This window comes from Serratia sp. DD3 (assembly GCF_000496755.2).
The window spans coordinates 1-115,343 of sequence record NZ_AYKS02000047.1; the positions used below are offsets into that span (position 1 = coordinate 1).

At 49.6% G+C, this 115,343-nt stretch carries 93 protein-coding genes, 1 tRNA gene and 1 other RNA gene (1 of these 95 running past the window's edge); 52 read left to right on the top strand and 43 right to left on the bottom strand.

Translation table 11 applies throughout. The features are described from left to right. Positions 1-43: 43 nt before the first annotated feature. On the bottom strand, positions 44-1,198 hold the full coding sequence (gene metK, locus IO95_RS07630) for a methionine adenosyltransferase (protein WP_023489532.1): 1,155 nt from the start codon (positions 1,196-1,198) through the stop codon (positions 44-46). A gap of 456 nt (positions 1,199-1,654) precedes the next feature. Here metK and speA point away from each other — a divergent pair, with 456 nt between their 5' ends. From speA to IO95_RS07710, 16 genes are all read left to right on the top strand, one after another. Continuing rightward, a complete protein-coding gene (gene speA / locus IO95_RS07635) occupies positions 1,655-3,568 on the top strand; it encodes a biosynthetic arginine decarboxylase (protein ID WP_200874161.1) in 1,914 nt (637 codons plus the stop codon). Between the two features lie 278 nt (positions 3,569-3,846). Next, positions 3,847-4,770 (top strand): agmatinase, encoded by a 924-nt coding sequence (gene speB, locus IO95_RS07640; protein WP_023489530.1) that lies wholly within the window; start codon positions 3,847-3,849, stop codon positions 4,768-4,770. Positions 4,771-5,100: 330 nt separating this feature from the next. After that, positions 5,101-5,418, top strand: a complete 318-nt coding sequence (locus IO95_RS07645; RefSeq protein WP_023489529.1) for a non-heme iron oxygenase ferredoxin subunit — start codon at positions 5,101-5,103, stop codon at positions 5,416-5,418. Positions 5,419-5,420: 2 nt separating this feature from the next. Then, the gene (locus tag IO95_RS07650; RefSeq protein WP_023489528.1) at positions 5,421-5,729 is read left to right on the top strand and encodes a recombinase-like helix-turn-helix domain-containing protein; all 309 of its coding nucleotides are present in this window, start codon (positions 5,421-5,423) and stop codon (positions 5,727-5,729) included. 18 nt (positions 5,730-5,747) lie between these two features. Next, on the top strand, positions 5,748-6,791 hold the full coding sequence (locus IO95_RS07655; protein ID WP_023489527.1) for an aromatic ring-hydroxylating dioxygenase subunit alpha: 1,044 nt from the start codon (positions 5,748-5,750) through the stop codon (positions 6,789-6,791). Further along, complete coding sequence (locus IO95_RS07660; RefSeq protein WP_023489526.1) at positions 6,788-7,543, top strand: SDR family oxidoreductase; 756 nt, start codon at positions 6,788-6,790, stop codon at positions 7,541-7,543. Before IO95_RS07655 ends, IO95_RS07660 begins: the two co-directional genes overlap by 4 nt. A 29-nt stretch (positions 7,544-7,572) precedes the next feature. Then, entirely contained in the window at positions 7,573-8,367 is a 795-nt protein-coding gene (locus IO95_RS07665) for an IclR family transcriptional regulator (RefSeq protein WP_023489525.1), read from the top strand. Positions 8,368-8,487: 120 nt separating this feature from the next. Further along, positions 8,488-9,429, top strand: coding sequence for a VOC family protein (locus tag IO95_RS07670; protein ID WP_023489524.1), 942 nt, complete (start codon positions 8,488-8,490; stop codon positions 9,427-9,429). Next, complete coding sequence (locus IO95_RS07675; RefSeq protein ID WP_023489523.1) at positions 9,426-10,625, top strand: NAD(P)/FAD-dependent oxidoreductase; 1,200 nt, start codon at positions 9,426-9,428, stop codon at positions 10,623-10,625. Before IO95_RS07670 ends, IO95_RS07675 begins: the two co-directional genes overlap by 4 nt. A gap of 38 nt (positions 10,626-10,663) precedes the next feature. Then, complete coding sequence (locus IO95_RS07680) at positions 10,664-11,911, top strand: MFS transporter (protein WP_369794337.1); 1,248 nt, start codon at positions 10,664-10,666, stop codon at positions 11,909-11,911. A 34-nt stretch (positions 11,912-11,945) separates the two neighbouring features. Next, positions 11,946-12,470, top strand: a complete 525-nt coding sequence (locus IO95_RS07685) for a cupin domain-containing protein (protein ID WP_023489521.1) — start codon at positions 11,946-11,948, stop codon at positions 12,468-12,470. Further along, positions 12,470-13,288, top strand: a complete 819-nt coding sequence (locus IO95_RS07690) for an alpha/beta fold hydrolase (RefSeq protein ID WP_023489520.1) — start codon at positions 12,470-12,472, stop codon at positions 13,286-13,288. Before IO95_RS07685 ends, IO95_RS07690 begins: the two co-directional genes overlap by 1 nt. Further along, positions 13,285-14,079: an SDR family oxidoreductase gene (locus tag IO95_RS07695; RefSeq protein WP_023489519.1), complete on the top strand. Its 795-nt coding sequence runs from the start codon at positions 13,285-13,287 to the stop codon at positions 14,077-14,079. The genes IO95_RS07690 and IO95_RS07695 overlap by 4 nt, the downstream gene beginning before the upstream one ends. Positions 14,080-14,091: 12 nt before the next feature. Next, on the top strand, positions 14,092-14,865 hold the full coding sequence (locus tag IO95_RS07700) for an aspartate dehydrogenase (RefSeq protein WP_023489518.1): 774 nt from the start codon (positions 14,092-14,094) through the stop codon (positions 14,863-14,865). 71 nt (positions 14,866-14,936) lie between these two features. Then, positions 14,937-16,406, top strand: a complete 1,470-nt coding sequence (locus IO95_RS07705) for an aldehyde dehydrogenase (RefSeq protein ID WP_023489517.1) — start codon at positions 14,937-14,939, stop codon at positions 16,404-16,406. Between the two features lie 38 nt (positions 16,407-16,444). Next, positions 16,445-18,082: a thiamine pyrophosphate-binding protein gene (locus tag IO95_RS07710; protein WP_023489516.1), complete on the top strand. Its 1,638-nt coding sequence runs from the start codon at positions 16,445-16,447 to the stop codon at positions 18,080-18,082. Positions 18,083-18,181: 99 nt separating this feature from the next. On the opposite strand, the gene IO95_RS07715 is transcribed toward IO95_RS07710, so the two are convergent. Further along, the gene (locus IO95_RS07715; RefSeq protein ID WP_037384718.1) at positions 18,182-19,579 is read right to left on the bottom strand and encodes a WG repeat-containing protein; all 1,398 of its coding nucleotides are present in this window, start codon (positions 19,577-19,579) and stop codon (positions 18,182-18,184) included. Between the two features lie 109 nt (positions 19,580-19,688). Further along, entirely contained in the window at positions 19,689-20,021 is a 333-nt protein-coding gene (locus tag IO95_RS07720) for a GIY-YIG nuclease family protein (protein ID WP_023489757.1), read from the bottom strand. 326 nt (positions 20,022-20,347) lie between these two features. Here IO95_RS07720 and IO95_RS07725 point away from each other — a divergent pair, with 326 nt between their 5' ends. From IO95_RS07725 to IO95_RS07735, 3 genes are all read left to right on the top strand, one after another. Further along, positions 20,348-21,247 (top strand): EamA family transporter, encoded by a 900-nt coding sequence (locus tag IO95_RS07725; RefSeq protein ID WP_023489756.1) that lies wholly within the window; start codon positions 20,348-20,350, stop codon positions 21,245-21,247. A 201-nt stretch (positions 21,248-21,448) separates the two neighbouring features. After that, positions 21,449-21,889 carry a hypothetical protein gene (locus tag IO95_RS07730; protein WP_023489755.1) on the top strand — a complete coding sequence of 147 codons (441 nt, stop codon included), beginning with the start codon at positions 21,449-21,451 and terminating at the stop codon, positions 21,887-21,889. Beyond that, a complete protein-coding gene (locus tag IO95_RS07735) occupies positions 21,889-22,176 on the top strand; it encodes a type II toxin-antitoxin system mRNA interferase toxin, RelE/StbE family (RefSeq protein WP_023489754.1) in 288 nt (95 codons plus the stop codon). Before IO95_RS07730 ends, IO95_RS07735 begins: the two co-directional genes overlap by 1 nt. A 132-nt stretch (positions 22,177-22,308) precedes the next feature. Here IO95_RS07735 and IO95_RS07740 read toward each other — a convergent pair whose 3' ends face one another. Next, positions 22,309-23,061, bottom strand: a complete 753-nt coding sequence (locus IO95_RS07740) for a M48 family metallopeptidase (RefSeq protein ID WP_023489753.1) — start codon at positions 23,059-23,061, stop codon at positions 22,309-22,311. A 365-nt stretch (positions 23,062-23,426) separates the two neighbouring features. Here IO95_RS07740 and tkt point away from each other — a divergent pair, with 365 nt between their 5' ends. Beyond that, positions 23,427-25,421 (top strand): transketolase, encoded by a 1,995-nt coding sequence (tkt, locus tag IO95_RS07745; protein ID WP_023489752.1) that lies wholly within the window; start codon positions 23,427-23,429, stop codon positions 25,419-25,421. 97 nt (positions 25,422-25,518) lie between these two features. On the opposite strand, the gene IO95_RS07750 is transcribed toward tkt, so the two are convergent. Further along, a complete protein-coding gene (locus IO95_RS07750; RefSeq protein WP_023489751.1) occupies positions 25,519-25,806 on the bottom strand; it encodes a putative quinol monooxygenase in 288 nt (95 codons plus the stop codon). Between the two features lie 461 nt (positions 25,807-26,267). Between IO95_RS07750 and epd the strand changes: the two genes are divergently transcribed. The 5 genes from epd to argO all read left to right on the top strand — a co-directional run bounded on the left by epd (position 26,268) and on the right by argO (position 32,053). Further along, complete coding sequence (gene epd, locus IO95_RS07755; protein WP_023489750.1) at positions 26,268-27,284, top strand: erythrose-4-phosphate dehydrogenase; 1,017 nt, start codon at positions 26,268-26,270, stop codon at positions 27,282-27,284. A gap of 94 nt (positions 27,285-27,378) precedes the next feature. After that, positions 27,379-28,542, top strand: a complete 1,164-nt coding sequence (pgk, locus tag IO95_RS07760; protein WP_023489749.1) for a phosphoglycerate kinase — start codon at positions 27,379-27,381, stop codon at positions 28,540-28,542. 163 nt (positions 28,543-28,705) lie between these two features. Beyond that, positions 28,706-29,785, top strand: coding sequence for a class II fructose-bisphosphate aldolase (gene fbaA, locus IO95_RS07765; protein WP_023489748.1), 1,080 nt, complete (start codon positions 28,706-28,708; stop codon positions 29,783-29,785). 573 nt (positions 29,786-30,358) lie between these two features. Further along, complete coding sequence (gene mscS / locus IO95_RS07770; protein ID WP_023489747.1) at positions 30,359-31,174, top strand: small-conductance mechanosensitive channel MscS; 816 nt, start codon at positions 30,359-30,361, stop codon at positions 31,172-31,174. Between the two features lie 273 nt (positions 31,175-31,447). Then, positions 31,448-32,053, top strand: coding sequence for an arginine exporter ArgO (gene argO / locus IO95_RS07775; RefSeq protein WP_023489746.1), 606 nt, complete (start codon positions 31,448-31,450; stop codon positions 32,051-32,053). A 73-nt stretch (positions 32,054-32,126) separates the two neighbouring features. On the opposite strand, the gene IO95_RS07780 is transcribed toward argO, so the two are convergent. Then, positions 32,127-33,020, bottom strand: a complete 894-nt coding sequence (locus IO95_RS07780) for a LysR family transcriptional regulator ArgP (protein WP_023489745.1) — start codon at positions 33,018-33,020, stop codon at positions 32,127-32,129. 184 nt (positions 33,021-33,204) lie between these two features. Between IO95_RS07780 and rpiA the strand changes: the two genes are divergently transcribed. Together rpiA and serA are read left to right on the top strand one after the other, a co-directional pair. Next, on the top strand, positions 33,205-33,861 hold the full coding sequence (rpiA, locus tag IO95_RS07785; protein WP_023489744.1) for a ribose-5-phosphate isomerase RpiA: 657 nt from the start codon (positions 33,205-33,207) through the stop codon (positions 33,859-33,861). 367 nt (positions 33,862-34,228) lie between these two features. Beyond that, positions 34,229-35,467 (top strand): phosphoglycerate dehydrogenase, encoded by a 1,239-nt coding sequence (gene serA / locus IO95_RS07790; RefSeq protein WP_023489743.1) that lies wholly within the window; start codon positions 34,229-34,231, stop codon positions 35,465-35,467. 79 nt (positions 35,468-35,546) lie between these two features. Here the strand turns inward: serA and IO95_RS07795 are convergent, their stop codons facing one another. The 3 genes from IO95_RS07795 to zapA all read right to left on the bottom strand — a co-directional run bounded on the left by IO95_RS07795 (position 35,547) and on the right by zapA (position 36,774). After that, positions 35,547-36,170 (bottom strand): 5-formyltetrahydrofolate cyclo-ligase, encoded by a 624-nt coding sequence (locus IO95_RS07795; RefSeq protein WP_023489742.1) that lies wholly within the window; start codon positions 36,168-36,170, stop codon positions 35,547-35,549. Positions 36,171-36,204: 34 nt separating this feature from the next. Continuing rightward, positions 36,205-36,388, bottom strand: a non-coding RNA gene (gene ssrS, locus IO95_RS23970) — 6S RNA. Between the two features lie 56 nt (positions 36,389-36,444). Beyond that, positions 36,445-36,774 (bottom strand): cell division protein ZapA, encoded by a 330-nt coding sequence (zapA, locus tag IO95_RS07800; RefSeq protein ID WP_023489741.1) that lies wholly within the window; start codon positions 36,772-36,774, stop codon positions 36,445-36,447. Positions 36,775-37,007: 233 nt separating this feature from the next. On the opposite strand from zapA, the gene IO95_RS07810 reads away from it, so the two are divergent. From IO95_RS07810 to gcvP, 7 genes are all read left to right on the top strand, one after another. After that, the gene (locus IO95_RS07810; protein WP_023489740.1) at positions 37,008-37,586 is read left to right on the top strand and encodes a YecA family protein; all 579 of its coding nucleotides are present in this window, start codon (positions 37,008-37,010) and stop codon (positions 37,584-37,586) included. Positions 37,587-37,671: 85 nt separating this feature from the next. Then, a complete protein-coding gene (pepP, locus tag IO95_RS07815; protein ID WP_023489739.1) occupies positions 37,672-38,985 on the top strand; it encodes a Xaa-Pro aminopeptidase in 1,314 nt (437 codons plus the stop codon). Position 38,986: 1 nt separating this feature from the next. Further along, a complete protein-coding gene (ubiH, locus tag IO95_RS07820; protein ID WP_023489738.1) occupies positions 38,987-40,165 on the top strand; it encodes a 2-octaprenyl-6-methoxyphenyl hydroxylase in 1,179 nt (392 codons plus the stop codon). Positions 40,166-40,224: 59 nt separating this feature from the next. Beyond that, positions 40,225-41,451 (top strand): FAD-dependent 2-octaprenylphenol hydroxylase, encoded by a 1,227-nt coding sequence (gene ubiI / locus IO95_RS07825; protein WP_023489737.1) that lies wholly within the window; start codon positions 40,225-40,227, stop codon positions 41,449-41,451. A 425-nt stretch (positions 41,452-41,876) separates the two neighbouring features. Next, a complete protein-coding gene (gene gcvT / locus IO95_RS07830; protein WP_023489736.1) occupies positions 41,877-42,974 on the top strand; it encodes a glycine cleavage system aminomethyltransferase GcvT in 1,098 nt (365 codons plus the stop codon). Positions 42,975-42,999: 25 nt separating this feature from the next. Next, complete coding sequence (gene gcvH / locus IO95_RS07835) at positions 43,000-43,386, top strand: glycine cleavage system protein GcvH (RefSeq protein ID WP_023489735.1); 387 nt, start codon at positions 43,000-43,002, stop codon at positions 43,384-43,386. A 269-nt stretch (positions 43,387-43,655) separates the two neighbouring features. Further along, positions 43,656-46,535: an aminomethyl-transferring glycine dehydrogenase gene (gene gcvP / locus IO95_RS07840; RefSeq protein WP_023489734.1), complete on the top strand. Its 2,880-nt coding sequence runs from the start codon at positions 43,656-43,658 to the stop codon at positions 46,533-46,535. Positions 46,536-46,608: 73 nt separating this feature from the next. On the opposite strand, the gene IO95_RS07845 is transcribed toward gcvP, so the two are convergent. Next, entirely contained in the window at positions 46,609-47,217 is a 609-nt protein-coding gene (locus IO95_RS07845; RefSeq protein ID WP_023489733.1) for an HD family hydrolase, read from the bottom strand. 167 nt (positions 47,218-47,384) lie between these two features. On the opposite strand from IO95_RS07845, the gene IO95_RS07850 reads away from it, so the two are divergent. Beyond that, positions 47,385-48,959 (top strand): DKNYY domain-containing protein, encoded by a 1,575-nt coding sequence (locus IO95_RS07850; protein WP_023489732.1) that lies wholly within the window; start codon positions 47,385-47,387, stop codon positions 48,957-48,959. Positions 48,960-49,215: 256 nt separating this feature from the next. Beyond that, the gene (locus IO95_RS07855; protein WP_023491434.1) at positions 49,216-49,881 is read left to right on the top strand and encodes a hemolysin III family protein; all 666 of its coding nucleotides are present in this window, start codon (positions 49,216-49,218) and stop codon (positions 49,879-49,881) included. Positions 49,882-49,937: 56 nt separating this feature from the next. Here the strand turns inward: IO95_RS07855 and ygfZ are convergent, their stop codons facing one another. Then, the gene (ygfZ, locus tag IO95_RS07860; RefSeq protein WP_023491435.1) at positions 49,938-50,930 is read right to left on the bottom strand and encodes a tRNA-modifying protein YgfZ; all 993 of its coding nucleotides are present in this window, start codon (positions 50,928-50,930) and stop codon (positions 49,938-49,940) included. Positions 50,931-51,246: 316 nt separating this feature from the next. Between ygfZ and sdhE the strand changes: the two genes are divergently transcribed. The 5 genes from sdhE (at position 51,247) to creD (ending at position 55,607) form a co-directional block, all read left to right on the top strand. Then, complete coding sequence (sdhE, locus tag IO95_RS07865) at positions 51,247-51,513, top strand: FAD assembly factor SdhE (protein ID WP_023491437.1); 267 nt, start codon at positions 51,247-51,249, stop codon at positions 51,511-51,513. After that, a complete protein-coding gene (locus tag IO95_RS07870; protein ID WP_037384735.1) occupies positions 51,494-51,916 on the top strand; it encodes a protein YgfX in 423 nt (140 codons plus the stop codon). Before sdhE ends, IO95_RS07870 begins: the two co-directional genes overlap by 20 nt. Then, complete coding sequence (gene creB, locus IO95_RS07875) at positions 51,916-52,611, top strand: two-component system response regulator CreB (protein ID WP_023491439.1); 696 nt, start codon at positions 51,916-51,918, stop codon at positions 52,609-52,611. The genes IO95_RS07870 and creB overlap by 1 nt, the downstream gene beginning before the upstream one ends. Continuing rightward, on the top strand, positions 52,608-54,026 hold the full coding sequence (gene creC / locus IO95_RS07880; RefSeq protein WP_023491440.1) for a two-component system sensor histidine kinase CreC: 1,419 nt from the start codon (positions 52,608-52,610) through the stop codon (positions 54,024-54,026). Before creB ends, creC begins: the two co-directional genes overlap by 4 nt. Before the next feature lie 84 nt (positions 54,027-54,110). After that, on the top strand, positions 54,111-55,607 hold the full coding sequence (gene creD / locus IO95_RS07885; RefSeq protein ID WP_023491441.1) for a cell envelope integrity protein CreD: 1,497 nt from the start codon (positions 54,111-54,113) through the stop codon (positions 55,605-55,607). A gap of 35 nt (positions 55,608-55,642) precedes the next feature. Here the strand turns inward: creD and fldB are convergent, their stop codons facing one another. Next, the gene (fldB, locus tag IO95_RS07890; RefSeq protein ID WP_023491442.1) at positions 55,643-56,161 is read right to left on the bottom strand and encodes a flavodoxin FldB; all 519 of its coding nucleotides are present in this window, start codon (positions 56,159-56,161) and stop codon (positions 55,643-55,645) included. Positions 56,162-56,372: 211 nt separating this feature from the next. On the opposite strand from fldB, the gene xerD reads away from it, so the two are divergent. From xerD to IO95_RS07920, 6 genes are all read left to right on the top strand, one after another. Further along, the gene (gene xerD, locus IO95_RS07895) at positions 56,373-57,272 is read left to right on the top strand and encodes a site-specific tyrosine recombinase XerD (protein WP_023491444.1); all 900 of its coding nucleotides are present in this window, start codon (positions 56,373-56,375) and stop codon (positions 57,270-57,272) included. 42 nt (positions 57,273-57,314) lie between these two features. Continuing rightward, positions 57,315-58,028 (top strand): bifunctional protein-disulfide isomerase/oxidoreductase DsbC, encoded by a 714-nt coding sequence (dsbC, locus tag IO95_RS07900; protein ID WP_023491446.1) that lies wholly within the window; start codon positions 57,315-57,317, stop codon positions 58,026-58,028. Between the two features lie 6 nt (positions 58,029-58,034). After that, positions 58,035-59,771, top strand: coding sequence for a single-stranded-DNA-specific exonuclease RecJ (gene recJ / locus IO95_RS07905; protein WP_023491448.1), 1,737 nt, complete (start codon positions 58,035-58,037; stop codon positions 59,769-59,771). Positions 59,772-59,884: 113 nt separating this feature from the next. Further along, positions 59,885-60,983, top strand: a protein-coding gene (gene prfB / locus IO95_RS07910; protein ID WP_152554911.1) for a peptide chain release factor 2 whose coding sequence is annotated in 2 segments (ribosomal slippage) — positions 59,885-59,959 and positions 59,961-60,983 — 1,098 coding nt in all. Because the reading frame shifts where the segments join, the coding sequence is not laid out codon by codon here. A 9-nt stretch (positions 60,984-60,992) separates the two neighbouring features. Next, positions 60,993-62,510 carry a lysine--tRNA ligase gene (lysS, locus tag IO95_RS07915; protein ID WP_023491451.1) on the top strand — a complete coding sequence of 506 codons (1,518 nt, stop codon included), beginning with the start codon at positions 60,993-60,995 and terminating at the stop codon, positions 62,508-62,510. A 197-nt stretch (positions 62,511-62,707) separates the two neighbouring features. Beyond that, a tRNA-Gly gene (locus IO95_RS07920) sits at positions 62,708-62,781 on the top strand. Positions 62,782-63,068: 287 nt separating this feature from the next. Here the strand turns inward: IO95_RS07920 and IO95_RS07925 are convergent. After that, positions 63,069-63,749, bottom strand: a complete 681-nt coding sequence (locus tag IO95_RS07925) for a site-specific DNA-methyltransferase (protein ID WP_235186750.1) — start codon at positions 63,747-63,749, stop codon at positions 63,069-63,071. A 408-nt stretch (positions 63,750-64,157) separates the two neighbouring features. On the opposite strand from IO95_RS07925, the gene IO95_RS07935 reads away from it, so the two are divergent. Next, positions 64,158-64,676, top strand: coding sequence for a Shedu immune nuclease family protein (locus IO95_RS07935; protein WP_255351356.1), 519 nt, complete (start codon positions 64,158-64,160; stop codon positions 64,674-64,676). Between the two features lie 397 nt (positions 64,677-65,073). Here the strand turns inward: IO95_RS07935 and IO95_RS07945 are convergent, their stop codons facing one another. From IO95_RS07945 to tssL, 17 genes are all read right to left on the bottom strand, one after another. Continuing rightward, complete coding sequence (locus tag IO95_RS07945) at positions 65,074-66,150, bottom strand: PD-(D/E)XK nuclease family protein (protein WP_023492780.1); 1,077 nt, start codon at positions 66,148-66,150, stop codon at positions 65,074-65,076. Between the two features lie 63 nt (positions 66,151-66,213). Then, complete coding sequence (gene tssJ, locus IO95_RS07950) at positions 66,214-66,726, bottom strand: type VI secretion system lipoprotein TssJ (RefSeq protein ID WP_023492781.1); 513 nt, start codon at positions 66,724-66,726, stop codon at positions 66,214-66,216. A gap of 160 nt (positions 66,727-66,886) precedes the next feature. After that, a complete protein-coding gene (tssG, locus tag IO95_RS07955) occupies positions 66,887-67,972 on the bottom strand; it encodes a type VI secretion system baseplate subunit TssG (RefSeq protein ID WP_023492782.1) in 1,086 nt (361 codons plus the stop codon). Then, positions 67,936-69,699, bottom strand: coding sequence for a type VI secretion system baseplate subunit TssF (gene tssF, locus IO95_RS07960; protein ID WP_023492783.1), 1,764 nt, complete (start codon positions 69,697-69,699; stop codon positions 67,936-67,938). The genes tssG and tssF overlap by 37 nt, the downstream gene beginning before the upstream one ends. Continuing rightward, on the bottom strand, positions 69,699-73,055 hold the full coding sequence (locus IO95_RS07965) for an ImcF-related family protein (protein WP_023492784.1): 3,357 nt from the start codon (positions 73,053-73,055) through the stop codon (positions 69,699-69,701). The genes tssF and IO95_RS07965 overlap by 1 nt, the downstream gene beginning before the upstream one ends. Beyond that, positions 73,052-74,194: a hypothetical protein gene (locus IO95_RS07970; protein WP_023492785.1), complete on the bottom strand. Its 1,143-nt coding sequence runs from the start codon at positions 74,192-74,194 to the stop codon at positions 73,052-73,054. The genes IO95_RS07965 and IO95_RS07970 overlap by 4 nt, the downstream gene beginning before the upstream one ends. A gap of 5 nt (positions 74,195-74,199) precedes the next feature. Further along, positions 74,200-74,469, bottom strand: coding sequence for a PAAR domain-containing protein (locus IO95_RS07975; RefSeq protein ID WP_023492786.1), 270 nt, complete (start codon positions 74,467-74,469; stop codon positions 74,200-74,202). 192 nt (positions 74,470-74,661) lie between these two features. Beyond that, a complete protein-coding gene (locus IO95_RS07980; RefSeq protein WP_037384743.1) occupies positions 74,662-75,738 on the bottom strand; it encodes a putative type VI secretion system effector in 1,077 nt (358 codons plus the stop codon). A gap of 19 nt (positions 75,739-75,757) precedes the next feature. After that, positions 75,758-76,816 (bottom strand): hypothetical protein, encoded by a 1,059-nt coding sequence (locus IO95_RS07985; protein WP_037384746.1) that lies wholly within the window; start codon positions 76,814-76,816, stop codon positions 75,758-75,760. 8 nt (positions 76,817-76,824) lie between these two features. Then, positions 76,825-77,304 carry a putative type VI secretion system effector gene (locus IO95_RS07990; RefSeq protein WP_369794338.1) on the bottom strand — a complete coding sequence of 160 codons (480 nt, stop codon included), beginning with the start codon at positions 77,302-77,304 and terminating at the stop codon, positions 76,825-76,827. Continuing rightward, a complete protein-coding gene (locus tag IO95_RS07995; RefSeq protein ID WP_023492922.1) occupies positions 77,304-77,549 on the bottom strand; it encodes a hypothetical protein in 246 nt (81 codons plus the stop codon). The genes IO95_RS07990 and IO95_RS07995 overlap by 1 nt, the downstream gene beginning before the upstream one ends. A 73-nt stretch (positions 77,550-77,622) precedes the next feature. Next, complete coding sequence (locus tag IO95_RS23460) at positions 77,623-78,729, bottom strand: putative type VI secretion system effector (RefSeq protein ID WP_023492923.1); 1,107 nt, start codon at positions 78,727-78,729, stop codon at positions 77,623-77,625. 73 nt (positions 78,730-78,802) lie between these two features. Next, complete coding sequence (locus IO95_RS08005) at positions 78,803-79,903, bottom strand: putative type VI secretion system effector (RefSeq protein WP_037384754.1); 1,101 nt, start codon at positions 79,901-79,903, stop codon at positions 78,803-78,805. Between the two features lie 12 nt (positions 79,904-79,915). Beyond that, complete coding sequence (locus tag IO95_RS08010; protein ID WP_037384756.1) at positions 79,916-82,690, bottom strand: T6SS effector BTH_I2691 family protein; 2,775 nt, start codon at positions 82,688-82,690, stop codon at positions 79,916-79,918. Next, positions 82,687-83,721 carry a DUF4123 domain-containing protein gene (locus tag IO95_RS08015; RefSeq protein ID WP_023491841.1) on the bottom strand — a complete coding sequence of 345 codons (1,035 nt, stop codon included), beginning with the start codon at positions 83,719-83,721 and terminating at the stop codon, positions 82,687-82,689. Before IO95_RS08015 ends, IO95_RS08010 begins: the two co-directional genes overlap by 4 nt. A 9-nt stretch (positions 83,722-83,730) precedes the next feature. Next, positions 83,731-86,112 (bottom strand): type VI secretion system Vgr family protein, encoded by a 2,382-nt coding sequence (locus IO95_RS08020; protein WP_023491843.1) that lies wholly within the window; start codon positions 86,110-86,112, stop codon positions 83,731-83,733. Positions 86,113-86,290: 178 nt separating this feature from the next. Next, positions 86,291-86,971, bottom strand: coding sequence for a type VI secretion system protein TssL, short form (tssL, locus tag IO95_RS08025; protein ID WP_023491844.1), 681 nt, complete (start codon positions 86,969-86,971; stop codon positions 86,291-86,293). A 410-nt stretch (positions 86,972-87,381) separates the two neighbouring features. Here tssL and IO95_RS08030 point away from each other — a divergent pair, with 410 nt between their 5' ends. Further along, positions 87,382-87,588 carry a type II toxin-antitoxin system VapB family antitoxin gene (locus IO95_RS08030; RefSeq protein WP_037384937.1) on the top strand — a complete coding sequence of 69 codons (207 nt, stop codon included), beginning with the start codon at positions 87,382-87,384 and terminating at the stop codon, positions 87,586-87,588. Positions 87,589-87,832: 244 nt separating this feature from the next. After that, on the top strand, positions 87,833-90,004 hold the full coding sequence (locus tag IO95_RS08035) for a WG repeat-containing protein (RefSeq protein ID WP_023491846.1): 2,172 nt from the start codon (positions 87,833-87,835) through the stop codon (positions 90,002-90,004). Between the two features lie 271 nt (positions 90,005-90,275). On the opposite strand, the gene IO95_RS08040 is transcribed toward IO95_RS08035, so the two are convergent. The 4 genes from IO95_RS08040 to iolD form a co-directional block, all read right to left on the bottom strand. Then, positions 90,276-90,617 (bottom strand): thiamine-binding protein, encoded by a 342-nt coding sequence (locus tag IO95_RS08040; protein WP_037384759.1) that lies wholly within the window; start codon positions 90,615-90,617, stop codon positions 90,276-90,278. 183 nt (positions 90,618-90,800) lie between these two features. Beyond that, positions 90,801-91,706 carry a myo-inosose-2 dehydratase gene (gene iolE, locus IO95_RS08045; protein WP_023489813.1) on the bottom strand — a complete coding sequence of 302 codons (906 nt, stop codon included), beginning with the start codon at positions 91,704-91,706 and terminating at the stop codon, positions 90,801-90,803. A 21-nt stretch (positions 91,707-91,727) separates the two neighbouring features. Beyond that, entirely contained in the window at positions 91,728-93,644 is a 1,917-nt protein-coding gene (gene iolC / locus IO95_RS08050; RefSeq protein WP_023489812.1) for a 5-dehydro-2-deoxygluconokinase, read from the bottom strand. 370 nt (positions 93,645-94,014) lie between these two features. Beyond that, the gene (gene iolD, locus IO95_RS08055; RefSeq protein ID WP_037384942.1) at positions 94,015-95,946 is read right to left on the bottom strand and encodes a 3D-(3,5/4)-trihydroxycyclohexane-1,2-dione acylhydrolase (decyclizing); all 1,932 of its coding nucleotides are present in this window, start codon (positions 95,944-95,946) and stop codon (positions 94,015-94,017) included. Between the two features lie 391 nt (positions 95,947-96,337). On the opposite strand from iolD, the gene iolB reads away from it, so the two are divergent. Beyond that, positions 96,338-97,162, top strand: a complete 825-nt coding sequence (gene iolB, locus IO95_RS08060) for a 5-deoxy-glucuronate isomerase (RefSeq protein ID WP_023489810.1) — start codon at positions 96,338-96,340, stop codon at positions 97,160-97,162. Positions 97,163-97,367: 205 nt separating this feature from the next. Here iolB and IO95_RS08065 read toward each other — a convergent pair whose 3' ends face one another. From IO95_RS08065 to iolG, 5 genes are all read right to left on the bottom strand, one after another. Further along, on the bottom strand, positions 97,368-98,204 hold the full coding sequence (locus tag IO95_RS08065; RefSeq protein ID WP_023489809.1) for a MurR/RpiR family transcriptional regulator: 837 nt from the start codon (positions 98,202-98,204) through the stop codon (positions 97,368-97,370). A 168-nt stretch (positions 98,205-98,372) separates the two neighbouring features. Then, positions 98,373-99,086: an exonuclease domain-containing protein gene (locus IO95_RS08070; RefSeq protein WP_023489808.1), complete on the bottom strand. Its 714-nt coding sequence runs from the start codon at positions 99,084-99,086 to the stop codon at positions 98,373-98,375. Next, on the bottom strand, positions 99,083-100,942 hold the full coding sequence (locus tag IO95_RS08075) for a DUF294 nucleotidyltransferase-like domain-containing protein (protein WP_023489807.1): 1,860 nt from the start codon (positions 100,940-100,942) through the stop codon (positions 99,083-99,085). Before IO95_RS08075 ends, IO95_RS08070 begins: the two co-directional genes overlap by 4 nt. Before the next feature lie 140 nt (positions 100,943-101,082). After that, the gene (locus tag IO95_RS08080; protein ID WP_023489806.1) at positions 101,083-102,789 is read right to left on the bottom strand and encodes a solute:sodium symporter family transporter; all 1,707 of its coding nucleotides are present in this window, start codon (positions 102,787-102,789) and stop codon (positions 101,083-101,085) included. Between the two features lie 95 nt (positions 102,790-102,884). Beyond that, entirely contained in the window at positions 102,885-103,871 is a 987-nt protein-coding gene (gene iolG / locus IO95_RS08085; RefSeq protein ID WP_023489805.1) for an inositol 2-dehydrogenase, read from the bottom strand. A 953-nt stretch (positions 103,872-104,824) separates the two neighbouring features. On the opposite strand from iolG, the gene IO95_RS08090 reads away from it, so the two are divergent. Further along, positions 104,825-107,587 carry an autotransporter outer membrane beta-barrel domain-containing protein gene (locus IO95_RS08090; protein ID WP_051791151.1) on the top strand — a complete coding sequence of 921 codons (2,763 nt, stop codon included), beginning with the start codon at positions 104,825-104,827 and terminating at the stop codon, positions 107,585-107,587. Positions 107,588-107,708: 121 nt separating this feature from the next. Here IO95_RS08090 and IO95_RS08095 read toward each other — a convergent pair whose 3' ends face one another. The 4 genes from IO95_RS08095 to IO95_RS08110 form a co-directional block, all read right to left on the bottom strand. Further along, a complete protein-coding gene (locus IO95_RS08095) occupies positions 107,709-110,789 on the bottom strand; it encodes an efflux RND transporter permease subunit (RefSeq protein WP_023489640.1) in 3,081 nt (1,026 codons plus the stop codon). Next, entirely contained in the window at positions 110,789-111,874 is a 1,086-nt protein-coding gene (locus tag IO95_RS08100; RefSeq protein WP_023489639.1) for an efflux RND transporter periplasmic adaptor subunit, read from the bottom strand. Before IO95_RS08100 ends, IO95_RS08095 begins: the two co-directional genes overlap by 1 nt. A 638-nt stretch (positions 111,875-112,512) precedes the next feature. Next, on the bottom strand, positions 112,513-114,240 hold the full coding sequence (locus IO95_RS08105; RefSeq protein WP_023489638.1) for an ABC transporter ATP-binding protein/permease: 1,728 nt from the start codon (positions 114,238-114,240) through the stop codon (positions 112,513-112,515). 350 nt (positions 114,241-114,590) lie between these two features. Next, on the bottom strand, positions 114,591-115,343 hold the 3' portion of the coding sequence (locus IO95_RS08110) for an MBL fold metallo-hydrolase (RefSeq protein WP_023489637.1). Its footprint extends 129 nt past the window's final position; only the last 753 of its 882 coding nucleotides appear in the window; the start codon falls outside the window, past its right edge; its stop codon occupies positions 114,591-114,593.

The following is a 115,343-nucleotide window of genomic DNA, read 5'->3' on the forward strand; positions in this document are numbered from 1 at the left end:
CGGCGAGCCAGTGGCTCGCCGTTTTTACTACCCTCATATGGGCTTATTTCAAGCCAGCAGCTTCACGCAACAAAGGGGCTTTATCAGTGGCTTCCCAAGGGAAGTGTTCACGACCAAAGTGGCCATAAGCGGCGGTTTGGCGATAGATCGGTTTTAACAAATCCATCATCTGGATCAGCCCATAAGGACGCAGATCGAAAAATTCGCGCACCAGCACGGTCAACCGCTCAGTTGAAATTTTCTCAGTCCCGAAGGTTTCCACCATGATAGAGGTTGGCTCAGCCACGCCGATAGCATAAGAAACCTGGATTTCACAACGCTCAGCCAACCCGGCGGCCACGATATTTTTCGCGACATAACGGGCAGCATAGGCAGCGGAACGGTCAACTTTGGAAGGATCCTTGCCGGAAAATGCCCCACCACCATGACGGGCCATACCACCGTAGGTATCAACAATGATTTTGCGCCCGGTCAGGCCGCAATCACCCATTGGGCCACCAATAACGAAACGGCCTGTCGGGTTGATGTGGTATTTGGTATCAGCACTCAGCCATTCAGCGGGCAGCACGGGCTTGATGATCTCTTCCATCACTGCTTCTTGCAGCGCTTTTAGCGTGACCTCTTCACAATGTTGTGTAGAGAGTACCACGGTATCGATACCCACGATTTTACCGTCGTCATACTGGAAGGTGACTTGGCTTTTAGCATCTGGGCGCAGCCATGGCAGAGTGCCATTTTTACGCACTTCAGACTGGCGTTGAACCAGGCGGTGTGCGTAAGTGATTGGAGCCGGCATTAACACGTCGGTTTCGTTGCTGGCATAACCAAACATCAACCCCTGGTCGCCAGCCCCTTGCTCCAATGGGTCACTACGATCTACACCCTGGTTGATATCTGGAGATTGTTTACCGATGGCGCTTAAAACCGCGCAGGAGTTGGCGTCGAAGCCCATATCAGAATGGACATAGCCAATCTCGCGCACGGTTTGACGGGTGATTTCTTCAATATCAACCCAGGCGCTGGTAGTAATTTCGCCGCCAACGAGCACCATACCGGTTTTGACGTAGGTCTCACAGGCTACGCGCGCTTTAGGATCTTGTTCTAGAATGGCGTCAAGAACGGCATCGGAGATCTGATCGGCAATTTTGTCTGGATGTCCTTCAGAGACAGATTCAGACGTGAAAAGGTGTTTAGCCATGATGATTCTTTACCTTGCACAAAACGGGTTAAAAATAACTGCACAGCGTTGGTGATCCGAACAGCAAAGCATCAGGGCTCTGGTGGTGATAAATTGATCCTGCAACGCCTCTCAGGCAAAGCTGTCAAGCAGTAGAAAAGTATAGATGGATTAACATCTGGACGTCTATTTTAAGTCAGGAGCTGAGAAGATTGCCAGCAATTTCTGATTTTTTGTGCTCGCGATCGCCCGTCTTTACGCCATTTTCATCGCTTGAAACAGTTTCTGGCAAATTTTCATTTTGCATTTTCCTTGAGTGTCCGGTAAAAACAGCGCCAGAATGCTTTTAGTGCATTACGCAGGGTGTGAATTTGTCGTTGATTCAAGTTGCAGTTAATACGTCTGCAACTTGGGTGAACTAGGGTATATGCTGAATAGATGTCCGCCATTAACGGGTGAAATTTATTTTTATGCTCCATGCAGGAGGTTGCCATGAATGATCAGGTTGCCAGCAAGATGCTGCGCACTTATAACGTCGCCTACTGGGGCAACAATTATTATGACGTTAATGAACTGGGACATATCAGCGTCTGCCCAGATCCAGACGTCCCACAGGCGCGTATTGATCTCGCTGAATTGGTCAAAGAACATCAGGCAGAGGGGGGGCGTTTACCTGCTCTGTTCTGTTTTCCTCAGATCTTGCAGCATCGTTTGCGGTCAATTAATGCTGCTTTCAAACGTGCGCGTGAATCTTTTGGTTATCAAGGTGATTACCTCCTGGTTTACCCGATCAAAGTTAACCAGCATCGTCGGGTGATTGAGTCGCTGGTCAATTCGGGTGAGCCATTAGGGTTGGAAGCGGGTTCCAAGGCAGAGTTGATGGCCGTATTGGCACATGCCGGTATGACTCGTTCGGTGATCGTCTGTAACGGTTATAAAGATCGCGAGTATATCCGTTTGGCACTGATTGGCGAAAAGCTGGGCCATAAAGTCTATCTGGTGATCGAGAAGATGTCGGAAATTCGCCTGGTACTGGAAGAAGCCGAACGCCTGAATGTGATACCTCGTTTGGGGGTTCGTGCTCGTCTGGCTTCCCAAGGCTCAGGTAAATGGCAAGCCAGTGGCGGGGAAAAATCCAAGTTCGGCCTGGCCGCTATTCAGGTGCTGAAATTGGTGGAAACCTTGCGTAATGTGGGTCGCCTGGATAGCCTGCAATTACTGCATTTTCACCTGGGTTCTCAGTTGGCCAATATTCGCGATATTGCCACCGGAGTCCGTGAGTCTGCGCGTTTTTATGTCGAATTACATAAGCTCGGCGTTAATATTCAATGTTTCGATGTGGGCGGTGGCCTGGGTGTAGATTACGAAGGGACCCGTTCGCAATCCGATTGCTCGGTTAACTACGGTCTGAACGAATACGCCAACAATGTGATCTGGGGCATTGGGGATGCTTGCAATGAGTATGATTTGCCGCATCCAACGGTGATCACCGAGTCGGGCAGAGCAGTAACCGCTCACCATACTGTGCTGGTCTCTAATGTCATTGGGGTTGAGCGTAACGAATTCTGTGAGCCAGTTCCCCCACCGGAAGATTCGCCGCGCGCACTGGAGAGCATGTGGGAAACCTGGCAGGAGATGAATGAACCGGAAAATCGGCGTTCACTGCGGGAATGGTTGCACGATAGCCAGATGGATCTGCACGATGTGCATACCCAATATACTCACGGGATGCTGGACCTGACCCAACGAGCCTATGCCGAGCAGTTGTATCTGAATATCTGCAATAAAATTCAGCAGCAGCTTGACCCAAGTAATCGAGCTCACCGCCCGGTTATTGATGAGTTGCAAGAGCGGATGGCAGACAAGTTATACGTTAACTTCTCGTTATTTCAGTCAATGCCGGATGCTTGGGGTATTGATCAACTGTTCCCGGTATTGCCGCTGGAGGGGTTGGACAAACCACCGGAAGGTCGGGTGGTGTTGCTGGATATTACCTGCGATTCTGATGGTACTATTGACCACTATATTGATGGTGATGGTGTGGCAACTACCATGCCGATGCCCCCTTACGACCCGGAAAATTTACCGGCGCTGGGGTTCTTTATGGTGGGGGCATACCAGGAAATTCTGGGGAATATGCATAACCTGTTTGGTGATACTTCCGCAGTGGATGTGTTTGTGTTCCCTGATGGTAGCGCGGAAACCGAGTTATCTGATGAGGGGGATACCGTTGCCGATATGCTGGAATATGTGCAGCTCGATCCCACAGCGTTGCTGGCGAAATTCCGCGACCAGGTGAAAAAAACCGATCTGGATAGTGAACTGCAGGCCCAGTTTGTGGAGGAGTTTGAAGCTGGGTTGTATGGCTATACCTATCTCGAAGATGAGTAAATCTATTTGATTGGTTGATTGTCGAGTGAGGATTGACAGTTTCAGGGCGACTAGCTAGCCCTGAAACTGTTGCTAAAGTGAAGGTTCTGACCATGGGGTCATTAGGTGCCATGAGTCGGCCTTGGGTGTGAGAGGTGGTATTTCACGCCTAACATCAATTGGCTAAATCTGTTCGATTAGATTTAAATTTAACGATGTATGACCAACGGATTTAATCGTATTTTTGCTATCGCCCAAGCGATTGGCTACGGGCAATTCGTTTAAATAAGAGGTTAAATATGAGTACCTTAGGCCATCACCCTGATAATTCTTTAGTCTCCAATGCCTTTGGTTTTCTGCGCTTTCCACTGAATTTCATGCCCTACGACAGTGATGCTGAGTGGGTTATCACCGGCATTCCATTTGATATGGCCACCTCTGGGCGTGCCGGTGGTCGTCATGGCCCGGCTGCTATTCGTCAGGTGTCTACCAACTTGGCATGGGAAGGGGCTCGCTGGCCATGGCGTTTTGAACTGCGTGATCACTTGAACGTCATCGATTGTGGTGACATCGTGTTCAATTTCGGTGATGCGCAAGATATGAGTGACAAACTGCAGGCACACGCAGAAAAGTTGCTGCAAGCGGGTAAACGCATGCTCTCTTTTGGTGGTGACCATTTCGTCACCCTGCCATTGCTGCGCGCCCATGCCAAACATTTTGGCAAAATGGCACTGGTACATTTTGATGCGCATACCGATACCTATGCCAATGGCAGCAAATTCGATCATGGCACCATGTTTTTCCATGCGCCAAATGAAGGGCTGATCGACCCTCATCATTCAGTGCAGATTGGTATCCGTACCGAGTTCGATCATGACAACGGCTTTACTGTTCTGGATGCTGCGCAAGTGAATGACCGCAGTGTGGATGATCTTCTGGCCCAGATCAGGGAGATCGTGGGTGATATGCCCGTGTACCTGACGTTTGATATTGACTGCCTGGATCCGGCTTTTGCACCGGGTACCGGAACACCGGTGATTGGTGGCCTGACGTCTGATCGTGCTCTGAAACTGGTACGTGGTATGCAGTCGTTGAATATTGTCGGCATGGATGTGGTGGAAGTGGCTCCGGCTTATGATCAGTCAGAGATCACCGCATTGGCGGCGGCAACGCTAGGGCTGGAAATGCTCTATTTGCAAGCGGCCAAAAAGCTGGAGGGATAACTCCCCACTGCATTAGTGGCTTGATTGCCAGGCTGTTAGGCTGCTACGGGGCTGGGTGAGACTACCAGCCCCTTCTTTATCCCCGTTATTATTAAAACTGCGCGCTATTCCCCTCGTTATTGACTGCGTTATTTGTCACTAAAGCAATTGTTGTGTTGCTTTATAACTGTACGTTTTTTGTGATCATCACCTCAAAGGCAACTTTTAAATAACCATTTGTTAACAATCCATCGGTGATTTCCTTGACTAAAGAATCGCCATATTTATAGTGCTTGTATTAAATAATAAACTAAGTTTCATATATGAGACAAATAGTTAAGGATGGAAGATATGAGCTGGAAGAATGTGTGTGAGGCATCTCAGGTAACCGAGGATTTCCCTTTCTCTGCGAACATAGAGGGTAGGGAGATCGGCGTTTTCCTGGTGGAGGGGCAATATTACGCGCTGGAAGATGTTTGCCCGCATGCCTATGCCTTGCTCAGCCAAGGGTTTGTTGATGACGGAAAAGTGGAGTGCCCGCTACACGAAGCCCAGTTTGATGTGCGTACTGGCAAGTGTTTGCGCGAGCCGGGTGGCCGTGATCTGCGAACCTACCCTACCCGGATGATCGACAATCAAATCCAAATCACATTGATCACAGAGGAATAAGCATGCAGCCGATTACTGATTTCAACCCTTGGCTACCGGATAGCCAACAAGTGATTCCCTCCCGTTTTGGTGGCAATGGTCAAATCCATCATCCCGGTAAGTATCAAAATGTCATTTGGCAAAGTCGGGCGCGGGTTCCAGACGGCTTTGAAACTGCCCTGGTCGGCGCGTTGGAAGAGATTTTTGAACAGGGGGCGGAAGAGCTGGATCAGATTATCCAGGCCCTCAATCAGCGCCGCTTTTTTGATCGCCATGGGCAGCCATGGAACGAAGACACTTTCCGCCAATTCCTTCAGGTTAACGGTTTCTGAGCCGCATAGGAGAAGAACATGACAAATCAGACCCCATCCTCCGCGCAGACAGTACAGGAGTACCTCGATCAGGGTTTACGTGGTCTCTGGTATCCGGTGCTGGCCAGTTGGGAAGTGAGCAGTAACCCGGTGGGGATCACCCGCCTGGAGCAACAGATCGTATTATGGCGTGATAGCCAAGGCCAACTCCATGCGCTGGAAGATCGCTGCCCCCATCGTGGTGCGCGCCTTTCTGTGGGCTGGAACTTAGGTGATCGCATCGCCTGCTGGTATCACGGTGTCGAAGTTAATGGTGACGGTGTCGTCAAAGATGTCCCAGCGGTAGATCGTTGTCCACTGGTGGGGCAGAAGTGCCTTCGTTCTTATCCGGTGAAAGAAGCCTACGGCGCGGTTTTCCTCTATTTTGGGGTCACAGCTGACGAACTACCTGCAGAACTGACGTTTCCTCAGGAGTTGGCGGATGGCGAAAGTTATAGCCATTTCCTCTGTACTGCCAGTTGGGACTGTAATTACCAGTATGCCTTGGAAAACGTGATGGACCCGATGCACGGTTCTTATCTCCATTCCGCCTCCCACTCCATGGCGGAAGGGGATCGCAAGGCCAATATGTCGTTGCAGCCCACTGGCAGTGGATTCATCTTTAAAAAGGATGAACAAAGTGGTGTGAACTTTGACTGGGTAGAGCTAGGTAGTAGTGGGGCGTATTGGATGCGCCTGTCGATCCCGTATAAAAAACGCTTTGGGCCGGGGGGACATTTCTGGATCATCGGGATGGCGGTACCGGAAGATAAAGATCACTGCCGGGTATTTTTCTGGCGGATCCGTAAAGTGAAAGATTGGCAGCGTGATGCCTGGCGTTTTATGTATCGCAATCGTTTGGAAGGTTTACATTGGGACGTGCTGGAGCAAGACCGTATCGTGCTGGAAAACATGGTACCGAACGCACGTGGCCGTGAATATCTTTACCAGCATGATGTGGGGCTCTCCCGCCTGCGGCGTGTAATGCAGAAGGAAGCCCAAAAACAATTGGCGACCCTCAGCCAACAGGAGACCGCACAGTGAGCGGCCTGCTGGCAGGGAAACGGATAGTGGTCACTGGTGCTGCCCGGGGGCTTGGGCGCAGCTTTGCGGCGGCACTGGCTCAGTCCGGCGCCAGTGTGGTGATGTGCGATATCCTGGCTGCAGAATTGCAGGATAGTGCCGACAGCTTGCGTCAGCAGGGGGCACAGGTGGAAGTACAGGTTATCGACCTCGCCTCTCCCGCTTCCATCACCACCGCTTTTAGCGAGATCGCTAAAGGTGGCGTGATTGATGGCTTGGTGAATAACGCCGCATTGGCCACCGGCGTGGGCGGTAAGACCATGATGGAGTACGATATTGATCTGTGGGACCGGGTGATGCAGGTGAATGTGCGTGGTACTTGGTTGGTAAGCCAGACGGCGGTTCCACTGTTGGCGCAGACGGCCCATGGCAAAATCGTTAATGTCGCTTCAGATACCGCGTTGTGGGGCGCGCCCAAATTGATGGCTTATGTGGCCAGTAAAGGGGCGGTGATCGCCATGACCCGTTCCATGGCTCGCGAGCTGGGGCCGCAGGGGATCTGCGTTAATACCATTGCTCCAGGTTTGACCCGGGTAGAAGCCACAGAGTATGTTCCCGCTGAACGTCACCAATTGTATGAGCAAGGCCGAGCTTTGACGGGGGTACAACATCCAGACGATGTGACTGGCAGTGTGATTTATCTGCTGTCACCATTGGCGGATTTTGTCACTGGCCAGTTATTACCGGTCAATGGTGGCTTTGTGTTTAATTGACAGGTAGGCAACGACTTAAGAGGTAGCACATGGCAGACGAACAAGCGTGTAAATATCTTATCCCCGGGCTGGATCGCGGGTTACAACTGCTACTGGCATTCGGTGAGCAGCATAAGGAAATGACCTTTGCAGAATTACATCGCCTGGTCGATATGCCAAAAGCTACGGCCTATCGGGTGGTACAAACACTGGAACATCTGGGTTTTTTGGAGCGTAATCCACGTACCAATACCTTTGCGTTGGGGATCAAAGTGCTGCGGTTAGGCTTTGAGTATATCGCCTCATTGGATGTTGCTCAGGTGGGCCAACCGGTGATTGAGCAATTGCGTGATCGCAGCCAGTGCAGTAGTCATCTGGCGATCCGCGATGGGCATGATGTGATCTACATTGCCCGTGTCAGCGCGGCGGGTTCGCAGATAAATCAGGTGAGTGTGGGCACTCGCTTGCCAGTACACCGTACTTCTCTTGGCCGCATGTTGCTGACCAGTACCAGCCGGGAAGAGTTTGAGAAGCTATTTCCGCAGGAAACCTTACCGGATAGGGCTCCGGGTACGCCCGCTAGCCGTGAGGCTTTGTGGCAAATGGTGCAGCAAGATAAAGCGCGCGGTTATGTGATTGGTGAATCCTTCTTCCGGCTAGGTATCTCGTCGATCGTCTACCCGATCTTTAACCGCGAACGGCAGGTGGAGGCAGTAGTCAGCATTATGGTGCCCTCGAATGAGATCCCGAAAGCGGACCGCGAACGGTTACGCGCCGAAGTGCGTGATGCCGCAGTGAAAATATCCGGGTTTCTAGGGGCATCGGTGCAGGAGTACGCCAGCTAGGTCACTGTTACAACTAGACTGATTCTTTAACTCAGGCAGTAATCAGGCTCATGCAAATTAATGGGCCAGGGTTCGCTCATGCCTGAAAAACATATTCAGCGATAACCTGAGGCACAACGAATGAGCATAAGCGGAATCGAAAAGCTGGAATTTGGCGTTGAAGATCTGCCAACGTGTGAAAAATTTATAAAAGACTTTGGCTTGCAGCCGGTGGTTCAACAGCAGGGGGATCTCTACCGTGAGTTTACCACCCTCACTGGGGCCAAAGTGGTGCTGTATCCACAAAACAGCGGGGCATTACCCCCAGCGTTTGAAGCGGGTTCTACGCTGCGCCGTATCACTTGGGCGGTTGAAAGCCCAACTGCTCTGGCTACATTACAAAAGAAACTGGCACCCATGCCAGGCTTCCACCAGGTGGGCGAAGAGTTTGAATGCCAAGATCCTAACGGCATGACGGTACGCTTTGCTGTCAGTGCGCAGCAGCCAGTGAGTCTGCCGGTATCGCCGATTAACCAGTGGGGAGATGTACGCCGCATCGATCAAGCCAGCCCGGTTTATACCCAGGCACAACCCGTTAATATCGGCCATGTGGTGTTCTTTGTGGAAGACTTACCGGCTACGGAGCGTTTTTACTGCGATGAGCTCGGGTTCCAGGTGTCTGACCGCTATATTGACCGCGCGGTGTTTCTACGCACCCAGGTACGCGGGGTTCACCACAACCTGTTTCTGCTCAAATTGCCCAATCGCCCGCGTGGCTTGAACCATGTGGCGTTCACTGTACGTGATATCCATGAGGTGATCGGCGGTGGTATCGCCATGAATAAACAGCAGTGGAGCACTTTTCTTGGCCCGGGCCGCCACCCGATCTCCTCTGCCTACTTTTGGTATGTCAACAGCCCGACCGGCGGCGCGTTTGAATACTACACCAATGACGATTACTTGACCGAAAACTGGCAACCCCGTGAGCTGGAGCATTCGCTGGTGTCATTTACCGAATGGGCGGTTGAAGGGGGAATAGACCACGATACCCGCCGCCAGCATCACAAAACGGGGGCGCTATGAGTGCAGGTATTGTGATTATTGGCGCTGGGCAAGCGGGCGGTTGGGCCGCCAAAACCCTGCGCGCAGATGGTTACAACGGCAAACTCACGGTGGTGAGTGATGAACCTTATGATTTCTATGAGCGCCCACCGCTTTCTAAATCCGTGTTGCTGGATGAACAGGCTCCACTAAGCCGCCTGTTTAGTGAAGAAGAGGTTGCCGCGCTAGATATCGACTGGTATCGCCCATTACGGGCTGAGGCGATCGATGCCCATCAGCAAACGGTGACGCTCAATAATGGTCGCCAACTACATTTTGAACAACTGTTGCTGGCCACCGGTGGGCAGCCACGCTTGCCGGATGCCCACTGGGCCAGTCATCCGCACGTGATGACATTGCGCTCTTGGGATGATGCCATTCGCTTGCGCCACAATTTGCTGCACTGTAAAAAACTGGCAATTGTTGGCGGTGGCTGGATTGGCCTGGAAATCGCCGCTTCAGCCCGCAAGCTGGGCATTGAGGTGACGGTATTTGAGCGGCAACCTGCATTGTGTATGCGCAGTGTTGGGTCAGAGGTCTCGCAGGCGTTGCTGGAACTGCATCAACAGCAGGGTGTGACGGTACATTGCGACTGCGGTGAACTCACCCTTGAGGACCGGCAGGGAACTGCGTGGATAACCAGTGGCAAAAGCGTCGCACACTCTTTTGATCGGGTGGTGGTGGGCATTGGCGTGGAGCTAAACCTGGCGTTAGCACACAGTGCTGGGCTGCGGGTTGAGCATGGGATTGTGGTCGATGGGCAAGGGCGAACCAGCCACCCGGCAATTTTTGCCGCTGGCGATGTGGCACGTCATCCTAAACTCGGCCTCTGTCTACAGTCTTGGGCTTACGCACAGAACCAGGCGATTAGCACCGCCCACGCGATGCTGGATGCCACCGCGGCACCTTACGATGAAGCCGCCTGGCTTTGGTCAGATCAATATGACGCCAATATCCAGATCCTTGGCATCCCTAATGGGGGTGTTCACTCCGTGGTGCGCCGAACACCGCAATCATCGCTGTTTTTTACTCTGAATGCTGAGCAGCAACTGGTGCAAATGGTGGCGTTTAATGACGCGCGCGCCATCAAGCTGGGTAAACGTTGGCTGGCCAGTGGCCGGATATTGGATCCGCAGCAACTGGCGGATGTGGAGTTTTCTCTGATGGCGTTGAAATAGCCGCCGACCTGAGGGAGCGTTTTATGACGATACAAGATATTGACACCCGTAATACTCGGGTGGGGGATGTTGTTGCCGAAAACTTGCCAACCAGAGTGCGTTGGTCAGCGCCTATCGCCCTGTTTGCCTGCGTATTGCTGGCATTTTTCGACAAGATCAGTATTGCTGCACTGTTTTCTGACGCCGAGTTTCAGCAGGCGATGGGCATTGGTTTTGATCCTGCCCGGCTGGGATTACTGATGAGTGCCTTCCTGTTTTCTTACGGCATCTCTTCCATGTTGCTGAGTGGCATTGGTGACCGGTTAAACCCAGTCAAAGTCCTGATCGGTATGATGGTGAGTTGGGGGGTGCTGATGGTCTTAATGGGCCTGACACGCTCCTATTACAGCATGATTACCTTGCGTGTTTTGCTGGGGATCGCAGAAGGTCCACTGATACCGATGGCTTACACCATTGTACGCCAGGCATTTCCGCAACATTTGCAGGCACGCGCCACCATGATGTGGTTATTAGGCACGCCGATCGGTGCGGCGCTCGGCTTCCCGGTAACCTTATATATTCTGCACAATTTTGACTGGCAAAGTACCTTCTTCTTTATGGCATTTCTGACACTGCCGGTCATGCTGTTGGTGTTTTGGGGGACCAGACATCTGAATGTGGATCGCCCCGTACGGGACGGAACCAGCAAACCGCTGGCTGCTGAGCGTAGGCAGCTACGGGCTGAACTGTTTCGGACACCGCATTTCTGGATGATTTGCCTATTCAATATTGCATTTCTGACCTACCTGTGGGGCATGAATGGTTGGGTACCTAGCTATCTTATTGAAGGTAAAGGTATTCATCTGGAACATGCTGGCTACCTGTCATCACTACCGTTTATTGCCATGCTGTTAGGCGAAGTGCTGGGTGCCTGGCTATCAGACAAAATGGATCGCCGGGCTTTGGCCTGTTTTATCTCATTGTTTGGGGCCGGCTTGGGTTTGTGGGTGGTGTTACATCTGCAGGGGACTTACAGCGTAATTGCCGCCATGTCTTTCAGCACCTTTATGTGGGGTACCGGGGCACCCAATATCTTTGCCCTGTTGGCTAAGGCCACCAGCAGTCGGGTTAGCGCCACAGCTGGCGGTATTTTTAACGGGTTAGGTAACTTTGCCGGTGCTTTGGCTCCGGTGCTGATGGGGGCGTTGATCGCCGCTAGCGGCAATATGGATAACGGCTTGCTGTTCCTGGTGGTGATGGCCTTGGTTGGCTGCGTCATTTTGCTGCCGTTAGTGAAAAAATATTGATGTGACCATATTGATATAACAAAGGAGAGAAAATATGTCTCAAGTTGAAGATAAAGCAGTGACCAAGCCGCAGGATCTGACGATAAAACAACGGGTAGAGTCACGCATCGCCCGCTTTGAGGGGCGTAAATACGACTGGAACGCACTGAAGTTTCAGGCGGATTATGATCCGAAGTATCGTCGTGCGCAGATGCGTTATCTGGGTACTGGTGCTACCGGTGTCGCTAGCGATAGCAACACCGTTCCGGCAGAGCACTTTACTTTTTCCACCATGGTGCTGCCCGCCAAATGTGAAGGACCGCTGCACCTCCATGCGGATGTTGAAGAAGTGTTCTTTATGCTGAAAGGCAGCATCACGGTGATGATCAGAGATGGTGACGAATACTACGAAACCACCCTGAAAGAGCGTGACCTGATATCCGTACCGGCAGGGATTTATCGCGGCCTGTTCAACCATGGTGAAGAAGAAGCCCTAATGTGCGTGATGCTGGGTACCCCCAAGCCGGAAATACCGACCTACCCGGCGGATCACCCTTTATCCAAAGTGAAGCGTAACTGATGAGTGGTTTACCGCAACGCCAACAGGCGAACTGTGGCGGCTACCCATTAAGCTGGCGTGAGGCGGGACAGGGCCAGGCGGTGTTGTTACTGCATGGTATCAGTTCCGGCTCCGCTTCTTGGGTCAAGCAGTTCAGTGATAGCGCCTTGACGGATAACCATCGTCTGATCGCCTGGGATGCCCCAGGTTATGGTGGGAGTGCGGTACTGGCGCAAGCGACAGCCAGTGCCGCCGACTATGCCAAGGCGTTGGCGGCCTTGGTTGCTGAGTTGGCGTTGCCACAGCCACTGATTGTTGGGCATTCCCTTGGCGCGTTGATTGGCAGTGCCTACGCAGCCGCCCATCCTGATGGTATCAGTGGCTTGGTCCTGGCTGATCCGGCGCAAGGTTATGCCACGGCCAGCGCAGAAAAACGCCAGCAGGTTTATGCACAGCGTAAACAATTGATGGCAACACTCGGCCCACAAGGTTACGCAGAGCAGCGTGCGGCGGCGTTACTGCGTGAGGGGGCAGAACCACAGGATATCGCTTGGGTCGGTCGTGGTATGCAGCAGCTTAATCCCGTTGGTTTTCTTAATGCGGCGTGGATGTTGGCCAATGATGACATCCATCAATATTTGCGTGCTTACCGGGGCCACTTACAGGTGTGGTGTGGCAGTGAAGACCGCATCACCCCGCCAGCAGGGGCTGAAGGTCTGGCACAACAGTATGCTGCGCCGATGCGCCTGATCCCAGCGGCAGGGCATGCCAGCTATCTTGATGCCGCAGCACTGTTTAACCGTTATTTGCAGCAGTTTACGGAGGGGATCCCATCATGAACTTTCAAATAGAGCAACGAGTTGCCGTGGTTACTGGCGGCTCCTCAGGGATCGGTTTTGCAACCTTGCGTCTGTTACTGGCGGAAGGGGCAAAAGTGGCTTTCTGTGGTCGTAACCCAGACAAACTGGCTTCTGCACAGGCCAATTTGCGCGATGAGTTTCCACAAGCACAAATCCTGGCATTACCCTGTGATGTGCTTGATGTTGACCAGGTTGCCCACTTTGCTGACCAGGTGAACCACCATTTTGGTGCAGTGGATATGTTGATCAATAACGCCGGGCAAGGGTTTGTGGCGAATTTTGAGCAAACACCACGTGAAGCCTGGCTGCATGAAGCAGAACTCAAACTGTTTGGGGTGATTAACCCGGTACAGGCATTTTTACCCGCGTTACAACGTTCAGATATTGCTTCGATTACCTGCGTTAACTCGTTACTGGCTTTGCAACCGGAAGAGCACATGATTGCCACCTCGGCGGCTCGGGCCGCGCTACTCAATATGACGCTGACCTTGTCGAAAGAGCTGGTGAGTAAGGGAGTGCGTGTCAATTCTATCCTGCTGGGAATGGTGGAATCTGGTCAGTGGCAGCGCCGCTTTGCCCAACGGGATGATCAGCAGCAGAGCTGGGAGCAGTGGACAGCGGCGCTCGCGCAGCGGCGTGGTATTCCGATGAAACGACTGGGTAAACCCCAAGAAGCGGCACGCGCCTTGCTGTTTTTAGCCTCACCGATGGCTTCCTTTACGACTGGGGCGACACTGGACGTTTCCGGTGGTTTTAACCGGCATCTCTGATAGGGCCAGAAAATGAAAAAAATCATGATGATAGGTTATGGCTCAATGGCCAAAGAGGTGGTGGCACGCTTACCGGCAGGGGTTGAATTGGGTTGGATCCTGGCACGGGAAAAACATCATGGCGAGATCGCGGCGGCATTTAATGGGCGCGTGGTGGCGTTGAGTGACCCGGCACAATGCAGCGAGCGGCCTGACCTGGTGTTGGAGTGCGCCAGCCAACAGGCAGTTGCCGAGTTTGGTGAAGCTATCCTGAAACGTGGTTGGTCGCTGGCGGTGATCTCTACCGGTGCGTTGGCTGATAGCGCATTACAACAGCGTTTACAGCAGGCGGTGGCAGCGCATCATGGCCGGCTGATGGTGCTGTCTGGTGCGGTGGCGGGTATGGATGGACTGGCGGCGGCTCGTGAAGGGGGGCTGGAAAGTGTCACTTACCAATCCAGCAAAAGCCCGGCCAGTTGGCGTGGTAGCCAAGCGGAAAAATTGATCGACCTGGACAGTGTCACTGAAGCCCGAGTGTTCTTTGAGGGCTCAGCCCGTGAGGCGGCACGGCTATTTCCAGCCAATGCCAATGTGGCTGCCACCATTGCACTGCATGGCCTGGGGATGGATGCCACGCGAGTACGCTTGCAGGTGGATCCACATACCCAACGCAATACCCATCGCTTACAGGTATCTGGCCGCTTTGGCCAGTTCCAGATTGAGCTCTGTGGCAACCCGTTGGCGAGTAACCCCAAAACCTCAATGTTGGCGGCGTTGAGTGCGGTACAAGCCTGCCGTGACTTGTAATGGTCCGCGAACGCCAGCGATAGCCGAGATTTTGACCTTAGCTTTTATTGCCTGAACAACAGGAGTACCTGATGGAAACGTTAAAGATTTTTCTTGTTGGCCGCTGGTGTGAGGGGCGTGGTGACGAGATGCAGTCGGTTTTTCCGGCTGATGGTAGCGTGAATGCCCACTTGCGTGCCGCCAGCATTGAAGATGTCAATGAAGCGGTGACGGCAGCGGAACAAGCCTGGCGCAACCCAAACTGGCGCGGGCTGGTGCCGCATCAGCGTGCGGCTATTTTGTACCGTGTTAGTGATTTGATCAGCGCACAGGTAGAGAGCTTGGCGCAACTGCAAACCCGTGATAACGGTAAGCCATTAGCGGAAACCCGTGGATTAGTGATGAGTGCGGCAGCCACTGCGCGCTATTTTGCCGCCGCTTGTGAAGTACTGGAGGGGGAACTGCCCACTCAGCGCAACCGTGACGTAATGACCTTAAGCCAATATCAACCGTTGGGGGTAATAGCGGCGATTACCCCCTGGAACTCCCCCATTGCCAGTGAAATGCAGAAAGTGGCACCGGCGTTAGCTGCAGGAAATGCCGTGGTGCTTAAACCTGCCGAAGCGACGCCTTTAATGGCGCTTAAACTGGCGGAATTGTTTGAACAAGCGGGTTTGCCTGCCGGGTTGCTGAGTGTATTGCCGGGTAAAGGGTCAGTGATTGGCGAAGTGCTAGCGCGTCACCCACTAGTGAAGAAGATCTCTTTTACCGGCGGTACCGGCACTGGCCGTCATCTGGCCCATATTGCGGCTGAAAAACTGATCCCCACTTCACTGGAGCTGGGGGGTAAATCACCAACGATAGTCTTAGCGGATGCCGACCTGGAACAAGCGGCACGGGGTATTTGTTACGGTATTTTCAGTTCGGCGGGGCAGGCGTGTATTGCCGGGTCGCGGTTGTTTGTACACCGTTCATTGTATCAGCCCTTATTGGCACGCTTGTGTGAACTGACGGCGGGTCTGCGTATCGGCAACCCACTACAGCCCGGTATTCATCTGGGCCCATTAATCAGCCAAAAACACCGCCAGAGCGTCGCGGACTACGTGGCGTTGGCTCAGCAGGAGGGGGGGAGAGTCCTGATGGGGGGCGAGGTACCCGCCGATCCACAATTGGCGCAAGGCAGTTATTACCTGCCAACGATTATTGAAGGGCTGAGTAATAGCGCTCGGGCCTGCCAAGAAGAGATCTTCGGCCCGGTGCTGGTGGTAATGCCGTTTGATGATGAAGCACAGTTGGTTGAACTGGCCAACGACTCAATATATGGCCTGGCCGCAGGTATCTGGAGCCGTGATTTTACCCGTGCGATGGCGCTGGCAGAACAGTTGGAAACCGGCACTGTGTGGATTAATACCTACAAAACATTCTCGATTTCTACGCCATTTGGCGGCTTTAAACAGAGTGGCTTGGGGCGTGAAAAGGGCCGCCAGGGTATTCAGGCTTATATGCAACAAAAAAGCCTGTATCTGGCATTGAGTAATCAGCCCAATCGTTGGAGTGACTGAGCGTCTTCCATAAAACAAGATAATCAAGAAGGTAGAAGATGAACGAAAAAATAACGGTTGGTGAGGCGATAGCCCGAACACTGGAACAGTACCAGGTAGCCGCAATCTATGGCGTTATCTCAATCCATAACCTGCCAGTGGCCGATGCTATTGGGCAACGTGGGGCGATCCGTTTTGTGCCAGCACGCGGCGAGGCTGGGGCGGTGACCATGGCGGATGCTCACGGGCGTTTTTCTGGACTGGGGGTGGCGTTGACCAGCACCGGCGCTGGGGCGGGCAATGCGGTGGGGGCAATGATTGAAGCACTGAATGCCAATACGCCATTACTGCACATTACCGGCCAGGTAGAAAAAGCCTATCTGGATGCTGATGCCGGGTTTATTCATGAAACCAAAGATCAATTGGGTTTTCTGCGTGCTTGTTCCAAGCAGGCTTATCGGGTGCATACGCCCGAACAGGCGGTAGCGGTGTTGCAACGGGCTATTCTGGATGCGCAGACCGTTCCTTGTGGCCCGGTAGCGATAGAGATCCCGATCGATATTCAAAACAGTCTGATCCCTGCCAATCTGGTAGGTCATGCCATTTTGCCACCGGTGTTGCCAGCGGCGGCTGACGTGGCGGTAGAGCGCCTGTACCAGCGCTTGCGCAGTGCCAAACGCCCGCTACTGTGGGTGGGGGGCGGTGCACTGGCCTGCCGTGAAGCGGTTAAACAGTTGGCAGATGCCGGCGTGGTGGTAATTTCCAGCACCCATGGGCGCGGTATTTTGCCCGATAGCCACCCGCGCAGCTTGCGGGCATTCCATAACTCACCCAGTGTTGAGGCGATCCTGACGCAGTGTGACTTAACGCTGGTGGCGGGTTCTCGGCTACGTAGTAATGAAACGCGTACTTGGTCGCTACCACTGCCTCGCCCGTTGGTACAGATTGATATCGACCCGGCGGCCGCCAACCGTAACTATCTGGCAGATGAACAGATTTCTGGTGATTGTGCTGCTTTGCTCACTGCATTGGCAGCACGGTTGACCCCAGGAGAAAAAGTGAATGCCGATTGGGACAGGGAGATTGCTCAGGCGGTAGAGCAGGCAGAAGCAGCACTGCGCCAGCAGTCGGGGGAATATGCCAAACTGAATGATGCGATCGCCAGCGCATTACCACCGGATGGTTTACTGGTCCGTGATATCACCGTCTCTGGCAGTGTTTGGGGCAGCCGGCTGTTCCGTGCTATTTCACCTTTGTGCAATATCCACTCCTTGGCGGGGGCGATCGGCATGGGGTTGTCGATGGCCATTGGTACGGCGATTGCCAACCCACAACGCAAAGTGGTGGGGCTGGTGGGAGATGGGGGGTTGGCGCTAGGGTTAGGGGAATTGGCGACCATGGCGCAGGAGAAAGCCAATATCACTTTGCTGATTATGAATGATGGTGGTTATGGTGTGATGCGAGGTATTCAAGATAAGTATTTTGCCGGGCGGCAGTACTATAACCAATTACATACCCCAGATTTTTGCCAGGTTGCCGAAGCTATGGGAATCAAAGCCTGGAAAGTGAATCATGCCGAGCAGTTTGCCGGTGTGATGGCAGAGGCGATTAACTACTCAGGGCCATCAGTGGTAGAGGTGGAGATGAACAGCGTAGGCCCCTTGAGTTTTGCCGGTCCACCACAGAAATTGTATTAACTATCGGCGGCAAAGCGTTCTGCCATTTTTCAAGCGACTGCCATGTTTATATCATCCGCTGTTTTATCAGGCCCATTATTGGGCCTTTTTCTCACCCGCTTAGCGGTTTACGTTGTTTAAACCCATCTTATTGATATCTTTAAATGGCAGTTTTTTTAATTGTCGTGTTTGCGAATCGAATGACATATAGGTATAGATGAGCTCGGTGGTCACGACATCGGTAGCTTTATCTTTATGGGATGAGCCCTCATCGGTCATCAGGTAGATACCGCTGATATCAGTTTGTTCAATTTTTTGAAACTGCGGTTTGATCACCCAATTGCCGCTTTTATCGACCAAACCGAAGGTGTTGCTGGCATCATCTTTGGCAATATAGCGATCTTGTTCAGCCAGTTCATTGGTGAGCGTTTGGTTGAATGTATCGCTTTTTTCCTGCATGGCAAGAAGATAGATCACCACAGATTCAGGTTGTGCCACAAATTTTACTTCCTGCTGGATATGCTTTTTATTATTTTTTTCCAACGCCTTTGTACGCTCGTCGGTGAGTTTTTCCAGATGCGCCTGTAACGCTTTGCTATCGGTGAATTGGTTAATATCACGACGTATTTTCACCAAGTCATCACGATACTGTTTAAACTGTTGTAGTTGCTCATCAGAGGGCATTGAAGCGAAACTGCTGCCAGTTCTTGGTAATACTTGTCCGGAAGCAGTCAAGCCCTCCACCAGATAATGTGATGCTTCAGGCAGGGTCAGTTGTAATGACACTTTGCCCCCTTTAATACTGATAAGCTGATAGCTTGAACCATCGTCAGTGGTCATTTTGGGCTGATCTTTATTCAGAACGACTTTTTTAAAAGAGCTGTAAGAGGGATAACGGATTTCGAATTCGATACCTTTTATCGGTTTACTGGTGGGTAATGTAAACGTCGAGCTGGCACTGAGGTAGTAGTAGCCGTCATCTGCCTCAGAAATAATAACCGGTTGCAATTTTTGTTCACTACCATCCCAGAAGGAAACCTGGGTGATTTTATATTGTAGGTCCGGTTCATTATCCTTTGGCCATGCATCAGCAAACAGTTTCTCCAATGGCTTATTGGAAAAACGGATCTCTGAGCCTGTAGAGGTAATAGCTTGCTTGAAACTAGTCGTCTGTGTTTTTTGGCTATTCAACCTGTTGACCAGTTGCTGTGTCGTTAATGGTGTGAAGGGTTTTTCATATCGGATGGGCGATTCAGTTCGATAATCGACTCCTGGTTTACCGGGAGAGACTTCAAACTTTATGTTCTGCACCATCTTAATCGCTTGCTCAACGGTTTGAATGGTATCGTTGGTTTCGGCTATCAGATAATTCAGATGTTTTTCCGCCTCGGGCATTGATAGCGTGCCTATGTCATCGATCTCGCCTGCATTCATCTCTTGTTGTTGAGCCAGGGCACTACTAACCATCAGCATCAACGCACTAAAAAAAACGGCTATAGGAGATGATACTTTTTCCATTTTCAATTCAAGTTATCCTAACGTTTGGTTATGTAGGGTGGTTACACACTAGCGATATTGCCGCCAGGGGCATGGCGAGTAAATGATCAATCGGTCATGTTCGCAGACTTTACGGTGCGTTCAACTGCCTGCGCTTCAGCTCTTCGATGGGCAATAGCGGCTCCAGAGAGTGCGGTAGGCTGGTAATCAACTGCTCTTTCTGTTTTTTGCTCAATTGTTTAACCCGATATTCCAGCTTGAGTGCGTTGGAGTGGTCGCCGACTTGGCAGTGAAATACCAGCGTCAGTGGTCCTTTGCCACGCAGGGCTTTCGCCCCTTTGCCTGCCTGATGTTGTGCCAACCGCCGGGGAATATCGGTGGTGATACCGGTATACAACATACCGCCTGACATACGCAGCATGTAAAGCGACCACACTGTTTTACTGTGCTCGCTCTGTGTCATGCTTTGCACCGAAATGGCTCATCAGTTATCAGGTCTCTGATGATGAATTCACCACTAGACAGCTTGCCTTTAGCGTGGTTATTTCTTGCCAGCTTTTCCGTTGGCTGCATGGTCGACATGGGTAATCCCCGGCTTATTGAGTGCTTCCCTTATTCTATACCCAAGTTTAATCCAACTCTAAGAGCCTGGTCCTCTATAGTGGCGGAGGCGGCAAGTTTGCCGGGTTCAGGGGCGTTTTCTCTGGGGGTAAGTGCATTATTCCGCATAATATTTGTGGTATTCTCGACATATTGAACTCCCTTTATTAATTATCTGCTGGATCAAAAATGGGCTCTACCAAAAAAGGGATACTGAGCGTCTTAGCTGCTGCCATATTGTGGGGGAGCTCAGGGGTGTGTGCGCAATATATTATTGAGCAGGGGCAGGTTCCCTCGCCATTTTTGACCATGACGCGTTTGTTGCTGGCTGGGCCGATTTTACTGGTGATCGCTCTGGTGCACGGTGACAAGGTGTTTGCGATACTGAAAAACCGCAAAGATATCATAAGATTGCTGGTGTTTTCTCTGTTCGGCGCTATGATAGTGCAGTTAACCTTTCTTTTGGCGATTGAACACTCGAATGCTGCCACCGCAACGATACTGCAATTTTTATCCCCTTCGATCATCGTCACTTGGTTTGCACTAGTACGCAAGAAACGCCCCGGTGGCGTGCTGCTTGTTGCAATTATCACCTCACTGGCAGGGATGTTCTTGCTGGTCACTCATGGTGATCCCACTTCACTTTCTGTCTCACATGCAGCCCTGTTCTGGGGCATTGCGTCAGCTTTTGCAGCTGCATTTTATGTGACTTATCCACCAAAGTTGATTAGCCGCTATGGCACATTGCCGATTGTTGGTTGGAGTATGTTACTGGGTGGGCTGATGATGGTGCCATTTTATGCCGGGAAAACCCCCGATTTTGTGGTCAATCTCCGCTTATCGTTAGCCTATCTCTACCTTGTGCTGTTTGGTACTGCCTTGACCTTTAGCCTCTATCTTAAAGGTGCTCAGGTCATTGGCGGTTCGAAAGCCAGTGTGCTCAGTTGTGCTGAACCACTTAGCAGTGCACTGCTGTCATTATTGCTCTTGGGGGTGGTTTTTACCTTCCACGATTGGGTCGGTACTTTCCTGATTTTATCTTCCGTGGTACTGATTTCTATGGATTCACGTCGCAGTCTATCTGCTTAGCTTGTAACAGAACGGTACGCCATGCTACCTGCCTCGCAATACCGGAAAGAGGCAGTAGTAGGTACGGTTTAGCTATGGCATAACCCCATTTAAAGCATCTGGTGACGATATGCTATTTTTTATTGTTTAATTCGCAATCTATAGTAAATTGCAATAATCAATATTATTAATTGCAGCGCTATATCACCAGAGAGCGATTTTATGGCAACGGAAACTATCGATCATTCTACCCTGCATCACTTGGTTGAGGCGGGAGCCGTCTCTGCGGCTCATGTTGTTGGCACCCAGGGTGGGTGGGTATTGGTCGTCAGATATGGTTTGTTGGAGCGGTCATTAGCCGCACAGCGTAGTCGGCAGGTACGGCTATTTAAGCGATTGGAGACACTTGTGAACTATTTGAAAGATATCGGTATTGTACGGTTTGATGTTGATGCATCTAACTTCACTCCAGAGCGCCTGCCGAGGCATGCTCGCCCAGACCGTTCAATTGCGTTAAAGCGGGCACATGAAGCGGCTGCTTATGATGCTTGGTTCAGAGAGCAGGTGCAGGCATCAATGGATGATCCTCGGCCAGCGGTGTCAAATGAAGAAGCTAAGCATCAGTTCGCTGCCCGTAAAGCCGCTTTACGTAAGGTGCCTTAATGCGGTTGGGGTTGGAATGGAAACCCATGTCCTTGGTAGACAGGGAAAAGATAATGGATTATATCGCCCGAGGTAATCCCCAGGCTGCAGCGTTACTGGATGATGCGTTTGAGAAAGCCGCAGAGCGAGCCTGTGAGCGGCCTGATATGTATAAAGTGGGTCGTATTAATGGCACCAGAGAAGTGGTCGTTCGGCCCAATTACGTTCTGATCTATCAGGTTAATGGTACAACCTTAGAGGTTTTACGCATATTGCATGCTGCGCAACAGTGGTCACTTACTGAGTAAAAAGGTCAGTTGCTGCATCGATCAGTCTAAATTCAAGAATAACAGTGAGATATACCCTGATTTATTCAAGTTGCCAGTTAAAAACGGTCAGCGTTTTGTCTGGCAACTTGAACTTTTTTAGCTATAAAACAGTTATTTACCGGCGGCGATACGGTCACGAATATGTTGTGCGCGGGCTTCGGAAGCCGGGTGGTCATCAAACATACTGCTCTTGCGCCCGCCTTCCATTTTGGCCAGTTTTTCGAAACTGGTGACAAGACCATTCGGGTCAATTCCGCGTTTTTTCAGCAAATCAAATGAGTAATCATCTGCTTCGCTTTCCTGTTTTTGTGAAAACTGTGCATTAACCAGTTTTTCGCCCAAGTCAGCCAACTGTGACTGGGAGAGGGAACCCACTACTCCGCCTGCTGAAGAGGCCGCAGTGCGCAGGGCGACAGTTCCGTAAGCGACCTGTAGCTTCTTGCGAGTATGACCCAGCGCGACGTGGCCCATTTCATGCCCCAGTACGCCTTCCACTTCGTTGTCGGTCATCATATCCATCAGACCGCTGTAAACGCGGATACAGCCATTGGCCATGGCCCAGGCATTCACGTCGTTGGTCATGTAAACTTTGTAGTTAGCTGGCGTGCCGTTGATGTTATCCCCTAATGCAGCGGCGATTTTGTTCAAGCGCTTGGCATAGTCGCTGTTTGCCGGGGCGATTTGCGCTTTACTGTCCATCTCGGCACAAGATTTATCACTCAGTGCTATCACGTCGTTGTCGCTCAGTGTCGCGGCCTGGAAGGCTTGAGCGCCGGATTGCATCAAGGTATTGGTATTCAGGTTTTGGCAACCGCTTAATAGCGCAGTAATACTCAATGCGATTAAAGAAATACGTATCTTCATAAAACTATCTTCCTGTGATGGTAAAAGGGGCTATCCATGCCTGTGGCGCTGATCTGCAACTTTACGTAACCTAGATGAGGCCAGGGGAGCGGAGATACCCTATCAATTGTAAGTACCCTGCGCGTTATATCCCTTTGTTCGGGTGCCAGTCAAATAATCAAGGTGAGTTCCCCGCCAAGAGTGCTGCAATTTGAGCAACAATAGGTATAGTGTTACAGCGAAACACGGCTTACAGCGAAACACGGTACTAATGTGCCCATAAGTTGTGATCTCACTCGCATTTACCATTAGAGATTGCCGTTTTGATGCAGAGTCTGAGAAAATAGAAAAACTGACTGCTTTTTAAATCCGACTTGGAGTAAAACATGTCCTCTCGTAAAGAACTTGCCAACGCTATCCGCGCACTCAGTATGGACGCTGTCCAAAAAGCCAATTCCGGCCATCCGGGTGCCCCGATGGGGATGGCAGATATCGCTGAAGTTCTGTGGCGTGATTACCTCAACCACAACCCGACTAACCCACATTGGGCTGATCGTGACCGTTTTGTCCTATCCAATGGTCATGGCTCCATGCTGATTTACAGCCTGTTGCACCTCACCGGTTATGATTTGCCGATGAGCGAACTGGAAAACTTCCGCCAACTGCACTCCAAAACTCCCGGCCACCCAGAGTACGGCTATACCCCAGGGGTAGAAACTACCACCGGGCCTTTGGGGCAGGGGATCGCTAATGCCGTGGGCTTTGCCATTGCTGAACGCACGCTGGCGGCGCAGTTCAACCGCCCAGGGCATGACATTGTCAACCATCACACCTATGTCTTTATGGGTGACGGCTGCATGATGGAAGGCATCTCACACGAAGCCTGTTCCCTGGCGGGCACCATGAAATTGGGTAAACTCACCGCGTTCTACGACGATAACGGCATCTCCATTGATGGCCACGTAGAGGGTTGGTTTACCGATGATACTGCCAAGCGCTTTGAAGCCTACGGCTGGCACGTGGTGCGCGGCGTAGATGGTCATAACAGCGAATCTATCAAAACGGCAATTGAAGAAGCACGTAAAGTGACTGACAAGCCTTCACTGCTGATGTGTAAAACCGTGATCGGCTTCGGTTCGCCAAGTAAGGCGGGTACCCACGATTCGCACGGCGCTCCATTGGGTGCGGCGGAAGTGGCTGCTACCCGTGAAGCACTGGGTTGGAAATATCCGGCGTTTGAAATCCCGCAAGAGATTTACGCGCAGTGGGATGCCAAAGAAGCTGGTAAAGCCAGAGAGAATGCCTGGGATCAAAAGCTGGCAGCCTACCGCCAAGCCTTCCCAGAATTGGCAGCGGAGTTCCAACGCCGTGTGAATGGTGAGTTGCCTGCTAACTGGAAAGTCGAAGCGCAGAAGTTTGTTGAGCAGTTGCAGGCTAACCCGGCCAATATTGCCAGCCGCAAAGCCTCACAGAACTCATTGGAAGCCTTTGGCAAAATCCTGCCAGAATTCCTCGGTGGCTCTGCTGACCTGGCACCGAGCAACCTGACCATGTGGTCTGGCTCTAAATCACTGAGTGATGATCTGGCGGGTAACTACATCCACTACGGTGTGCGTGAATTCGGTATGACCGCCATCACTAACGGTATTGCGCTGCACGGTGGTTTCCTGCCGTATTCAGCAACGTTCCTGATGTTTGTGGAATATGCCCGTAACGCGGTGCGTATGGCGGCATTAATGAAGCTGCGCAACCTGTTTGTCTACACCCATGACTCCATCGGCCTGGGTGAAGATGGCCCAACCCACCAGCCGGTTGAGCAACTGGCTAGCCTGCGCACCACGCCAAACATGAGCACCTGGCGCCCTTGTGATCAGGTGGAATCCGCTATCGCCTGGCAATATGGTATCGAGCGCAATGACGGCCCAACCACCTTGGTATTCTCGCGCCAGAACCTGACCCAGCAGCCACGTAGTGCTGAGCAGTTGGCTAATGTTTACCGTGGTGGTTATGTGCTGAAACAGTGTGCTGGTACTCCGGACGTGATCCTGATTGCTACCGGTTCTGAAGTGGGCATCACCGTGGAAGCGGCAGACAAACTGAGTGCCGAAGGGCATAAAGTACGGGTCGTCTCTTTGCCATCTACCGATGCCTTCGATAAGCAAGATGCTGCTTACCGTGAGTCTGTACTGCCTGCCGCCGTAACTGCCCGTGTGGCGGTGGAAGCGGGCATTGCCGATTACTGGTACAAGTATGTTGGCCTGAACGGTGCCATTGTGGGTATGACCAGCTTCGGTGAGTCAGCTCCGGCAGACCAACTGTTTAAAGAGTTCGGTTTCACCGTGGATAACGTGGTCGCCAAGGCGAAAGCGTTGTTGAAGTAATCCGGTTTTGAGTTGTGCTATCAGGGGCGAATTTTCGCCCCTGATTCTTTGTGGGAGTAGGGCAATTCTCCCGGCGATTTGAATGACGACCCGCTTCTTACAACGGCGTCACTTTTTTCACTTCCAGACTAACCAGTTTCCCTTCCAGTTCAGCCAGAAAAGCACGGAAGTGGTTGGTTTCGGTATGTTCCTGCAGGGCTTGTGCTGAGGCCCAGCGTTCAATAAATACATAAGCGTCGGGGTGGTCCACTTCCTGATGTAAGTCATACTGCAGGCAACCCGCTTCAGCACGGCTTGGTGCCACCATAGCACGCAGCGCTTGCTCTACGGCGGTACGGTGTTCAGGGGTGGCAGTAATCAGGGCAACGACTTTAACTTCACTCATTTGGGCTCCTAGTCCTATTACTCAGTCATATCCAGTTCTGGGTTGTTAGTAGAAAAATCATCGAACCGTGGTTATTCAGGTGGTAGGTATCTGAATAAACACAGGCTTAGAGTCTATGTCAAACCGGGTGTGAAAATGTGCGCTAGATCATTTTATTTGGGTAAAATCAGCCGAACTTGTCAGGTGGCTTATTGCACCTGTTCCTTTTGGTAAAGCTTTGGTTTATCCTCAGCTGAAGCGTTTCAGTTGGTAGGGTTGCGAGTGGAAACGTCAGGTCAGTGTGAAGGGTTGCGATAGACCGCACAAGTTTGAGGAATAACGAATAGAGTGGTTCACAGTAAGCGGCGCGCTAAAGTACGCTATAGTCGTCATCATTCAGGTTGCTGGGGTTGTCTGCAATTTGCAGAATGGCGAGTATAAATGACGATCACTGGCGTAAAGACGCGTTCCCAAGGAGTAGCATGACCATCCGCATAGCAATCAACGGTTTTGGGCGTATTGGACGCAGCGTTTTGCGCGCGCTGTATGAATCAGGACGACGCGCTGACATTTCTGTCGTCGCCATCAATGAATTGGCTCAGGCTGAGGGGATGGCGCACCTGCTGAAGTATGACTCCAGCCACGGCCGTTTTGCCTGGGATGTACGCCAGGAGCTTGATGTGCTGAGCGTCGGGGATGATAACATTCGCCTACTGCATCAACCGGCATTGCAACAGTTGCCGTGGAGGGAACTGGGGGTTGATGTGGTGCTCGATTGCACTGGGGTATACGGCAGCAAGGCGGATGGTGAAGCTCATTTGCAGGCAGGGGCCAAGAAGGTACTGTTTGCTCACCCGGGCAGCAATGATCTGGATGCCACTATTGTGTTTGGGGTTAACCACCAGACACTACGTAAAGAGCACCGGATTGTGTCCAATGCCTCCTGTACCACCAATTGCATTATTCCGGTGATCAAACTGCTGGATGATGCTTACCACATTGAATCCGGGACTGTCACCACCATCCACTCCTCAATGAACGATCAACCGGTGATAGATGCCTATCACTCGGATTTACGGCGTACCCGTGCGGCGAGCCAATCGATTATTCCGGTGGATACCAAGTTGGCTGCTGGTATTACGCGTATTTTTCCGCAGTTTTGCGATCGTTTTGAAGCGATTTCGGTGCGGGTACCCACGATTAATGTGACCGCCATTGATCTCAGTGTCAGCGTTAGTTCTCCGGTACAGGTGAGCGAGGTCAACCAGCTGTTTCAAAAGGCGGCACAGGGTTCATTTCGTGGTATAGTTGACTACACAGAAGTACCACTGGTTTCCATCGATTTTAACCATGATCCGCACAGTGCCATCGTTGATGGTACGCAAACTCGGGTTAGTGGGCAGCACCTGATCAAAACCCTGGTCTGGTGTGATAATGAATGGGGCTTTGCCAACCGGATGTTGGATACCACACTGGCAATGGCCGCAAGCGGTTTCTAGTAAGGGCTTGTTTTAACAAGTCTAAGGTGGCACCAGCGTTGTGTTGGTGCACCACTCAGGCAACTTTGAAGAGAATCAACCAAGAGGGTTCACCATGTCTGTAATTAAGATGACCGATCTGGATCTGGCCGGTAAACGTGTTTTGATCCGTTCTGATCTCAACGTACCAGTGAAAGACGGTAAAGTGACGTCCGATGCACGTATCCGTGCCTCCCTGCCGACTATCGAAGCAGCACTCAAGCAAGGCGCGCGCGTGATGGTCACTTCCCACCTGGGGCGTCCTACCGAAGGTGAGTACAATGAAGAGTACTCTCTGCTGCCAGTGGTCAACTACCTGAAAGAGCATATGACATCACCAGTACGTCTGGCGAAGGATTATCTGGATGGTGTGGAAGTGGCTCCTGGGGAACTGGTGGTTCTGGAAAACGTCCGCTTCAATAAAGGCGAGAAGAAAGACGATGAAGCCCTGTCCAAGAAATATGCAGCGCTGTGCGACGTGTATGTGATGGACGCCTTTGGTACCGCACACCGTGCGCAGGCGTCTACCCATGGCGTGGGTAAGTTTGCTCCTATTGCTTGTGCTGGCCCGCTGTTGTCGGCAGAACTGGAAGCACTGGGCAAAGCACTGGGCAACCCAGCACGCCCAATGGTGGCGATTGTCGGTGGTTCTAAAGTGTCTACCAAACTGACGGTGCTGGATTCCCTGTCCAGAATCGCTGATCAACTGATCGTCGGTGGTGGTATTGCCAACACCTTTGTGGCCGCTCAAGGGCACAATGTGGGTAAATCCCTGTATGAAGCTGATTTGATCCCTGAAGCGAAAAAGCTGCTGGAGACCTGTGATATTCCTGTTCCTACCGATGTGCGCGTAGCCACTGAGTTTTCTGAAACCGCTGCCGCGACTCTGAAGTCAACCAGTGATATCAAAGACGACGAGCAAATTCTGGATCTGGGGGATGTGTCTGCACAGCGTCTGGCCACGATCTTAAAAGATGCCAAAACCATTCTGTGGAATGGCCCGGTGGGCGTATTCGAGTTCCCTAACTTCCGTAAAGGGACCGAAATTGTTGCACAGGCTATCGCCGATAGCGACGCTTTCTCTATTGCTGGTGGTGGCGACACACTGGCTGCGATCGATTTGTTCGGTATTGCTGACAAAATCTCCTATATTTCTACCGGTGGCGGTGCTTTCCTCGAGTTTGTGGAAGGCAAACAACTGCCAGCAGTAGTCATGCTGGAAGAGCGCGCCAAGAAGTAATTCAGGCATTAGCGGGGGGAGATTGGCCTCCCGCTTGTTTTATTCCCCACAATTGCGATAACAGTTGCGATGCGGGGAATTTCATCCATCGCTACTTGCCCGCTTTCATGTTGTCACTTGAGAGCGTGACGGGTACACGGCCAACGAAATAGGGCGAAACCACATGTCTAAAATTTTTGATTTCGTAAAACCGGGTGTCATCTCAGGTGATGACGTTCAGAAAGTCTTTGCTATTGCCAAAGAGCACCATTTTGCACTGCCTGCAGTAAACTGTGTGGGGACTGACTCCATCAATGCCGTGCTGGAAACAGCCGCCAAAGTGCGCGCTCCAGTGATTGTTCAGTTCTCTAACGGTGGTGCTGCGTTTATCGCTGGTAAAGGCGTTAAAACCGATGTCCCACAAGGTGCTGCTATTCTGGGTGCAATTTCTGGCGCTCATCATGTGCATCAGATGGCGGAGCATTATGGTGTGCCAGTGATCCTGCACACTGACCACTGTGCCAAGAAATTGCTGCCATGGTTGGATGCATTGCTGGATGCCGGTGAGAAGCACTTTGCCGCGACCGGTAAACCTCTGTTCTCTTCTCATATGATTGACCTGTCTGAAGAGTCACTGGAAGAAAACATTGAAATTTGCAGCAAGTACCTGGCGCGTATGGCGAAGATCGGTATGACGCTGGAAATCGAACTGGGTTGCACCGGTGGTGAAGAAGATGGTGTGGATAACAGCCATATGGATGCTTCTGCCCTGTACACTCAACCTAAAGATGTTGATTACGCTTACGAGAAACTGAACGCTATCAGCCCACGTTTCACCATTGCAGCCTCTTTTGGCAACGTACACGGTGTTTACAAGCCAGGTAACGTAAAACTGACCCCGACTATTCTGCGTGATTCCCAAGAGTATGTTTCCAAGAAACATAACCTGCCGCACAATACGTTGAACTTTGTGTTCCATGGTGGTTCAGGTTCTACTGCGGCTGAAATCAAAGAAGCCGTCAGCTACGGTGTAGTGAAAATGAACATCGATACCGATACCCAGTGGGCAACTTGGGAAGGTGTACTGAATTACTACAAAAAGAACGAAGCTTATTTGCAAGGCCAACTGGGTAACCCAGAAGGTGCCGACAAGCCAAACAAGAAATACTATGATCCGCGTGTATGGGTGCGTGCAGGCCAGACCACGATGATTACCCGTCTGGAATTGGCGTTCAAAGAGTTGAATGCTATCGACGTGCTGTAATATCTAGGCCATAGGCATTGATAACGAAAGGCTCCCATTGGGAGCCTTTCTATTTTTTAATTCAGTAATCCCATTTTTAATTCAGTAATCCCGCCCCGACATTAATTGATATATACCCAAGTTCAATCAAGTTGCAGGACAAACCGCTGTGCGTTTTGAACAGCACTTGCGCTGGTCCGCAGGGCGAAGCTCATGGATGAGGTTCATTAATCCCGATGAGCTTACTAGGGTAAGTGATTCAGGTGAGGGACAAATCCGCTTGGACAAATCGGTCAGGAATCGATTTGAATACCACTTTGCGGCAACCCGAAGGGGAAATCACAGGGAAGTGATTTCTAACGGATTTTAACGCTGCTTGCAGCGGCCTTAGGGATGAGGCGAATAACCGCAGCCAACACCGCTGCAGTTTGATTGGTGACAGGGATATACCCTACCTGCCAGAGCGTTTTCCAGTACAGATGGCATTGTAGTAAAAGGTTGGTTACCCTTAGGCGGTCGTTTTCATACCGTTGTTACTTCATTAGTCTATTTTGTGCATTTTACCCCTCAGGGGCTTAGTAGTGGGACCTCAAAATGAAAGATTTTAATGTAATAGAAGATATTAATAAGGCCAGTAACTGGGTCGTGACCCATCAGGATTTACTGTTGCAATATGTGGTGAATATTGTCGCGGCAATCATCATTCTTATTATTGGTTGGCTGGTTGCGCGTATCGTCAGTAATGCCTTGAGGCGTGTGATGAAACTGCGTGGTATTGATGATACCGTGGCGGGTTTTCTGGCGACGATGGCGCGTTATGCTATTTTGGCATTTACCCTGATTGCGGTGTTGGGGCGGGTGGGGGTGCAGACGACCTCGGTGATTGCGGTGTTAGGCGCCGCGGGTCTGGCTGTGGGTTTGGCATTGCAAGGCTCCCTTTCCAACTTTGCCGCAGGTGTGTTGCTGGTGGCTTTCCGCCCAATGCGTGCAGGTGAGTTTGTTGATCTTGGTGGGGTCGCTGGTACGGTAGATGAGGTACATATTTTTTCCACCACGTTGCGTACTGGCGACAATAAAATGATTGTGATACCGAACGGTAAAATCATTGCTGGCAATATTATCAACTTTTCCCGCGAGCAAGAGCGCCGCGTGGATATTATGGTGAGTGTGGCTTATCACGCTAATATCGACCTGGTGAAACAAGTGCTGGGGGAGGTGATCGCTGCCGATAAACGTATTATGCATGATAAAGGCGTCACCGTGCGCTTGAATGAAATAGCCCCAGCGGCACTCAATTTTGTTACCCGTAGTTGGACCAGTAGCGCTGAGTATTGGGATGTCTACCATGATTTGATAGAAAACTTTAAACGTCAGCTAGATGCTCACCATATTGGTGTAACCATGCCTTAAATGGGGGGCAGTTACAGCAGGTGAGCCAAGTAGGTGAACAATAGCTAGAAATGCTGTTGTTGATACTGAGCGTCATTAGGGGGCGTTTATTCGCTCCCGTCACTGATGAGCAAGGCTGGGGACTGATTCGTTTGCTGCGTTACTTGGTCAAATAGCGAGTATTAACAATATTGATGGCTGATTAGAATTATCTATTTCTCCTAATGATTTTCTCTTCGTATGATGAGCGTATTGAACCACACAGACGCTATTTTTTATCTCCATCAGGAATCTATGTTAACCACTTATTTGCAGGGACTTATGCTGAGTGCGGCGATGATCTTGCCACTGGGTCCACAAAATGTCTTTGTGATGAATCAGGGGATCCGCCGCCAGTATCATCTGATGATTGCCTCGTTATGTGCATTGAGTGACATCGCCTTGATCTGTGCGGGTATTTTCGGTGGTAGCGCGTTGCTAAGCCGCTCGCCAATGCTATTAACCCTGGTGACCTGGGGTGGGGTGGCATTCCTGTTGTGGTATGGTTGGGGCGCTTTTCGCGCGGCTTTCAGCCAGCACCTTGAACAGGTCGCTGCGCTAGAGATGCAACAGAGCCGCTGGCGTATTGTGGTCACGATGCTGGCAGTCACCTGGTTGAACCCCCATGTTTACCTCGATACCTTTGTGGTCCTCGGTAGTTTGGGGGGGCAACTGATGGAGGAGATGCGTTTATGGTTTGCCTTGGGGGCGGCCAGCGCTTCCATTCTCTGGTTCTTTGCTTTAGCCCTGCTAGCTGCGTGGTTGGCCCCCTGGTTGCAGACTCAAATGGCACAGCGTGTTATCAACCTGTTGGTGGGGGTGGTGATGTGGGGGATTGCTCTGCAACTGGCTTGGCATTAAAGCTATCGATACCCGTCGTCAATCGAACGGCAGGGAACCCTGGTTAGCATGACAACGAGTATAGCGATACGGCTTAATCTTGCCTTAATACCTTATGCCCGTGGGATAGGATGGCATCGGTGACCTTACGCATCATACGGCTCTCTGGAGCAAACCGGTGCCAGAACAGCATCCGGCGTTGGAACAGGCCCGGTGTCAGATCGATTAATTCCCCATCCGCCAGCTCTCGCTCTATTTGCAGATGCGGGATCATACAGCAAGTGGTGCCTTGCCGTGCCAACTGCACAAAGGCCTCTGACGAGTTAACAATATGGCAAGGAACACTACCCGGTGAAAGGTCAAAATTTTGCTGGAGAAATGCTTGATGCATATCGTCGAGATGGTCGAAGGCCACCGCAGGGGCTTTTAATAGCGCAGTGCGGGTAACACCTTGAGGAAAGTAGCGCTCGGCAAACGGTTTTGATGCGACAAACAGGTAGTCAAGGGCACCCAGTCTGTCCACCAGGCAGCTTGGCAGCGGTTGTGGCTGGATACTGACCGCACCAACCACCTCTCCGCGCCGCAGGCGCTCCTGGGTTCGAGTTTCATCTTCAACCTGCAGGTTGAGGCGGATAGGGGAATCAGCCAGCACCGGTTTTAATGCCGGTAACAACCAGGTTGCCAGGCTGTCGGCGTTAACCGCCAGCGATAGCAGTAACGGTGTATCAATACCGTTATCATTACCCAGCCACTCTTCTTCCAGCAATTCCACCTGGTGTAGCAAAGCCAGTAACTTCTGGCCCTGCTCAGTAGGGCGAGGCGGCACAGTACGCACCAACAAAGGTTGACCGAACAGGTTTTCCAACTGTTTGATGCGTTGGGATACTGCCGATTGGGTGATACACAGTTTTTGTGCCGCACGCTCAAAGCCGCGTTCACGGATCACCGCGTCCAGCGCTTGTAATGTCCTATAGTCTGGGCGTTTCATCGGAGAAATATCCCTTAAAATAAATTGAGTGAAAACGATCAATACGCTTGTTGTTGGCAACCAGAACCAACTTATGCATCGACAAATGTGCGGTAGCTTAAATAAGTCTCTTTTAGCCTAAGATGTAGATGAAGATTTACCTTATAATACGTATTCGTTTTCGTACATAGGCAATGAACAGATTATGACTCAGGATGAACTCAAAAAAGCGGTAGGTTGGGCTGCATTGGAGTACGTGAAACCAGGCACTATTGTGGGTGTCGGCACGGGTTCTACCGCAGCGCACTTTATTGATGCTCTTGGAACCATCAAACATCAAATCGAAGGGGCGGTATCCAGTTCAGATGATTCCACAGCCAAACTCAAGAGCCTGGGGATCACTGTTTATGATAGTAACGAAGTGGATTCGTTGGATATCTATGTTGATGGTGCGGATGAGATCAACCGTCATATGCAAATGATCAAAGGTGGGGGCGCCGCGCTGACCCGTGAGAAGGTCATTGCTGCCATGGCTCGCCAATTTATCTGCATTGTCGATGCCAGCAAACAGGTGGATGTTCTGGGGAAATTCCCGTTACCTGTGGAAGTGATCCCCATGGCGCGTTCTTATGTAGCGCGTGAATTGGTCAAGCTGGGGGGGCTGCCTGAATATCGTCAGCACGTAGTGACCGATAATGGCAACGTGATCCTTGATGTATACAATTTGAATATTCTTGATGCGGTTGCCTTGGAAAACAAGATCAATGGCATCGCCGGTGTAGTGACCGTGGGGCTGTTTGCCAACCGTGGCGCAGATATTGCGTTGGTGGGAACCGCGGATGGTGTGAAGGTCGTCAAGTAAGAGACTCTCGGCGGCGCAGTTGGTTTACTGCGCCTGCTGATACCTGTCAGCCATTCAGGCTGCATCATTTTGCTATTAAATGATATTTTCTTAAATTCAGTTTTTTTGGTGATATATATCACATTCTAATAAGAAGCATTGTCGGGCTTCTGTCTAATGACTTCCTGATGGCATTTTCCACCAGAAACGAAAGCGATGACTGTACCTTGTGTAGGGCAGCAGGCAATCGTTTGGTCTTGCCCGACGTGTAATTTTTGTTATGTTGGTAGGCGTGCTGTTGGTTTCAAGCTGGAGACAGCCAGTCTGAATGGCGATGGATAGTGTTCCACAACAGCCACTTCTGAGGTCTGAACATAGGGTCGGGTAAATGGCAAAAGTATCATTGGAGAAAGACAAGATTAAGTTCTTGTTGGTTGAAGGGGTTCATCAAAGCACCGTAGATAACCTGCGTGCCGCTGGATATACCAATATTGAATACCACAAAGGTGCGTTAGACACTGAATCGCTTAAGGCATCGATCCGTGATGCGCACTTTATCGGTCTTCGTTCGCGCACTGAGTTGTCGGAAGAGGTGTTTGCTGCCGCAGAAAAACTGGTGGCTGTGGGTTGTTTCTGTATTGGTACCAATCAGGTTGATTTAAAAGCGGCCACCAAGCGTGGCATTCCGGTATTTAACGCCCCGTTCTCCAATACGCGATCCGTGGCCGAAATGGTACTGGGGGAACTGTTGCTGATGTTGCGTGGTATCCCCAGCGCCAACGCCAAGGCCCACCGTGGTCAGTGGCAAAAACTGGCTGTCGGCTCCTATGAAGCACGTGGCAAGAAACTGGGTATCATCGGTTATGGTCATATCGGCACTCAGCTCGGCATACTGGCCGAAGGGCTGGGGATGCACGTGTTCTTTTACGACATCGAAAACAAGCTGCCATTAGGTAATGCTCATCAAGTCCGTCACCTGTCCGATTTGTTAAATATGAGCGATGTGGTGACACTGCATGTGCCAGAAACACCGTCCACCAAGAATATGATCGGTGAACAAGAGTTGGCATTGATGAAGCCAGGGGCGATTCTGATTAATGCCTCACGAGGGACGGTGGTAGATATTCCGGCGCTATGTCAGGCTTTGTCTAGCAATCATCTGGCGGGCGCGGCGATTGACGTGTTCCCGGAGGAGCCAGCCACCAATAGCGATCCTTTTGAATCACCATTGTGCCAATTTGACAATGTGCTGTTGACGCCACATATCGGTGGTTCAACCCAGGAAGCGCAAGAGAATATCGGTGATGAAGTGGCGGGCAAGTTGGCGAAATACTCTGATAACGGTTCTACCTTGTCAGCGGTCAATTTCCCGGAGGTTTCGCTACCTTCTCATGCTCCAAGTTCCAGCCGTTTGCTGCATATCCATGAAAATCGCCCAGGGATCCTGACGCAAATTAACCAAATCTTCGCTGAAGAAGGGGTAAACATTGCCGCTCAGTATCTACAAACCAGCGCAGAGATCGGTTATGTGGTGATCGATATTGAAGCCACCACTGAGGATGCGGCGGTGGCCTTGCAGCGGATGAAAGCGATTGAAGGCACGATTCGCGCCCGTCTGTTGTTGTAGTTGGAATTAGTTATAACCAAGGATTAGTTGTAATAGGTTATCAGCGTAAATAAGAAGGCCGGAGTGATCCGGCTTTTTGTTATCCAGTGTGCCATGCCCAGCACTTGGCGGGGGTAATAATCTCCGGTAACGCAATATCCCATGATTCCACGGGTAAGGCGCTAACCTGCTGGCAATCATGTGCCAGCCCGATAGGGTAAGGGCCACCACGTTGCCAATGCTGCAGGGTCCGATCGTAAAATCCGCCCCCCATCCCCAAACGCCCCCCTTGTGAGTCAAAGGCCACCAGTGGCGTTAAAACCACGGCTAACTGTGATAATGGCAACACATTACGTACATCCAGCACCGGTTCCAGAATATGGAAGCGGTTTTCAACCAGCACGGTTTGCTCGGTGTAATGCAGGAACAGCAGATTGCCAGGGCTGAATGGATGCAATACCGGCAGATAAACCTGCTTGCCCAGTTGCCATAACTGCTTAATCAGCGGGCCGGTATCCAACTCCCCATCAAACGAGAGATACAGAGCAAGATGTTGCGCGGCTTGAATACGCGGATGTTCGGTGACTCGAGTCACCAGTAGCTTGGCATCACTTTGTTGCTGTTGGGGGGATAGCGTGCGCCGCCGTTGGCGGATTTCATGGCGAATGGCTTGCCGTTGCTGGGTAACTTGCGGTTGCTGAGTAAATTGTGCTTGGAGTGCCATAGTACCAGACCGGCAAAAAATATGATGAAGGTGAAGGATCTCCGAGATGCCGCCGCAGGCTGTAACCCTTGAACCCATGGTTCAAGGTGAACGCACCGTCGCAACCTTCAGGCTCCTCGGACGAACCGAGTATGCACACCGATCACAGAGCAATACATTCTATTGGTACTAAATATCGGCTCAGGGGACTGGCCCGCTGGCAAACATCTCAGAGAAATCTGTTAACTCATTGCCGAAGCCTTCAACTTCCACAATGATATTTATTCAACTTTATTTATTCGAACTGCGCACCCTGATGTTCAGTGATGCGACCTTGCTCAAGCAGTGCCTGTTCAATGGTCTGTTGCAGCATACGAATTCTTTGTTCCATATTGTTCGCATAATCACGAGTTTTCAAGCGTTCTTGTGTAAGTTCGTGACAAACATTCAATGCTGCGATAAATACGAGTTGTTCTGTATTTGTGACTCTAGTGCGAACTTTCAGATCTTGCAACCGTTGATTAAGATCCTCTGCGGCCATATTCAACGCATCTTGTTGTTCTGGCGGACAATTGACTCTTAACGAGCGGCCAAAAATTTGTATATCTACCGGTTGTGCAGACATGCCACCTTCCTGCCTAAATTTCGCGCCAACAATTTTTCGCGCAAACACTGGCCAACGATTGCCGCGCTATCAAAACGGGCGCCACTATATATACCACGGTACCAAGATACAACACTTTTTCAGTCACAGATGATAGCCACTGACTGAACTGAGATGTTGCGCTCAACTGGTGTACCAATGGGGCTTGGTGGTAGCATAACACGAACTTATCTTGCCAACGATGACCAATACGCATGTCTATACAGAATACAGTTCCAAGTTATCAATCTTTGACCGTCGTGCTCAACCAGCAAGCGGTGGCCTTAACCGCTGCAGAAATGCACGGCTTGATCAGCGGCCTGCTGTGCGGTGGCAACCAGGATGCCAGTTGGCGGACGCTGGTGTTTGATCTGACCAACGATGGGGAGGCTTTCCCGCAGGTGCTGAGCCAGCCATTGCAACAACTGCATGACGCCACCAAAGAAGCGCTGGAAGATGATGAGTTCATGTTCCAATTGATGATGCCTGAGGGGGAAACCGTCAGCGTATTTGAACGTGCTGATGCACTGGCGGGCTGGGTAAACCACTTTTTGCTGGGGCTGGGCATGATGCAGCCGAAGTTGGCACAAGTGAAAGATGAAGTGGGTGAAGCGATAGACGATCTGCGTAATATTGCGCAACTGGGTTATGACGAAGATGAAGATCAAGAAGCGTTGGAACAGTCACTGGAAGAAGTGATGGAGTATGTGCGAGTTGTCGCGCTACTTTGCCATACTGAATTTACTCGCCAGCAGCCGAATGCGGCGGAAAATCGCAAGCCAACTTTGCATTAAACACCTGCGAGAGTGTTCGCATATATAGAGAATACTCAGCCTGATCTAAGACAGGAACAGGATTAACCGATTTCAGGAGAAGATGATGACCCAACAAGAATTCCATAACCGCCGTCAGGCATTGTTGGCGAAAATGGCTCCAGCCAGTGCGGCAGTGATTTTTGCCGCTCCGGAAGTGGCGCGTAATGCAGATTCTGAGTATCCGTATCGCCAAAACAGTGATTTCTGGTATTTGACTGGTTTTAACGAACCTGAAGCGGTCCTGATCCTGGTGAAAAGTGATGAAACCCATAATCACAGTGTGCTGTTTAACCGGGTACGTGATTTGACCGCAGAGATCTGGTTCGGTCGCCGCTTGGGGCAAGACGCCGCCCCAGCCCGATTGGGGATTGATCGCGCATTGGCGTTCAGCGAGATCAACGAGCAATTGCATCTGCTGCTTAATGGTCTGGACGTGGTGTACCACGCCCCGGGGCAATATGCTTTTGCTGATGAGATTCTGTTTGCGGCGTTGGAGAAACTGAGAAAAGGTTTCCGCCAGAATCTGACGGCACCGGACACCTTAACGGACTATCGCCCATGGTTGCATGAAATGCGCCTGTTCAAATCAGCGGAAGAGTTAGCGGTGATGCGCCGTGCCGGTGAAATTAGTGCCCTGGCCCATACGCGTGCCATGCAAAAATGCCGCCCTGGTCTGTTCGAATATCAGTTGGAAGGGGAGATCCTGCATGAGTTTATCCGCCATGGCGCACGTTCCCCTGCTTATAACACCATCGTCGGTAGCGGTGACAACGCTTGTATCCTGCATTACACCGAAAATGAGAGCGAAATGCGTGATGGTGATTTGGTGTTGGTTGATGCAGGTTGTGAGTACCGGGGTTATGCCGGCGATATCACCCGTACTTTTCCGGTAAATGGTAAATTCAGCCAACCTCAGCGCGAGCTTTATGACATCGTACTGGCCTCGATTAATAAGGCCCTGGCGCTGTTTAAACCGGGCATCAGCATCCGCGAAGTGAATGATGAGGTGGTACGTATCATGATAGCTGGGCTGGTTGAGCTGGGGATACTTCAGGGCGACGTTGAACAGCTGATTACTGAGCAGGCACACCGCCCATTTTATATGCATGGCCTGAGCCACTGGTTAGGGCTGGATGTGCATGATGTGGGGCATTATGGTTCACCAAACCGTGATCGTGTGCTGGAACCTGGCATGGTGCTGACGGTTGAACCCGGTTTATATATCGCGCCTGATGCGGATGTACCAGCGCAATATCGCGGTATTGGTATTCGTATTGAAGATGACATTCTGATCACCAAAACAGGTAATGAGAACCTCACCGCCAGCGTGGTGAAAGAGGTTGATGCGATTGAAGCCCTGATGGCGGCGGCGCGTTGATATGAGTGTCATCATTGTGGGTGGTGGTATGGCGGGTGCCACGTTGGCACTGGCGATTTCCTCCCTGACGCAGGGTAAACTGGCGGTCTCTCTGGTTGAGGCAAATCAGCCGGATGAGGGTGGCCACCCTGGGTTTGATGCCCGGGCTATCGCTCTGGCGCAGGGAACTTGCCAACAATTGGCGCGGATTGGTCTTTGGCAGGCGTTAAGTGATTGTGCCACCGCCATCACCCATGTGCATGTGAGTGACCGTGGACATGCCGGTTTTGTTAATCTGAACGCTCGAGACTACCAACTGGATGCCCTCGGGCAGGTTATCGAACTGTTTGATGCCGGGCAGCGGCTGTTTGCGTTACTGGCCAAAGCGCCCGGTGTTACGGTGCATTGCCCGGCCAAAGTGGTTGATGTGCGGCGTACTGCTGAGTACGCCGAGGTTGAGTTAGACAATGGGCAACACCTGAAGGGGCAATTGCTGGTGGCGGCGGATGGTTCGGCTTCCCCATTGGCCCAAGCCTGTCATATGCAATGGCAACAACAGGATTACCCGCAGTTCGCCACGATTGCCAATATCACCACTTCCGAACATCCACAAGGTCGAGCGTTTGAACGCTTTACCCGTCATGGCCCGCTGGCGTTATTGCCCATGTCTCACGGGCGTTGTTCATTGGTTTGGTGCCACGCACGAGAAACCCGCCAGCAGGTGGATAGCTGGAGCGAGGAACAGTTTCTCAGTGAATTACAACAAGCATTTGGTTGGCGCTTGGGCAAAATGTTGCAGGCGGGTAAGCGCCATAGCTATCCTCTTCGCCTGCTGAAGGCTAACCAGCACGTGAGCCACCGTTTGGCATTGGTGGGTAATGCTGCCCAGACGTTGCATCCTATTGCTGGGCAAGGGTTTAATCTGGGGCTACGTGACGTGATGTCGTTGGCAGAAACCTTGGCAGAAGCGGCGCAAACCGGAGAGGACGTTGGGGCTTACCCATTATTAAGCCGTTATCAGCAACGGCGGCAGGGTGATCAGCAGGCCACTATTGGTGTTACTGATGGATTAGTGCGGTTATTTGCCAACAACTATGCTCCACTGGTTGCTGGGCGTAATCTGGGGTTGATGGTGATGGAACAGTTACCTGCAGCACGCCATGCTTTTGCCAAACGCACGTTGGGCTGGGTGGCGCGTTAAATTTCCCCTTTTCTGTGTTACGGGCAAGGGCTTAAGTTAGATGAAGGAATTGAGGCAGCATGCAATCATTTGATGTGATTATTGTTGGTGGCGGTATGGTGGGTTTGGCGCTGGCCTGTGGTTTGCAGGGCAGCGGTTTGCGCGTGGCGGTGCTGGAACAGCAATCACCACAACACTCACTACAACACGCACCGTTGTCAGAACGTCCGGCGCTACGGGTTTCTGCCATCAATGCTGCCAGTGAACGCTTGTTGCAACGGCTTGGTGCCTGGGACGAGATCATCAACCGGCGCGCTAGTGCCTATAACGCCATGGAAGTCTGGGAACGTGACAGTTTCGGCAAAATCGCTTTCCGCGGCGATGAATATGGCTTCAACCATTTGGGGCATATTATTGAAAATGATGTGATCCAGCAGGCGTTGTGGAATCGGGCTCAAACCTTGGCGGATGTAACGCTGCTGGCACCGGCGGTATTGAAACAGGTGGCCTGGGGCGAGAACGAGGCTTTTGTCACCCTGGAAGATGGCCGCATGTTGAGTGCTCGTTTGCTGGTCGGGGCAGATGGTGCCCATTCTTGGCTGCGTCAACATGCTGATATTCCATTGACCTTTTGGGATTATCGCCACAGTGCGTTGGTCGCCACCATCGCTACCGAACAGCCCCATTTGGCTACCGCGCGTCAGGTATTTCATGGTGACGGTATTCTGGCATTCTTGCCATTTAACGATGCGCATTTGAGTTCGATTGTCTGGTCAGTGGCACCGGAAGAGGCAGAGCGGCTGAAGCAGTTAGAACCGCAAGCCTTTAACCGTGAATTGGCGATGGCTTTTGATATGCGCTTAGGCCATTGTCAGTTACAGAGTGAACGCTTGACCTTCCCTCTTACTGGGCGTTATGCCCGCAGCTTTGCCAGTCATCGTCTGGCGTTGATGGGGGATGCGGCTCATACCGTACATCCTCTGGCGGGTCAGGGGGTGAATCTGGGCTTTATGGATGCGGCAGAACTGATCTCTGAACTTAAGCGTCTGCATCGTCAAGGTAAAGATATCGGTCAGCATCTCTATCTGCGCCGTTATGAGCGCCGCCGTAAGCAGGGTGCCGCGATGATGCTGGCCAGTATGCAGGGTTTTCGTGAATTGTTTGCGGGCAACAATCCAGCGAAGAAATTGCTGCGTGATGTAGGTTTAAGATTGGCAGATAGCCTGCCCGGTGTGAAACCCAAGCTGATTCGTCAGGCGATGGGGCTTAATGATTTGCCGGAGTGGTTGGCAGAGCCCGGTCATTAATTCAACTCCCAGGGGCGAATCGACTCGCCCTGATACTCTCCCTTCATTTGAGAAATTCTAATTTCAAGCCGATTTCATCATTACTTTTTCTAATGTTACTGTTGGCGGGTAAAAATGCTCATTCTCCAGATTTGACGAAGTTTGTTATATAACTTTGCCATTTTGCTGCTTTAATTGTTTGTTTTGTAGATTAAGTCGTGTTTTCCCAGTGAAAAAAACTGCATGCTAGTACCTGCCATTGACTGCTGATAAGTCTATTTTAACTTATGGTTAATCGGCGAGTTCGGTGATAACGTCACAGCAAAGGCATCGTTTGCGTCGTTGACTATTCGGCGCGGGTGAGTGTTAAGCAGCACACAATCAGCCCCCATCTTATTTGCGTAGCAACAGCCGGACTGCGGCTACTGGAGCGGAAAGAGGAAGAAATGGCAAAGCAAACCCCCCTGTATGACCAACATGTGGCTTGTGGTGCGCGCATGGTCGATTTTCATGGCTGGATGATGCCGCTGCATTATGGCTCCCAGATTGATGAACACCATACCGTGCGCCAAGATGCTGGTATGTTTGACGTTTCCCATATGACCATTGTCGATCTTCATGGTGCCCGTACCCGCGAGTTTCTGCGTTACCTATTAGCGAATGATGTCGCCAAACTCACCCAATCAGGCAAAGCCTTGTATAGCGGTATGTTGACTGCTTCCGGTGGGGTGATTGATGACCTGATTGTCTATTTCTTTACTGAAGAGTACTTCCGCCTGGTGGTGAACTCCGCCACCCGCGAGAAGGATCTGGCCTGGATTGAACAACATGCCGCCGCCTACCAGGTTGAGCTGACGGTGCGTGATGATCTGGCGCTGATTGCGGTACAGGGCCCACAGGCTAAACAACGTGCGGCCACCCTGTTTACGCCAGAACAACAACAGGCGGTGGCGGGTATGAAGCCCTTTTTCGGTGTGCAGGTGGGGGATTTATTTATTGCCACCACCGGTTATACCGGTGAAGCGGGCTATGAAATTGCCCTACCTAAAGAACAAGTGGTTGATTTCTGGCTGAAATTGCTAGCCGCAGGGGTGAAGCCGGCTGGGTTGGGGGCTCGTGATACATTGCGCCTGGAAGCGGGCATGAATCTCTACGGTCAGGAAATGGACGAAGGTGTTTCACCGCTGGCGGCTAATATGGGGTGGACGATTGCCTGGGAACCGCAGGATCGCCAGTTTATTGGTCGCGAGGCGTTGGAGCAGCAGCGAGAAAACGGCACTGAACAACTGGTCGGTTTGATCATGACCGAAAAAGGTGTATTACGTAATGAGTTACCGGTGCATTTTACCGATGCGCAGGGGCAGCCGCAGGTTGGGGTGATCACCAGTGGATCCTTTTCACCAACCTTGGGCTTCAGTATTGCATTGGCGCGTGTGCCTGCCGGTATTGGCGAACAGGCTATCGTGCAGATTCGTAACCGTGAAATGCCCGTCGTGATAACGAAACCGGGTTTTGTACGCGCTGGTAAATCATTGATCAATTAGTTCTTATTAAAGGAGAAGTAGGCCAATGAGTAATGTGCCAACAGAGCTGAAATATGCCGCATCTCATGAGTGGGTGCGTGACGAAGGTAATGGCGAATACCTGGTGGGGATTACTGAACACGCTCAAGAACTGCTGGGCGATATGGTATTTGTTGATCTGCCGGAAATCGGCACTGCGGTTTCCGCGGGTGATGAGTGCGCTGTTGCGGAATCGGTCAAGGCCGCGTCTGATATCTATGCTCCCATCAGCGGTGAAATTATTGCCGTCAATAATGAGCTGGAAAGTTCACCTGATCTGGTTAACAGCGAACCCTATGCTGATGGTTGGTTGTTCCGCATCAAGGCTTCTGATGAGGCTGAGCTAGACATGTTGCTGGATGCTGATGCGTATTTGGCTTCCATTGACGAATAATCAGTCGCTACTCACGTTCATTCGAGCTACAGCGGCTTGAATGAACGTGAGTAGAGTCCCCGTCTTGACTGTACGGGTTGCCGAGAGTGATGTTAGCCACTGTGCAGCCCGTTTACCGCCTGATGACAACGGGTAATCTACTGAGTAGGTAACGTGCTTGCCTATGATGTGATAGAACCTATGACGTAATAGAACCTATGACGTGATAGTCAGCGTTGTGCAGTTCGGGCGATATCCCATACCCTGCAAGTATCCAGGAATTCGTAGCAATGACTCAGACACTCAGCCAACTTGAACACAGCGAAGCGTTTATTGAGCGCCATATCGGCTCTTCTGCCGAGCAACAACAGCAGATGCTGGCAGCGGTGGGGGCAGGTTCGCTCAACGCGTTGATCCAACAGATTGTCCCGGTGGACATCCAACTGCCCGGGCCACCGCCAGTGGGCGAGGCGGCTACTGAACATCAGGCGTTGGCGGAACTAAAAGCCATTGCCTCACTGAATCAGTGCTACAAATCCTATATCGGTATGGGTTACAGCGCAGTGCTGATGCCACCGGTGATCCAGCGCAATATGCTGGAAAACCCAGGCTGGTACACCGCTTATACCCCGTATCAACCGGAAGTGTCACAAGGCCGTCTTGAGGCATTGCTCAATTTCCAGACCTTGACCCTTGATCTGACCGGGTTGGATCTGGCCTCTGCTTCCTTGCTTGATGAGGCGACAGCAGCCGCTGAAGCGATGGCATTGGCCAAACGTGCCAGCAAATTGAAAGAGGCTAACCGTTTCTTTGTTGCTGATGACGTTCACCCGCAAACGCTCGATGTGGTTCGTACCCGTGCGAAAACCTTTGGTTTCGAGATCATTGTCGACAAGCCGGCGAAAGTGCTGGAGTTGCAAGGTGTGTTTGGTGTGCTGTTGCAACAGATGGGCACCACCGGTGAACTGCATGACTACAGTGCGTTACTGGCAGAATTAAAACAACGTAAGATTATTACCAGCATGGCGGCAGACATTATGGCGCTGGTATTGCTGGTGGCTCCGGGCAAACAGGGGGCCGATGTGGTCTTTGGCTCCTCACAACGCTTTGGTGTCCCGATGGGCTATGGTGGCCCCCATGCGGCGTTCTTTGCTTGCCGTGACGAGTTCAAACGTTCAATGCCCGGGCGTATCATTGGCGTTTCTCGCGATGCGGCAGGTAATACTGCGTTACGTATGGCGATGCAAACCCGCGAGCAACATATCCGCCGTGAAAAGGCTAATTCCAATATCTGTACCTCACAGGTGTTGCTGGCCAACATTGCTAGCCTGTATGCGGTGTACCATGGGCCACAAGGCTTGCGGCGTATCGCTTTGCGCATTCATCGCCTGACGGATATTCTGGCAGCAGGGCTGCAACAAGCGGGTTTATCTCTGCGTCACAATACCTGGTTCGATACCCTGACCGTGGAAGTGAAAGACAAGTCAGCAGTATTGGCGCGTGCGCTGAGCTTTGGTATTAATCTGCGTACTGATATTCATGGTGCGCTGGGGATCTCGTTGGATGAGGCCACTTGCCGTGAAGATATTCAGGCGTTGTTTGCCGTATTGATAGGTGATAATCACGGCCTGGATATTGATGCGCTAGATGCGCAGGTCAGCCAAGAGAGCCAGTCGATCCCGGCGGCATTGCTGCGTAAAGATCCGATCCTCACCCATCCGGTATTCAATCGCTATCACAGCGAAACCGAGATGATGCGTTATATGCATCGCTTGGAAAACAAAGATTTGGCGCTGAATCAGGCGATGATTCCGCTGGGCTCCTGCACCATGAAGTTGAACGCTGCCGCAGAGATGATCCCCATCACCTGGCCAGAGTTTTCAGACCTGCACCCATTCTGCCCGCCGGAGCAGGCCGCTGGCTATCAACTGATGATTGGCCAGCTTTCTCAATGGCTGGTTCAGTTAACCGGTTATGATGCGGTATGCATGCAGCCTAATTCTGGGGCCCAGGGGGAGTATGCGGGCTTGCTGGCCATCCGCCGTTATCATGAAAGCCGTAATGAAAACGACCGTAATATCTGTTTGATCCCCAGTTCAGCCCATGGTACCAACCCGGCGTCAGCCCAGATGGCGGGCATGAGTGTGGTGGTGGTCGCTTGCGACAAGAACGGGAATATCGACTTGCATGATCTGCGGTTGAAAGCAGAACAGGCAGGTGAAGCCCTTTCCTGCATTATGGTCACCTATCCCTCCACCCATGGTGTTTATGAAGAGACCATCCGCGAAGTGTGCCAGATAGTGCATCAGTTCGGCGGCCAGGTGTATCTGGATGGCGCCAATATGAATGCGCAGGTGGGGATCACCACGCCGGGCTATATCGGTGCCGATGTTTCTCACCTTAACTTGCATAAAACCTTCAGCATTCCCCATGGCGGTGGTGGCCCAGGTATGGGGCCGATTGGCGTGAAAGCACACTTGGCCCCCTTTGTGCCAGGGCACAGTGTGGTACAGATTGATGGCGTGACCACTCAGCAGAGCGCGGTTTCTGCGGCGCCGTTTGGCAGTGCTTCCATTCTGCCGATCAGTTGGATGTATATCCGCATGATGGGAGCAGAAGGGCTCAAGCAGGCTAGCCAGGTGGCGATCCTCAATGCCAACTATATTGCCACCCGTTTGAAAGGGGCATACCCGGTGCTGTATACCGGTCGTGATGGCCGCGTAGCCCACGAATGCATTCTGGATATTCGCCCGTTAAAAGAGGAAACCGGCATCAGTGAGATGGATATTGCCAAGCGTCTGATTGATTATGGGTTCCATGCCCCTACCATGTCATTCCCGGTGGCAGGCACGTTGATGGTGGAACCGACCGAATCGGAAAGTAAAGTGGAGCTGGACCGTTTTATTGATGCCATGCTGGCTATTCGTCACGAAATTGATCGCGTACATCGTGGTGAATGGCCACTGGATGATAATCCTTTGGTTAATGCCCCGCATATTCAAGCTGAACTGGTCAGCGACTGGCAGCATGCTTATAGCCGTGAACTGGCGGTGTTCCCGGTTGCTGGGGTGCGTGAGAACAAATATTGGCCAAGCGTCAAGCGCCTGGATGATGTTTATGGGGATCGTAATCTGTTCTGTTCTTGTGTGCCGATGGAAGAATATCTGTAGGATGATTTGTGGCCCGGAGACTCGGGCCTGACATTATCGCAGGGAAGGGGGCCTCGGCCCTCTTCCGTTATGGCTATTTCAACCAACCTTTGCGCTGAGCCTCCTGCAGATGGTGCAGTAAGTGTTGCCATAGCTCAGGGTGAATATCGCCAATCACGCCATTACGCTCTAACACCTGATTGAGACTGACGTTATTTTCTATCCAGCTCTGGCCTTGATTATGCAGGTTCATCAGCATGGGCATTGCGCGATCCAGCATGAACGCAAAACGTGCATCGGCGCTGCTGCCCTCTTCATATTCTTGCCATAAAGCAGTGAACTGTTCACGCTGGGGTTCAGGTAGCAGGCCGAAGAGTCGTTTCGCTGCTGCGACCTCTTGATCATGGATTTCCGCCCGGGCACTCAGGTCATAGACGAAGACATCCCCCGCATCGATTTCAACAATATCATGCAGCAACGCCATCTGGATCACGCGCTGAATATCCACCTCTTTACTGGCATAAGGTGCCAGGCTGAATGCCGCAACCGCAAAGTGCCAGCTATGTTCAGCGGAGTTTTCCTGGCGCTGCGTACCCAGCACCTTGGTACGGCGCTGAACGCTTTTTAGTTTATCGATTTCCATCAGGAACTGAATAACTTGTGTCATGGAACCAAAATTTAATACTGGCACAGCAGATGACATGGTACGGACCTCGAGGTGGATGGTGCGGTGGTCAGAAATAGGTTGCTTCTACGTGGCAGATTATCACGTTTAGGCTATTAACTCCGCCCCTTGACGTTTTTTTTTGGTTACCTTACTTTTGTAATCATACACTTGCCATGCCACTTTTGAATTAGGGATATATCGTTATGGCTGAACCGCAGTATCTTTTTGCAGAAATTCCTCTTTCCAGAGCGGCATTTGATCGCTGGTTAAAATCGACACCGCCACCCGCTACGCAATGGCCTGAATGGTCGGGTTTCGACCTGCAGGAACAAGAGGGTGAGCAGTCAGTGTTAGAGGCATTAATGCCCTTTTTTATTGCCGAACAGGATCTGCAGCGTTGCCTGTTGTTGCATGACAAACAACAGGGGGTGCTGCGCTGCGCATTGTGGCTGTGCTACGAGGAGATGCGCCAGACGATGATTGAGATGCTGGCTCTATTGCGTAGCACCGCGCCCTTTATGACCGCCAAAGCGCAAGCACAAGTGCAGCACGGTGAAAACTGTTGTGGAACGCTGTTTCTGTCTCGCAGCGAAACCCGCTGGATAGCTGAATGTGAACAACTCACTTTCCCCGACTGGGCTAATGATTGGCTCTCTAGTCTAGGGGATGAGCAGGAAGAGAGCGGTTCCCAATGGATGGATGCCAAGCTGTTTAATCAGTTGAAACGCCGTTACAACCACTACTTGCTGAATGCCTCCCCTGAAAAGCCAATACACATTAAAAAAACGGAGTACCATTCCTATGGTAGCGAAGTTGTCGATTTCTATGGCAATCGCATTCCGGGTGCCAATCCGCTGACCTTTAAACGAATATGTAATAACTACTTCCATAAAATCTATACGGACGGTCAAGGTGTATGGATTGATTCTGACCTTGTCGGGTTGCATCAACATAAAATAGCGGACAATATCAGCCCAGAAAGGATGCAAGTCTGGGAGATCGGTTGCGATGATGACTTTTTGCTGCGTATAGATAACACGCTGTGGTTTATTGCCCAAGATGAAACGCCTGGTCCTTTCTTTTTGCGTTCGCTGACCATTGATGCTGATTCTTTCCGCCAACTGACTGCATGTAAATATGCAGATAAAAATGCGGTTTATGGCCGTTACGGAAATCGCGGGATACGGGTGGTTGAAAGGTTGCACCCGGATGATATCGTCAGGACTATCGATAATTTCATACTGACGGAGACACAAGTTTTTTGTTTCGGTAAACCGCTGCCAGGGGCAGATGTAAAAAGCTTCAAGAAACTTGAGAGTGGGTATTATGGTGATGAGTATTATTGTGATGAGGAGCATGTTTGGCTAGGTAATCACTTACTTGAAAATCTTAACCCAAAAACATTAAGGTTTTTTACGTTTGTTGAGTCAGAACATAAATTAGTGACAGATGGGCAATGGGTTTATCTAGGCGAACAACTTATTCCAGAGGCTGACCCTCTGACGTTGGAAGTGCTGCTACGAGGGATGTCGTCGTTTTGGCGCGACAAAAGCAATATCTGGTATTCAGATGGAAAACTTAAAGGCGCCGACGTTACCCATAACGATGTTGAAATATATCGGGGAAGTATCTATTGTCGCATTGGTGAGCGTATTTGGTGTCAACACACTGAACTCGAAGATGTGGATGTTGACAGTTTCGCGATAACTGCCTGGAACCAAGCTCAGGATAAAAATGGACGTTTTTATTTTAGCCGCCGAAGGGACTATGAGGATTAGTCATAAACAGCCCTACCCGTCGCCTGATTGCCACTTGAATCAATGCCACTATATAACCCGCTGATTGGCGCGTAATAAGCTACAGATTTCGATGTTGACCAGTGTTACATGCGTTCACAGTTTATTTGAGCGTACACGTGTACACTGGAATCATTGTTGGTTAAGCTGATCTGTAGTGATTTTGCACAATTTATTCCGCTAGCAGCTCACATTCGGTGGCTTGCATGGATGCGGATTTCAAGGAGCGATGGAGATAATGGTTGAAGTAAAAAACGAGGTGAGTAAACAGCCTGCCAAAACTTACCCATGGGCTGAAGAGATCGCCAACAGCGTTAGTCATGGCATTGGTTTGGTTTTTGGTATTGTCGGGTTAGTTTTACTGCTGATACAGGCAGTGGGGAGTGGTGCCGATGCAATAGCGATCACCAGTTATAGCCTGTATGGCGGCAGTATGATCCTGCTGTTTCTGGCTTCCACGCTGTATCATGCCATTCCGCATCAACGGGCCAAGCACTGGCTGAAAAAGTTTGACCACTGTGCGATTTACCTGCTGATTGCCGGCACTTATACACCGTTCTTGCTGGTGGGGCTGGATTCGCCACTGGCGCGGGGGCTGATGGCGGTAATCTGGGGCTTAGCGCTGCTGGGGGTGATTTTTAAACTGGCGTTTGCGCACCGGTTTGAAGTGTTATCGTTGGTGACTTATCTCACTATGGGCTGGTTGTCGCTGATTGTGATCTATCAATTAGCCACCCGATTAGCCGTTGGCGGCGTCACCTTGCTGGCAGTGGGTGGGGTGGTGTATACGCTCGGGGTGATTTTCTATGCCTCCAAGCGTTTTCGCTTTGGCCACGCGATTTGGCACGGTTTTGTCCTTGGTGGCAGCGTCTGCCATTTTCTGGCGATCTATTTATATGTTTAATCTTCTCAGATAGCCCCAGGCAACATGCTGTTCGTCTGGGGCGATGCTTTGCGCGGTTACTGCTCTTCCGCCAGTGAATAGGGCAGTGGCTTGATGCTCAGCTGACTCTCGGCATCCCCACGCACCCGCAGTTCGCTGTCAGCCGCCAGATCGTTATTCATTACCACTTGAACCCAGAGTGCGCCATCAGCCTGATGGCTCGCCGCCAGCACGGTGCCGGTACGCCGCCAGTTGTCACCCAGCTTCAGTTCCAGCTCGTCACCCGCTTGCGGAGCAGCGTTGCCGCTGCCTGCCAACCAATACATGGCGCGTTTATTGGCACCACGGAACTTGGCGCGAGCCACCATTTCCTGCCCGGTGTAACACCCTTTGCTAAAACTGATGCCCGCCAGTGCCTGCAGATTGGTTGCCTGGGGAATCAGTTGCCCACTGTTTGGCGCATCAATCACTGGGTAACCGGCTTCAATATCCAGTAGCAACCATTGGCGACTATCGTTTAATTCAGCCTGCCCACTCAATTGTGTGGTGATCTGGTTGGCGAACTCAGCGGTGGTGATTAACATAAAGCGCTCTGCGGGCAGCGCAAAATGCAATAACGTGGTATCCCCGTCTTGCACCACTTGATGCTCAGCATCAGGTAAAGTCGCAAAAATAGTCGCCAAAGCGGCACGTGCTTGAGAGCCCGCCACTCCCAACAATACCGCTTGATCGTCAGCAGCGATGGTCACTTTGGAAAAGACAGCGTATTTTTTGATTTCCGCCAGTTGGCTTTCCAGCACACTGCGACGTTCAAGATAAGCGAAACCTTCACCACGGTGAAATAAACGCAGGTTGCTCCACATTTTGCCTTTGGCATCACAATGGCCACAAAGAACATGTTGGTCGGCCGCTAATTTGCTGATATCCGCCGTCACCTGCCCTTGCAGGTATTTCACCGTATCGGGGCCACTGAGCTGCACCAGCACCCAATCTTCCAATGAGATCAGCGCCAGTGGCAGATGGATGGAGGCACAAGGTGGATGGGAGGGAAAAGGAATGTTGGGCATCATAATCACTTCCTGCTGCGTATTGATACTTTCTGTCCGTTAATAGGCGAATTGTCAGAGGGTTGTAGCTGACATGAGTTTAGGTATAGCTTACCTGAAGGATGAATACCATGGTAAAAGAGATGGCGGGCTTTGCAAACAGTTATTATGGCGTAGGGTTTTTTAAGATTTTTCTCATTGTTTGGCAAATACCCTTTCCGCAAAGTGTGTCAAATTGTTACTCTATGCCATCTTAGCGCAATTTGGGGCGATACCCACATTGCTGCAATACTGTTTGAATGATGACGGGCATAGCTGATAAGAGGTGAGTGATAACAGCATGGATATTAACAATAAAGCACGCATTCACTGGGCTTGCCGCCGTGGTATGCGCGAGTTGGATCTCTCAATCATGCCGTTTTTTGAGTATGAATACGACACGCTGAATGATAAAGACAAAGCGCTGTTCATCCGTCTGCTGGAGTGCGATGACCCGGATTTGTTGAATTGGCTAATGAATAATGGCGCTCCGCAGGATCAAGAACTGCAGAGAATGGTTTCACTGATTCAGACGCGAAATAAAGACCGTGGCTTTGTGGCGATGTAATATCCGGGTTTCCTGGCGAACCCAATGCCTTTCACTGTTAATGCATGGTGCATTGATTTTATTGATATTGATCTCACCTTGGCCAGTAAATTATAGCCTGATCTGGCTGGTGTTGGTGACCTTGGTGGTGTTTGAATGCATCCGCAGCCAGAAGCGTATCGCCTCAAGAAAAGGAGAGTTGCGCTTGCTGGCAGAACGCAGGATTGAGTGGCAAGGGGAGGAATGGCTGATCGTGAAAAAAGCCTGGATGCTGAGGTTCGGGGTTTTACTCTCACTGCAGCAGGCCAATGGTAAGAAACGCTGTAAGCTATGGCTGGCCTCAGATGCCTTAAGTCATGGGGAGTGGCGTCATCTGTACCAACAGCTGTTATATCCGCAAGTGACGTTTGACGAGGATAAGTAATGAAACCACTGCTCTGGTTGGTAGAGGATGAACCCAGCATTGCAGACACCTTGATCTACACCCTGGAGAGTGAAGGTTTTCAGGTACGTTGGTTTGACCGTGGTGAGCCTGCATTACAGGCTTTGCCGCAAGGCGTACCGGCACTGGCTATTCTTGATGTGGGGTTGCCTGATATCAATGGTTTTGAACTTTGCCGTCGCTTGCTGGCGCAGGCAGAGGATTTACCTATTTTATTTCTTACCGCACGCAGTGATGAGCTCGATCGCCTAATCGGTTTGGAAATTGGCGCGGATGACTATGTTGCTAAACCTTTTTCCCCCCGCGAGGTTAGCGCACGGGTACGTACTATTTTGCGGCGGCTGCAAAAGCAGCAGCGCCTGCAACAGCCAACACACTATCATTTTGGCGCTTTTACTCTGGATGAAGAAGGGGCCTTGATCTGTTATCACCAACAGCCCTTACAGTTAACCCGCTATGAATTCTTATTATTGAAAACCTTGCTGTTGGCCCCGGGGCGGGTGTTTTCACGCCAGCAATTGATGGATATCGTTTGGGCTCAGGCAGAAGAGAGCCTGGATCGTACTGTCGATACTCATATCAAAACGTTGCGCGCCAAATTGCGTGCTATTGATGCCGGGGAGCCGCCGATCCATACCCATCGGGGTTTGGGTTACAGCGTGAGCCGTCAGCCATGAGGATTGGCCTGCACTTACTATTGGGCTATTTCCTGATTGTGGCGATAGCGGGTTACTTTGTCCTGAGCATTTTTGTCCAGGAGGTGAAGCCCGGCGTGCGGCGCGCTACTGAAGGCACCCTGGTGGATACCGCCAATCTGCTGGCGCAAGTGGCCCGCTTGGATATGAAACGCGGCGATGTGGCCCAGGGCCAATTAGCACAGGCTCTTGGCCAGCTTAATCAGAGGCCGATTGGCGCGAATATTGCCGGTATTCGTAAAGATCGTAATGAATATCGAGTCTATCTTACTGACGTGCGCGGCAAGGTTATTTTTGACTCGCAAGGTCTGGCGCAGGGGCAAGACTATTCCCGCTGGAATGATGTCTATTTGACATTACGTGGTCAATACGGTGCGCGCAGTACACGCGCCATCGCGGATGATGAAAACAGCTCAGTGATGTATGTGGCGGCCCCGGTGATAGAACAAGGGCAGATTATCGGGGTGCTCAGTGTCGGTAAACCCAATAGCGCCATGGTGCCGGTGATCCGCCGTAGTGAGCGGCGTATTTTATTGGCGGGTGCGATGCTGCTGGGGATTGCCTTGGCGATTGGTCTCGGGTTCGTCTGGTGGATCAACCGTTCAATTAACCGCCTGGTGCGTTATGCCAATGGGGTGGCGAAGGGCGAGGCGGTTTCACTACCCAGAATGGGCAGTGTTGAATTGGCCCAGTTGGCGCGGGCTCTAGAAAGTATGCGTATCAAACTTGAGGGTAAAGCCTATATTGAACAGTATGTGCATACCCTGACGCATGAATTGAAAAGCCCGCTGGCGGCGATCCGTGGTGCAGCGGAGTTGTTGCAGGAGTTACCACCGCCAGAGACCGCAAAACGTTTCCTCACCAATATTGAACAGCAGAGTGCGCGCATCCAACAATTGGTGGATAAACTGCTGGTTCAGGCACGCTTGGAAAGCCGCCCCGGTTTGGAGTTGGCTCCGGTAGCATTGGTGCCATTAGTACAACAGGTACTGGCCACTAAGGAAGCACCGGCGGCGCAGCGCGGTATTACTATCACCTTGGGGGCGTTACCCCAGGTAACGGTAACTGGGGATGCGTTCTTGCTTGGGCAAGCGTTAAGCAACCTGTTGGATAATGCCTTGGATTTCACCCCGGCGGGTGGCTCTATCAGCATTGACGGGGTGCGTTTGGAACAGGAGTATCAACTGACGATTAGCGATACTGGCAGCGGTATTCCTGATTATGCCCTCGATAAAGTTTTTGAACGTTTCTACTCCCTGGCCCGCGCCGATAAACCCAAAAGCAGTGGTCTGGGGCTTAACTTTGTGCAAGAAGTAGCGCGTTTGCACCATGGCAGTATCCGTTTGCACAATCTACAACCCTCCGGTGTTGCCGCAATTTTCACTTTAATGCTCTAACTTCACCTGCTCTTCACATAACCACATTCTGATTTCACTTGCCGGTTTTATTGTTGCGTCATCGTCTACAAGGAGAATGCAGCAATGTTTAAATCGGTGTTATTTTGGAAAATTACCACATTATTGGGGTTAATGATCCTAATGATGTTCCCGGTATCCCTGTTAAGAGATGCCATCGAAGAACGTAGTGGCTATCGTCAGAGTGTGATCAGCCAGGTGAGTGAAAGCACTAGCCGGGCACAGAAGATCCTCGGGCCATTGATTGTGATCCCTTATACCGTCAGTGAAGAGAGAAAAGATGAGAATGGGGTCGAGTTTGTACTGGAAAGCCAGCGTCAATTATTTGTATTACCGGAATCGTTACAGGTTAACGGCACACCCAATGTTGATGTACGTAAACTGGGGATCTATCAGACCCAAGTCTATCAAGGCCCATTAGAATTTCAGGTGAAATTTACCCCGCCCAACTTGCAGGAGTTGCAGCAGAGTCATGTGAAGATGGGCCAGCCATTTTTGATGGTGTCGTTAAGTGACTCCCGCGGAATCAAAGCTATTTCACCCCTGAGTGGTACACAGCAGGGAACATTCGAGCCAGGTACCGGGGTCAATGGGCTTACTCAAGGCCTCAGTGCCCCGTTGTCACTGGATGTTTTACAAGCCCAAGGGTTAGAAGCGAGCTTTACCCTGACGCTAGCTGGTACCAGTCGGTTGTCATTAGTCCCTCTGGGGCGTAATTCGCAACTGACACTGCAAAGTAACTGGCCACATCCTAACTTTTTAGGTGATTTCTTGCCTGATGAACGCAAAGTGACGGAGAAAGGTTTCAGCGCCCATTGGAGCAGTACCTGGTTTGCCAATAATATTAATAGTGTGCTCCACCTGAAAAGTGTTTCTATCGGCAATGACGTGTCTGATTACCAGGATAAACTACCGACGTTTACCACCAGCTTTATCGAACCGGTGGATCATTATCAGTTAGTTGACCGTGCAGTGAAGTATGCGATGCTGTTTCTTGGCTTAACGTTTATGTCGTTCTTCCTGTTTGAAACCCTGACCGGGCTACGGGTCCACCCGATCCAATATCTGTTGGTAGGTGCGGCGCTGGTGCTGTTTTACCTGATCTTGCTGGCGTTTTCGGAACATGTCGGTTTTGACGTGGCCTATTTACTGGGAAGTATCGCTTGTAGTGGTTTGATTGCTTTCTACCTCTGTGCGGTATTGCGTAGCAAGCTGTGGGGAATACTGTTTGCTGTTGGTTTGTTATCGCTGTATGGCGTGTTGTTTCTGTTGCTACAGTCAGAAGATAACTCGCTGGTGTTGGGCTCGGTCCTGCTGTTTGTGGTGTTGGCGGTCATTATGTTGCTGACGCGTAAACTGGACTGGTATCTGGTGGCTGACCCGACTCGTTTGAAGGGAAATCCAGCCGTAGCTAAAAGCCCTGTGGTGGCAGAAGAGGTTGCAACTCCTGAAGATGTCACGGTAGCGGAAGACATTGCGCAGCCTGAAGCGGAAGCAGTTACTGAAGCCACGCTTGAAGAACCTGCCACCAAGGATGAAAGTAATTTCAGATTGTGGAAGTAACCTTACTACTGGGCGCATGATTGCGCCCAATCTCCTTACAGCAACGCATCTATCTCCAGCAGGATCTGTTCACACCATTGTTCTAGGCGTTGTTCGCTCATCTCATACTGATTGACTTCATCCAGTGCCAGACCGACAAAGTATTGCCCGTCCGCAGTGAGCGGTTTGGGGCTGGTGAATTCAAAGCCTGCCGTTGGCCAGAAACCTATAAACTGCACCCCCATGGGGGCCAACTGATCATGTAGCATCCCCAGTGCATCAAGAAACCATTCACCGTAACCCAGTTGATCGCCCATGCCGTAAAGAGCAACAATTTTGCCTTTCAGGTCTAACTCCGGCAGTTGCTGCCAGATAGCTTCCCAGTCTTCTTGCAACTCACCAAAATCCCAGGTTGGAATACCGAGGATCAGCACGGAGTAATCCTCCATTAACTTGGGGGAAACCTCTTTCAGATTGTGTAGTTCAACCAGTTCCTCTCCCAGGATGTCGCGGATTTTCTCTGCTGCCATCTCGGTGTAGCAGGTGCTGGAGCCATAAAATAGACCGATCTTCATGTTTAAGTCACTTAAGGTGCTGGGTGTAGAATGGTAACGAGTATACTAAATAGCGGCACATAATAGTGCTACAAGTGAGAGTGGTGCAGGTTAGCCGAGCGTTGGGTTTACGGCGAGTCGGCGTTCCGCGTTACTCTCACTGAAACAAAACGTGAAGCGAGTGGTATTAAGTTATTTGGATTGACGACGGGTATAACAAAGAGAGAGGCACATGCAACAGCAAGATGGCGCACTGATTGAGCAATTTCTGGATGCGCTGTGGCTTGAACGCAATCTGGCAGAAAATACCCTGGTTTCCTACCGGCTGGATTTGCAGGCCTTGGCAGGCTGGTTGGCTGCCACTCACAATAGTTTTTTGCAGGCACAAGCGCTGGATCTGCAGGCTTTTCTTGCTGATCGGGTTGAAGGGGGCTATAAGGCCACCAGTTCCGCTCGTTTGCTCAGTGCGATGCGCCGTTTGTATCAATATTTTAACCGTGAAAAATTGCGGGAGGATGACCCGACCGCGTTGTTGGCCTCACCCAAATTACCGCAGCGCTTGCCAAAGGATCTGAGTGAAGCGCAGGTAGAAGCGTTGCTGCAAGCTCCCTGCGTTGATCAACCGCTGGAGTTGCGTGATAAGGCGATGCTTGAAGTGCTGTATGCGACAGGTTTGCGGGTGTCAGAACTGGTGGGTTTGAACATCGGTGATGTCAGCTTGCGCCAAGGGGTGGTACGCGTCATTGGTAAAGGTAATAAAGAGCGCTTGGTTCCCTTGGGGGAAGAGGCGGTATACTGGATTGAAAACTACCTGGAGTACGGTAGACCCTGGATGTTGAACGGCCAGACGCTCGATGTGTTGTTCCCCAGTAGCCGCAGCCAGCAAATGACCCGCCAGACATTCTGGCATCGCATCAAACATTATGCGACTCTAGCAGGTATTGATAGTGAGCGCTTGTCGCCACACGTCTTGCGCCACGCCTTCGCCACCCATTTACTGAACCATGGGGCTGATCTGCGTGTCGTACAGATGTTATTGGGGCACAGCGACCTCTCAACAACGCAAATTTATACACATGTAGCCACTGAAAGATTGAAACAGCTACATCAACAGCACCACCCGCGCGCTTGAAACGCGGACTCTGGAAGGATAAAAAGTGGAAGGATGGAAAGAATGAAAAAAAGTTTATTGCTGCTCTCTTTACTGACCGCTTCGGTAACCGGTGTAGCTCATGCTGATGATGCAGCAATTCAAAAAGCACTGGGTAGCCTGGGCATCAAGCAGGCGGATGTCCAATCTTCGCCTATTGCTGGGGTCAAAACCGTACTGACCGAAAGCGGTGCGTTATATGTTACCGAAGATGGTAAATACATCCTACAGGGGCCGTTATATGATGTTAGCGGTAAACAGCCGGTTAATGTAACCAATCAACTGTTAATGGCCCAACTGACCGCGCTGGAAGACCAAATGATTGTCTTTAAAGCAGCGAAGGAAAAGCATGTCATTACCGTGTTTACTGATATCACCTGCGGTTACTGCCATAAGCTGCATGAGCAAATGAAAGAGTATAACGACCTGGGCATCACGGTGCGTTATCTGGCATTTCCACGTCAGGGGTTGAACTCTCAAGCTGAGAAAGACATGCAGTCCATCTGGTGTACCGCCGATAAGAATAAAGCCTTCGACGCTGCCATTAAAGGCGACCCCATCTCTCCGGCAACCTGCAAGATCAATATTGCCAAACATTATCAGTTAGGGGTGCAGTTTGGTATTCAAGGGACACCTGCGATCATTTTACAAAATGGCGAGATGGTCCCAGGTTATCAAGGGCCGAAAGAGATGCTCGCCATGCTGGATGCTCACGCTGCTTCAATGGCGGCGAAATAAACTTCAGTGAGTATTAAAACCCAATTACGCCGCCGCAAGGCGGCAGATAGTCGCTATTTACCTGCCAGCCTCCCCCCTTTGTTGCGCCGCTTATATGCGTTGCGTGGCGTCCAGGGCGAGCAGGAACTGGAACGCAGCGTCAAAGGCATGTTGCCTTGGCAACAGTTGGGCGGTATTGAGGCGGCGGTCACCCTGCTGCAGCAGGCATTGACGCAGCGCCAGCGCATTATGGTGGTGGGGGATTTTGATGCCGATGGTGCTACTAGCACCGCGCTCACGGTATTAGCCCTGCGCAGTATGGGCGGTAGCGCCGTTGACTATTTAGTGCCTAACCGTTTTGAAGATGGCTATGGTTTAAGCCCGGAAGTGGTGGAGCAAGTCGCCACTCGGGGGGCTGAGCTTATCATCACCGTGGATAACGGTATCTCCTCCCATGCTGGCGTTGACGCAGCTCACGCTAAAGGGATGCAGGTGCTGGTCACTGATCATCACTTGCCAGGGGAAACGTTACCCGCAGCCGAAGCGATTGTTAACCCAAACCTGGCCAGTTGTGATTTCCCCTCCAAGTCTTTGGCAGGGGTGGGTGTGGCGTTCTATCTGATGCTAGCGCTACGTAGCCGATTGCGTGATAGCGGTTGGTTCGAACAACAGTGCCTGGGGATACCCAATCTGGCTGATTTACTCGATCTGGTGGCGTTAGGCACCGTGGCGGATGTGGTGCCATTGGATGCCAACAACCGCATTCTGGTCTATCAAGGGTTAAATCGTATTCGTGCCGGTAAGTGTCGCCCTGGTATTCGCGCCTTGCTGGAAGTCGCCAACCGTGACGCGCGTCAGTTAGCAGCCAACGATTTGGGTTTTGTGCTTGGCCCAAGGTTGAACGCAGCAGGGCGTTTGGACGACATGTCGATTGGTGTGGCGCTGTTGCTCAGTGATGATATTGCCCAGGCGCGCATGTTAGCGAGTGACTTGGACGCGCTTAACTTGACCCGCCGCGATATTGAACAGGGTATGCAAGTGGAAGCCCTGGCGCTGTGCTCTCAACTGGAGCAAACCACCACAGAGTTACCTTACGGCTTGGCAATGTATCACCCGGAGTGGCACCAAGGGGTGGTGGGGATCCTCGCTTCCCGTATCAAAGAGCGTTTTCACCGCCCGGTAATCGCTTTTGCACCAGCAGGGGAAGGCATCCTCAAAGGCTCTGGCCGTTCAGTGGCCGGGTTGCATCTGCGTGATGCGCTGGAGCGGCTCGATATGTTGCACCCTGGGCTGATGATGAAATTCGGCGGCCATGCCATGGCGGCAGGGTTATCGCTGGAAGAGGCCCGCTTTGATGAGTTTCGCCAGCGCTTTGGCGAACTGGTGGGGGAGTGGCTCGATCCGGCGATGCTGGAAGGCGTCGTCTGGTCTGATGGTGAATTGGCAATGCAGGAGCTGACACTGGATACCGCCGAGTTACTGCGTGAAGGGGGCCCCTGGGGGCAAGCCTTTCCCGAGCCGGTTTTTGATGGCAAGTTCCGCATTTTACAGCAACGGCTGGTGGGGGAAAAACACCTCAAGCTGATGGTGGAACCGCTGGGGGGTGGCCCGTTACTGGATGGTATCGCCTTTAATATCGATACCACGCAGTGGCCTGATAACAGCATCAAGCAAGCGGAAATCGCCTACAAACTGGAAGTGAACGAGTTCCGTGGCAATCGTAATGTGCAGTTGCTGATCCAGCATCTGTGGCCATTGGCGTGATAGCCCGACAAAAACTGACCAACCTGCTATAAACTGGCCATCGGATCCGTTAGAATTAGCGGTTCCAATGGCATTTCGCCATCGACGACATCAACGTAAGAACGCTAAAAATCATGTTTGAAATTAATCCGGTAAAAAACCGTATTCAAGACCTGTCTGAGCGAACCGCCGTTCTCAGGGGGTATCTTTGACTATGATGCCAAGAAAGAACGCCTAGAAGAGGTTAACGCCGAGCTGGAGCAGCCAGACGTCTGGAACGAGCCAGAGCGTGCACAGGCATTGGGTAAAGAGCGCTCGACGCTGGAAGCCATTGTAGAAACCATCGACCAACTGCAACAGGGCTGTGAAGACGTCACCGGCCTATTGGAACTGGCAGTTGAAGCAGAAGATGAAGAAACCTTTGATGAAGCCGTGGTTGAGCTCGAACAGCTCAGCGTCAAGCTTGATCAACTGGAATTCCGCCGCATGTTCTCTGGTGAGTACGACAGTGCCGATTGCTACCTGGATATTCAGGCTGGTTCTGGCGGCACCGAAGCGCAAGACTGGGCCAGCATGTTGCTGCGTATGTATCTGCGTTGGGCGGAAGCAAAAGGCTTCAAAACGGAAGTAATTGAAGAGTCTGATGGTGATGTTGCTGGCCTGAAGTCGGCCACCATCAAGATTATCGGTGATTATGCCTTTGGCTGGTTGCGTACTGAAACTGGCGTGCATCGCCTGGTACGTAAAAGCCCATTCGACTCCGGTGGTCGCCGCCACACCTCGTTCAGCTCAGTGTTTATCTACCCTGAAGTGGATGACGATATCGATATTGATATCAATCCGGCGGATCTGCGTATTGACGTTTACCGCGCTTCTGGTGCGGGTGGGCAGCACGTTAACAAAACCGAGTCGGCGGTGCGTATTACCCACCTGCCAACCAACATTGTGGTGCAGTGTCAAAACGACCGCTCACAGCATAAAAACAAAGATCAGGCGTTTAAACAACTGCGCGCCAAATTGTACGAATACGAGATGCAAAAGAAAAATGCTGATAAACAGATGCTGGAAGATAGCAAATCTGATATCGGCTGGGGCAGCCAGATTCGTTCTTATGTACTGGACGACTCCCGCATCAAAGATTTGCGCACCAGCGTAGAAACACGTAATACGCAGGCCGTACTGGATGGCGACCTGGATAAATTCATTGAGGCAAGTTTGAAAGCCGGGTTATGAGGAACAGAAATGTCTGAGCAACAACCACAAGGCGCCGAGCAGGCGTTGGATCTGAACAACGAGTTGCAGGCGCGCCGTGAAAAACTTGCCGCACTGCGCGAGAACGGCCTCCCGTTCCCGAATGATTTCCGTCGCGATACCACATCAGATCAATTGCACGCCGCCTATGACAGCAAAGAAAACGAAGAGCTGGAATCTTTAGGCATCGAAGTGACGGTTGCGGGCCGTATGATGACCCGCCGCATCATGGGTAAAGCCTCTTTTGTTACGCTGCAGGATGTTGGCGGGCGTATTCAGCTTTATGTGGCTCGTGATGATCTGGCTGAAGGGATTTATAACGAACAGTTTAAAAAGTGGGATCTGGGGGATATCCTTGGCGCACGGGGTAAGCTGTTCAAAACCAAGACGGGCGAGCTCTCTATCCACTGTACTGAATTGCGCCTGCTGACTAAAGCGCTGCGCCCGTTGCCAGATAAGTTCCATGGCTTGGCGGATCAGGAAACCCGTTATCGCCAGCGTTATCTGGACTTGATCGCTAACGAAGAGTCACGCAACACCTTTAAAATTCGCTCACAAGTGATGGCGGCGGTGCGTAACTTTATGGTGGATAGAGGCTTTATGGAAGTCGAAACCCCCATGATGCAAGTGATACCGGGTGGTGCTGCTGCCCGTCCGTTTATTACCCACCATAATGCGCTGGATATTGATATGTATCTGCGTATTGCCCCAGAACTTTACCTGAAGCGTTTAGTGGTAGGGGGCTTTGAGCGGGTGTTCGAAATCAACCGTAATTTCCGCAATGAAGGGGTTTCCCCTCGCCATAACCCAGAGTTCACCATGATGGAACTCTATATGGCCTATGCGGATTACAAAGACTTGATCGAGCTGACGGAATCCCTGTTCCGCACCTTGGCGCAAGATGTGCTGGGTGACACCAAAGTGCCTTATGGCGATGTGGTGTTTGATTTCGGCAAGCCGTTTGAAAAGCTGACCATGACGCAGGCGATCAAAAAATACCGCCCTGAGACCAATCTCGATGATCTGAACGAGATGAGCAAAGCGGTGGCTATTGCCGAGTCTATCGGTATTAAAGTTGAGAAAAGCTGGGGCTTGGGCCGTGTGGTAACCGAGATTTTTGAAGAGACCGCAGAAAGTCACCTGATCCAGCCGACCTTTATTACCGAGTATCCAGCGGAGGTTTCTCCACTGGCACGCCGTAACGACGAGAACCCGGAAATTACTGATCGTTTCGAGTTCTTTATCGGTGGCCGTGAAATTGGTAATGGTTTCTCGGAATTGAATGATGCGGAAGATCAGGCGCAACGTTTTGCTGACCAGGTTACTGCCAAAGATGCTGGTGATGACGAAGCGATGTTCTACGACGAAGATTATGTTACCGCGCTGGAACATGGTTTGCCGCCAACGGCAGGTTTGGGGATTGGTATTGACCGCATGGTAATGTTGCTGACCAACAGCCACACCATCCGCGATGTGATCCTGTTCCCGGCGATGCGCCCGAGCAAGTAACACTAAGCACGGCATTCTGACTTTTCAAGCGATGGTCAGCATAAGTGCAATCTAAACCGGTGCCAGTAATGGTGCCGGTTTTTATTTACGCAGACAGCCAAAATAGTGATAACTAACCGCCTAAAATATCGGCAGTTATCTACTTTCTTCGCTTGCTCGATGCGTATAACCAGTTATAATGCCAGTCGCACACCAAAGCGGGTGTAGTTCAATGGTAGAACGAGAGCTTCCCAAGCTCTATACGAGGGTTCGATTCCCTTCACCCGCTCCAAGATTTCAGACCCTCGCTTCGGCGCGGGTTTTTGTTTTCTAGTTCAGTAACTTATTGGTTTAGTGATGTTTCCAATCGATAACCCAACCTGTGGCTGTAGTAGCAGGTAGTACAGATTGGTAGTACATTATGTCAACACCAGAGCCTAATGTTTTTTTACTTACACATCTGTCTAACAAAAAAATGGTCTGTTGGACGAACTGTAGCCCACACGAAAAACAATTCGACCAATAACTGCGGGCAGAATAACTGACAGGTTGCTCACACAAGATTAGCTCACGGCGTACTTACTTTTTATCCAGTCTTTTTTGGAAGTATTCATGTGCTGATGGTGACGTATCTGTACCTGCATAAGATCTCCCTAACTCTGAAGCTGCAAGCAAAGTGGATCCAGAACCAAAGAATGGGTCGCAAACCAATTCATTTGGTAAAGAACTTTGCTCAATCAGTATTTTGATTAAATTCACTGGTTTTTCAGTTGGATATCCTTTAACTACTCGTTTTGATTCAAGAATGTCAGATATGCCCAGATTATTTAGCTTCCTCTTTCCTTTCTCGAAGAAGAGGATAAACTCATACTTGGCCCGATAGTGGTAACCCATCCCGATAGCCATTTTATTCCAAATAATTGGCTTCCAAAATTTAAATCCAACTTTTTCAGCGATAGGTTTAAGATAGAACATCGTTTCTTGATCACAAAAAATATATAGATGTCGGTTAGGCTTGAGAACTCGATACATCTCAATCAGTAACTCGTTAAAACGACTATTAGGAAAAATATCAAACCATTGATTACTGGAACCCTTGCTAACTTTTAATCGTGTCGTCGTCCCGATTTTTCTATGCTTTTCCAATGACTCGTATGGCGGGGCTGTTACGAAAAGATCAACACTCCCTGCTGGGAGTGTTTTTAACCATTCAACTGCATCTAACCGTTCTAAAATCATCAAATTTTCACTGTGTTGCATAATCTCTGTTGTGTGAGATCAACCAGTGACAATTCTCCTTTATCAAGACCTCTACAGTCAACACAATAACTTTGAGCACCATCAGGATTTGTAGGCGATTTACGGGCATCTGTAGTCCCAAAATCCTCTGGGTAATGCCTAAAAACATGTAGAACTCCATGGGTAGTTGAACATAAAGGGCAGCTCTTATATTTGCCATCTTCGGTCCAAATCCCTCTGTTCAAAGCTTTTCCACAACAACTACATACTGTCATGTGTATCTCCCTTGAATATATAAATTTGGTAAACACGATATCAATCATGCCAATAACACGATCTATGATTAATGTGCATAGATTTTGTTCAAAAAGTCAACTCACTAAAGTTTCAAGCTTGAATTGGATCAATTTCTGGGATGTAAGCTGAAATATTTGGTCGGAGGATGAATGGCAGCAGCTTATGTTGTCCTTTCTACTTCTTCTGTTCCCGAAGTATATTAAGGTACTCGAGAATAATACTATTCACGACTATTATAGCGACCCCACTAAGAAGACAGATCGTTACATCGACATTGGCTTGATTGATACAAATGGTAATCTTGACGTTATCGAGGCAATCGTATTCCGACTTCCGACTTCCGAGCTGAGCGGTAGTATCATGCAGGCCGAAAAATATCTCTTTCATCTGTCAAAATGGGGAGTCAAAGGTGAAAAAAAACTCACTACAAAGTATGCTAATGATCTGCCGCCTGGCATGAAGATCCGAATCTCCAACCCTAAAGCGATTATTATCGTAGGACGCGATCAGATCGGCGGAGCTAACATGACAGATAGTCAACTACTGGACTTCGAAATAATTAAGCGAAAGTACGCAAACATGATGGATATCATCACATACGATGACCTGTTGCGAAGATTAAATAACACTATCATCGCTCTTGGAAGTTGAGGGATTAGTCTTGTTGGGGGGAAGGGGACAGTAAACATTTGGCACTGTCTACCTTAATAAAAAGTGATCTTGTCCATAATTCTGTGTAATTGCCAACGCATTAAAGGTGATCACTCAGGCGGCCACCGTACTCGATAATCAAACGACTCATGACCAATCGTCAGTTCTGGATCGGCATATTCCATTTTTTCGACGCCGCCTGGATTGCCAGATAAATAACTTTTCGCACTGAGTTGCCTGTCGGGAACACTTTACGTTTCTTAATCGCCTGCCGGATAACATTGTCCCGTTCCTCCACTATTAGAACTTCCTCGCTCTCGTGTATGTGGAAGTGCAGAAGCTCTGCGCTCAACCTAAAGTAGTATATGAGTCGAATTCAGCAGGCTGTAACAGTAATCTAATCCACCATGTCCTTTCTTGCCATTTCGAAGTCATTCAGCAAATCCATACGTTCAGCCATTTTGGTAAATAACTGTTTTTTATCGAAGGGAACGGTGCCTACTCGAACCTTGAATGCCATGGTTTTTGGGGTAGCTTCAGGCCAACTCTTGTCAATATCTTTGCTGAGGGCTTTAATTGCCTCATCGCGCAGCGTGTCATTGGATAAATTACATGCATAAGTTTGCACGAAGGCTTCATCTGCCGATAGGTACAGAACAACATCTGAGCCAGATGTTGTCCAAGCGGATAAGGCAAAGCGCAGAGCAGGGAACCCATACCAGTGATTGAGGCTGATGATGACTTGCTGGCAAAAACGCTCTTCCAGATCGCGTTGATACTCCATCTGTAGTGCATTGATTACGCTGTTTTTAGTGCGTAATATCTCATTGATTTGCTGCAAATTGTCCAACACAAACGCCTCGGTTTGTGCGGGTAGGTCATTCTTGTTGGTCACTAATGACTCCAGATGTAGAACAAATTCACGTAACAGGACCATCCACTTGTTGAGTGGATCACGGACAAATGCCAACCCGAGGCGCTGAGAAATTTCATCCAGTAATTTGCTATAAGCGATCCCCTGCCATCCTTCAGGATCGGTACCTTCTGGGGACAGTACAACGTAGTATGGTCGCCTGTTTTTATAAATTTCTTTGTCTTTTATATGGCCAACATAACTGTCAAAAGGGTTGGCTTGTTGGTGCCAAATCTTGTTTTCTAGCACCATTACCCAGGTATCGGATTCGAGCAATATGTCGATCCGCTTACCGTTGTCAGTGGTGACTTCCCGACCTGGCGTGGTGATAAGGGAAGGCTCTAAGCCTGACTCTACCTGCAAACAGCTTAGCAGTGCCTCAAGAACAAGGGAGCCAAGATTGTGCCCTGCATCAGGATCAAGAAAAAAGGCCAGCAGATCGCTGGTGGGGTTTTCGTAGTGGCCTCGGGCACCGATAGAGAAAAGATTCAGTTCACGCTTTTCTATCGCAGGTAACGCTTTAATCTGTGCAAGTAATGATTTGATTGCTTCCAATTCCATTTATTCCCTACCTTTACAATCTTAAAAATGCCCAGATAAATAGCCGATAACTGCCATATATGATTACTTTATCGGTTGCAGCGTTAGCGAATATTTCTTTACTTCAATCACCCGGGCTTTGTCTGGGTCAAGTTCATCGCGCTTGAGTACCAGGCGCCAATTGTCTTGCTGGATATCCGGTGTGCGGACGTGGACGACGATGGCGACATATTGGGTGTTTTCATCCATCGGCATGGTGACCGAAGCATTGCTCCCCGGGCGGATCCAGATATCTTTCTCTGCCAGCAAATCGGCTTTAAGGATATTGCTGGCATGACTTAACAGCGCGGTATAGCCGGCCTGGTCAAAGGTTTGGCGGTCTTTAAGCTGGTACACCCACAGGTTGGTGGTCAGTGGGGTGCCATCGTCGTCGGGGTTTAACTCGGCGCGCGCGACAAAATCCAGGCTCAAGGTTTTCACCTGCTTATAGAAGATGGATTTTGTGACGGACTTTGTGCCATCGCTGATGCTTTGTGTCAGGCCACAGCCAGTGAGTAGCAAGGCCAGCAAGGTGGTATAGATCAGTCTGTTTTTCATTATGTTGTTCATCATATTTGTTGTTGATACGCAAAATAATTCGATTTGCTTGTAGGCGGCCAGTCCGAGAGTCGCCAGGAGCATAGATAACTATGTGACTGGTGCGAGTGGACGCAGCCAACACCCAAGCAATTCGAAAGATGAAGAGTATGGGGTCAGTTCAGTCATCAACGTTCACCACATCACGCTGCACCGGGTTTGGGCGTAAGCCTTGATAAAAACCCAGGGGGATGGTGACTTTTCTTTGCTGGTTCAACGTCGTGCGCTCGGGGTTGTGACCCAGCACGGCGGTGTAACCAGCATAAACGCTCCGTTCTGCCGGTCGGGCACTCAGGCGCGCTGCCGGTAACAGCTTGAGGGGAAGAGTCAGGGTGATATACGCATCCAACCGCCAGCCCAGGTAGACCCGCAGCAGGGTCAGCAGGTCGTGGTACAGCGTGTGTTCTGGGGGCAGCCACCCGTGAGCGTCGGCTTGGTCATCGGTAAACAATTCGATTTTTACCGTGCTGTTGATGTCATAGCCGCTCCCGCCGATCACCGGTCGGTCACCGAGAAGCGCCTGATTGCCAAGGCGAGCCTCTGGCACCGGAATACGCCGAAGGTAATGCGCGATGACGCGGGCCTGTGTATTGGGGGCCACCATATTCACCAGGGCCTGGATCCCTTCTGCGGTACGGGCCGGTTGGCGCATAATCCCCAACAAGGCCAAAAAGCGCGATAGCGGGGTATCAATGTGCTCTTGCGTACCGGGAATACCCAACCCCACCAGACCCAGCAGGCTCTGGGAGATTTTATCGCGGCCACCGCTTTCAAAGGTGGCCGGATAGCTGTGTTTGCGCCAGATGCGATAAAACTGCGTCAGGATGCGGTGGTTGAAGATATCGAGAAAATGCTCGACGGCTTCATACCCTTCACGATGCTGGGCGATATCATCGATGTAGTGCGTCGGCAGCGGCGAATCCACACCGTACAACCCCATAAAGGTGGTGCGGATGCTGGGGGCTGACGCCGGGTTTTCGTCCGGGTTGATTTCAAGGCCCTTGAACTCGCTGGCCGGGAAGCCCATACCGGCGTGGGGCCGCAAACGCACCGGATCATTGCGGATAAAACTGGTACTGCCCAGGGGCGGATAGTCCGGGTGTGTCTGTTCCAGCCACTGCAAAAACCGGTAAAAACCGGTGTAGGGCAGTCGCTCACTGAACAGGTCATTCAGCCGGGTATACGTGGATTGTGGTTCTCTTTCCATCTGAGGCATTGTCCCGAAGGCTGTAGTATCAGGGTTAACCGATTGAATAAATGAATGTCGGCATAGAGGGCAAAAAAACGGTTCAGCAAACTGCCAAACAACCAGACATCCCCTTCGCCAGCAAACCCTTCGGTATCGAGGGTGACTTCAATATCAACACCGCGCTGTAGGCCCCCGTGTTTGAAGTATTGCAAACGGTGGTGTTTGACCTCGGTGATGGCCGCCAGTCGGCGCGGGTTGTCGGGGTTGTCGGTCCAGTCGTAGAGCGCCAGGGTGTTGCGCAGCACTTCGGCATTGTCCATCATCCATAAAAAGCTGCTGCCAAGTTGGCTGAGCAGTTTCCAGTGAAAACGATCACGGTTGGGGGGATAGCAGGGCAGTGTCGGGGGGCACAGATTCTGCACCGTAACCGGGATTTGGGTGCTGTTGACCAGGCCGTCGAGCAGCACGCTTTGCAAGGTTTTACGTGGCAACAGGCCATTGGTGCCCGTCAGGCTCAGTGCCAGCGACTCCTCTGGGCGTTGGCGCTCCCGTTCAAACTCTTCCCCGCCGAGGATCAGCACGGTTTCATTTCTGCCCGCCGGGCCACGCCGCAGCCGGGTATGGTAGTAACGCGCCGGGCGCTGGTGACGCAACAAGCCGCCGTGATGTTGAAAATGGCGAAACGGCGTGTACTGAACGGCATCTTCCAGAAAGGAGGTGGCCACTTGCTCGACGGCAAAGACTTCGGTATGTGGGTCAGGGTCACGCAGCGGTTGCAGCAGATATTCGTTCTGCTGGACGTTGATCTGCAACGGTTTGGCATCCAGGCGAAACAGATTCACCACCGGGACACAGTGCAATCGCAGGTGCTGCTGGTCAAAACTGAAATCCGCTGGCCAGTGTTGCGTGAGCCGGATCTCCAGCTCAAACCAGGGCAACGCTTCGGGCCAATTGACCTGCTCCAGCCCTTCGAGCGCGACGAACATAAACTTTTGCCGGAAAGTGAAATATTCCAGCAGATGCTGATAACCCCGGTAGTCACTTTTTTCCACCGGCCAGAGGTGGGCATCTTCATCAAAACCAGTACCCTGAAACCGACCGTGAAAGGGCTGTCTGTCCATCTCCCCCGGCAGGCGTAACGCCATGGCCCCGGTGCGGCGGGTCAGGTAGAGGTGCAACAGCGAGGCCAGCGGGGTATCGCCGTTGAGGTAGAGCGGCAGGTGGGCGAGATTGAGCTGTGGCCAGTTGGCCATGCTGCCACATTCAAACCGTAAACGAATGGTATGGCCACCATCGGGCTCGGTCACCAGGCCCGCACGGCTTAACTGTAACGGGTGGAGCATCAGGCGTTGGGTGGTGCGATAGCGACAGCGGATACGGTTATCCCCCACCGGGCGGGAAACCACCTCGGTCAGGGGCTCAATCAGCTCACTGATTTTTAACGCCTGGATATCCGGGGCAATCTCCACCACGGTCATGGACGGTATTGGGCGCAGATAGTGTGGCCACAGCAGGCTAATCAAGCCTTCGGTCAGTTCAGGGAAATCATCATCCAGCTTCTCACGCAGTCGCCCCATCAGGAAGGCAAACCCCTGAAACAGGCGCTCGACGGATTCATCGGCTTTACCGGGCGTGGTCAGCTCCATCATCGCCGCCTGCTGCGGGTGCAGGCGGGCAAACTCTTGAGCGGCATCACGCAGGTAACGCATTTCAGCATCGAAATAGCGCAGGGTCAGGTCATCCATTACGGTACCCCCGCCTCGGTGGTACCCGCGCTGGCAGTATCGGTAGCACTATCGGTAGCGCTGCTGCCTGCCAAGGTCGGTGATTGTTCGAGAAAGACCTGCTGTGGCAGGCGGAACCCCTTGAGGGCCAGCAGTGCCAACGGGCCTTGCCCTGACTCGGTGCGCATCATGTAATTGAGCAGGTTGCCATCCTCGGCTTTCCAGGCCAGTTTGTAGGTGCTGTTATCCACCATGGTTACCTGGGCTTTGTCCAGCAGGCGGATGAAGCCCCAACTTCCGGGGTAGTCGGCGTACAGTCGTTCACCGGCATTGACGCTGACCCAGCTTAACAGGGTACGGGGTTTCCACTGGCTGTCCGGCCAGGTGAAGACCTGCCAGCTCTCTAACTGGTTGTGATAATCCAGCGTTTGTTGGTCGAGGATGAAGTTGGTCTTAATCACATCCCGGGAGGGTTTGCCCATCAGTTGGAAGCGTACCCCGGCATCACCGCTGGTAAACACCACATCAGACAGTTCGCTGAGCTGGTTCAGGGCTTTGATAAACTCGGGGTTAAAATGCAGCCCTTGAGCGGCGATAGCATCCGGTACCCAGCGGCGGCCTTCTTTACGCAGCACACCACTGAGGTTGGATTTGACAAACTGGGTGATGCGCCCGGTGTCATTGCGCAAGTACTGTGCCAGCAGCGGCAGGGAAGCCTCACTCTGTTTGTTTACCGCAAAGGGGTAACGGTCGTTAAAGTCCTGCGCCCAGTCGCTGACAATGGCGCTCTGCCACTGGCTGTTGATGCTCAGGGCAGTGGGGGATAGCACCTGCTGCCAGGCTTGTTCCATCGGTTGCACAAACACCGCCTGACCAAACCCGCTCCATTCCTGGCCAAGACTGGCGGCTACCAGGCTGCCATAGTCACGGGTGTCGGTGACATCCACCGATTTGCCCTGAAAGACGGTTTGGGCCAGTGCCTGCATCATGCCCTGCGGGTCTGCGGTGTTGGTGACCTGCTGGAGTTTCAGGCGCACCCGGGTGACGCGGGTAAGGAAGGTCTGCAGGCTGAGTGAGTTATTGCTGTCACCTTTGTTATCCATCAACGCCAGCAAGGGCCCGAAGGCGTCATCCAGTGGGCCCCGTGGCCCCGATTTCTGGTCGATGGCTTTGGCCTGTTCACTGTGCAACAGGTCTTGTGCCGATTTCACCAGCGAGTCGGACAGTGCTTCTTGCTGTTGCCCGGCTCGGCCCTGGGTGTTGAGGGTATTCATCAGTGCCACCAGGGGGGATTGGCGCACATCCGCCAACAGGGTCAACTGGTCAATGGCATCCGACAGGGTGGCGGCTTTCTGCCAATGCAGGCCGTTAAGGAAACTCAGCCAGGCACCGGCATAGTCGGTAAAGTAGCGTTCGGTCAAGCGGGCTTTCAGCACATCCGGTGAGGAGTCCGCGGTGACCGGGTGTTTGTTGTCACTGAGCACCCAGTCGATTTCATCGCGGCGCTCTTTCACCACTTTATCAATCGCCGGTTGTACTGCCTCTTCCCACGCCTGGCGGGTGAACATGCCGGGGACCACACTGTCGGTGGTCAACAGTTTTCCGGCATCGGTATCGCCGGTCATGTCATGGAGTGTCATGTCAGCATAATTATGTGCCACCTGTGACAACATTTTCTGGTACAACGCCGCATCCGCATTACGCATGCCAATCACGCGCAAGAGCCCACTGCGGGTGGTGGCAACCAACTGCGTATCCGGTGCGGCTTGCCACTCGGGGTGGTTCGCCAGGTTCAGTGCCATAAACGTCAGCAGCGTCGGCCCCTGGTTTTGCCACTGGCCGGCGCTGACCTGCTCACGCTCTGGCCAGATGCTCATCACGGTGGTGGCGAAAAAGTTGGCATCCATTTTTTGCGGGTGACTTAACATCAGGTAGGCTTTTAACTGGCTGTACACCTCCTTGCTTAACTGCCCCCGTTGTTCACTATCGGCAGGCAGGGCGTTCCAGCTATTGAGCTGCTGATGGAGCTGGGTTATTGCGGCATCACGCAGCAAGGGCAGGGCACTGCGGGTGTACTCCGGCCACAGGGCGGCCAGCAGCGCGTTGTTTTGGCTCAACCCGAAGCGGCTATACCACGGGGTGCCTTGCTGCGAGCGGTACTGCAGCTGTTCGATAAGGCGTTGTAACTCGTCAAGTGCCGTCAGGCGCTGTGCGGTGGATTGCTGGCCGTCCTTGGCGGTTTGTGCCAGTTGCTGACCTTGGTTGATGGCCTGGCGGTTAACCTGGTAAGAAAACAACACCCCCGCGCAGGTCAGGCCGATTAACGCCAACAGGGCGTAAGACAGGGATTTCTCCCAGGCAAACCCGGCACGCTGGGCGCGAAGGGTGGGTAAATCCGCCAGAATTTCCTGCCAGGCCGGGTCTGGGAGCCAACGTTGTTTATCGGCCCCTTCTCTTGGGGCGACTGGCAGGCTGAACATCACCCCACGCAAGGGCACCGCATAAGGCCCAGCGAGCAGCGGGGTACACAGATTTTTTACCTGCTCTGCTGCCCGGTTGCGCAGTTGCTGAGACAGGCGCAGCAGAAAATCGAAACGGCTGTTGAGCAACCCTTGTTGTACCCCTTGCGGTATCAGCCGGGCAGATAAATGCTGGAGAGCCTTGGCCAACTCATCAGGGGTACAGCGTGAGGGTAACAGACACCCCACGGATTGCGCTTCCCGCCCGGTTTGTGGCCAGTCGGTCTGTTGCACTTCCCACAGGTAGAGCGGCACTCTCCAACCCAGTATTTTATAGCGTTCATTGAGTTGCCGGGCGAGGGTATCGCCCTGGGTAGCCTGACGCAGTGGTGCATCATACACCAGCACCATGGCATCCACCGGGCGGCGTTTAAGCTTACGCAATGCTTTGATGCGCCCACTGTCGGCGGCTGAGGTGACATTCCCACCCCAGATAGCCACCACGCCATTCGCTTCCAGCCATTGGGTCTCCATCAGACCCGGAATGCTCTTTTCAACCGCAGCAGTGTGCCCCAGCAGCACCACAAAGCGCACTTTGCTACGCCACAAGTGGCCATAGCGGTGATGCAGGTAATCACGCAACTCTTCAGTAAATGGCTGCGGCCCGTCAACCTGCCCCGTCGGTGCTTTTTGCGGGGACTTCTCTGGCAACTGGCTCTGTGGTTTTTGCCGGTAGTTACGGTAGATGGCCATGCCGCTGAACAATATCGCCATGCCGGTTGCCCAAACCAGGCTGCGCAGCAACGGGCTGAGCCCCCAGCGTTCGCCAAAAAACCACAGTAGGGCAGCCAGTACCGTACCGAAGACCATCGCTAGCAGGCTGGCCCCTGAGGGGCGGGATGAAAACAGATTGATCATGAGGGACTGACTCCTGCTGATACGGTCGCAAACAATAATGTATTCCCTTGTGCCAGCACCAATCCCTGTGGGGTGCGCCGGTACTCTGCCATCAGCATCATCATGGTGAGGGTAAACCAGTCGGTCGCGGGGCCAGATTGGCCTAGCCAGTGGGGGATAAATTGTTGCGCCGGTGAACCCGGATTTGCTGTTGGCTCTTGTTCACGCAGACGCTGGCATCGCTCAACAATCAACTGGTCTTTGGCGCCAATGGCCAACTCGTTAAACCACAGGTCAGTGGTGCCCATGGCTATCGGCTGGTAGGTGAGAAACTGCGCCGTGTCTTGCGAAATGGTTCCCGGTGCTCCGGTCATTGGGCGATGCAAGCGGCAACGGTAAGGCGCTATGGCACTGCCCGGTGCTATCAACCAGGCTACCATGCCATCTGTCGCGTGACGGTTAGCGTCGTTGTCAGCCCATTGGGTAAAAATCATTAGTTTGGCGTAGCCATCGGGCTCATTCAGCCAGTGAGTGATTCGTTCGGCAAAGGGCACAGTTACTGCACCATCGGTGTAACCGATGATACCCGTGGCAGCTAACCCCAACTTTTCCCAAACCATCAGAAAACAAGCGCGGGTGGATTCATCGTCTTCGCAAGGGAGGTAGACCCACACCGGGGAACGGAGCTGAGCTAACGACCCACGTAGCGGTGCCAATAACTCTTCAAACAGATAGGTCATGGAGGGGCGTTCCCCCAATGAAAGGGGTTGATCGCTATTGACCTCGACCCGTTGCTCGGCAGGCTGGGGCACGGATGCAGGAAAAATAACACTGTAATCCAACACATCAATGCCTGATTGCGCCCATGCCTGCCATTCCGCCAGATGCCAATCGTTCTGGTCGGCAATCCCTTTTGCCTGTTCGGCATTAACGCCGTAGTTGAACAGACGCCAGCCTGCAATACCGATAAACAGCAGTGCAACGCTGATGACCGCGCCAAAGGTGACCAACAGCAGGCGTGAGTCTTTCAGCCAGAACCAGAGGCCGCAGCCTATAGCGACACAGAGCATGGTAAGCAAAGAAAAAAAGCGCCACCATCCCGCCCAGGCAAGGGGGGCAGGAGGGTGAACGGCATAAGGTGGGGGAATGTCCCAGGCCATCGGGCTTATCCTTCAATATTGGTGGTGGGCAGGCTGGAAATCACTTTACAGCCGCAGGCACAAACGGCCTGATCAAAGGCCACCTGTTTACCGTCGGAAAGCCATTTAGGGGCGGTGCTGACAATGCGGTTAATCCCGTGGCCGGTGATCGGGCAGGTCACGATATCGTTAATCAGTGCCGCTTTTTTACCTTCAATATCCATGGTAGAAGAAGCTGAAATAACTTCTCCACCGCTGGTCAGTTTATCGCCTAAGCGTATAATTCCTTTGGGCATAGTGAAACCTTATTTTTGATAATATAATCATTATTATTTAATTAAGAAAATCAAAGAGTAATCGATATTACACTGATAGACAGGTGAATTTTTGTGTATACCCACTAGGGATATCAAGGGCAAGCTCATGCCTACGAGTAAGATAAAAATGGAATATTAAGCCCTATATTTTTGTGCTATGGAAGTAATTATTCAATCCGGTTTTTTATTTGATGGGTAAAAATAAAAATTATAATCAGCTTGAGGGCGTTGTTGTGGTATAACAACATCTTTATTTTCTGGTTCTTTCCATAGACCTTGAGCCTTCCTTTTTTTGACTATTTTTATTGTATATTCAGGCAAGCTTAAAGTTTTACCATCTGGGATATTTAGTGCAGCACAAATGCGCTCAAAGAGATCGCCAGGTGCTCGCTCCTCTTTCACTGAAATGTAATATACAATAATAGAAATTATCCCAGTAAGTGCTCCATATATTAAAAGAGCATAGCCCCACTCTTTTAAGGTTAATGAGGCGAAAATAGGCGGTAATAATATTATAAAGGAAAATATTATAGCTACTATCTTCATGATACCTATTAGCGTAAAACACCGACTACCCGCACTGCACCCCGGCGTAGTGGAGATGGTCTGTTGCTGAGGATTAGCCACCGCATACATTTTATATTCACCTCCATCTGGCATCACCGCCATCTCTAGATAATCCCCCACTTGAATATCGGTTTTATTTAGCCAGCCAGAGAATGACTTACCACCAATTTTCCCCTTAACATAGATGCAGCGATACTCTTTCTTTTTACCATCTTTTAATAGGTTAGGTGCGGTAGAGTTAGCAAAAGCACTGAGTACTGCCACTAACACTGCACCGCTATTATCCCGTTTAAGCTTCTCTTCCGCCCGCTGTTTCTCTGTGCTGTATTCTGTATATTCAAAGTAACCAATCACCTTTTTAAAGGAGACTTCCTCCAGAATACCACTGATCTTGATTAATTTTTTTTTTGGTGGTAACTCAGGGAATGGTGGAAAATTTTTCATTTCCTCTTCAATTTTATTAATATATTCCATGGCTATAGTGATTTGTGATTTTAGTTCAATTATTCTTTTAGAGTTATATTCAGATTGATTTCCTGAAGATTCACATTTCGTAAGGGATTCATTATCAATCTTTATTGAAACCTCTAAGCCTACGTTGTCATGTTCAAGGTCTTGAAAGCATTTGTATTCATTACGTAAGGATGATGTGCAGTTATATAAATATTCATTTTCTTTCATGGAAAAACACCTATCTTATTCAATATTTCAGTGCTCGGCTATTATAAACATCTTGTAATTTTTGTTGATTTAATTCTTCAGTCTGCTTTTTCTCTTCAGCAGTGGGTGGCAGGTTAAACATTTCCTCTATAGCTTGTTGTAACATTGCTTCCTGTTTATGTAATAAATCCGAAACTCCGCTGGCAGTTAATTGCATGGTATTATGATCGGTAGATTCGTTGCCAAATACGCTTTGTTGGCACCATAGTTGGATCTCATTTTTACGGAAAAATTCATACAACACTTGGACAATGGTAATGGTTACCATAACCTGCCAACTGGCGAGAAAACCAACCACCCTTGTTACCATTAAGCGAGCACCCACATCTTCTGCGGTAGCGAGTAGCGTAAATTTAAAGCCCGTTTTCCCCATACGGACTAATAATTGGTTACTGCCAACGAGCAACTGATTAAGTGTACTGATGGCATAGGCACTATCGGATATTAGCTTGGCGCAAGCCAACACAGTTGAATAAGAGCTAATGCCTTCTTTTTTAGCTTTAGCCGCCATATCATTCACATCTAGAATCACCGAGAGCCCGGCAGTAATGCTACCCATGCTGGAGCCAGCGCATTTCCAGATTTTTGCTTGGGTCTCTTTTTGAATAACACTATTATAAGTTTCTTCAATAAGGGTGGCCAGTGAACTGCCAGCAAATAACAAAGGAACACTTAACTTTACTCGATCTTCCACTGAGCCACTGCTGCTATCAATCAGACTGATTGCAAGCGTGGAAAATAATATAAACCCCAAAGATTTAATCTTAAATGTTGCAAGGGCCTCTCTCCCTTTAACACTATCTTTTAGACTAGCTAATCTTTCTTGGTATTTATTTAACTGGTCTATATTTATATCAGCATTACGAATTATTTTATCTAACGTACCCTGCATATTTTTTAGTATGCTAGGGGCAAAAATACTATCCCCATTGGGGTGGGTGATGGCATTATTCATCATTTTAGCCAATTCGACTTTGGTTACCCCAGCGTCCAGCAAAAATAACGCCCGCAGGGCTTTCCCTTGAAATGACTCAACCACGGTCCCTATTAGGACTTCACTGGTGATGGTGAAAATATTATAACAGCAAAAAAAATGGCTGAAAATTTTACTATACCTTTCACCGTAAACCACCGACTACCAGCACTGCACCCCGGCGTAGTGGATATGGTCTGTTGCTCGGGGTTAGCCACCGCATACATTTTATATTCATCTCCATCGGGCATCACTGCCATCTCCAGATAATCCCCCACTTTGATATCGGTTTTATTTAACCAGCCAGAGAATGATTTACCACCAATTTTCCCCTTAACATAGAGGCATTGATACTCTTTCTTTTTGCCATCTTTTAATAAATTAGGTGCGGTAGAGTAAGCAAAAGCACTGAGTATTGCCACTAACACTGCGCCGCTATTATCCTGTTTAAGCTTCTCTTTCGCCCGTTGTTTCTCGCTGCTGTATTCCGTATAAGCAAAGTAGCCAATCACCTTTTTAAAAGTAATTTCTTCCAGAATTCCACTGATTTTGATTAATGGCTGAGTGGGGGGTAATTCCGGATAGAGTTATCTATATATACTCTTTCAGCGTTTTCTTTAGGGGACTCAGCCTCTTTGGGTTTGTGAGATGTATTATCATACTGATTAATCCGTTTGAGGCGATTGTTAATGTAAATATCAAGGCATTCAAAGCTGCCTTTTAATTTTGTAAGATCTTTATATTCTGTACGTAAACAATCAGTATAGTTATAGAGTTGTTCATCGGCTTCTTTTTCCATTACTGTTCACACCTACTAGTAAGATAAAAATGGAATATAAACCCTCTATATCTTGATGGTTTGAGGAATGCATTTAATTCGATTTTTTATCTGATGGGTAAAAATAAAAATCATAATCCGGTCTATTTTTTCGTTGTGGCATGACGGTAATTTTATCTTTCTTCTCTAACCACTTTCCTTTTTTTTCTTTCTCTTTTATTAAATCTTTGGTGTATATTTCTAAAGCTAAATTATTGCCATTAGGGATATTTAATGCTGCGCATATTTTCTCAAATAAATCACCTGGGGCTCTATTCTCATTTACATATATACGATATAAAGTAAAAGAAAGTGCTCCGGTAAGCGCCACGTGTATTAACAGTGCGTAGCACCAATCTTTTAACGTTAATGAAGCAAAAAGTGATGGTAAGTATATTATAAAGGCAAAGAATATAGCGGAAAATTTTATTAAACTTTTTGCCGTAAACCAGCGACTACCAGCATTACATTCTGGTGTAGTGGAAATGGTCTGTTGCTCAGGGTTAGCCACCGCATACATTTTATACTCATCCCCATCAGGCATCACTGCCATCTCCAGATAATCGCCCACTTTGATATCGGTTTTATTTAACCAGCCGGAGAATGATTTACCACCAATATTCCCCTTAACATAGAGGCATTGATACTCTTTCTTTTTACCATCTTTTAATAGGTTAGGTGCGGTAGAGTTAGCAAAAGCACTGAGTACTGCCACTAACACTGCGCCGCTATTATCCCGTTTAAGTTTTTCTTCCGCCCGCTGTTTCTCGGTGCTGTATTCCGTATAGGCAAAATAGCCAATCACCTTTTTAAAGGAGACTTCCTCCAGAATACCACTGATCTTGATTAATGGCTTAGTCGGGGGTAATTCCGGATGTAGTGGAAAATTGTCTCTTTCTTCCTCAACTTGCTTAATATATTGTTGTGCTCTGATCATGCTAAATCGCATTTCATCAATATATTTACGCCAATGGGTCTCCTTATCTGATTCTAACTCTATGGGTGTCTGAGGGTTAGTATCATATTCAGTAATAGATTCCTCACAAGATTTGTAATAAATTTTTAAACTCTCCAGGCAGCTCCATAATCGAACGGGGTCTTTATATTCATTGCGTAAGCAACTGGTGTAATTATAAAGATCAGAATCAGTCTCTTTTTCCATTACTGTTCACACCTACTAGTAAGATAAAAATGGAATATAAAGCCCTATATTATTGTGCTATGGAATTAATTATTTAATCCGGGTTTTTATTTGATGGGTAAAAATAAAAATTAGAATCAGCCTGGGATTTTTGCTGTGGCATTTTTTCATTATCTGATTCTATCCATATGCCTTTTCTTTTCTTTTCTTTTATAAAATTTCCGGTATATATAGCTAAAGCCAAGCCTTTCCCATTGGGAATGTTGAGTGTAGCACAAATTCGCTCAAACAGATCACCTGGCGCTCTATATTCATTTATTAATGACCGATATGTATATATGAAGAAAGAACCTGCCACCAAAAAATAAAAAAAGAATATATGAACCCACTGCTCTAATGTTGGCGAGGCAAAAGAGGAGGGTAGCAATATGAGTACTGCACTGGGTATTGTTGACATTTTAATTAAACTCTTTACCGTAAACCAGCGACTCCCGGTACTGCACCCCGGCGTAGTGGAAATGGTCTGTTGCTCGGGGTTAGCCACCGCATACATTTTATACTCATCCCCATCAGGCATCACCGCCATTTCCAGATAATCTCCCACTTTGATGTCGGTTTTATTTAACCAGCCAGAGAATGATTTACCACCAATTTTCCCCTTAACATAGAGGCATTGATACTCTTTCTTTTTGCCATCTTTTAATAAATTAGGTGCGGTAGAGTTAGCAAAAGCACTGAGTACTGCCACTAACACTGCGCCACTATTATCACGTTTAAGTTTTTCTTCCGCCCGCTGTTTCTCTGTGCTGTATTCCGTATAGGCAAAATAGCCAATCACCTTTTTAAAAGAGATTTCTTCCAGAATTCCACTGATTTTAATTAATGGCTGAGTGGGGGGTAATTCCGGTTGTGCCGGAAAATTGTCTCTTTCTTCCCCTACTTGTTTTAGATATTGCTGTGCTCTACCAAGACGTACTCTAACATCATCAATATAGACTCTTTCTGCGATATTTTTAGCAGATTCAGCATCTTTGGGTTGATGAGGAGTATTATCATACTGACTAATCTGTTCAATTCTATTCTTAATATAGATCTCAAGATGCTCAAAAGACCTCTTTAGACTCACAAAGTCTTTATATTCTTTACGTAAACAGTCAGTGCTGTTATAAAGCAGTTCATCAGTTTCTTTTTCCATTGCTGTTCGCTCCTATAAATATCTAAAGCCGCGGGTCTTGTAAATATTTTTTAATGTTTTCTGCCTTAATTCATCAATCTGTTTCTGCTTTTCAGCAGAAGGTGGCAGATTAAACACTTCCTCTATGGCTTGTTGTAGCATTGCTTCCTGTTTGTGTAATAAATCAGAAACTTCGCTAGCAGTAAACTGCATGGTATTATGATCGGTAGATTCGTTGCCAAATACGCTTTGTTGGCACCACAGTTGGAGCTCATTTTTACGGAAAATTTCATATAGCACCTGGACAATGGTAATGGTTACCATAACCTGCCAACTTGCAAGATACCCAATCCATTTTGTTACCGCAAAGCGAACCGCCCCATCTTCTATGGTAGCGAGTAGCGTAAATTTAAAGCCTGTTTTCCCCATACGCACTAATAGCTGGTTACTGCCAATTAGTAACTCATTAAGTGCACCGATGGCATAGGCACTATCGGATATTAGCTTGGCACAAGCCAATGCAGTTGAATAAGAGCTAAGGCCTTCTTTTTTAACTTTAGTCGCCAGATCACTCACATCCAGTATCACTGTGAGGCCAGCAGCAATGCTGCCCATAGTGGCGCCAGCGCATTTCCATATTTTTGCTTGGGTCTCTTTTTGAATAACGCTGCTATAAGCTTCTTCAATAAGAGCGGCTAGTGAACTGCCAGCAAATAATAGGGGAACACTTAATTTTGTTCGGTCTTCCACTGAGCCACTGCTGCTAGCGGTTAAACTTGCGGCAAGGGTAGCAAATAGTACAACCCCTAATGATTTAATGCGAAAGACCTTAAGGCTTTGTTTCCCCTCTTCAGTATTAGCTAAGTTATCGTATCTATTTTTATATTCTTTTAATTTTTCAAGAAAACCTTGTTCTTGGTTTAACTGGTTATTAATAGCCGCTTGCATATTCTTCAGCATACCAGGGGCAAAAATACTGTCCCCATTGGGGTAGCTGATGGCATTATTCATCATTTTAGCCAATTCGACTTTGGTTACCCCAGCGTCCAGCATAAATATCGCCCGCAGGGTTCTTCCCTGAGCTGACTCGACTATGGTGCCTTTTAGGGCTTCATTGGTGATGGTGGTTAACGTTCGGTCACCCCAGCTCATTGTTCTTTGCATCAAGGATTGCGACCCTTGGCTACCGGCAATCATGGCACTTAATGCGCGGTCAGCAGCATCCGCATAGACCGAGAGTTTATCCAGAATATATTGGGTATCTTCTTTTATTGTCTCCCATGCGGAGGGTTGTTTTTGTGATTTTATCTTTTGTAGCAGCTCTTCAGTGAATGCCATTACCTGTGGGCTGTTAAATAACTGGTAACGCCATACCAGGTTGCCAGGCTCCTTACTGGAGAAACGATCAATCCATTCCCTAATTTGTTTTTCGCCGGCTTCAGATAAATTGATCGAGGCTAGGGCATAACCGACCGCTTCACGGAAGTTCAAATGATCCTGCGTTTCATCGGAATGAAAATCAGTAATACATTCAATAAACAGTGGACTCTTTAGCCAAGGTAAGCGCAGGTCAATGGCAATCTTTATTTTCTTATCGATAGCCTCTTTTAGCGCTTGGTCACTCTTTTCAAAATCGGCCATCCAAAATTTATTAAGTGTTTTTTCATATTTGAACCAAGCATTAATTATTGATTTTTCTTGGATGTCTTTTATTTGAGCATCGTATTTTTTATCATTATTATCAATGGGATATCTATCTCTTATTTCCTTCGGTATGTTGGGGTTGGCATTAATATAATTGGCCGTCATTTTCTCTTGATCTATTATTAAGTCTTTCCAACTTTGCTGTTCAACGGTCTGTGCTTCAGCCTGTTTGATGACCTTTTCTAGTCCTTTTATATGGTAATAGGTGGCATATTCCACCGCCAGTTCATCACGGTAACGTTGGTGCATAAATAAGAAGTCATCACACCAGCCAGTGAGTTCATGGGTGATGCCGATGGGGTCATTCACTGCCATCAGCAAGGGTTTGATTGGCGTACCATCGGGGTTAGTACCCCGTGTCTGTAGCGCTTTGAGGGTCTCTGAACTTTTACCCTCTCGCTTATCACTCCATGGATACAGGGTGGTGCGTGGGCGAATGGCATCAGAGGCAAAATTGTAATAGGGCGAAGCGGGATTGATCAACGAGACCCGTGATAAATCAGTAGAGAAGGGTAATTTCCCCCTGGGAATATCGGGCCCCACTGGCTGATAGTCCAGTACGGTTTTCAGGTTGGCTTCCGTGGCTTGGGCGATGCCATGCTCTTCTTCCGGACCTGTCCAGTGCCAGTATTCTACCGGTTGCATACGTTTTTTTCGCCGCGCGGCATCGTTGCCATAGAGATCAAATAGCGCCGGGTTCCATTTATACGGGGAGAAGGCAACCCAAACGGTGGTTCTCAGTGCAATGGGGTTAAGCACAATAAATTCAATATTGGCTGATTTATGGAAGCTTTCCGTACAGACTGAGCTGATTTTCGGCTGGGCAGCAGGCGCACTTTTTTGTTTCCATAATCCACCATCAGGGGTAATGCTCCAGGCCTCCCAGGTTTTGTTTCCTTCGTAATAGACATACAAGAACCCCGCCCGCATGGCGCGTAAGGCATAATCATATCCCTCGGTTTTAACGGGGAAGGGGGTTTCCGGTTGTGCCCAGGCAGGGAGCTTGGGTGATATCGTGTCAGGAATAACCGCATAACGCACCGGTAACAGGGCCGGGCCACAGGGTTGGCAACGTGTGCACTTCAAAGGGGTTGGCTGGCTCATGGCAGTAGCTCCTTGCTTGGGTGGGTAACAGGTAGAGATAAGCGGTCACATTCATCAGCAAACCGTCGCCAGTCTTGTTCTGTCAGCCCAGCAATGCGTTCAATGTAACGGACTTGGGCCGGATGGGTTTCCAGCGACATCAGATAGTTAAATTCTGGATGTAAATCAATATAGGGGTGCCAGCGTAATATATGGAACGCGAACAGGATACGTTCCTCTGGTTCAGCAATGACGGTTGAAGCTGCAATACGCTGTAGTGCTTGTTTGACCACTGCCTGCAACTGGCTTTCGCCTGTTCGTGATACTGTTTTGGCCTGGGCACGGTATTGTTGCAGCGCCTGATTGACCACCGCTATCTGTTCCAACTCAGGTTTATCTTTTTCTGCCATCCCCAAGGAAAATGTCAGCAGCGGTAAAGGCGATGCGCTATGCCGGCGTGAAACCAGTTGCCCATCACCGTCAATCAGATGCCAGCCGGATATCACCCCCATCAGCCGCTGTTGTTGGAACGGGCTCAGTTGCGGCCACAATAGCGTATTGACGGCTGGGTCAAAGTAGCGCAGTAGAATATTACCGCCCCCTGACAGTGCTTGAACTGCGGTGCAGCCCAACTGCCGTGCAACAATATGAGCCGGTTGTGCGCTGGTGAGCCAGGCACAGACAGTACGCCCGGCACCGGCAACAAGCTTGCTAGGGTCGGCTTCCTGCAAGGCTTGGGTAATGCTCTCTTCGAATAATTGCGCGTCTTCGGGTTGCGTGATATTCAGCGGAACCAGCCAGGGATAATAGGCTTGCGGTATTGACACATGCGTTAATGGAACGGGTTCCGGCTGGCGTTCGGTTAACGCGCTAATCCAGGGGGAACTGCTGTCCAGCTCGAGTTTTACTGGGTCGATAAGCAGGAGGAGGTTCTCCTTGCTGCCGGTCAGTTGTTCTGTCAGTTGGGCAACAATGGCCTGAGTCTGCTGTGCAATGGCGTTGGCGGAATAGTCAAATTGTACCCGCGTATCGGTATGTTCGATGGTGGTCATTGCAGTTCCTTAACTGAGTGCAATGCTAGCACTTTGACTAGCGGTGGCGTCTTCAATCATGGATGCACAGTGATCTGGCAGGGTCACGGTAGCATTCTGACTTGCAGGCCCCATTTTTTGCAGCGTTGCGCATTTAATGGCCACATTTCCTGGGCTACCAATATCCACTTTTCCGTCTTTGATGCGCACAAAGGCCCCGCCACACTGCAGCACCAGTTCGGTTTTAGCGATGATGGTGACCTTGCCGTCACTGCTGGCAATGGTCATATCCTGTTTCGATAGCATATCCAGTGCACCGCTTTGTGCCTGGATCTCCACCTTGCCGGCGGCGGCAAACAGCTTGATACCCATGGCCTTGGCAAACAGGCTGAGGGTTTCCCCCACGGCGATACGCATTTTTTTGGCGATACTGAAATCAGCATCTTCACCAGTGGTGGCAATCAGGTTCTGGCCTGCGGATAACTGCAAGCTACTGGGGGTCACCTGGGCAATCCCCGCTGGGGCCGAGAGCAACAAGGCGCGTTGTTGCAGGTCTTTGAGGGTGTCATTCAGCAAGGCGGTCTGTTTTTGCACATCAGCCAATTCCGCTTTGGCCATTTCTGCTGCAGTGCGCAACCCGGCCGCTTCCTGGCGGGCGGCTTCCAGCTCTTCCAGTGCCGATTGCATATCCAGCATTTGACCTTGGGCCTGAGGTTGCCCATCGGCACTGATAAAAATGCCTTTTGCGGCCCGGAAACTGCCGTGACCATCAGTGCGCAGTTCAGCACCTTCACCACGCAGTTCACCTTTGGCATCAACGTTATAACCCAGGTTGAGTTGTGACTTGCCGGAGTGCTCGGTAGAGACTTTGATATGCTCTTTCTGTCGCTCATCGGAAAGACGGATCTTATTGTTGCTAGGTGTACGTAGTACGTTGCGTTTGTAGTTTTCAAGGGTGACATGGTCAGGGTGTTTTGAGTCATGCAGGACGTGGGCGATAAAGGGTTTATCGGGATGACCCCCATCGAACATTACCGAAACTTCGGTACCTGCCAATAAAGGCAGGTGTAACCCATAAGTCTCCCCCGCATACGGGCGGGCCAGGCGCAGCCACGGGCTTTCATAACCGGTTTTCCAGCTATCCTGATCGAAGTCAAACTTCACCCGGTAACGGCCCATTTTGTCGATATGGCTGTAAGTGTCGTTGGGGGTGATGCTGGTGACTCGGGCGGGTAGCGGGACGGTGATCCGTGGGCGCGTTTTCAGGGCTGGCCGATAGTCCACACCATCACGGTAACCCATGCCCTCCACCTCAAGCAGATAGCTTGAACTGCGTGATGCGCCAGAGGTAAATGCAGTGACCAACATGCCATTGGCAAAGGCACGGGTGTTATCGCCCGTCAGTTCAAGCACCTGACCAGGGGCGATAAGGGTTGCATTACTTTTCAGGCTCAGGCGGTGTTGCTGGTTTAGCTGGCGTTCATGGCGCAGGCGCGCATAGAAGTTGGCGGTTTCAGCCTCAGCGGTGGAGCTGGCGTATTTATCGCCTTCGGTGAGATAACCATCGGTATAATGATAATCGGTTCCGTAAGTGGTTTTGTCATCATCATGGGTAATATCGGCTTGTGCATCAAGGGGGTTACCTGCGGTGCGGTAATTATAGTCTTTAACGCTGACCGACTTTTCCACCACCTGATGCCGAGCCTGTAAATCCCATACTGACTCCAGGCTGCCATCGTGCATCCCCGCCGGATTCACCACCGGTATCTTGACATTAAATTGCCAATTGCGACCCGAATCACCAAACACCGCCACTTCATGTTTGATCTCATGGTCCATGGTGAAATTGAACCAGATACCCACTTCACTGAGCAGGCTTGCGATAAACTCAAAGTCTGATTGCATGAATTGGGTGATCAGCTCACGCTTCGGGTAATTGTGTTTTAGACGTAATTCGTACAGCCAGCCCGGCCAGTTGTGATTCTCACGTAGGATTTTTTCTACCACTTCAGGCACTGACTGATTCTGGTAGATGGCGGTGCGACGGGTTTTATCCAGCAGGGCCAGACGCGGTTGAAAGACAACGCGATAGACTGCTTCATCACGGGAAGCTGAAATGCGGTCGAAATGGGTAATGACACCATGCACCGTGCGCTGTACTTGCGGCTGGGTGGTGATTCGATAGGCGGTCTGCGGCAGGGTCTGCATGATAAAGGACGCATCCTTCATCAGCATGGTTGCCGGGTCAATATCTTGTTCAGGGCTGGTGAGCACGATAGTATAGCGATACAGCTCACTTAACCCTTCTCGGCCTTCAAAAGACTCCACATCCAACGATGCATTATTGCCTTTAACCAGCAGATGATAACGATTTAAGGTGAGTCCGGTGAGTATCGGTGGTAAAGAGGTCATAGTGATTTCCTGTCAGAAAGCCCACATTAACGGACCTGAAAATTTGTACGCTACCGCCCTTCGCCATCAATCCCACAGGCGCATCAGGTCATTTCTATTACCCAGCGGAGAGGTTTGTTTACTCCGCCGGGTGTTGTTTAACTGGCAAACGTTAATTCGCTAACGTTAATTTACTCATTTAGCCCGGCAGTGCGGATTGTAATAATTGATGTAGCGAAAGCTGTAACCCGGTGATTAACCCCACAGTCACCACGACAGCGAGCAGGATCCACAACAAACGAGAATGCAGTAATGTTGCCCGGGAGCGGGGACGATAACGCACAATCACCGGGGTCGATATCGGGTGGTCAAATGCGGGCACCAGGGCATTCAATGAATCCAGCAAGGTTTGCCATTCAGCTTCGTTTTGGCGGAGTCTGCCGCGAAAACCCAGGCTTAAAACACGCTGGTAACAGGTCAGCACGTTCATATCAGGGGCGGGTTCATACAGGATGGCTTTAATGTTGTCCAATAACTGGTTGCCCGCATCAAGCGTAGAAAAAAAGCGTGCCTGGAGTGGCTGTGCATGCCAGGTGGGATTGACTTCCCGGTTTGGGTTGTTGGCGGTGGGGCCAAGGCGGGTGAGTACGGTTTCATCCAATAATGCGCATTGCGCATAAATAATGGCATCAATGCGATGTTTTGCCATACCTCGCTGTGCCAGTGCCGTATTGGCGTTCTCTACCAGCGTCACCGCCTGGCGATACACCGCCTCACTGACAAATGCAGAAGGATTATTTTTTACCCCCAGTACAAACAGCCATGTATCCTGCAATAAGGTGTCGATCAGTACAACAGGATTGTCAGCAATACCGTCCATCAATAAACCTAACCCCGCCAAAACAAAACCAAGAGACTACCATGTGACCAGAGAAGATAACATAAGCATTATTAACATTATTTTCAGATAATTGTTAACAAAATGAGAGGTTAAACATAAATAGCATGGCTGGGAACGCTTTTGTGATGGGGTTGGATCACAAGTACGCGGTCTGCGCATGCCAATAACAGGCGCAAAAATGTTACTTTTGTTTACAATGATTTTTACCGCTCAAAAATCTCCTGCCTTGGTGTCATCTTTTAATAGGTTCGCCGAGTGCTCATCTTCGTGGTTGTAATGGGGACATCGACGATGGATGCCAAACCGTGATCGATTTAGATGCCATGTTGTACTTTGATTCTTTTTTTGATGTATGTTGTCATCATTATATGAATCAAGGGGGTAGTATTATGCGAACTACAGTCACGATTGATGATGCGCTGTATGCACAGGCGTTGGAAATGGCCGACCCAGACATGGATAAGGCAGATATTTTCCGTGAAGCGATGAAAACGTTTGTGCGGGTGCAGGCAGCAAAAAGGCTGGCTTCGCTCGGCGGCACCTCACCTGATATGCCGATAGTTCCTCGTCGCCGGGAAGAGCCATCCGCAGAATGATTGTTTTAGCTAAACGTTTTAATGCGAGTTATCGGTCGATTCATTGAGCCCAAAACCTAACAAACATGGCGTATATAAAGTATGCTCCGGCGTTCCCAAAGAACCTCAGCCGATCTGCGGTAGATTCAACAAACGGCACGAACTTGACGTTGATATTGCACTGAGTAAGCGTATTATTTCTGTCAATGATGCCTTGAGTGCTCAATCATATCTATCGGTTTAAACCTGTGAGTGTTGCGACTAAATGAATAACAAAATTTTATTATCCGCTTTCTCCCTCAAACCGTTGTTACTGGCTTTGGGGTTGTTATGTTCCGCTAGTGTGATGGCTGGGCCTGAAATTATAGAACTGACTCAAACAGAGTCAGCCTCAGCGGAGCCTTCCAAAGCAGAAATAGAAGCCCTGTTCCAAGAATCATTTAAAGGCAAAACGCTGCCTCAGATAAAAATCATGCTCAATGAGCAAATTGAAGAACTAGAATCCCTTCAAAAATTTAATTCGATACGTCTATCTGTTGGTTCAGCAGAGGATGATAACGAGGTCCAGCATACATCTAAGTTTACTCCGATGTCAGCATCAGCTTTCGAGACCCTGTTTAATCAGTATTTTGCTTCGCTGGAGCCACGTCAACAAATTGCAGGTAAGTCCTCTTATGTTTCAACGAATTTCCGCAATTATGATTTTTCTGAGCTCTCCGCCGATTACGAGGTTTTTGACTATGAACCGGTAACAATAATGATTGAACGGGTTCACTTTAAAGATGGTTCATCTGCATTACCGGCAGAAGTCATAGACAAGGGGGAGATTAAAGTTGCCAGTGCCGGAAGGGTCGTCTCAGTTGATATGGTGGCAACCTATACATTACCGGATTCGGTTAAGCATTTTGACTTTAAGACCAAAGAAAACGCGAGTCAGAATGAGATCAGTTTGGTGTCAATCAATGGGCGCGAAGTGACGCTGACCATGCCAGAAGCTGTGTATAACAATATTCTTCACGTCGAAGCCATTGATAAAAACGGCGAACCCCTGAAGGATGCCGGATCATCATCTTATTACAACGATGCTTACTACGTTGATAAGCTACATCAGTACTTTACTGATGCCATTAAGCAATTGGACAACGATAAAATTACCGAACGTGACAGTTTGATAAAGTATCTGGCCAACAACTACCCTTCAAAAAAAGAGGCCAACAAGGCACATCCGCCTAAATATACGGCATCTTATCGGTTTCATGGGAATCCAGTTTCAGTAACCGTTTTCCTCAAGCCTGAGGCAAAAAAGTATACTTACAACTTTACACTAACCATGCCAGACACCGCATATAACAACGGTCTGGCTGTCGCTGCTAACGAATCAGAAAAACCGCTATATGGTTTAGTCGATGAGCAAGGGAATTGGTTGATCCCTCCTCAGTATATTCGGTTAGATAGGCAAGTAGGAGACTACTACTATGCTGTTGGCGCTAAGGGTGATTATAACGACGGGAAAATTTATTTACTGAACCGAACAGCTAAAAAACTGGAGCTGCAACCATTTTATCTTATGAATGAAAAGGTTATTAAAGATAAGTTCCTCATTGTTAATAAAGAACAAAATAATAATTTCATTCAAGGCTTAGTCAATATACAAACTCATCAAATTTTATTGCCATTAAAGTACCACGGTATTGAAGTGACTGGGTCACTGTTTATTGCTTCTAACTTCGACGATAAGCGTAATATCCGCAGTTACGAGGTCTACCGTCAGAGCGATAACAAACAGGTTCTCCGTGGTGATTTTAATGACTTTTATGTTGATGGTGATAATATCATTGTGCGGCATGAAATGAGAACGACGAAAAAAGAGGGCGACACCCCTTATTACGCCATTGAAAACGATAATGTTTATATTTATCATAACTTCGACATCTATAATGCCGATGGGGTTCGGCTTAATGCTAAATCCTATGCGCAACTGCCTTCCGAAATGAGTTTTGGTAAAGATGGCTTAATGCCGGTAATCGATAAGCAGGATAAATCATATTACGTTGATCGTCAGGCCAAAAAAGTTAATTTCGATCTCAGTGGCTATAAGAATATCAAGCCATTCTCCAACGGCCTGGCTGCTGTACAAGGTGAAGATGGCCAGTATGGCTATATCAACACTCAGGGTAAGTTAGTTATCCCTCTGATGTACGAAAGCGCCAACTTTTTTCAGGGTGGAACAGCGCTGGTCGAAACAAGTGAAGGATATCAGCTGATCACCCCTAAAAATAAAGTTGTTGCGCAATTTAAGGACATTTCGATTCGCACCTACAGCTTAATACAAGATGCGCAGGAAGCCACTTATACCTTTATTAATTATCAGACTGATGAGTTTTTTACCTATGATCAACAGGGTAAGCCGATTACCAAGGAAAAGTCAGGTAATTAGTTAACCTAGCGGCGGCTACCCGATTTCTATATGAGCCTTGTAGAAATCGGGTTGGTCGTCATCGCCACTATGCCAATCGTCTGATTCTGTTGGGCAGAGAGAGTTCAGGTGAATCATCCTTTGTGATTTGCGCCTGGCGAACTAACGATGCCAAGAACGATCTGAGTAAATCTGGTTTCTTGGAATTATATACAAAAGTGTTATTGCACGCAGGCTACGATGTCAAACCACCGGCAGATAAATGAGCAACCAGAAACGCCTAACAAGGAAGCTAATCATCCATAAACATATGATTAGCTTTGGTGACGCCTCTGTTATAGGTACAGAAAGTGTCGGTTGCCAGTTCAGTTTTACTATGAATTTTAATGTTTGTAATAACTTCAACAGCACCAGCTTGGTAGCACGCTTGTTGTGCGTCTTTGACAATCTCTAATAGCTGGTTTAGCTCGCCTCTCATGGTGGTTTCCATTGCACTGACTTGGAATGGCACACCAGAAGCTTTTACAACTTCGATAGCTTTATCGACCACCTCGAAGTTGTTGCCTTCTTTCAGTCTTGGGATGATCTGGAAAGCGAGCATGACATCTTTTAGTGGTTGGTTTTCAGTAGGCATCAGCAATGACTCATGGGTATATATCTTACGGAATGCAGCATAGTAGCATTGTTTGTCGATTATGCAGACTGGGGGATGCAACAACTCCTAGCTCTATCGAGTGATGGCAAATGCTAGAGATATCCAATGTTAGGCAGTCACCAGAAGCGCCTAAAAAAGGCGCTTCTGGTTAAAGGTACAGAACTATTGCTGGGTAAGATCAAACAGCCCTGCTTCGTTAGCAAATTTGTATAAATTGTTGTAACCCAAGGTGGCATAGGTCAGCGGATGGGCAATGGCTGGGTCTTGTTCGGCTTCAACCACTAACCAGCCGCTGTAATTGACGTTTTTAAGCACGTTAAATACCGCCGGGTAATCGATACAGCCATCTCCGGGAACGGTATAAACCCCTTCAAGCACCGAATCGAGAAAGCTCAATTTGCGGTTTTTCACATCCGCCAGCACCTCTTGGCGGATATCTTTGCAATGCACATGGTTAATACGCTCAGACCAGTTCTGTGCCACTGTGACTGGGTCGCCACCGGCGAAAGTAATGTGCCCGGTGTCTAACAGTAACCCCACCTCGGGTCCGGTATTTTTCATTAAGTTATTAATATCTTCTGCTGTTTCAATCACCGTGCCCATATGGTGGTGATAGGCAATTTGTACCCCTTGGCTTTGCGTATATTGAGCAAATTCGGTCAGTTTGCGGCCATATTCTTGCCAACGCTCGGCAGGGAAAAGCGGGCGTAAATGGACCGGGGTGTCTTGCGCGCCATGGATACAACCCGTTACTTCACAAGCGACCATCACTTTGGCACCGAGTTCACGTAACAAGGTCAGGTGGTTTTGGACCGCCACAATCTCTTCTTCAATACTGCGGGTCAACAGTTCCATGGAATACCAGCCTGATACCAGCTTAAGATCATGCCTGGCCAAGATGGGGCCTAATAAGCTTGCCTGACGTGGAAATTTATTCCCCAGCTCAAAGCCGCTAAACCCGGCTTGCTTCCCTTCGCTTAAACAGGTTTCTAGCGAAGTTTCTGCCCCCAATGTTGGCATGTCGTCATTAGTCCAAGTGAGCGGGTTGATACCTAGTTGAACACTCATCACAATTCTCCTGTGCTGGCACTATTTTTCGCCACGTTGGCGCCATAGTGTGATTAAGTTGTGGTAATTGGTTTTCACTTTATGAATCAGCGTTTGATCATCTATCTGGCCGGCTAACCAGGCACGTGAAGGTTCGCCAAATAACGTGCGACCAACAGCAAACCCTTTCACGATGCTTTGCCCGGCGGTTTGTGAAAATGCGTGTTGTAATTGTTCTTGTGGTGCATCTAAGCCAAGAATCACCACCCCGCGGCAGTAAGCATCGCGCTCAGCTATTAAGGCAGATACGGCACCCCAACTGGCTTTTGCCAATGGTGGCAGTTTCCACCAATCGGGTTTGATCCCGAGGTTATAAAAGCGTTGCAGCGCACGTAGATACAGGGCGTCGTCTTGTTTGGTCCCTGCGGGTAAAATCACTTCCAGCAACAACTCATGCCCGGACTGGCAACAGGCTTGATAAACTTCTTGAATTTGATGCTCTTGCTGTAAACGGAGGTGGTGATCATCCTCTGGGTTAAAGAACACCAGGCATTTCACGATATGCTCAAGCGGCCAACTGACCAGTTGTGAACCGATATTGCCATGTTCAAGCTTGAGTGGACGTGAACTGGGTAATTCAATCGGGCGAGCAATCCACCACCCCTGACCCGTCACGGCATTTAACACCTCTTGGCCAAAGGTGCTGTCACACAGCAGGCCTGCCTGACCTTGGTCCAATCCAGCTTCAACGGCCACTTCCTGGCTGGCTTGTAAAATCAGTTGTTTAAGGGGGCTAATGCGCGCGATATCCGCCCCTGCTTGCCGCGCCATATCAACAAATTGAATGCGGTGATCAAAAGCCAGTACACAGAGTTCATTACGCTCTGGGGATTTACGTGTCGTGACGCGATGGAGATGGTTCAGCTCAGGATCCAGGTCTGGGCGTTTCACTTGCTGCGCCCGTAGTAGGTAGTTATCCAGTTCCACTTTGGTCGGCATGGCAGGGGCACAGCCATGGCGAGAAACCACCAAGGCACCACAGGCATTGGCGTAAGCACAGGCTGTTTCCCAGCCTTCACCACTTAAGTAGCCACGCAGCAGGCCTGACATAAAGGCATCCCCAGCCCCTAAGACATTCAGCACATCAACGCGCACGCCATAGACCGTGATCCCGTGGTCCAGCTCATCAGGGATCTCACCCGTAAAGACCGAACACCCCAACGCGCCGCGCTTGCAGACCAGTTCCGCCTGCGTTACGGAACGGATGGTTTTTAGCGCTGCAATGGTATCGGATGACCCCCCGCCGATATGGAACTCTTCTTCGGTGCCGACGATCAGGTCAAACAGGCCTAACACTTCTTGCAGTTGTTCCGTGACAGCATCTGATTGAATAAAGCGGGTTTCACCGTCCCCTAATGAGGTCAGCCCCCAAAGTACCGGGCGGTAGTCAATATCCAAGGCAGTTTTTACACCGTGGCGGCGAGCGTATTGCAAGGCAGTGATGACTGCATCACGTGTTTTAGGGTGAGAAAGGTGCGTGCCGGTAATCGCCAGGCAACGGGCAGAAGCAATGTATTCTTCACTGACGTCGTCTCTGGTTATCGCCATATCGGCGCAATTTTCACGATAGAAAATCAGTGGGAAGGTCTCTTGATCTTTGATGCCAAGAATGACCAAACCGGTTAGGCGATCTTTGTCGGTAATTAAATGGCTGGTATCGCAGCCAACCCGTTCCAGTTCTTCACGCAGAAAACGGCCCATATGCTCATCGCCGACGCGCGCCAGCATGGAAGATTTCAGCCCCTGCACGGCGGTACCATAAGCAACGTTACCTGATGACCCCCCCAAATATTTGCTGAAGGAGCTCATGTCTTCCAGGCGGGCACCGATCTGCTGTCCATAAAAATCAACAGCGATTCGTCCCATGCAAATCACATCAAACTTTTTTTCTGTACTCACCGTTCGCTCCTCAAATCTCTCAGTGCTTGGGCTATATATAGGCCGTCGCTTTTGCCGTTTTGCAGCTTATTGCATAATCATTTCAATAAAACGTTTATACGGAATGATTGTTTCATTTTCAATTGAAAAATACAGGAATATTTCATTATGTGATCGCCGTGGAATTTTAATTTAAAAGGTATTCTTAAATGGAAAAAACATTCTGCGATGATGGTTAATATTAAATAAAATCAATGGACTAGAAGTTGCCTTCTTCCTGTGTGATCAGGTAATGGCAAGAAAGGCAGAGCAAGAAATAAACCCACCACGGAAGGTGGTGGGAAAGAAGAGGGGGACACCCTGGTTCAAGTCACTTGAACTGAAGGGGGATTTAATACTGACGAGCCTTGGCTAGCGCCTGTTTAATTTCATCGGCAGCTTGTTCAATTTCCGGCTTATCGGCCACTTGCGCCGTACCGCAGCGCCACCAGGCTTCATAGCCGTGGGTCATGGTTTTTGGCAACACTTTAATATCAATCAGTGTCGATACGGTCTGCTGTTTGGCATCCGCCAGCGCATGGATCAGTTGCTCTTCGTTATAGACCCGATAGGCTCGGCATCCATAACTTTGCGCATTCATCGCAAAATCCACCGGGACTAATGGCCCGGTCAGTTTGTTGGTCTGCGGATCGCGAAAGCGGTTTTCAGTGCCAAAACTGCCCATGCCTTGGCTCATCTGTAAATTGTTAATGCAACCGAAGGCCGCGTTATCAAACAGAATCACATTGATCTTCAGCCCTTCCTGAATGGAGGTCTGTAATTCAGAATGCAGCATCATATAAGAGCCATCACCCAACAAGCTGTAAACCGGCTGATCAGGACAGGCGATTTTAGCGCCAATGGCAGCACCGATTTCATACCCCATGCAGGAAAAGCCGTATTCCATATGGTAGGTATCCGCGACTTTCGGTTGCCATAGCCGTTGTAAATCACCAGGCAGTGACCCCGCAGCACCCACCACAATGGCATTATCTTCCAAATGTTGGTCCAACAAGCCAAGGACCCGGGTTTGCGTTAATTCCGTGTTGAGGGCGTCACGATACTCACGCAGTGCATCATCGAAATGCCCTGCCACTTCGGGTTGGTAATTGGAGTTTATCTGAGTGCTAAACAGGCGTGTGACCTCTTCTCGCCAGGCCTGTTTTGCTTGTTGGATTTCACCATGGTAACCACTGAGATATTCCGCCGCGCTTAACTTGTGGGATATGGCCATCAGCGCAGATTTGGCATCGGCAACCACCGACGTGGCATCCAGTTTACTGGCATCAAACTCGGAAACATTAATGGTTAAAAAGTCCACATTAGGATTCTGGAAGAGCGATTTTGACGCGGTGGTGAAATCGGTAAAGCGAGTGCCGACGCCAATCACTAAATCGGCTTCTTTCGCTATCAGATTGGCCGCCAGGCAGCCGGTGGTGCCAATGCCACCCAAGTTAAGTGGGTGATCGTAAACAATGGCGCTTTTGCCCGCTTGCGTTTCACCAAAAGGAATATGGAAGGTTTCTGCAAATTGACGGAAAGCCTCATGGGCTTCGGAATAGCGAACCCCGCCGCCACAGATCAACAGCGGTTTTTTCTTACTGCGGATTAAGCGCGTGGCATCATCAATCATCGCTTCCGTGGCGGGGCGGCGATCAATACGATGAACCCGTTTCTGGAAAAAATAGGCTGGGAAGTCATAAGCTTCCCCCTGAACATCTTGCGGCAGGCAGATAGTCACCGCACCGGTATCAGCCGGGTCGGTCAATACTCGCATGGCATTGAGCATGGCGGACATCAACTGCTCTGGGCGATAGATACGATCCCAATAGCGAGAAACCGGTTTAAAGCAGTCATTGGTGCTGATAGAGGCATCATGATATTGCTCTACTTGCTGCAGAACCGGGTCCGGTTGGCGGCAGGCAAAGAGATCACCGGGTAAAAACAGCACCGGAATTCGGTTCGCGGTTGCGGTTGCCGCTGCGGTGATCATATTGGCTGCCCCTGGCCCAACCGAGGAGGTGACCGCATAGATTTTCTTACGTTTATGCTGTTTGGCAAACCCCATGGCGATATGGGCCATACCTTGTTCGTTACAGCCTTGGTGCACCATCAGGTCGCCTGCATCTTGTTCCAGTGCCTGTCCAAGCCCAACCACATTGCCATGACCAAAAATGGTCAGCACACCATGAATAAATTTGTGTTGCTGACCATCGAACTCGACATATTGTTGGTTCATAAATTTTACCAACGCCTGTGCCGTGGTCATTCTTATGGTATTCATCAGCGGATCATCTCCCAATTCGCGTAGAGAAACATTGGCGTTGTGGCGTATTTGCACTCATCGCCTGCTGCAATCTAGTTATCATCTGAATGCACTATATGAAATATAAATTTCATTTCAATTTATTGTTGAAATAAATTAGGCTTTTGTGATCGCGGTATAATTCTCAAGATTAATCCGTTATCCAGCCGTGCAACGCACTATTTTCTGGTAATTTAGCATGAGTTTGAAATGTTTATTTCATAATATTGGATGTTGAAAACTTGGGCTCATCCCAATCACCGCAAAGCACTTGCTGGTGAGCAGAGCGCAGCCAACACCGCTGCAGTTTGATTGGCGACGGGTATAAATGAACTGGCAAAATGGGGGCCGGCCCCATAAGGAACAGAGTATGTCGACACTGCTGTCAAAGTATCAAGCACCTGATGATGCGGGTTGCACCCAAAAAATCACCCCTGAGAATGCGGGTTGGCAGTATGTCGGCTTTGAGGTTTATGAACTCAAACCCGGTCAAAAACTCACTCTGCCAGCATCCGCCAATGAGCTCTGTTTAGTCTTGGTGGCGGGTAAAGCCTCGGTTAAAACAGAAACAGCCCACTTCGAAAATATTGGCGAGCGCATGTCCCCTTTTGAGCGTAAAAAACCCTATGCGGTTTATGTGTCTGCTCAGGAAAGCTGTGAAGTTGCAGCATTAACTTCCCTCGAGTTGGCGGTGTGTCAGGCACCTGGCAAAGGAACCTACGCCACCCGGCTAATTACCCCGCAAGACATTCAGGCCGAAGCGAGAGGGCACGGGAATAATCGGCGTTATGTGCATAATATCTTGCCCGACAATCTGCCTGCGGATAGCTTACTGGTGGTGGAAGTCTTTACTGATGAGGGTTGTACCAGTTCTTACCCCAGCCATAAGCACGACCAAGCTAACGAACCGCATGAAACCTACCTGGAAGAAACCTACTACCATCGGCTTAATCCTGAGCAAGGTTTCTGTCTACAACGTATCTATACCGATGATCGCTCTTTGGATCAGTGTATGGCGGTGTATAACAAAGATGTGGTGAAAGCGCCAAAAGGTTATCACCCGGTGGCGACGATTGCGGGGTACGACAACTATTACTTAAATGTGATGGCGGGCCCTTCACGCAAATGGTGTTTTACTTGGGAACCGGACCATGTTTGGGTCAATGGCCCGGAGTATCAAGCCAAGCACAGTTAACCTAATCCATTATTAACAATGCCAGTGATGATCACTGGCATTTTTTATGGAAAACGCTGTTAGCCCTAAATAGCGCTATAGGTGGGAGAGCCGACCGTGGAGCGCAAGGATGCGCGATACGAGCCCCCATATATGGGTTCACGGCGTGTCGGCGTTCCTGGCCATTCCCACCGACCTAAAGTGGAGCTGTATTATGAACACCTATTTAGGCTTTGCTCGGGGCATTATGAAACGCCAGCGAAACCGCCAGGGTTTGTGCTAAGCACAATGACGCCGCCTGAGAGCGAAAGGCATCCACCTTGGCTTCTTTAACCACAAAGCAAATGTCGCTTGATGAAGCTAATGGGCTAATTTGGCTATCAGTAATAATAATTTGTTTAATGGCTGAACCCACTAACGACTCGCTAATGGCGGTGGTCTCTTTCGCATAGGGTGAAAAGCTAATCACAATTAAAACATCATGATCTTCAATGGTGCTCATCTGCTCTTTAAACATGCCGCCAAGCCCATCAATCAGAAAGGCTCGCTTGCTTAAATGCCGTAATGCATACACCAGATAAGAAGCCACCGGGAAAGAGCGACCTAAACCCACCACGTAGATGTTTTTGGCATTGGCCAGCGTGTCGACCGCTTCGTCTAAATGCTCGACAGGCGTTTGAGCCGCCAACTGATGCATGGCATTGCTATTGGCTCGTGCAAACTCTTGCAGAATATCCGCCGGGCGTTCAGGAGGCGCGGTATCCCCAGACATTTCTTTCAGCAGACGAACGCGGTCGGTGTAACTGGAGGTCTCTTCTAGCAGGTTACTACGAAATAGTTGTTTCATTTCGTTGAACCCGCTATAGCCAAAAGCATTGGCAAAACGGATCAGTGTAGAAGGGGGAACACTGGCCTGTTCGGCAATCGCTGACACTGTTTCAAAAGCAACACTGTTTTTATTATCTAATACATAGGCTGCAACTTGTTGTAATCTTTTGCTTAACTCATCATAGCGATTGCGAATTTGGTCTTCCAATTCACTTAAGGTTGTTGCTGTTAACATTCCAGTACTCCAACACTCCGTTAATTACCTTAGGGGTAAGTTTATGCGAAATGAAACTATAGTAAAAATTATTTTCTGTTTTTTATAAAAATAAAACAAAAAATACAATTGGTTAGCAACGCCGTTTTAACGGTTGGGCTCAAGCCAGTTTATTCGCCGACATTGTCATCATAATGAACGTAACACCAATGGCCCCAAAAGAGGTGGCTTATCTGCACAGATTTCCTCAACCAGAGCTAGAAACAGCTCACCGGTAGCCACCACATCGGCGAACGCATTGTGAGCAAGATACGGCGGTAATCCTTTTTGTTGGCGAACATGAGTCAGCCGTAAATCGGGATACATCACGCCGCGATATTTCATCAATGAGCGCTCCAGGCGCAGAGTATCTAAAAAGATCAGCGGTAACGGCAGGCTAGCGTCTAATTGCAATAAGTGACGCAAAAAATGCTTCTCAATTTCGGCCCCATGTGCGATCACCACTTTGCCACTTAAACTGACCACTAAGCGTTCAATTAACTGATGGCGTGAAATTCCCCCGATCAGCGTTTCAGGCACAATGTGGTTAATCACCGCAGTTTTTGAATGGATGACTTGCTCTGACTGAACATAGTAGTGCTGAGCGCTAGCCAGGGACATCACCGGATAATGAATATCAACCATCCCCACGGAGAGAATCTCATCCTGTTTGGGGTCAAGCCCCGATGTTTCAAAGTCCAATACCACACACTTGAGCTCAGATAGCGGGCTGTTGGGGGCTGGGTAGCTTTTTTGGAATAGCTCAAGACAATGGGCGGGAATGGGGGATTTTGCCAGTGCATGACAGCGTAATTGATCACCGTTTTGCAGCGGATGTTGGCGACGAAACCAATTTACTTTCACCGTAAGCGCCCCCCCGCCTGGTATCGTTGTTTTGCTGCCTCCTGATAACGTGCAATGATGCGAAACGCGTCCTTAAGGTGATTACGTTCAAACGCAGTAAACTCACCAGGTGCTATCTGATTGTTCAAACTTTTTCCCCGTTTTACCTGTTCACCTTGGTGATGCAAACGCACTTGATTGATAAAATTCAATGCGGCTTGTAATTCTTGCTGGCTGGCATGGCTTATCACGCCATGCTCTGCAGCAAACTCCAGCCGTTTACTGGTTTCAGGCACCAAACTGCATGCGGTTAAGGCATAAATTCGGGCTAATTCGACCACCAAACTGACCGCTTGCTGTTTAATGTTCAATACTTGCCGATTATCGCCATCTTTGGTTAACACAAACTGGCGAAACATGCCCAGTGGCGGGCTGACGCGCAAAGAGTTAGCCACCATAGTAGAGAGAAAACGCTGGTTGCCCCGTACACAGGAGGTCAAGGTTTGGTGAAGTTTATCCACCAACCCCTGCGCCCCGTAGAGAAAGCGTATATCCAGAAAAACACTGATATCGAGTAATGCTTGAGGCTCAGGCAGCACCACCCATTGCCTGAAGTTTCTTTGCCATTGGTCCAAAGAAACACACCAGCGGGCATTGCTCGCCATCATCTCCCCGGGGCAAAGTGCATAGCCACAAGTATCTAGCCCATGACAGACCCACTGCGCCAATTGTTGAAAGTAGGCTTGCTCTTCATCATTGGCTTCTCTGGCCAAAATAATGCCATTGTCTTGGTCAGAATTAAGGTGCATTTCCTGACGAGCTTGCGAGCCGGCAACAAACCAGGCGTAGTTCATTGGCGCCGGGCCTAACTCTCGCTCAGCGAGTTGCAATAGCCGCTTGTTAAATGCGTCAGCAATCAGCGTCATCATGTGTTGAATAATCGCCGGAGAGGCATTGACCGAAAGCAAGGCATCAAATACCGCTTGTCGTTGCGGAACCATGCTCACCAATTCGGTCAAAGACTCCTGCCGATAAATACGGCTAATCAGAAATACCGCGTGAACCTGGCTTTTTTCCGTCAGGCTGGTGGCGGTTAATACGCCAGCGATCTGCCCCCCCTCCATCACCGGCAGGCTGCGCACATTGTGCAGCATCATCATTTCCATTGCGGTAAGCAACAAGGCATCTGACTGAATGGTTTGCGGGTGCTGGGTCATGATTTGGCTTACCGGAGCATGCAATGCTAACCCTTTGGCAATCACACGTTTGGTCATATCGCGGTCAGTCACCACGCCCAGCAATTTATCTCCATCCATCACCATCGCACTGGAACGATGCTTATCGACCATAATCTGGGCGGCTTCTTGCACTGAAGTGTGAGGATGCACCTTGGCGACACTACGGTTCATCACCTCTTTGACCTTTTTCAGATATAACATCTCCTCCCCGGCCCATTTCACGCTCGAATGCGCCAAACGGACGGATTCTTTGGAAGAGAAGTGATGCCTGACTGCCGGGTTATCCTGCATCAATTTCAGCAGGACTTGCTTGGGGATGCGGTACAACAAGGCATTTTCTAACGCGACTAATGAGTAATCACATTCACCTGAGCGATATAACTGGCTGAAGCCAAACAGATCCCCATCGGCTAAGCGGGCGCGTAGTGTCCCATCAGTATGATATTGCTCTACTGCCCCGGTGCGTACAATATACAAACCCTGCCCGACGATTTGCTCATCCGCCAGGCGCTTGCCTTGTTTTAAATAGAGAATATCAATCGCCGCCGCCAGGGCATTTTGTTCCTGTTTCTCTAAGCGATCAAAGGGATCGATCGAGGAGAGGTAGCCGACAATGTTGGGTAACAGCGTGCTTTCCATTAAAAATACTCTTTATTCTTCGGGTTGCTTGGTTGCTTGGTTGCTTGGTTGCGTCTATCAATAAAAATCGCTCAACTTTTTTAAAAATTGAGCGGAATAGCGGGTTTGACTGCCATGTTAAACGAGGCGAAAACGCATCATTATTCAGCTTCTTTCTGCATTTTGATCATCTTGGCTCGCGGGCTGCGCATCAACTCGCGGAAAATGGTCCAGAACACGAAGCCAAGAGAAACGGCCGCCAATAGGTAGTAGCCAACCATGATCCAGCTAGGAACATTATGAGCCAGGAAGACATACATAGACACCGAAGACAGGACAATCAGTACGGCGACAGCGGGTGTCATTGACCAAGGCGTAATATCAACTTGTTCGGTATAAACATCTTCATGGGCTTTTTGTGGATAGAAATGACCTACAGTCAGCATAAAGGCGACGTTTGCCACAAACAGCAAGCCCACTAAATGGAAGAAGTGGATATCGATTTTAAAGACAAAGTTAAACAGGATGTAAGCTGAAACGCCGAATAGCAGCCCCAATTTTGCCGCAATGGCTGGAACGTGCTTGGTTAATAGCCCAACGAGAACAACACTGAGAATCGGCGCATTAAACAGCCCTTGCAGTTGCTGAATCAAATAGAACAGCCCATCCGGTGCATTGGCCACTAAAGGGGCGACAATCATTGAAATAAGCGCCAAACTTAATCCCAGCCATTTGCCCAAGCTCACGGTTTGCGCCTCCGTAGCATTAGGTTTGAGCGTTTTTTGGAAAATATTGACGGTAAACAGGGTAACCGAAGAGTTTAAACCACCGCTAAAGGTAGAGAACACCGCGCCAACGACCACCGCAGCGAAAAAGCCCACCAGCATTTCCGGTAACACTAATTGAACCAAGCTGGGGTAGGCATGGTCAGGGTTATCCATCTGCCCATTAAAGACATGGAAGGCAATAATGCCGGGTAAAATGATAATACTGGGGATCATCAGTTTAAAAAAGGCACAAAGCAGGACCCCTTTTTGTCCTTCAGCCAGGTTTTTAGCCCCCAGTGCTTTTTGCACAATCGACTGATTGGTACACCAAAAAAACATATTGGAGACAATCAACCCAGTGAACAAGGTCGAAAATGGCACCATAGAATCTTCAGCGCCTATTGAGTTGAATTTTTCCGGATGAGCTTGATAAACTTCCACTAATCCCCCCCAGATGTCGCCATTACCGACATAAGCCAGGGCAAAGCAGGTCACCATCAACCCGCCAGTAATTAACCCCACACCATTAATGGTATCAGCAACGGCAATGGCTTTTATCCCGCCAAATACGGCATAAATCGCGCCGATCCCACCGACACCCCAGACCATCAGCCACAATGCAGTCTCTTTTTCTACATGAAACACATTGGAAACCTGGAACAGGCTTTCCAGAGCAATCGCGCCGGTATAAAGCACAATAGGCAAGAGTGAGATGACATACATGGCTAAAAAGAGAATCGAGGTGATGGTCAGCGTCTGTTTATCAAAGCGCTTTTCCAGATAGCCAGGAATGGTAGAAATACCCAATTTCAAATAGCGAGGTAAGAAAAAGATAGCAAAGAGCACAATGGTCATCGCCGCCATCACTTCCCATGCCATCACAATGAAACCGGTGCGAAATGATAAGCCATTAAGCCCAACAAGGTGTTCAGTGGAGAGATTCATCAGCAGCATGGAGCCGCCAATATAGACGCCAGTTAATGACCGACCACCTAGAAAATAACCTTCTGTTGAATCAGTGAGATGAGAATTGCGGGTTTTATAATAAGCGAATCCGGCAACAAATAACGTAAAGCCGATAAATGAGATAAAAGCGAGCATGGCTTCTCCAAAAGCTTGAATTATGCTCAGCACGGTTTCATTCATGCTGAGCGATAATGAGCAGGATCTCTATTTCTGAGTGAATTAATGAGGGCTTATAGTTTGATTTCACAGCCTGAATTGAGAGACGCTAATGCCTTATCAGCAAGGAGTAATGCTTGCTCGCCATCGTAACCACTGCATTCGGGTTGAGCGCGGCCAGAGAGGATATCGACAAAATGTTGCCACTCTGCACGATAGGCCTTTTCATAGCGCTGTAAGAAGAAATGCTCAGGTTTAGCCGCTACACAGCCTTGGTTACCCCAAACTTCTACGGCATCTTCATGGATGTTGTTTGCGCGCAGTAAGCCTTTTTCACCATGCAATTCAATTCGTTGATCATAGCCATAACCAGAGCGACGGCTATTGGAGATGGTGGCCATCGCCCCGGAAGGGAATTTCATCACGATAAATGCGGTGTCAATATCCCCCGCTTGACCAATCTCTGGGTCGACTAAATTGCTGCCTTGAGCATAAATAGAGACCGGCTCTTCCCCCATGATAAAGCGAGCCATATCAAAATCATGGATAGTCATATCGCGGAACATACCACCGGATACTTTGACGTATTGTGCAGGCGGTGGGGAGGGATCACGTGAAGTAATCAACAGGGATTCTGCTTTACCAATCACACCAGCACTGAGCTGTTCACGAATTTTGCGAAACTGTGGGTCATAACGGCGGTTAAACCCGACAAATAGCGGCACCTGGTGTTCTTTGACTATCGCTAAACAGGCGCGTACGCGTTCAATATCCAGGTGAACCGGTTTTTCACAGAAAATGGCTTTCCCTGCTCGCGCAGAAAGTTCAATCAATTCAGCATGAGTATCGGTAGCCGAGGCGATTAACACCCCCTGCACCTTGGGGTCGGCTAAGGCTTCTTCGATGGTTTGAATCTTAGCGCCATATTTATCGGCCAGTTTTTGCGCCCCATCACCATAAGGATCAATAACAGAATAAAGGGAGGTTTCTTTATGTTCAGCGATATTGACTGCATGAACTTGTCCAATTCGACCCGCACCAAACAAAGCAATGTTATACATCGGGAACTCTCCTCTAAATGGGAATATTTGTGATGTTTTCATGGGTTTTTGACATCATGACGAAGGGACATTTTCCGCGTTCATCAGTGCCTTGCGCTGAAAACATGAGCTATGGTCAATTTCAACCACACCCTAGCAGTGGAAATTTTATTTCACAATATTTTTATATGAAACTTTCATTTTAAAATTGAAAAATGAGATTTTTGTAACAGATCTGCTTGAAAGGTGCGGGGCTAGCTTTGGGTTGTTTGTTTAGGGTAGGGCAGGGCGGGGCAATGGGTACCTTCGTTGTTGCGGCTCTCAATCAGCCTACCCAGGTTGTTTGAAAACAGATTGTTTGAAAACAGATTGTTAGAAAACAGATTGTTAGAAAACAGGTTGTTCGAAAAGTCATCTTGCAGTCATGATGCTTGCTCGTTTTGAGTATGATCGTCTAGGAATAGTCCTAAAGTCAGCTGTGGCCGTTGGTTTTTTAACCATAAATTGGTATAACTATCTGCGTACAATTCTTCGATAGATTTATTTATTGAGAATATTTACCAGTCGTACTTGCAGTCGCAGGAGCGTCAACAGTATTCGCTCGTTCGAATGACTCAAACTTACTGAAAGAAATCAGTAGTGATAAGTTATTAAGGTGAGTTTTTCGTACTATCTAAGTGTTGATTAAATCATTTCTTGAGATTTATCATTCACTCTATGCCAGATTTACTGCCATACCAAGTACCTTGGTAATTAAATAATTAATGTGTTTACACGTACCAAACGTCAAATCGTAGTATGTTGGTAGGTTTACTCTTATAGCCTGATTATGGTCTATATACTTCTGGGTATTTGTCAGCCTGACTACGTCTTTTTTATTGAATGTTATTGGTGTGTATGTTTTTTTAACCAGGGTGGTTAATTTTTATTTTTTTAACTTAAAATTAACCTAAGTAACAGTAGAAGAGGCTTTAATGCGTTTTTTAAAGAAAGAAAATAGCGGGTTGGTATTTTTAATTTTACCATTTAGTATGGCCTATGCAGCTGATAACTGTACTAATACCACTGACGCCGATGGGAAAAAATTATTAAGCTGTTCAGAAGTCGTTTATTACTATAACTCTGGTCTGCACGGAGGTTTAGGGCTTTCTGCTTATGACACAGTTAATATCACCACCACAACTAAAGCGGGTACCTCACCACTGCAAGGTTGGGGTATCTATGGTAATAGCAGTACCTATAATTTTAATAATTTAATTATTGCTACATCCGGTGTGGATGCTGACGGCATTATTACCAAAAATGGCGCAAGTAAAATAACAACTAATAATTTGACCATAACCACCACGGGCTCAAGTGCTGATGGTGTCAATATAGGCAGAGAATCCACTGGTTCTATTGTTACCGTTAATGGAGATGCTGTGGTTAGCACCGTTAATGGTATGGGGCTACGTGCTAATGTGGCCTACAACAAAATGGGTATGAATACCATTATTGTTAAAGGTAATACAACTGTTGATACCCAGGGAAGTGGTAGTGCTAATGGTGGTTATGGTGTTTACGCGGGGATCGATTCAATATATGGGGGCAATGATACCGCTAAAATAGATTTACAGGGTGATAGCAAAGTGACTACCACGGGGAATACTGCCCATGCTATTTATGCCAATGGTCACGGATATATTCGCTTAAATAATGTTGATGTGAAAACATCTGGGCAAGGTGCCAATGGTATTTTTGCTAATGCAGCTCAAGGTTTTTTGGGTAGCACCACCGCTTATGGTGGTGTGATTGATTTGCTTTCTGATGTGATTGTGACAGTACAAAAGGGCAGTAAAGCCATTTATGCCTCAGGCCAAAATTCAAAAGTGGCTTCATTCGATAGTGAGAAAAATCAACAGGTTTCGGGTATTTATACCGTTAATGGCGATATTATTGCGGATAAAAAAGCGCTTATTGACCTGGTGATGACTGATGGCAGCAATATTACCGGTATCGTCAATTCGAACCAGTATAAAGCTGATGGTACCGTTAATAGTGCCAGTAATGCGGCCACCGTGAATTTGGATATTTCAGGTGCCAATAGCATATGGAATGTTACCGGGGATTCAGTAGTGTCAAACTTGGCTTTAAATAATTCTACTGTCAGTTTTGTAGCACCAGCCGATATGAATGATCCTGCCGGCTTTACCAGTAAAACGGTGACTATTGCCGGTAATTACACCAGTAATAATGGCCTGTTAGTGATGAATTCGGTGCTGGGTGATGATAGTTCACCTGCAGATAAGCTTATTATCAAAGGGGATGCCAGTGGTAATACCGATGTCGCTATCAATAACATTGGTGGTACAGGTGCGTTAACCGCTCAAGGGATTGAAATTATTAAAGTCGAGGGTGCTTCCACCGCAACTTTTAGCAACAGCAAACGTATTGTAGCGGGTTCATTTGACTACTTTGTGCGTCCGAATAGCACAAATAATACCTGGTATCTGGTGTCAGACTATAGCCCAGTAGACCCTGTAGACCCAGTGGACCCAGTGGACCCAGTGGACCCAGTAGACCCAGTGGACCCAGTGGACCCAGTAGACCCAGTGGACCCAGTAGACCCAGTGGACCCAGTAGACCCAGTAGACCCAGTAGACCCAGTGGACCCAATAGACCCAGTGGACCCAGTAGACCCAGTGGACCCAGTAAATCCAGTAGATCCAGTAGATCCAGTAGATCCTGCGGACCCTACCCCGGATAAACGTGAAGTGAAGCCGGTTTATCGTCCAGAAGTTAGTGGCTACACCAATAACCTGGCGGCAGCCAATAATATGTTTGTTACCCGTTTACATGACCGGATGGGTGAAACGCAATATGTTGATGCTGTGACAGGTGAGTATAAAGTCACCAGTATGTGGTTGCGTAACGAAGGTGCCCATAACCGTTCTCGTGATACTTATGGGCAACTGCGTACCCAGGCTAACCGTTATGTGCTGCAACTGGGGGGCGATATCGCGCAGTGGAGTTATAATGGTACTGACAGTTTGCACCTGGGTTTGATGGCCGGTTATGCCAATAGCAAGAGCCGTACAGAATCACGCGTGACAGGCTACACCGCTCGGGCGTCAGTGCGTGGTTACAGCACCGGGGTATATGGTACCTGGTATGCCAATGAAGCGGATAAATCTGGTTTATATGTAGACAGTTGGTTGCAATATAGCTGGTTCAATAACAGTGTTGATGGCCTGGATTTAGCAACAGAAGAGTATAAATCCAAGGGTTTCACTGCATCGGTTGAAAGTGGTTATGCCTTTAAATTTGGTGAAAATGCCGCGAAAAGCGTGGTGTACTTTATCCAACCTAAGGCACAACTGGTTTGGATGGGAGTGAAAGCCGATGACCATAAAGAGTCTAATGGTACGAATGTCTCTGGTGAAGGTAACGGTAATATTCAAACGCGATTAGGCGTGAGAACGTCGTTGCGCACTCACAGTGGCCAGGACAAGAATAAAGCCCTGGTGTTTGAACCCTTTGTTGAAGCTAACTGGGTGCATAACACCAAAGATTTTGGTACCAAACTGGATAACATTTCAGTTAAACAGCATGGTGCCGCTAATATTGCTGAGCTGAAAGTGGGTTTAGAAAGCCAGGTGAATCAGCGTATTAATCTGTGGGGTAATATTAATCAGCAAGTAGGTAATCACGGCTACAGTGATACCGCCTTTATGTTGGGGGCTAAATATAACTTCTAACAGTCTATAAAATTCAACAGGTCATAACAAAAGCCCTCTTTAATGACTAAAGAGGGCTTTATTATTTAGAGCAGACAGCCTGTTAACTATCTCGTTGAACCATCTCGTTGAACCATCTCGCTTAACTCTCTACCGAGGCTTCCGAATAGCGATTTTTGGAAGGCAGGCAACTGTAAATAACCGGTAATACCAGCAGTGTCAGCACAGTTGCGAACCCTAAGCCGAACATAATGACTACCGCCATACTCTGGAAGAAGGCATCACTCAGCAAAGGTGCCAAACCCAGTACCGTGGTGAATGCAGTCAGCATGATCGGGCGCAAGCGCGATGTGGCTGAGTCAATGATCGCTTCCTGCATTGGCTTGTGTTCCCGTTGCAGGTTAATTTCCTCCACCAGCACAATACCGTTACGAATCAACATGCCGCTCAAACTCAACAGGCCAATCAATGCCATAAAGCCAAAGGGAATACCGGTTAACAGGAAACCGAGCGTGACGCCAATCAGTGCGAGCGGCACGGTTAACCAAATCGCCAAGGCATTCTTCACTGAACTGAACATCAATACAGTGATGATGAACATCACCACAAAGGCGATCGGCAGGCTGGTGAATAGCCCGGCCTGGGCTTTGTTGGTACTTTCATAGTCACCGCCCCATTGCAGTTCGTAACCCTGTGGCAAGGGCATCGCATCAATTTGCGGCTTGATGCGCTGTAACAGTTCGGAGGACGTTTCACCACTTTGTGAGCTGGGGTCGGCCTGTACGGTCAAGGTGCGTTTACGATCCCGGCGCATGATCAACGGATCTTCCCACTCGGTAACAAATCCATTAACCACGTTATCAATAGGAATAAAGGCTTGCCGTGCTTGGCTCCAGATCATCACATCATTGAGCCGTTCAGCATTCATCCGCTCAGACTCTGGGGTTCTTAAGATAATCGGCATTAAGCGGGTGCCATCGCGGTACAAACCGACCGTAATCCCACCAAAACTCATACGTAACGCATTATCGATTTCACGTTTATCCACCCCTAACTCACGGGCAAGATAATCCGAGACTTGTGGACGAATAACTTTGCTACGCTCTTGCCAATCGTGCATCAGGCCGTCCGAATTCGGGTCGGAATTGATGATATCTTTCGCTTTGGTGGCCAGTGAACGCAGCACGTTAGGGTCCGGGCCAATAAAGCGTGCCTCAATCGAGCTGTCATTAGAGGGCCCGAACATAATACGTTTGGCCTGGACATTCACCTGCGGAAAATTACGGCGTATATAGCCTTCTATCTGCTCAGCCATGGCCGGGATCTGGTTAAGGTTTTTGGCTCGTACCATCACTTGCGCATAGTTGGAATATTGCCGTTGGGCATTATAGGTGAGCATAAAGCGCATGGCACCTTGACCAATGGTGACCATGGTATCGCTAACACCCTCTTGTACCTTGATATGCTGCTCAATCTCGGCGGCAATTTTCTCGGTATAGGCAATATCGGTCCCATAGGGTAGCCACATATCTACGAAAAATATCGGGGTATTGGAGGGTGGGAAGAAGCTTTGGCGAACGCTACCAAAACCAATCACCGAAGCCACCAACAAAGCAGCCAACACCGAGAGGGTAATTGCACGTTGCGCGAGCAGTTTAGCCAGTATGCTGCGATAAATGCGGAACACCTTGCCATCATAAGGGTTTTTAGGCGGTTCGTCCGGGTTGGGTTCCACTACTTTTTGTTTTTCAAACGCCCATTTGGTAAACACCGGCGTTAAGGTTAATGCGGTAATCCAGCTCAACATCAGTGAAATCAGCAGAACCTGGAACAGGGATTTACAGTATTCCCCGGTGGCATCATTCGATAACCCAATGGGGGCAAATGCCAGGATGGCAATGATGGTTCCCCCTAACAGTGGGAACATGGTGCGTTTTATCACATTGCTGGTGGCTGCCAGGGTACTTTGCCCCATTTGCCGCCCAATCAGAATGCCCTCGACGATCACAATGGCGTTATCTACCAGCATACTCAGAGAAATCACCAAGGCACCGAGTGAAATCCGCTGTAGTTCAATATTCAACAGTTTCATGATCAGCAAGGTACCCAGCACATTAAGTGCTAGTGAGGCGGCGATCACCATGCCGCTGCGCCCCCCCATAAAAATCAACAGGGTACCGACGACAATCAGGACGGCTAACAAGAAATTCATAATAAAGCCGTTGACTGCCAGTTCCACTTCCTGGGCTTGATCATAGAAAACGCTGATATCCATCCCTGCTGGGCGCTCAGCTTCCAACTCGGCTAAACGAGCTTTGAGCGCCTTACCCACGACAATCACGTTAACGTTGGGGACAAAAGAGACTCCAATGGATAACGCCGGGCGTCCATTAGCGCGATAGATATTGTCCGGGGTGCGTGTCACGCCTTGCTTAATGGTGGCGATATCACGTAAATAAACGCTACGTGGGCTACCGGGCTCACTGATCAGCAGGTTGCCCAACTCCTGAATATTATTAAACTCACCAGTAGGATGCAGCCTGATCGACTCACTGCCCACTAGCAGATCCCCGGCATTAGAGACCACGTTTTGCCGGCTGAGCAAGTCGTAAAGCCGTTGCGGGATAATATTGGCCGCGGTCATCTGGGCACGGGAAATCTCAATTTGTACTTCTTCGGGTGTGACACCGACAATCGCCACTTTGCCCACACCAGGCACCACAACCAACTCACGGCGTAGCAGGTCGGCAAAGTTACGCAATTCCTGATTGCTATAACCGTCACCATACAGCGAGAAGAAGAAGCCATAAACGTCACCAAAGTCATCGTTGACGAACGGCGCGCTGGAACCCGGTGGCAGCACTCGGGCGGCATCACCCACGCGACGGCGTAGCGTATCCCAGATTTGTGGTAACTCTGCCGAACCATATTCAGCGCGGATATTGACGGTAATCTGTGACAAGCCGACGCTCGAGATTGAGGTGACATTGTCAACATAAGGCAATTGTTGAATGGCATTTTCTAGTGGTAGTGTGACTTCTTCTTCAACCTGCTGGGCTGATGCGCCGTCATAGCGAGTGACCACCACCGCCGTTTTTATGGTAAAGGCCGGATCTTCCAGCCGACCAATATTGAGAAAGGCAATTAAGCCACCAATCCCTAATAGCACGATTGCCAGCCAAATGCGGGTACTGTTGTTGATAAAGCTCTCTGTCAGTTTCATTACAGACCTCGCTCACGGACCCAGGCACGGACTTGCTGATTTTCACTCAGTTCACGGGTACCGGTTGCGACGATCCGTTCACCATCAGCCAGGCCGCTTACAATCTGGATACCAGTGGCGGTTAACTGCCCAGTTTGCACTTGGCGCGACTCAAGGGATAACTTGCCGTCCTGCTCTTTAATTACCCATACATGGGGTTGATTCTTTTCACTATTATCTGGGTTAAAGACCGCCTCGACCGGGATAATTACGCTGCTGGTCTGTGCCATACCGGGCAAATTACCAAGATTAATGCGCACGCTGCCGCTCATCCCCGACAGCATTGGCAAGTCTTGTGGCCGTGGCATAGTGAGTGTCATTTGGTAGGTTAAGGAGCCTGAGGTGGTATTGGTGGTATGCTCTTTATAACTCGCAGCAAATTCCCGGCCCGGTAAATTGTTGAACTGAACAATCGGCTGGTATTTAGCGTTGTTTTCATCAATCAGGATAAACAGATTTTCTGGGATGCTGAAAACCACATCCAGCGAGTCAAGTGAGTTGAGTGACGCTATCGCTTGGCCAGCGGGAATAACCTGATAATTTCGGGCATTGACCATGGCGATCACCCCGGCGAAAGGGGCGCGGATTTGCATATCTGCCACTTCTTCCCGGGCCAGTTTTAAGGCTGCTTGCGCGGAATCACGTGCGGCACGTTGTACATCAAGCTCTGCCCGGGCGATGACATTACGGGTGCTTAAGGTCGCATAACGGTTGAATTGCGCCTGTGCCAGATTGAACGTGGCTTGGCGGTCCTGCAACCGCAGCTTTGCGTCAGTATTGTCGAGTTCAGCAATTAATTGCCCTTGGCTGACTCGTTCGCCCTCTCTGACTAACACTTGCTCCAGTTGCCCTGCGCGTTTAAAAGAGAGCTCAGTACGGTCACCGGCAATAATTCTGGCAGGAAAGATCCGTACCCCTTGTTGCGCACCGTTACTCACCTCAAAAATGCTAACCGGGCGCACACTGTCGTTTTCCTCCGGTACCTCTCTGTTACAGGCAGAGAGAAAGAGTGTAGAAAGTAGAACGGCAACAAGTTTTATATTCACGATGCAATCTCTTCGGATCAGATTTTAAGGGGGCGATGAATTCATCCGTTGGCTCCCTGCCTCTCGGTTTATCGCTCGTCTGGGCCTGCTCCGGCCCTGGCCCCAGGCTATTGGGGGCTCAATAACCCGAGTCATCAGCCCAGAGGGGCAACAGGCAACGGGTCAAACATGTAGCAAAGCCAAAACAAATGATAATCAGTGGGTTAAAAGATATTCCAGAATACCGGTTACTCCAGTGGTTTGATCGACCGAACTGTGGTCTTTTATTGATAATAATTTCAAGTTTAGTTTGTTTACAACAACATCGGGGAAATTATCTTCATCAGGTTGCGACATCATGCTGTTGGTAGAAAAAGCCACTCGCCATGACCGGATGGCCGATATTAATGGGTCGTTAATAGCAGGGCCGGATGATACGTGTTGAGAAAAATCTTAATCGTGATCCAGATCACTTCTTTTAATGTGCCTTTCTTTATTTTTGTAAAGTAATCAAATGGCTAGCTTTACTTAAAATGAGGTTAGCAAGTGGATTGCTGGCTTTTTTTGGGGGGGGAACAACTAAAAGAGGGGGAACCCAAGCCGATTCAAGTTGAGTTTTAACCATCACTTGTATCGGCTTGGGGGCAACAGGAAAAGCCTTATGACGGCAATGGGCTCAGCGCCACCTTGGCTATGCCGCTTTCGTCACGGCTAAAGCGCCAGCAGGTTTGATGATATTTCGCCACACTGATGCGGTGCGCCACGCTGATCAAGGTAACATCAGGCAGTTCATCCACCAGCAGGCAATACATCAACTGTTCGGTTTCATCATCCAGTGCGCTGGTTGCCTCATCGAGGAACAGCACATCCGGACGAGTCAGGATTGCGCGAGCAAATGCCAGCCGTTGCTGCTCGCCCGGTGATAAGCGCTGGCTCCAGTTAGCACTGGTATCCAGCCAGCGTTGCAGATGCGTCAGGCGGCAGTTTTCCAGCACTTTCAACAATTGTTGATCGCTATATTCTTTATCCGGATGCGGATAGCTCAATGCCTCACGCAGTGTACCGATGGGGATATAGCTGCGTTGTGGCAAGAACAGCGAGGTTAGGGATTTATCCCGGCCAATCTCACCAGAGCCATAGGGCCAGATGCCAGCTACGGCACGCAGCAAGGTGGATTTACCACTGCCAGAGGGGCCAACAATCAGTAGCCGTTCACCGCGCTTGATCGTCATATTGGTTGGGTTTAACAGCGGCTGCCCATCAGGTAACGTCATGCCGAGGTCGCGTAATGCCAGGGGGTGCTCATGTTCTGACTGTAGCGTGATGCCACGGGGTTGATGATGTACCTTATCCACCGCCGCATTAAAACCGGCTAGACGGTTAACACAGGCTTTCCAGGTAGCCAGATTGTTAAAAGCATCAATAAACCACGACAGCGCTCCCTGAACATGACCAAAAGCAGAGGAAATCTGCATCAACCCCCCCATCTGGATAGCACCGGAAAAATAGCGTGGGGCGGCCACCAAGAGAGGAAAGATAATGGCAAATTGCCCATAAAAATTGCTGGCGATATTGAGCCGCCGGGTGATGCGCATGATCGACCACCAGTTACTGCGGATGGCTTCAAAACCACGGCTTAATTGCTGCTCTTCACGGGGTTCACCATGATACAAGGCAATGGCATCATTATTTTCACGGATACGGATCAAGCCAAAGCGGAAGTTAGCTTCATAGCGTTCCTGATTGAAACCCAGCATGACCAAGGGTTTACCCACCCGCCAGATCAATAATGAACCCAGTGCGGCATATAAAAAGGCAAACCACACCATATAGCCGGGCAGAGTGAAGCTATGTTGTGAAATAACAAAAGTCATCGGACCGCTGATATTCCAAAGAATGGTAATAAATGAACAGAGCGTCACTACACTGGAGAGCAAGCCGAGTGATAAAGAGAGCGTGTATTGCGTTAACACATTGAGATCGTCTGCAATACGTTGATCTGGGTTATCAATCAGTTGTTGCTGCTCGGTATGATAGTAGGCGCGATGTGCCAGCCATTTGCCCATAAATTTTTCGGTCATCCAGCGCCGCCAACGCATCTGCAACCCTTGAGTCAGGTAAATTTTGTAGACCGCCAGCGAGATAAAGATCAGCGCTAAATAGGTAAAGCGCCACAACTGGGCCTTAAATACCGGATAGTCTTTATTCTGTAACGCATCATAAAATACCTGATTCCACTGGTTGAACAGCACGCTGATATAAACCAGCCCCAGAGTGAGCGCAATAATGGCTATCAGCATCGCCCAAGCGCGCGGGCTCTCTTCTGAGACCCAAAACGGTTTAATTAACTGCCAAACGGCATGTTTCTGTGAAATTGTCGTGTTCATGGTATTCCGGGATGTCTGTTGCTATTTAGCGTGGCCGTTAGGGTTGCAGACCAGCAACCGACCATGGATAAGCAGTTTTAACGGTACTCACTATTTGAAGCGGTAAGATTACAACACAACTTGTGCCAGGTGAGAGATTTCTTTGCTGATAATGTGGTGATAACGAGGAAAGTGGTGGGGAATAGCGTGCTCTGGTTGCCTCTGACATCCCTATTTAAGTCAATTGGGTGTCAGGGCAAGGTACGAATCAGAGACTGGAACAGTCGCCAGTTTTGTTTACAGCAAAACTGGCTCTAAGCCTGTGTATCGGTTTTTTCCCGGCTAACACCGGCGTTAGTGGATAAGTTTTATTACGGCCACTTCATTTCGCCTTTCAATACTTTGGCGCTCAACTCCAGGCTGGAAACGCCTTTCAGATCAGGATAATGCCGTGTCATGGCGGCAATCAGTTCAGTGGCATTGTGAGCTTTTGGTAATTCACGTTCCAATGTTGCCAAGTAATGTTGGGTAAATGTCACTGAGGCTAGAGTTTGCGGCGCACCAGGCAAGAAATGCCCAGGAACTACGCGTTCGGGTTGTAATGCCTCGATATTTGCCAACGTCTTTTGCCAATGAGCACGGGATTCTACGCTCTGATTATCAGCAACCCAGGGATGGATATTGTCACCAGCAACAGGTACACCGCCTACCACCGCTTTTAATGACGGGATCCACACATAGGTGCGATCTGTCGTTGGGCCGTCTAGTCCTTTTACCTCCACTAGTTGGCCATCGATAGTAAAGCTGTTGCCTTGTAGCGGTTGTGGAATGACGATCTCTTGTGGCGCATTCTCTTTCAAAATGGGACCCCAATAGGCGACTTTACCAGCCTGATTGGCGGTTATATTTTTAACTGTCTCTGGTGAAGCGATAATTTTTGCTTGGGGGAAGGCGGTTTTGAGTACATCCAGCCCAAAATAGAAGTCAGGATCTGAATGGCTGATGTAGATCGTGGTTAGCTTTTTCCCGGTGGCATTGATTTTTTTTACCAATTCCTGTGCGTCATTACGTTGGAATTGAGCATCAATCAGCGCTACTTCATGTGGACCGCTGATGATCTCGGA

Coding starts and splice junctions, on each gene's coding strand:
- metK (WP_023489532.1), bottom strand. CDS start 1,198: ATGGCTAAACACCTTTTCACGTCTGAATCTGTCTCTGAAGGACATCCA.
- speA (WP_200874161.1), top strand. CDS start 1,655: ATGCAGGAGGTTGCCATGAATGATCAGGTTGCCAGCAAGATGCTGCGC.
- speB (WP_023489530.1), top strand. CDS start 3,847: ATGAGTACCTTAGGCCATCACCCTGATAATTCTTTAGTCTCCAATGCC.
- IO95_RS07645 (WP_023489529.1), top strand. CDS start 5,101: ATGAGCTGGAAGAATGTGTGTGAGGCATCTCAGGTAACCGAGGATTTC.
- IO95_RS07650 (WP_023489528.1), top strand. CDS start 5,421: ATGCAGCCGATTACTGATTTCAACCCTTGGCTACCGGATAGCCAACAA.
- IO95_RS07655 (WP_023489527.1), top strand. CDS start 5,748: ATGACAAATCAGACCCCATCCTCCGCGCAGACAGTACAGGAGTACCTC.
- IO95_RS07665 (WP_023489525.1), top strand. CDS start 7,573: ATGGCAGACGAACAAGCGTGTAAATATCTTATCCCCGGGCTGGATCGC.
- IO95_RS07670 (WP_023489524.1), top strand. CDS start 8,488: ATGAGCATAAGCGGAATCGAAAAGCTGGAATTTGGCGTTGAAGATCTG.
- IO95_RS07675 (WP_023489523.1), top strand. CDS start 9,426: ATGAGTGCAGGTATTGTGATTATTGGCGCTGGGCAAGCGGGCGGTTGG.
- IO95_RS07685 (WP_023489521.1), top strand. CDS start 11,946: ATGTCTCAAGTTGAAGATAAAGCAGTGACCAAGCCGCAGGATCTGACG.
- IO95_RS07690 (WP_023489520.1), top strand. CDS start 12,470: ATGAGTGGTTTACCGCAACGCCAACAGGCGAACTGTGGCGGCTACCCA.
- IO95_RS07695 (WP_023489519.1), top strand. CDS start 13,285: ATGAACTTTCAAATAGAGCAACGAGTTGCCGTGGTTACTGGCGGCTCC.
- IO95_RS07700 (WP_023489518.1), top strand. CDS start 14,092: ATGAAAAAAATCATGATGATAGGTTATGGCTCAATGGCCAAAGAGGTG.
- IO95_RS07705 (WP_023489517.1), top strand. CDS start 14,937: ATGGAAACGTTAAAGATTTTTCTTGTTGGCCGCTGGTGTGAGGGGCGT.
- IO95_RS07710 (WP_023489516.1), top strand. CDS start 16,445: ATGAACGAAAAAATAACGGTTGGTGAGGCGATAGCCCGAACACTGGAA.
- IO95_RS07715 (WP_037384718.1), bottom strand. CDS start 19,579: ATGGAAAAAGTATCATCTCCTATAGCCGTTTTTTTTAGTGCGTTGATG.
- IO95_RS07720 (WP_023489757.1), bottom strand. CDS start 20,021: ATGACACAGAGCGAGCACAGTAAAACAGTGTGGTCGCTTTACATGCTG.
- IO95_RS07725 (WP_023489756.1), top strand. CDS start 20,348: ATGGGCTCTACCAAAAAAGGGATACTGAGCGTCTTAGCTGCTGCCATA.
- IO95_RS07730 (WP_023489755.1), top strand. CDS start 21,449: ATGGCAACGGAAACTATCGATCATTCTACCCTGCATCACTTGGTTGAG.
- IO95_RS07735 (WP_023489754.1), top strand. CDS start 21,889: ATGCGGTTGGGGTTGGAATGGAAACCCATGTCCTTGGTAGACAGGGAA.
- IO95_RS07740 (WP_023489753.1), bottom strand. CDS start 23,061: ATGAAGATACGTATTTCTTTAATCGCATTGAGTATTACTGCGCTATTA.
- tkt (WP_023489752.1), top strand. CDS start 23,427: ATGTCCTCTCGTAAAGAACTTGCCAACGCTATCCGCGCACTCAGTATG.
- IO95_RS07750 (WP_023489751.1), bottom strand. CDS start 25,806: ATGAGTGAAGTTAAAGTCGTTGCCCTGATTACTGCCACCCCTGAACAC.
- epd (WP_023489750.1), top strand. CDS start 26,268: ATGACCATCCGCATAGCAATCAACGGTTTTGGGCGTATTGGACGCAGC.
- pgk (WP_023489749.1), top strand. CDS start 27,379: ATGTCTGTAATTAAGATGACCGATCTGGATCTGGCCGGTAAACGTGTT.
- fbaA (WP_023489748.1), top strand. CDS start 28,706: ATGTCTAAAATTTTTGATTTCGTAAAACCGGGTGTCATCTCAGGTGAT.
- mscS (WP_023489747.1), top strand. CDS start 30,359: ATGAAAGATTTTAATGTAATAGAAGATATTAATAAGGCCAGTAACTGG.
- argO (WP_023489746.1), top strand. CDS start 31,448: ATGTTAACCACTTATTTGCAGGGACTTATGCTGAGTGCGGCGATGATC.
- IO95_RS07780 (WP_023489745.1), bottom strand. CDS start 33,020: ATGAAACGCCCAGACTATAGGACATTACAAGCGCTGGACGCGGTGATC.
- rpiA (WP_023489744.1), top strand. CDS start 33,205: ATGACTCAGGATGAACTCAAAAAAGCGGTAGGTTGGGCTGCATTGGAG.
- serA (WP_023489743.1), top strand. CDS start 34,229: ATGGCAAAAGTATCATTGGAGAAAGACAAGATTAAGTTCTTGTTGGTT.
- IO95_RS07795 (WP_023489742.1), bottom strand. CDS start 36,170: ATGGCACTCCAAGCACAATTTACTCAGCAACCGCAAGTTACCCAGCAA.
- zapA (WP_023489741.1), bottom strand. CDS start 36,774: ATGTCTGCACAACCGGTAGATATACAAATTTTTGGCCGCTCGTTAAGA.
- IO95_RS07810 (WP_023489740.1), top strand. CDS start 37,008: ATGTCTATACAGAATACAGTTCCAAGTTATCAATCTTTGACCGTCGTG.
- pepP (WP_023489739.1), top strand. CDS start 37,672: ATGACCCAACAAGAATTCCATAACCGCCGTCAGGCATTGTTGGCGAAA.
- ubiH (WP_023489738.1), top strand. CDS start 38,987: ATGAGTGTCATCATTGTGGGTGGTGGTATGGCGGGTGCCACGTTGGCA.
- ubiI (WP_023489737.1), top strand. CDS start 40,225: ATGCAATCATTTGATGTGATTATTGTTGGTGGCGGTATGGTGGGTTTG.
- gcvT (WP_023489736.1), top strand. CDS start 41,877: ATGGCAAAGCAAACCCCCCTGTATGACCAACATGTGGCTTGTGGTGCG.
- gcvH (WP_023489735.1), top strand. CDS start 43,000: ATGAGTAATGTGCCAACAGAGCTGAAATATGCCGCATCTCATGAGTGG.
- gcvP (WP_023489734.1), top strand. CDS start 43,656: ATGACTCAGACACTCAGCCAACTTGAACACAGCGAAGCGTTTATTGAG.
- IO95_RS07845 (WP_023489733.1), bottom strand. CDS start 47,217: ATGTCATCTGCTGTGCCAGTATTAAATTTTGGTTCCATGACACAAGTT.
- IO95_RS07850 (WP_023489732.1), top strand. CDS start 47,385: ATGGCTGAACCGCAGTATCTTTTTGCAGAAATTCCTCTTTCCAGAGCG.
- IO95_RS07855 (WP_023491434.1), top strand. CDS start 49,216: ATGGTTGAAGTAAAAAACGAGGTGAGTAAACAGCCTGCCAAAACTTAC.
- ygfZ (WP_023491435.1), bottom strand. CDS start 50,930: ATGATGCCCAACATTCCTTTTCCCTCCCATCCACCTTGTGCCTCCATC.
- sdhE (WP_023491437.1), top strand. CDS start 51,247: ATGGATATTAACAATAAAGCACGCATTCACTGGGCTTGCCGCCGTGGT.
- creB (WP_023491439.1), top strand. CDS start 51,916: ATGAAACCACTGCTCTGGTTGGTAGAGGATGAACCCAGCATTGCAGAC.
- creC (WP_023491440.1), top strand. CDS start 52,608: ATGAGGATTGGCCTGCACTTACTATTGGGCTATTTCCTGATTGTGGCG.
- creD (WP_023491441.1), top strand. CDS start 54,111: ATGTTTAAATCGGTGTTATTTTGGAAAATTACCACATTATTGGGGTTA.
- fldB (WP_023491442.1), bottom strand. CDS start 56,161: ATGAAGATCGGTCTATTTTATGGCTCCAGCACCTGCTACACCGAGATG.
- xerD (WP_023491444.1), top strand. CDS start 56,373: ATGCAACAGCAAGATGGCGCACTGATTGAGCAATTTCTGGATGCGCTG.
- dsbC (WP_023491446.1), top strand. CDS start 57,315: ATGAAAAAAAGTTTATTGCTGCTCTCTTTACTGACCGCTTCGGTAACC.
- lysS (WP_023491451.1), top strand. CDS start 60,993: ATGTCTGAGCAACAACCACAAGGCGCCGAGCAGGCGTTGGATCTGAAC.
- IO95_RS07925 (WP_235186750.1), bottom strand. CDS start 63,749: ATGCAACACAGTGAAAATTTGATGATTTTAGAACGGTTAGATGCAGTT.
- IO95_RS07945 (WP_023492780.1), bottom strand. CDS start 66,150: ATGGAATTGGAAGCAATCAAATCATTACTTGCACAGATTAAAGCGTTA.
- tssJ (WP_023492781.1), bottom strand. CDS start 66,726: ATGAAAAACAGACTGATCTATACCACCTTGCTGGCCTTGCTACTCACT.
- tssG (WP_023492782.1), bottom strand. CDS start 67,972: ATGGAAAGAGAACCACAATCCACGTATACCCGGCTGAATGACCTGTTC.
- tssF (WP_023492783.1), bottom strand. CDS start 69,699: ATGGATGACCTGACCCTGCGCTATTTCGATGCTGAAATGCGTTACCTG.
- IO95_RS07965 (WP_023492784.1), bottom strand. CDS start 73,055: ATGATCAATCTGTTTTCATCCCGCCCCTCAGGGGCCAGCCTGCTAGCG.
- IO95_RS07970 (WP_023492785.1), bottom strand. CDS start 74,194: ATGGCCTGGGACATTCCCCCACCTTATGCCGTTCACCCTCCTGCCCCC.
- IO95_RS07975 (WP_023492786.1), bottom strand. CDS start 74,469: ATGCCCAAAGGAATTATACGCTTAGGCGATAAACTGACCAGCGGTGGA.
- IO95_RS07980 (WP_037384743.1), bottom strand. CDS start 75,738: ATGAAAGAAAATGAATATTTATATAACTGCACATCATCCTTACGTAAT.
- IO95_RS07995 (WP_023492922.1), bottom strand. CDS start 77,549: ATGGAAAAAGAAGCCGATGAACAACTCTATAACTATACTGATTGTTTA.
- IO95_RS23460 (WP_023492923.1), bottom strand. CDS start 78,729: ATGGAAAAAGAGACTGATTCTGATCTTTATAATTACACCAGTTGCTTA.
- IO95_RS08005 (WP_037384754.1), bottom strand. CDS start 79,903: ATGGAAAAAGAAACTGATGAACTGCTTTATAACAGCACTGACTGTTTA.
- IO95_RS08010 (WP_037384756.1), bottom strand. CDS start 82,690: ATGAGCCAGCCAACCCCTTTGAAGTGCACACGTTGCCAACCCTGTGGC.
- IO95_RS08015 (WP_023491841.1), bottom strand. CDS start 83,721: ATGACCACCATCGAACATACCGATACGCGGGTACAATTTGACTATTCC.
- IO95_RS08020 (WP_023491843.1), bottom strand. CDS start 86,112: ATGACCTCTTTACCACCGATACTCACCGGACTCACCTTAAATCGTTAT.
- tssL (WP_023491844.1), bottom strand. CDS start 86,971: ATGGACGGTATTGCTGACAATCCTGTTGTACTGATCGACACCTTATTG.
- IO95_RS08030 (WP_037384937.1), top strand. CDS start 87,382: ATGCGAACTACAGTCACGATTGATGATGCGCTGTATGCACAGGCGTTG.
- IO95_RS08035 (WP_023491846.1), top strand. CDS start 87,833: ATGAATAACAAAATTTTATTATCCGCTTTCTCCCTCAAACCGTTGTTA.
- IO95_RS08040 (WP_037384759.1), bottom strand. CDS start 90,617: ATGCCTACTGAAAACCAACCACTAAAAGATGTCATGCTCGCTTTCCAG.
- iolE (WP_023489813.1), bottom strand. CDS start 91,706: ATGAGTGTTCAACTAGGTATCAACCCGCTCACTTGGACTAATGACGAC.
- iolD (WP_037384942.1), bottom strand. CDS start 95,946: ATGAATACCATAAGAATGACCACGGCACAGGCGTTGGTAAAATTTATG.
- iolB (WP_023489810.1), top strand. CDS start 96,338: ATGTCGACACTGCTGTCAAAGTATCAAGCACCTGATGATGCGGGTTGC.
- IO95_RS08065 (WP_023489809.1), bottom strand. CDS start 98,204: ATGTTAACAGCAACAACCTTAAGTGAATTGGAAGACCAAATTCGCAAT.
- IO95_RS08075 (WP_023489807.1), bottom strand. CDS start 100,942: ATGGAAAGCACGCTGTTACCCAACATTGTCGGCTACCTCTCCTCGATC.
- IO95_RS08080 (WP_023489806.1), bottom strand. CDS start 102,789: ATGCTCGCTTTTATCTCATTTATCGGCTTTACGTTATTTGTTGCCGGA.
- iolG (WP_023489805.1), bottom strand. CDS start 103,871: ATGTATAACATTGCTTTGTTTGGTGCGGGTCGAATTGGACAAGTTCAT.
- IO95_RS08090 (WP_051791151.1), top strand. CDS start 104,825: ATGCGTTTTTTAAAGAAAGAAAATAGCGGGTTGGTATTTTTAATTTTA.
- IO95_RS08095 (WP_023489640.1), bottom strand. CDS start 110,789: ATGAAACTGACAGAGAGCTTTATCAACAACAGTACCCGCATTTGGCTG.
- IO95_RS08105 (WP_023489638.1), bottom strand. CDS start 114,240: ATGAACACGACAATTTCACAGAAACATGCCGTTTGGCAGTTAATTAAA.